The following is a 108317-nucleotide window of genomic DNA, read 5'->3' as shown; positions in this document are numbered from 1 at the left end:
CCCTGGAAAAAGTGGTGGCGAAGACTCAGGTGAAACATGTGATCCTGACGCGCATGGGCGACCAGCTCTCCACCGCCAAAGGCACGCTGGTGAACTTTGTGGTTAAGTACATCAAGCGCCTGGTGCCGAAGTACCATCTACCGGATGCCATCTCGTTTCGCAGCGCGCTGCAGCACGGCTATCGCATGCAGTACGTGAAGCCGGAGATCGTTGCGGAAGATCTGGCGTTTCTACAGTACACCGGGGGCACCACCGGGGTGGCTAAAGGGGCGATGCTGACCCACCGCAACATGCTGGCCAACCTTGAGCAGGTCAATGCCACCTACGGCCCGCTGCTGCATCGCGGCAAAGAGTTTGTGGTCACCGCGCTGCCGCTGTATCACATTTTCGCCCTCACCATGAACTGCCTGCTGTTTATCGAGCTGGGCGGGCAGAATCTGCTGATCACCAACCCGCGCGATATCCCCGGGCTGGTGAAGGAGCTGGCGAAATATCCGTTTACCGCCATGACCGGGGTCAACACCCTGTTCAACGCCTTGCTGAACAACAAAGAGTTCCAGCAGCTTGATTTCTCCTCGCTGCACCTCTCCGCCGGCGGCGGTATGCCGGTGCAGCAGGCGGTGGCTGAGCGCTGGGTGAAACTGACCGGACAATATCTGCTGGAGGGCTACGGCCTGACCGAGTGTTCGCCGCTGGTCAGCGTCAACCCGCACGACATCGACTACCACAGCGGCAGCATTGGCCTGCCGGTGCCCTCCACTGAAGCCAAACTGGTGGACGACGACGATAACGAAGTGGCGCCGGGTGAGCCGGGCGAGCTCTGTATCAAGGGGCCGCAGGTGATGCTGGGCTACTGGCAGCGTCCTGACGCGACGGATGAGATTATTAAAGACGGCTGGTTGCACACCGGGGACATCGCGGTGATGGATGAAGAGGGATTCCTGCGCATCGTTGACCGGAAAAAAGATATGATCCTGGTGTCGGGTTTTAACGTCTATCCGAATGAAATCGAAGATGTGGTCATGCAGCACAGCGGCGTGCTTGAGGTGGCGGCCATCGGCGTGCCGTCCGGCAGCAGCGGCGAAGCGGTGAAGATCTTCGTGGTGAAGAAAGATGCCGCGTTAACCGAAGAAGCGCTGATTACGTTCTGCCGTCGCCATTTGACCGGTTACAAGGTACCGAAGCTGGTGGAATTCCGTGACGAACTGCCGAAATCCAACGTCGGGAAAATTTTGCGGCGAGAACTGCGTGACGAAGCGCGCGCTAAAGTGGACAATAAAGGCTAAGTAACGAATGAGTCGCCAGACGCCGGCTACGCCGGCGTTTTTTATGGGCGCAAGTTAAGAGAGTATGCTTTGAACTATCAGATGATCACCACCGACGATGGCCTGCGCGCTGTCTGCGAAGCGGCAAGCGCCGCCTCCGCCGTCGCTCTGGATACGGAATTTGTCCGTACCCGTACCTATTACCCGCAGCTGGGCCTGCTGCAGCTGTTCGACGGCCGCCAGGTCTCTCTGATCGATCCCTTAACGATTACCGACTGGGCGCCGATGCGCGAGCTGCTGCTCAACCCGGATGTGACCAAATACCTGCATGCCGGCAGCGAAGATTTAGAAGTCTTTCTCAACGCGTTCAACCTGATGCCGCAGCCGCTGATCGACACCCAGATCCTGGCAGCCTTCTGCGGTCGGCCGATGTCCTGGGGATTCGCCTCGATGGTGGAAGAGTATTCCGGGGTTGCGCTGGACAAAAGCGAATCCCGCACCGACTGGCTGGCGCGTCCGCTAACCGAGCGTCAGTGTGAATATGCCGCGGCCGACGTCTGGTACCTGTTGCCGATCGCCAGCCAATTAATGGCGGAGACCGATCGCGCGGGCTGGCTATCGGCGGCACTGGACGAATGCCGCCTGATGCAGCAGCGTCGCCAGGAGGTGGTCGACCCGGCCGAGGCCTGGCGCGATATCGGCAACGCCTGGCAGCTGCGTACCCGCCAGCTGGGCTGCCTGCAGCTGCTGGCGGAGTGGCGCCTGCGCAAAGCGCGGGAGCGCGACCTGGCGGTGAACTTTGTGGTGCGGGAAGAGCATCTGTGGAGCATGGCACGCTATATGCCCACCAGCCTCGGCGAGCTCGACAGCCTCGGGTTGTCCGGTAGCGAAATTCGCTTCCATGGCAAAACGCTGATTAGCCTGGTCGAGAAAGCACAGGCGCTGCCGGAGTCGGCCCTGCCGGCGCCGCTGCAGAATCTGATCGACATGCCGGGCTACCGCAAAGCCTTTAAAGATATTAAAGCGCTGGTGCAGGAAGTGAGCGCTGAGAAGGGCGTAAGCGCGGAGCTGCTGGCGTCGCGTCGGCAGATCAACCAGCTGTTGAACTGGCACTGGCAGCTGAAAACGCAGGCCGCTGAGCCTGAGCTGATTTCCGGTTGGCGTGGTGAGCTGATGGCCGAACGGCTGAAGAGGCTGTTAAGCGACTATCCGCGCTAGCGGACGGTCTGGTTCAGGCCATAAAAAAACCGGCGGCGCGTGGCGTAGCCGGTTTTTTTTCGGGATGGAACAGCAGGTCAGGGTTTCGACTCTTCCGTTTCGGGTAGGGTCACGTTCAGCTCAAGAATGGAAATATCACCGTCCCGCTGCTCCAGTTGCACGCTGACCATCTCCGGGTCGATCTGCACGTATTTACAGATCACTTCCAGGATATCTTTGCGCAACTGCGGCAGGTAATGCGGCTCCGCGTCCCCGCGGCGGCGCTCGGCGACGATGATTTGCAGGCGTTCTTTCGCAATATTAGCCGTGTTCTTTTTTCGCGAGAGAAAAAAGTCGAGTAAAGCCATAATTTATCCTCCGAACAGGCGTTTGAGGAATCCTTTCTTCTCTTCTTCAATGAAGCGGAAAGGGCGTTCTTCTCCGAGCAGACGTTCAACGGTATCGGCATAGGCTTTGCCTGCGTCCGACGCGGCATCGAGGATCACAGGCTCACCCTGGTTGGATGCGCGCAGGACTGACTGGTCTTCCGGGATCACGCCCACCAGGTTGATGCGCAGAATCTCCAGCACGTCTTCCATGCTCAGCATATCGCCTTTATTGACGCGGCCTGGATTGTAGCGGGTCAGTAGCAGGTGCTCTTTGATCGGCTCTTCGCCATTTTCCGCACGACGGGATTTGGAGGCGAGAATGCCAAGGATACGGTCGGAGTCGCGAACGGAGGAGACTTCCGGGTTGGTAGTGATAATGGCTTCGTCAGCGAAATAGAGCGCCATCAGCGCACCGGTCTCAATGCCTGCCGGGGAGTCACAGACGATGAAATCGAACTCCATCTTCTTCAGTTCTTCGAGAACTTTGTCGACGCCTTCGCGGGTCAGGGCGTCTTTATCCCGGGTCTGGGACGCCGGAAGAATGTAGAGGTTTTCCGTGCGCTTATCTTTGATCAGCGCCTGGTTCAATGTGGCATCGCCCTGGATGACGTTGACGAAATCATAAACGACGCGACGTTCGCAGCCCATAATCAGGTCGAGGTTACGCAGGCCGATGTCGAAGTCGATAACGACGGTTTTCTTTCCCTTCTGGGCCAAACCTGTAGCGATGGCCGCGCTGGAGGTGGTCTTGCCAACGCCCCCTTTACCCGAAGTCACAACAATAATGCGTGCCATAGAAATTCCTTGTTAAAAAGGGATTAATTTAACGGTTGAATTGTCAAAGCGCTTTCGCCTAAACGCAGGCGTGCCGCTTTGCCATAAAATTCGGCCGGGATGTTATCGCTCAGCCAATATTCCCCGGCGATGGAGACCAGCTCCGCCGCAAGGTGGGTACAAAATATCTGGGCGTCTCTGTCGCCACCGGCGCCTGCCAATGCGCGTCCTCGCATCATGCCATATACATGGATATTGCCGTCAGCGATAAGTTCCGCACCGGCACTCACATGATTTGTAACAATAAGATCACAGTGTGGCGCATAAATGCGCTGACCGGAACGTACCGGCTGATCAATCAAACGCGTTTTTGTGATCTGACTAGCAACTGGCGGCGGCGGGGCGGGTTCGGACGGTGCCGGACGAGGGGCTTTTTCTTTCCCTTCGGTTAATAACGGGATCCCGGCGCGGTCGATTTCGGTTTTCAGGCGCGGGATTTTGCATCCGCTGACGCCCATAATGCGTAAACCGGTCGCGGCGATAGCCTCGTTGACGGCGCGCCATTCGACACTCTCCTCGACGCTGGCGATATTCACCACCACCGGAGCATGGCGTAAAAAGGCGGGAGCCTGGGCGATTTTGTCTTCTAACGCCTGACGAATAACCTCGGGATTTGCATCGTGCAAATGAACGACAGATAACGTGAAGCTACTGCCTTTAAGTTCGATTGGCGTATTTGACATCCTGGCCTTACTCAATTTGCTGTTTATCGACCGCCGAAGTGCGGTGATATTCCGAAGACTAAAAGGCATGTTATAGTCACTGATATATTGAGGCAAGTGACCACGGGTCTAATTCCGAGTAAAACTATGTTTTGTGTGATCTATCGAAGTACTAAACGTGAACAAACCTATTTATACGTCGAAAAAAAGGACGATTTCTCACGCGTTCCTGACGAGCTCATGCGCGGTTTCGGCACGCCGCAAATGGCGATGCTGCTGCCGCTGGATGGGCGCAAAAAACTGGTTAACGCCGACCTTGAAAAAGTGAAACAGGCGCTAAGCGAACAGGGCTATTACCTGCAACTTCCTCCGCCATCTGAAAATCTACTAAAGAAACACCTGGCGGAACAGGGGAAACAATCCGATTAACCCACGAGGGAAAATAATGTACCAACATCATAACTGGCAGGGAGCGCTCCTGGATTATCCGGTGAGCAAAGTGGTTTGCGTCGGCAGCAATTATGCAAAGCACATCAAGGAAATGGGCAGTGCGACGCCGGAAGAGCCGGTGCTGTTTATTAAACCTGAGAGCGCACTGTGCGATCTCCGTCAGCCGTTGGTGCTTCCTGAGGGGCTGGGTTCGGTGCATCATGAAGTGGAGCTGGCGGTGCTGATCGGCGGTACGCTGCGTCAGGCGACGGAAGAGCATGTGCTGAAAGGGATTGCCGGCTATGGCGTCGCGCTGGATCTCACCCTGCGCGACCTGCAAGCTAAAATGAAAAAGGCCGGGCAGCCGTGGGAGAAGGCCAAAGGCTTCGATAACGCCTGTCCGATCTCCGGCTTTATTCCGGCGGCCGAGTTCCACGGCGACCCGCAGAATACGCCGTTAAGTCTGAAGATTAACGGCGAAGTGCGCCAGCAGGGCACTACCGCCGACATGATCCATAAGATTGTGCCGCTGATCGCCTACATGTCGCGCTTTTTTACCCTCAAAGCCGGCGACGTGATCCTCACCGGCACCCCCGAAGGGGTGGGACCGCTGCACAGCGGCGACGAGCTGGAGGTCGGTTTCAACGGCCTGTCGCTCACCACCCGCGTACTGTAAGCGCGGTTTGCCGCCTTTTGGGGCGGCAAAACTTGCATCGTCGTGCCAGACTGGTTATAAGGTGCACCCTTAACTGGCAACGACGGACATTCCGATGAGCGAACAACCTTTCTGGCAACAAAAAACCCTGGATGACATGACCGACGCGGAGTGGGAATCGCTGTGTGACGGCTGCGGCCAGTGCTGCCTGCATAAGCTGATGGATGAAGATACCGATGAGATCTACTTCACCAACGTCGCCTGCCGTCAGCTCAATATCAAAACCTGCCAGTGCCGTAACTACGAGCGTCGCTTCGAATATGAGCCGGACTGCATCAAGCTCACTCGTGAAAATCTGCCGACCTTCGAATGGCTGCCGCCGACCTGCGCCTATCGCCTGCTGGCGGAAGGCAAACCTCTGCCGGCCTGGCACCCGCTGCTGACCGGCTCAAAAGCGGCGATGCACGGCGAACGCATCTCCGTCCGCCATATAGCGGTGCCCGAGTCCACCGTTGTCGACTGGCAGGACCATATCCTCAATCTGCCTGACAGGGCGCGGTAAGCCCGTCACGCTTTCTTCGCGTGAAACAGCCCGTTTTCACCGTCGGTTTCTTCCGCCACCCAGAAGTGAATATTGAAGCGGGCATCGTCGCTGAGTTCGACGCGGTGCCAGTACTGCGGCGGACTGGTGGCAAACTGCCCGGCATGAATCACGACTTTTTTCTCCGGCTCCGTCGCCTGTTCATTGGCAAAACCGTAATAGGTGACCGTACCTTCCATGACGCACAACTGACCGAAGACACCGGCCGCGGTGTTGTGGTGACTCAGCAGGGCGGCGGGGACGTTCTCTTTGGTAAAGAACGGGGTGGAGCGTTTAACTTTCCAGTCTGCGGGGATCAGTAAAGATGACATGTGAGCTCCTGTGGGGTTATAAAAGATGTATTTAATATGCACCTTTTGGTGTCTGTGGTCAACCACGGACAGGAAACGATTCAGTGATGAACGGCAGGCACAAAAAAACGCCCCGTAGGGCGTTTCAGTGTGCGGTACTCGCTGCGGCTTAGCGGCCAAACAGATCGCGCTTTTTGGCTTTAAAAGGCTGAGCAACGATCACCAGGATAGCGACCACCAGATAAGCCGCGAAAATTCCCACCAGCCATTGCGGCATCTCCAGCGACAGGAACTGCCACTGGCGTACCGAACAGTCGCCGGACGCGACAAACACCTGCGGCAACCATTTATCCAGCGGCAGCCAGCTCGGGAAACGGGCGGCGAAATCGCAGGTCTGGAACGGCGATGGGTGCAGCTGAATCATCGTATGTTCCCACGCCAGCTGTAGCCCACGTACCGCGCTGTACAGCCAAATCAGCATGGCGACATAGCGCAGCGGCGTTTTAGGGGCGATAGCGCCCACCAGCCCCGCGCCCATGATGCCAAACAGGGCGCAGCGTTCATAAATGCACATCACGCACGGCTGCAGCAGCATCACGTGCTGGAACCACAGCGCGACGAGTTCGAGAATGAACGCGGTCAAGGCCATCAGCAGCCAGGCGCCGCGTCCCCGCGAGCACTGGTTTAAATATTGCAACATAATCATTTCCCTGGAAGATGCTAAATCATGGCAGTGTAAACGAAAACCGTACCGACGCCAGCGGCCCGGCGGAAAATATTACGTAACTGGTTATTGAATCGCCCGGGCGAACCCGGGCGACGCGTGGATCACGGCAGGGTGGGGGTAACCAGCCAGCCGTGAGCCAGCAACCATTCGGTGACCGGCATCAGGGTGAACTCGACGCACAGCAGGCCGACCAGCGTCAGTACGAGGGTGTAGGGCAGGGCCATCCACACCATGCGGCCATAGGAGAGCCGGATAAGCGGCGCCAGCGCGGAGGTCAGCAGGAACAGGAATGCCGCCTGGCCGTTCGGGGTGGCCACTGACGGCAGGTTGGTGCCGGTGTTGATTGCCACCGCCAGCATCTCAAACTGCTTCAGGCTGATGGCGCCATGCTCGAGGGCGGTTTTCGCTTCGTTGATGTAGACCGTGCCGACAAAAACGTTATCCGAGATGGACGACAGCAGGCCGTTAAACAGATAAAACAGCGACAGCTGCGCGTGCGGAGAGGCCTGCAGAACAAACTCGATGACCGGCGTGAACAGCTGCTGGTCGATGATCACCGCCACTACGGCAAAGAACACCGTGAGCAGCGCGGTGAAGGGCAACGCCTCGGTGAACGCCTTGCCAATCGCGTGCTCATCGGTCACCCCGGTAAAGGTGGTGGCGAGGATGATCACCGACAGGCCAATCAGGCCGACCTCAGCCAGGTGAAAAGCGAGGGCGACGATCAACCAAACGCCAATGAGCGCCTGGGCAATCAGCCGTAGCCGCTCCTGACGACTGCGCTGGGCGCGGCTGCGATCGTCAAACTCCTGCAGCACCTTGCGCACCGTCGGCGGCAGCGGTTCGCCGTAGCCAAACAGGCGATACTTTTCCACCAGCAGACAGGTTAACAGACCGCAGACCATCACCGGCAGGGTGACGGGCGCCATGCGGAGAAAGAACTCGCCAAAATGCCAGCCCGCCGCTTTGGCGATAATCAGGTTTTGCGGTTCGCCGACCATGGTCATGACGCCGCCGAGCGCGGTCCCGACGCCGGCGTGCATCATCAGGCTGCGTAGAAAGCCGCGGAACTGCTCCAGCACCTCGCGGTAGTGTTGCTCGATATGGCTGTCGTCGAGCAGGTCGCTATCGTCCGGGCGCGCCGAGGCGACGCGGTGATAGATGCCGTAGAACCCGACGGCGACGCTTATCACCACCGCCACCACCGTCAGCGCATCGAGAAAGGCGGAGAGGAAGGCAGCGGCCAGGCAGAAGGCCAGCGACAGCAGCATCTTGCTGCGGATCCCTAACAGCAGGCGCGTAAAGACAAACAGCAGCAGCTGCTTCATAAAGTAGATGCCCGCCACCATAAACATCAGCAGAAGCAGCACTTCCAGGTTGCTGGCGATCTCTTCCCGCACGTGCGCTGGGCTGGTCATGCCGATCAGCAGCGCCTCGATAGCCAGCAGGCCACCCGGCAGCAGCGGATAGCACTTCAGCGCCATGGCGAGGGTAAAGATAAACTCAACCACCAGCAGCCAGCCGGCGACAAATGGCGCCACGGCGAACACCAGCGGATTGATAATTAAGAAAATGATTAATGCCAGCTTGTACCAGTCAGGCGACTGGCCAAGAAAATTGCGCCACAGCGCGCGGCCATAAGAAATTTCCACGACAGAATCCTTCCCCGTCAATTAGTGCATGATTTTGTGCGTAACTATTGGCAAGAGTACCAGTTGAGCAAAATGAGAAGCAACTTTCTTCGCAGCGCTGCGGCGGTTACGGGAGATAAGGAAAAGCGTAAAGTAAAAACGGAAAATGAAACGGCGATCCCTTTTTAATTCACTTGCGATGCTATCTGCGCTATAGCGGCTCTGGTATGATGAGTGCAATTGCAACAATGTGTAATGGAAATATTATTATGGTCATTAAGGCGCAGAGCCCTGCGGGTTTCGCGGAAGAGTATATCATTGAGAGCATCTGGAATAACCGCTTCCCACCTGGATCGATTCTCCCCGCTGAACGCGAGCTTTCTGAGCTGATCGGTGTCACCCGCACCACGCTGCGCGAAGTGTTGCAGCGTCTGGCGCGTGACGGCTGGTTGACCATTCAGCACGGCAAACCCACCAAAGTGAACAACTTCTGGGAGACCTCCGGGCTGAATATCCTTGAAACACTGGCGCGTCTCGATCACGACAGCGTCCCCCAGTTGATTGATAACCTGCTCTCCGTGCGCACCAATATTTCCACGATTTTTATTCGCACCGCGTTCCGTCAGCATCCGGATAAAGCGCTGGCGGTGCTGGACAGCGCCCGGGAAGTGGAAGATCACGCCGACGCCTTCGCCGATCTCGATTACAACATTTTCCGCGGTCTGGCTTTCGCCTCCGGCAACCCGATTTATGGCCTGATCCTCAACGGCATGAAGGGGCTATATACCCGCATCGGCCGCCACTACTTCTCCAGCCCGGAAGCGCGCAGCCTGGCGCTGGGCTTTTATCATCAGCTGGCGAAGGTGTGCGAAGGCGGCCTGCACGATCAGGTGTATGAGCTGGTTCGTCGCTACGGCCATGACAGCGGCGAGATCTGGCACCGGATGCAGAAATCGCTGCCCGGCGATTTAGCCATGAATGTGCGTTAAGCCGGCTATTCGCGATCGATAAATAAAATAAGGGGGCCGATGGCCCCCTTCGTCGTTTTAACGTCCCGCAATGCTATAGCGCGTTTGGCCGCGCCGGGCAGCGGTCCAGCAGCTCAATGCTGCCGTCGGCGTTCTGCTGCTCCAGCAGCACATCGAACCCCCACAGACGATGCACATGTTTCAGTACTTCGCGCCGCCCTTTGTCCAGCGGGACGCGGTTGTGCGGCACATAGCGCAACGTCAGCGAGCGGTCGCCGCGCAGGTCAACGTTCCACACCTGGATATTCGGCTCGAGATTGCTGAGGTTATATTGCGCCGAGAGCTTGTTGCGGATTTCGCGATAGCCCTCTTCGTTGTGGATCGCCGAGATCTCGAGATAATTGTTGTGATCGTCGTCGAGCACGGTAAAGAAGCGGAAATCGCGCATGATCTTCGGCGACAGGAACTGGCTGATAAAGCTCTCATCCTTGAAGTCGCGCATGGCGAAATGCAGCGTTTCCAGCCAGTCGGAACCAGCGATATCCGGGAACCAGTACTTGTCCTCTTCGGTAGGCGACTGGCAGATGCGCTTGATGTCCTGGAACATGGCGAACCCCAGCGCGTAGGGGTTAATCCCGCTGTACCACGGACTGTTGTACGGCGGCTGGAAGACCACGTTCGTGTGGCTGTGGAGAAACTCCAGCATAAAGCGCTCGGTCACTTTCCCTTCATCATAGAGATGGTTGAGGATGGTATAGTGCCAGAAGGTGGCCCACCCCTCGTTCATCACCTGGGTCTGTTTCTGCGGGTAGAAATACTGGCTGACTTTGCGCACGATGCGCAGGATCTCGCGCTGCCACGATTCCAGCAGCGGGGCGTTCTTCTCCATAAAGTACAGCAGGTTCTCCTGCGGTTCGGAAGGGTAGCGGCGGGCGGACTCAATCGCCTTCTCCTCTTCGCGCTTCGGCAGGGTACGCCACAGCATATTCACCTGGCTCTGCAGATACTCTTCCCGGCTTTTCTGCCGCGCCTTCTCCTCCTGCAGAGAGATTTTTTGCGGACGTTTATAGCGGTCGACGCCGTAGTTCATCAGCGCGTGGCAGGAGTCGAGCAGTTTCTCCACTTCGTCGACGCCATAGCGCTCTTCGCACTCGGTAATGTATTTGCGGGCGAAAATCAGGTAGTCAATGATTGAGCTGGCGTCGGTCCAGCTGCGAAACAGGTAATTGTTTTTGAAGAACGAGTTATGCCCGTAGCAGGCGTGCGCCATCACCAGCGCCTGCATGGTGATGGTATTTTCTTCCATCAGATAAGCGATGCAGGGATTGGAATTGATGACGATCTCATACGCCAGGCCCTGCTGGCCGTGCTTATAGGCCTGCTCGGTCTCAATGAATTTTTTGCCGAACGACCAGTGCGGATAGTTGATGGGCATGCCGACGCTGGAGTAGGCGTCCATCATCTGTTCGGAAGTAATGACTTCGATCTGGTGCGGGTAGGTGTCAAGACGATAGAGCTTAGCGACCCGGTCCACTTCGGCCAGGTAGGTCTCCAGTAACTCAAACGTCCAGTCGGGTCCATCGCTTAAACGGGTGGTGTCCTTGTTCATGGAGTCAATCGTAGCCATTAGCGCGCCCTCGTTGTTGTTGGTTTTCTCTGAACGGAAAACCTCTAAACAAGCATAGAACACCGCACAGCAAACTGTGTTGTCAGCCAATCGCTTTTCTTCGCGATTTCCCCATCTCAAAGCCGTTTTTTGCGCTTATTTGCAGAATTAAATGCTGGGTAAAAATAAAGCGCAGCATGAGATCGTAAATCTTACAGCTCAGGACTGGTGCGGTTTGCTGTGAGTTAAGTCACCATAAATAAAGCGTATGTTGAATAATATTTTCAACTGAGTTATCAATTTGTAATTAGATGATTGTTCTTTAACTGTTACGGAGTTGCTATGCGTGTCGTCATACTGGGAAGTGGGGTGGTTGGGGTAGCCAGCGCGTGGTATTTGAGTCAGGCGGGTCATGAGGTGACGGTCATCGACCGTCAGCCCGGTCCGGCAGAGGAGACCAGCGCGGCCAACGCCGGGCAGATATCTCCCGGCTATGCGGCGCCGTGGGCGGCGCCGGGAGTGCCGCTGAAGGCGATCAAATGGATGTTCCAGCGCCATGCGCCGCTGGCGATCGGCCTTGACGGCACGTCGTTCCAGCTGAAGTGGATGTGGCAGATGCTGCGCAACTGCGACACCCGCCATTATATGGAGAACAAAGGCCGGATGGTGCGCCTGGCGGAGTACAGCCGCGACTGCCTGAAGGCGCTGCGCGACACCACCGGCATTCAGTATGAAGGGCGTCAGGGCGGGACGCTGCAGCTGTTCCGTACCGCCAAACAGTATGAAAACGCCACCCGCGACATCGCGGTGCTGGAGGACGCCGGCGTGCCCTATCAGTTGCTGGAGGCGAAGCGGCTGGCGGAAGTGGAGCCCGCGCTGGCGGAGGTTAGCCACAAACTGACCGGCGGTCTGCGTCTGCCAAACGATGAAACCGGCGACTGCCAGCTGTTTACCACCCGTCTGGCGGCGATGGCGGAACAGGCCGGGGTCACCTTCCGCTTTAACACCGCGGTGGACGCCCTGCTGCAGGAGGGCGATCGCATTGCCGGGGTGAAATGCGGCGATGAGATTATCAAGGGCGACGCCTATGTCATGGCCTTTGGCTCTTACTCGACGGCGATGCTCAAGGGGCTGGTGGATATTCCTGTCTACCCGCTGAAAGGCTATTCGTTAACCATCCCGATTGCCCAGGAAGACGGCGCGCCGGTTTCCACTATCCTTGATGAGACCTATAAAATCGCCATCACCCGTTTCGATCAGCGCATTCGCGTCGGCGGTATGGCCGAGATCGTCGGTTTTAATAAAGCGCTGCTGCAGCCGCGTCGCGAAACCCTGGAGATGGTGGTGCGCGATCTGTTCCCGCGCGGCGGCCACGTTGAGCAGGCCACCTTCTGGACCGGCCTGCGGCCGATGACGCCGGACGGCACGCCGGTGGTCGGGCGCACGGCGTTTAAAAACCTGTGGCTCAACACCGGCCACGGCACGCTTGGTTGGACCATGGCCTGCGGCTCCGGGCAGCTTATCAGCGATCTGATCTCCGGCCGCACGCCGGCGATCCCTTACGACGATCTGGCTGTCGCCCGCTATAGCCCCGGGTTTACCCCGGCGCGTCCGCAGCATCTGCATGGCGCACACAACTAAGGAGCTTGCATGACCCGTCCGGTAGTGGCCAGTATCGACTTGCTGGCCTTGCGGCAGAATTTACAGATAGTGCGTCGCGCGGCCCCCGGGTCGCGCCTGTGGGCGGTGGTCAAAGCAAATGCTTATGGCCATGGCGTGGCGCGGGTATGGAGTGCGTTAAGCGCGGCGGATGGTTTCGCCTTGCTCAACCTGGAAGAGGCGATCCTGCTGCGCGAGCAGGGCTGGAAAGGGCCGATCCTGTTGCTGGAGGGCTTCTTCCATGCCGATGAGCTGGCGGTGCTGGATCAATATCGCTTAACCACCAGCGTCCACAGCAACTGGCAGATTAAGGCGCTGCAGCAGGCGAAGCTGCGCGCGCCGCTGGATATCTATCTCAAGGTGAACAGCGGTATGAACCGGCTGGGCTTTATGCCGGAGCGGGTGCATACCGTCTGGCAGCAGCTGCGGGCGATAAGCAACGTCGGCGAGATGACGCTGATGTCGCACTTCGCGGAGGCGGAGAACCCGCAGGGGATTGTTGAGCCGATGCGCCGGATCGAACAGGCGGCGGAGGGGCTGGATTGCCCACGCTCGCTGGCCAACTCGGCGGCGACGCTCTGGCATCCGGAAGCGCATTTTGACTGGGTTCGTCCCGGGATCGTGCTGTATGGCGCATCGCCCTCCGGGCAGTGGCAGGATATCGCGAACACCGGCCTGAAGCCGGTGATGACCCTGCGCAGCGAAATCATCGCCGTGCAGAACCTGCGCCCCGGCGAAGCGATTGGCTATGGCGGCCTGTATCGCACCACCCAGGAGCAGCGGATCGGCATCGTCGCCTGCGGCTATGCCGACGGCTACCCGCGGGTGGCGCCGAGCGGCACGCCGGTGCTGGTGGACGGCGTACGCACCACCACCGTCGGGCGCGTGTCGATGGATATGTTGGCGGTCGATTTAACGCCCTGTCCGCAGGCCGGGATCGGCGCGCCGGTCGAACTGTGGGGCAAAGAGATTAAAATCGACGACGTGGCGGCCAGCTGCGGCACCGTCGGCTATGAGCTGATGTGCGCCCTGGCGCCGCGGGTGCCGGTTGTGACCCTGTAACCTGTTCCGGGGCGGATCACTCCGCCTCGTCTTCCGCGACCCGTACCCCTACCTTCAGCACGTGATCGTTCTCTTTTTCCGCGACTGTCCATACCATCCCGGCGAACTCCACCTGGTCGCCCACCACTGGCGCGGCGCCCAGCAGCTGCTGCACCACTTCCCCCAGCGACTGCTGATGTTCGCGGAACTCCTCTCCGCCGTCGAGGCCGTAGATTTGCGCCACATCGGCGAAGCGGGCCTCGGCATCAAGTATAAAGTCGCCGAAAAAACGCTGATCGAGCGCCACCGGCGGCGACTGGCTGAACATTTTGCCCAGCGCCGGCAGGTCGTGCTCCCGGCCAATGACGCACAGGATATCGCCTTCCCGCAGGCGGGTGCTGCCGGTGGGGTGCAGCAGGGCATTGTTGCGAAACAGGGCGGCAATCCGCGTCTCCGGCGGCATATGCAGGTCGCGCAGCGCCGCGCCGATGCACCATTTATCGGCGCCCAGCTGGTAGACAAACTGCTCCCACGGGTTTTCCGGGTGAATATCCAGCCCGACGCGGGAGATGGGCCAGCTGACGGGCGGCACCACCACTTTGGCTTTTTTCGCCGCCCACGATAGCGAGGTGCCCTGGAGCAGAAGCGACACCAGCACCACGAAGAAGGCGACATTGAAGAACAGGCGGGCGTTGTCCAGGCCGGCCATCATCGGGAACACCGCGAGAATAATCGGCACTGCGCCGCGCAGGCCGACCCAGCTGATAAATACCCGTTCGCGGAGGTTGAACCCGCGGAACGGCAGCAGACCGGCAAATACCGACAGCGGACGGGCAATGAAAATCATCCACATCGACAGCAACAGCGCCGGGATAGCGATCGGCAGCAGGTCGGAGGGCGTCACCAGCAGGCCCAGCACCAGGAACATGGCGATTTGCGCCAGCCACGCCAGACCGTCGAAGTTCTGCAGGATACCGTGCCGGTTGCGGATAGGCCGGTTGCCCAGCAGAAAGCCGCAGAGATAGACGGCGAGGATACCGCTGCCGTCGAGGGTAGTGGTGACGGCGAAAATCATGATCCCGCCGCTCAGCGCCAGCAGCGGATAGAGCCCGGCGGGCAGCACGATGCGGTTGATCATCTGCAGCAGCAGGTAGCCGCCGCCGAGGCCGATGGCGATCCCGAGACCGAACTGTTGAATGATATGCACGGCGAACATCCAGCTGAGGCCGGTCTGGTGCTGCTGGATCATTTCGATCAGGGTGATGGTCAGGAAGACCGCCATCGGATCGTTACTGCCTGACTCAATCTCCAGCGTCGAGCCGACGCGCTCGTTGAGCCCCTTGCCGCCGAGCAGCGAGAAGACCGCCGCGGCGTCGGTGGAGCCGACAATGGCGCCGATCAGCAGGCCTTCGATCATATCCAGTTTGAACAGCCAGGCCGCCATCATCCCGGTCAGCGCCGAGGTGATCAGCACCCCGACCGTCGCCAGCGACAGTGCTGGCCACAGCGCGACGCGAAAGGAGCTGGCCTGGGTGCGCATCCCGCCGTCCAGCAGGATCACCGCCAGCGCCAGGTTACTCACCATGTAGGCGAAGGGGTAGTTGTCGAAGGGGATGCCGCCGATGCCGTCAATGCCTGCCAGCATCCCGATGGCCAGAAAGATGACCAGAATCGGGATGCCAAGGCGCGAAGAAAAGGAGCTCAATAAGATACTGCAGGTTACTAAAACAGAACCCAGAATAAACAGACTAATGACCGCAGCGGCGTCCAATGTTCACGTACTCCCTGACTGGCGTGAAAAAATGGCTAAAAGTGACACTATTTTAACAATTCGCAGGGAATCCGCCTATGCGTCTGGGAAATTTATTCTGCCAGCACCGGGTGGCCGCTGATTGTCAGGGTGGTGGCTGATGGCTGGTTGACCAGCCGCGCGCGCGCGCCCAGCGGCAGGGTCACCGTGCGCTGCTCGTGGCCAAACTCCAGTCCGCTTATCAGCGGTACAGAGAGCTGCTGGCGCAGATAATCAAACACCTGCGGCAGGTCATATCCCACGTCATAGTCGTTCGGCGCGCCGCCGGTGAAGCTGCCGAAGATCACCGCCTTCTGCGCCGCCAGTACGCCGCTGTGCAACAGCTGAAGCAGCATGCGTTCGACGCGGAACGGGTGCTCATTGATATCCTCTACCACCAGGATGCCGTCGCGGATCGCCGGTAGCCACGGGGTACCGATAAGCGAAGTCAGCATCGCCAGATTCCCGCCCCACAGGGTGCCTTCCACCCGGCAGTTCGGCCCTTCGCCCGGCCATTCGAGGGTGAATTCAGGCTGGCGCAGCGCCTGCCAGAAATGCTGTTCGGTAAACGGATCGAGGGTCTCCGCGCCGAAGTTCCCTGCGAGCATCGGCCCGCTGAAGGTGACGACGTTGCCCATGGCCAGCAGGCCCGACTGGATGACGGTGAAATCGCTGTGGCCGCAAATCAGCAACGGGTCGCGCTGCTGGCGGGCAATCAGCCCCTGCCAGTCGATATGCGGCAGCAGGCGGCTGGCGCCGTAGCCGCCGCGCACCGCGAGAACGATCCGGTTGCGGCCAGGCAGCTGGGCAAGCTGGTTAATATCGGCCAGCCGTTCATGTTCAGTTCCGGCGAAACGCTGCTGCCGACGGGGAATGACCTGCTGGTGGGCCACCTCGTGCCCGGCCTGCTGCAGACGCTCGACGCCGCGGGCCGCCGCCTGCTGGTTGATGCAATAACCGGATGGCGCGACCAGATAAAACTGAGACATGATAATTCCTTGCTATGAATGAAAGGGTTATGATGCCGCCTGGAATGGCGATTGTCATCTCCAGGTGGCTAACTTCAATCCGCACCCGTCATCCATCAGGCTGTCGGCGGGCGGGGGACGTACCGCTGCCGTCGTTCTGCAGCATGATGGCGTTTGGGTAGATAAGGATAGATGTGTGAAATTGAGATGGTTGCTTATTTTAGTCGTTTTTCTGGCCGGTTGTAGTTCGAAACACGATTACACCAATCCACCGTGGAACCCCGAGGTCCCGGTGAAGCGGGCGATGCAGTGGATGCCGATCAGTGAAAAAGCCGGCGCCGCCTGGGGCGTGGATCCGCAGCTGATCACGGCGATCATTGCCATCGAGTCGGGCGGTAACCCTGCGGTAGTGAGTAAATCCGGCGCCGTCGGGCTGATGCAGCTTAAGCCGTCGACCTCCGGACGCGATGTTTACCGGCGGATGGGCTGGCGCGGCGAGCCGTCGGTCAGTGAGCTGAAAAACCCGGAACGGAATATCTCGATGGGGGCCGCCTATCTGAGCATTCTGGAGAATGGTCCGCTGGCGGGGATCAAAGACCCGCAGGTGATGCGCTATGCGGTGGTGGTCTCCTATGCCAACGGCGCTGGCGCGCTGCTGCGCACCTTCTCGTCAAACCGGCAGGACGCCATCGAGGAGATTAACGACCTCGACGCCGATGAGTTCTTCGAGCATGTGGCGAAAAAACACCCGGCTCCGCAGGCGCCGCGCTATATCTGGAAGCTGCAGAAAGCGCTGGACGCCATGTAACCTTACCTTCGCCCCGCCGGCCTGGCGGGGTCCTAATCCTCTGTGCGCAGCGACGTGATAATGCTAATCGGCGCTATTAACGCTTTATATTCCCGGTAGCGCTCGGGAAGCGATTCCACGCCGTTTACCGCCACGCAGAGCATGGCCGTCGCGTCATCCTCCTGCGCGCCTTTATACGCTAACGTTTCTCGTAACGCATTGATGCAGGCATGGGCGTCATGATGCGAAATGCCGTTGATATCGAGACGAATGGTTTTGCTAATGGCCTCTATCCATAATCCGCCCCACAGAACGCAACCCGAGGGCATGAGCAGGCAACTGAAGATGCTGTAAGCGGTGAGGTCGAGCCAGATAAAGGTCTTACTGGCAACGATAACGCCGAGGGCGACCGAAGGGATGCTGATGGCCAGCATATTCCATCCGCGGCGCAGCGGACTTAAGGCTAAACCCGCGCTTGCTATCTGTTCCTGCCAGAGGTTACGTCCGGCGATACTCAGGCAGCAGGGCAGATCTTCATGACACGGCTTTCGCACCGCAAAATGGTCAAATAGCATGCTTTCAATGACGTTCATTTCGTGGTTTGCATAGCGTCCGTTGGCCAAAACCTGCCCGGGCTCCGGGATCCACAGATGCTTATTACTGAGTAAGCTGAACATTGCCAGCTGAATCACCCGGGTCCCTTCTCCGGTCAGCCACGCCAGCAGCCAGGGGCTAACCTCCATCGCGTGCGGCTGGGGCTGAGCCGCTGGCCGCGACAGGATAATCATTATACCAATAGCAATATAGATACCCGGGACGATAAGTATAAAACCGCCGAGAAACAGCAGTGGATGCAGATGCATTATAAAATTCCACATACCATCCCCTCGTTAATCCAGCCTCTGCAGACAAAAGGGATACTTAATAAGGTTGATGATTTTTACATATTCACCATATCTTTCGGGAAGCAGGGCGGTTTTACCGATCGCCACGCAATAATCGGCGTTTTCATCGGTCAGGGTATCTGAGTCAGCAATAAGCGTCTCCTTCAGGGTATCAATATAGTGATGAAAGATATTAACGGCGATCCCTTCCCGGTCCAGCCGGGTGGCGTTTAAGGTGATGCATAACAGCCACAGCCACCACAGGCCGGAAACCATCCCCATTGTCAGCCAGCTGAACACGCTGGAGTGAATTATCGCCTGATTATCAAAAAGCATTTTCCAGGCGAGCGCGGCGATCAATAGCAGGGAGGGCGCGGCAATCAATATCATATTCCACGTTTGGTGCGTCGGGCTGAGCCGCAGCCCTTGGCAGTGAGGATCGGTGGCCCAGTGGTTCTTTTCGGCGACGTGCAGAGAAAGCGGCAGATCCTGGTCACTGGATTTTGGCGTAGCGAAATGGTCAAACAGTATTTTTTCCACACAGGTCATTTTGCATTCTGCGTACTGCTGATTGGCGCAGAGTTGAATATTGTCCGCAGAATGGATGAGAGTGACATAGTTTTTTCTTAACAGCCGGAACATGGCCAGCTGAATGACGCTGGTGGCGCTATTACGTAGCCAGGCTAAAAAAGAGGGTGAGATAGAATAGGGCGCCGGAACGGCTGTGGTATTTTCAGTAGGGCGGGTCTTCGCAATAATTATATTTACCAGAATATATATCACTGTGGTGAATAATATATGGTAACCCATAAATGATAACGGATGTAAATTGGCGAGATAGCTAATGACAGGGTTCACTTTTATTCCTTGTGAGCGTCCTAACCTGTTTTCGCCAGCATATTAAGTCCTCTCATCACAGGGGGGCAAGTGAAATAATGGCCTGGCATCTTTAAGTTAATATTAGCCATCAAAGCGTGACGTCACCTGTTAACGAAAGCCTCCGCCGTCACGGGCGGAGGCTTATCTTTACGCTGTCAGTTAAAAGTCGTAGCCCACGGTGGCCATGACGCTGCGCTCTGCTCCCCAGTAGCAGTTGCCGGTGCCGTAGCAGCCGGAAACGTATTCACGATTGCCGATATTGTTGGCGTTGACCTGCACATAAGCGCCTTTCAGCCCCGGCGACCAGACGCCGAGGTCAGCCCGCATCATGGCGTCCATCAGCGTGACCGACGGCAGCCGCGCGGTGTTGGCATCATCCGCCCACTGTTTACCAATGTAGCGGACGCCGGCGCCCAGCGAGATCCCCGCCGGAAACTGATAGCGCGCCCAGAAGGAGGCCATCTGATCCGGGGTCAGCTGCGGCGTGTTGTTGTCGGTACCGTCCTTAGTGTCCTGGAAGCGCAGACGATTCCAGGTATACGAGGCGAGGGTGCTCAGCTGCGGGGTGATCTGGTGGTGCGCTTCCAGCTCAACCCCCTGGGAATGGACCTTACCCGCCGGAATATAGGTGGCGGTGGCGATGTTGGGGTCGCGGGTGGCGACATCCTTTTGCATCAGATCGTAAATCGCGATGCTATAGAGGTCGCTGCTGCCCGGCGGCTGGAACTTCAGGCCGGCTTCGACCTGTTCGGCGGTGGTCGGTTTCAACGGTTTGCCGTCAGCGCCGGGCAGCATCGCCGGGGTAATCGCCTGGCTGTAGCTCAGGTAGGGCGAAAGACCGTTGTCCAGGGCGTACAACAGCGAGGCGCGGCCGCTGATATGGTCGTCTGAACGGCGGTTTGAGGTGCCCAGGGTATCGCTGACCTGCTGGGAAACGATACGGTCATAGCGGGCGGAAACATCCACATGCCAGCGGTCCCAGACCATCTCATCCTGCAGATACAGCCCGGTCTGGTAATAACGGCGATTATTATCATCGCTGTAGGTCACGGTATGCCCGGTCTGGGTGGTATAGCCGGTAAACGGGTTAAGGGGCGCCGCGCCGCCGGCGCCGGTCCACAGATCGTTGCGAAAGCGATGGTATTCAGCGCCGAGGATCAGGGTATGCGCCAGATCGCCAGTATTGAAATCGGCGCGCAGGCGGTTATCGGTTGACCAGCCGTCCAGCGAACCGCGCGAGCCGCTGTAACCGCGAGCCAGCATGTCGCTGTCATCTATCCAGCCGACCTGGTAGACCTGATCGAGGGAGACGTTGGTGTGGGTGTAGCTTCCGGCGGAATAGACCGACCAGACGTCGGTGAACTGGTGGTCAAACTCATAGCTGTAGATCTGCTGGCGGCGCTGATAGCCATCTCCCGGATCGCCCTCGTTGGTGCTGGTGGAGAGCTTACGGCCATTGTGCGCGTAGCGGGTGCCGTCCAGCGGCAAAGAGCCATGATAGCCACCGGAAGGATCTTTTTGCAGATAGGCGCGTAGCAGCAGCGAGGTATCGCTGTCCGGCTGCCACAGCAGGGAAGGTGAAATGGCGTAGCGCTCTTCGCGGGTATGGTCATACTGCGTGTCGCTGCTGCGGGTCATACCGATCAGCCGCCATGCCCACTGCTCATTGATGGCGTCGGTGTAATCGAAGGCCGCGCCTTTGGTATTTTGCGTCCCGCCAGTCAGGCGGACGTGGCCCTGCTGGCTGAAATGTGGGCGCTTGGAGGTCAGGTTGACCACGCCGCCCGGCACGCTCTGCCCGTAGAGCGCGGAGGAGGGGCCGCGGATCACATCGACGCGTTCGATAAACCACGGGTCGATCTGCACCACGTTATGGCTGCCGCCGTCGCTCATCAGACGCATGCCGTCGAGGAACAGGTTATCGACGTCGCCGCCGTGGTAGCCGCGCAGGGAGATGGCGTCAAATCGGGTGGCGCCACCGCCGAAGCTGGAGTAGACCCCCGGGGTATATTCCAGCGCCTGGCTGATGGTATTCGCCCCCTGATCCGCCATCTGCTGGCGGGTGACAACCGACACCGACTGGGCGGTGGTGATTAACGGCTGGTCGGTTTTCGTCGCCCCGAGCGAGGTGCTGGCGCTATAGCCCTCAGTCGGCGCGCTGGCGGATGCCGGCGGGCTGGCCGTTACCACCACCGTCTCTTCGGCCTGCGCGGTGAAGGGAAGTGCGATCGCGAGGGCGCACAGCAGCCCCGGGCGTTTGCGAGAAATAGCCACGTTCATAAGATCATCCTGAACCTGCGCGGTCTGGTACTCCTGTACGCCGCCGCGGGAAAAACGAATCTGTCATTATTCGTTAAAAAGTAATGCGAATTATTATTGTTTGTATTTATGCAATCAAGCGAAAAGGTGATCTGTTCAGCGCGAGGGGATGGAGAAGGGTTTCCCGCGAGCCGCAGAATGGGCCTGCGCGGGACGGTAGTGAGCAGGGAGACCGCTTCCCCCTACCGATTTTGGTAGGGTGCGGCAAAGCGTCAGGAGCCGGTCTTTTGCGGTTCCGCAGGGGCGGGGTCGTTAGCCGCGGGCGCCGCAACAGGTTTGTCCTGCGGTGAAGGCGTTGGCGCCGGACGGGTAGCAGGCAGCGCATCGCAGGGTTTCTCCTGCGGGCAGATCAGATCCAGCATCTTAAGGGTGACGCCGTTGGTCCAGCCAAAGCCGTCCTGCAGTGGATATTCCCCACCGCCGCCACCGGTGCCGGTTGAGCTTACGTCATACTTCTCCACCAGCTTTTGCTTGCTGTCATAGGTATGCTGCACGTTGGTCAGGAAGCGCCAGGTGACCTCCATGGCGATCTTCTGCTGACCATAGTTTTGCAGCCCCTCGACGGCCACCCACTGCAGCGGCGCCCAGCCGTTGGGGGCGTCCCACTGCTGGCCGCTGTTGACGGTGGTGGTGGTCAGCCCGCCGGGTTTGAGCAGCCGCGACTCGGCGGCGGCCGCCACTTTCGTCGCTCGCTCGCGCGACGCGGCATTGACGTACAGCGGGAACAGCGCCGCGGCGGTCAGCTGATTGCGCACCTTGTGGGTTTTCAGATCGTAATCGGTGTACCACCCCTCTTTTTCATTCCACAGGTATTTCTCGATAGCCTGCTGGCGGGCGTTGGCCAGCGCGTCGTACCGGGTAGCGCCGGCGCTGTCCCCCGCTGCTTTACTGGCGCGGGCGAGGGTTTTCTCCAGATGGAACATCAGGGCATTGAGATCGACCGGGATAATCGAGGTGGTGCGAATGGTGGCGAGCTGCTGCGGATTGTCCATCCAGCGGGAGCTGAAATCCCAGCCGGAAGCGGCGGCGGAGCGCAGGTCGCGATAGATCTCGGTGGCCGGACGATTCGGGTTGCTTTTGGCGGTTTTGACGTCGTCAAGCCAGGACTCGGGACGTGGGGTGTCGTTATCGTCCCAGTAGCGGTTGAGCAGCGCGCCATCCGCCATCCGCACTGCCCGTTTGTCGGCGCTGCCGGGTGCCAGCGCGTCCGCCCCGGCCATCCAGTAGCGATACTCTTTCTCCAGCTGCGGCTGGTAGGTTTTCAGCACCTGGTCGCCATCGTGCGTCGCCAGCAGGCTTACCATAAAGGAGAAGAAGGGGGGCTGCGAACGGCTGAGGTAATAGGTGCGGTTACCGTTGGGGATATGGCCCCAGGTGTCAATTTCCGCAGCGAAGTTGGCGACCATATCTTCGACTTTATCCCAGTGACCGCTTTCGGCAAGACCCAGCATGGTGAAATAGCTGTCCCAGTAATAGACTTCGCGAAAGCGTCCTCCGGGGACCACGTAGGGCTTAGGCAGCGGCAGCAGCGAATCCCACTTTTCCACCTCGACGGTGCTGCGGGTCAGGACCGGCCACAGGCCGTCGATATGCTGACGCAGGGTTTGCCCTTTGGGCGGCACATAGGCGTCGTTCTCTTTCGGCAGCGTGAAGTTCAGCTCAACGAAGTGGCGCAGGTCGAAGCTGGCCTGGTTTTTTTGCATCCGGTAATCGGCAAGGATCATCAGCGGATCGCTGTTCGGAATGGCGTCAGCGAACGTTTTCTGATCAGAAAACAGTTTCGCGCTTTGCACATCATTAAACAGCGGACCGAGCAGGATATCGGGTGATTGCGGGATTGGACGGGTTTCTTCAGCCTCAGCGGTCAGCGTCGCCAGGGCGATAAACGCACCCCCTAGCGCCAGACGAAGAGCATAAGGCAGGGTAGCGGGGCGACGGGAAAAGGGACTCGTCATGGATTGTTCTCCTTATCATTGCAGACTCATGTGCCACTGCATTTGGCCATCAGAAAACCATAGACGAATATCCGCCGCTGCGCGTGTCGAAGCTAACATTTTGCGCTAAAACAGAGAATTTACCGCTCACTGGTCGCTATCCAGGCGGCACAATTCTGCTCAGCCGAATATTATAATCTTAATTATATAAATGCTGGCTGGTGTTATTTTTGTTGTGAATGTTTCTGGGTAAATAATAAGCGCTATTCGATAGCGGCATCCGAAAAAAGAACGGATGTTTATCTGTAACAATAAGGTTCGTATTTATCGCATTTTAAAAATTGCGCAACGGATGAAGGCTGTGATCTGTCAGGCAAAAATACCGGGATTAATATGACTGAAGCCTGGCAGGATCACATAAATTAAAAAACATAAATAATTAATAAAAAAACATAATGGCGCCGCGCATAGCGGATAAGTAAAAAATGCAGACACTACAGAAACCGGTTTCATTTTACATAAAGGAGTGGTGTATGTCTGCTGGCGACAAAATTTCTGTCAGAGAGAAAATAGGTTATAGCCTGGGGGACGCAGCCAGTCACATCGTATTTGACTCGTCTGTGGCTATTCTGGCTTATTTTTATACCGATATTTATGGCCTGCCGCCCGCCGTAATGGGGACGATGTTTTTGCTGGTGCGTCTGCTGGATGCGATTACCGATCCGATTATGGGCGCGATTGCTGACGCCACCTCAACCCGCTGGGGCCGCTTTCGCCCCTGGCTGTTGGCGATCTGCGTGCCCTTTGCGGTGAGCTGCGTGCTGGTGTATTCCATTCCCTCCTTTTCCGACTCCGGAAAAATTGCCTACGCCGTGGCGGCTTATATATTTATGACGCTGATGTATACGGCGATTAATATTCCTTACTGCTCGCTGGGCGCGGCGCTGACCTCCGATCCGCGCGAAAGCCTCTCGCTGCAGTCCTGGCGTTTTGCTATCACTCCAATCGGCGGCGCGCTCGGTACTGCCTTTATTTTACCGCTGGCTGATTTTCTCTATCCCGGCGATCGCGCGACCGGTATTCAGGTCTCGATGGCCCTGTTTGGCGTTATCGGCTGCCTGATGTTTATCACCTGTTTCGCCACGACTAAAGAACGCGTGCAGCCGATTAAAGAACAGAACCTGAACATCGCGCGGGACGTGAAAATACTATTTCGTAACGATCAGTGGCGTATTCTTTCCGTTTACAATTTTATGATGCTGATCGCCGTGGTAATTCGCGGTGGCGCCGTCGTCTATTATGTTAACAGCGTCCTGCATAAAGGCGCCGACGTGATTACCATATTCATGCTCGGCGGTATGTTTGCCTCCATGCTGGGTTCGGTGCTGGCCAAGCCCTTTGGGACGCGCTTTTGTAAGGTCCGATTCTCTTTCTGGATTAATCTTCTCACCGCCGCGCTGGGCGTGGTCTGCTTTATCGTCCCGGTACAATATTGGATTGCGGTGCTCGGCGTGCATATTCTGATTTCTATCATTCAGGGCGGCAACGGCGCGTTGCAGTGGTCGATGATTACCGACGTGAATAACTATGGCGAATGGAAAACCCAGCGGCGTATTACCGGTATGAATGTCGCAGCAAATATCTTTGTCATCAAGCTGGGCGTCGCCGTCGGCGGGGCCATCCTCGGCTGGATATTGGCCTATTTCCATTACGCCGCTAACACCACGGTGCAGTCGGCTTCAGCGGTGCAGGGCGTGGTGCTGTTGTTTACTCTGGTCCCTTCCGTGTTTTATGTGCTTACCGCCGTCTCGATTAAATTCTACGGCTTAACGGAAAACAGAATGAACGGCATCGTTGATGATTTAAAACACGGCACTTTCGCCGAATCCTGATTATTCCACGCTGTATTAAGAGGGCTATGCAGGTAATTCCCTGGATAGCCCGGCTATACCCTGGATGAAACATATAACAATGTAATTAGGGATGTTAATAATGAAAGTAAACTATATGGCTCTGATTATGAGTGGTCTGTTCTCCTCTGGCCTTTGGGCCGCGACGAATAATCACCCGACGGATATTGAAAAACGTTTAGCGCAGCTGGAACAGCGCGTAATAAATGCTGAGCAACGAGCGGCCGATGCGGAAGCGAAAATCCAGACCTTAACCCGACAGCAGAGCGTGGTGGCGAAAAGCAAGCCAACTGTCAAAGTGGAGTCCGCCGAGCCCGTGGCACCGGGCGCGGAGCCGACAACACTAACGCTGTCCGGCTATGGGGATATCAAATTTTATGGTGATGTCGAATTTAACATGGATGGCGCCAGCAGCAGTGGGAGCCTGACTTCGGTAAAAACCACGGCAAATAAAGACTGGGCGCCGGGCAATAATGAACGCTGGGATATTAATGGCCGTCTGCTGTTAGGTTTTGACGGCATGCGCAAAATGGATAATGGCCGTTTTGCCGGTTTTTCCGTCCAGCCGCTGGCCGACCTGAACGGCAAAATGAATCTTGATGATGCGGTATTCTTTTTTGGCCAGGAGAACGACTGGAAGGTGAAGGTTGGTCGTTTCGAAGCCTACGATATGTTCCCGTTGAATCAGGATACGTTCGTGGAATACTCCGGGAACACCGCCAACGATCTGTACAGCGACGGCTACGGCTATATTTACATGATGAAGGAAGGGCGCGGTCGGAGCAACAGCGGCGGCAACTTCCTGATGAGCAAAACCTATGATAACTGGTATTTCGAACTGAATACCCTGCTGGAGAATGGCAGCACGCTATTCCAGGACCAGCAGTATCATGGCACCGCGCTGGAAAATGAGAAAAATGTGGCCTATTTGCGCCCGGTTATCGCGTGGAACAGCGGGCGCTTCTCCACTGCCATCGCCATGGAAAGCAACGTGGTAAATAACGCCTATGGCTATCACGATGCGAAAGGACGCTGGGTCGACCAGTCCAGCCGTACCGGCTATGGCTATACGATGACGTGGAATGGGCAAAAAACCGATCCGCAGGACGGCGTGGTGACCAACCTTAACGTCGCTTATATGGATGCCGAAGATGAGACTGACTTTACCGCGGGCGTTAACTCCCTGTGGCACGGTTTTGAGCTGGGCTACATTTACGCGCATAACAAAATCGACAGCTTTAACACCGCTGATTTTATCGCTAACTGCGACGATAATTGCTGGATCGCCGATCCGGGCAACTATGATATCCACACAATCCATGCGTCGTACCTGTTTCCGAACGTAATGAATATGAAGAACTTCAACATCTATCTTGGGGCCTACGCATCATGGATTGAATCCAACCCAAACAACGGCGACGGCCAGGAAGACTCCCGCTATGGCGGCCGGCTGCGCTTCAAGTATTTCTTCTGAGCAACACAGAGCCTGCACAGCGCAGGCTCTGTGCTATTCAGCCGCCTGTCGCTACGCGGCGTGGCTCGCGAAGCCTCAGCGTCCCGTGAATCCACTTGCCCCAAACTGGTGCGTTTAACGCTAAAAACCGCCCACAAATAAGCAAAGTGTCTGGTTGTTTTTTAATCAATTCAGGGCCATGGCCTCACAGCGTAACGCTGCGCCGACGCGCTGTGTGACCTGGCATAATTAATGCTTATCTCTTATCGGGATTACCACAAAGTGAGTACAACCGGAGGAGACGGCCATGATAAAAATAACGCTTCCTGACGGGCATTATTATGACGAGATGCTGACCGCCCAGGGTGAGCAGCGGCCGCACTATAATGCCTGGTGGCAATGGTTTCGCAACACCGATCAATTCTCTATCCGGCAGAAAAAAGCGCAAGCGGAACTGCTTTTTCACCGTATCGGCATCACCTTTAACGTGTACGGCGAGGATGAGGGAACCGAGCGGCTGATCCCGTTTGATAGCGTGCCGCGGATCATACCCGCCGGGGAGTGGCAGCGCATTGACCGCGGCATTCGCCAGCGGGTGAAAGCGCTGAACGCTTTCCTCTATGACATCTATCATGAACAGAATATCCTGCGCGCGGGGCTGATACCGGCCGAGCAGGTGCTGGCCAACGAGCAGTATCAACCGTGCATGCAGGGCATCAACCTGCCAAACAACACCTATGCCCATATCACCGGCGTCGATATGGTGCGCAATAACGACGGCCAGTACTACGTGCTGGAGGATAATCTGCGCACGCCGTCCGGCGTCTCCTACATGCTCGAAAACCGTAAGATGATGATGCGCCTCTATCCGGAGATGTTCGAGCAGCATCACATTGCGCCGGTGGAGCGCTACCCGAGCTACCTCCTGCAGACCCTGCGCGAAAGTTCGCTGGTGGATGATCCCTGCGTCGTGGTGATGACCCCGGGTCGCTTCAACAGCGCCTACTTCGAGCACAGCTTCCTGGCGCAGCAGATGGGGGTCGAGCTGGTGGAAAGCGCCGATCTGTTTATTAAAAACGGCGCGGTGTATATGCGCACCACCGAGGGGCCGCGGCGGGTGGATGTGATTTATCGCCGCATCGACGACGCCTGGCTCGACCCGCTGGCCTTCCGCGCCGATTCGATGCTCGGCGTCCCGGGGCTGCTGTCCGTCTATCGCGCCGGCGGCGTAGTGCTGGCCAACGCCATCGGCACCGGGGTGGCTGACGACAAATCGATCTATCCGTACGTCCCGGAGATGATCCGCTTTTACCTCGGCGAACAGCCGATCCTCAGCAATATCCCCACCTGGCAGTGTCGGAAAGCGGAGGACCTGCGCTACGTGCTGAGCAATCTGGAGCTGATGGTGGTCAAGGAGGTCCATGGCGCCGGGGGCTACGGCATGTTGGTCGGCCCGCGTTCCACCAAAGAGGAGCGGGAGGCCTTCCGCCAGCGCCTGCTTGCCAATCCGGCCAACTATATCGCCCAGGACACCCTTGCGCTGTCGACCTGCCCAACCTTCGTTGATGAAGGGCTGTCGCCACGGCATATCGATTTACGCCCCTATGTGCTTTCCGGACAGGAGATGCGGCTGGTGCCCGGCGGCCTGACCCGCGTGGCGCTGACCGAAGGGTCGCTGGTGGTCAACTCGTCGCAGGGCGGCGGAACCAAGGATACCTGGGTGATGGAGGATGACGCATCATGCTAAGTCGTACGGCGAGTGAACTGTTCTGGATGGCCCGCTACCTTGAGCGGGCGGAGAGCTACGCCCGGGTGCTGGACGTGACCTGGAAATTATCAATGATCCCCCGCCACAGCCAGCAGTCGCGGGATCTGGCGCTACCGCTGAATTTGTCAATGACCCACGAGCTGTTTCAGGCGCGCCATGCCCGCTTTACCATGAGCAATCTACTCAACTTTTTTGCCCTCGATGGCAACAACCCCTGCAGTATTTACAGCTGCGTGGAGATGGCGTGGAACAACGCGCACGCGGTGCGCGGCAGTCTGTCGGCCGAAGTGTGGGAGAGCATCAATGCCACCCGCATCGAACTGCGGACCCTCCGCCAGCAGGGGCTGGGCGAACTGGGGAGCGACGGCTTTTTCGAGTGGGTGAAAGAGCGGGTGCATCTGTTTCGCGGAGCGGTGATAGGCACGCTGCTGCGCAACGACGCCCTGAGTTTTATCGGTATCGGCACGCTGATCGAGCGCGCGTTCGCCACCACCCAGCTGCTGCTAATTAAGGATCAACAGCTGACCAACGATCCGGACCCGGTGCGCGAATACTACCGGCTGGATACCCTGCTCAATGCGGTCAGCGCCCGCGAAGCTTACAACAGCCTCTACCGCCAGCCGGTCAGTCGCGAAACGGTGATGGAGCTGCTGATCCTGCGTAACGATATTCCACGTTCGCTGCGCGCCAGCATTGCCGACCTGGTGGGCGAACTGGAGAAGATCGCCAACGATCGCTCTTATCAGCCGCTGCGCCTCGCCCATCAGCTCAACGTTGACCTGCGCTTCAGCACCCGTGACGACCTGGCGCAGGCGGACCTGCAGACCACGCTTAACGGACTGCTGGCGAGAATTAACGCCCTGTCCGACAGCATCAGACAAACCTATCTGGAGGCCTTATGAAACTGGTCATCGATCATCTCACCCGCTATGGCTACGATGAAGAAGTGAAGTTTTCCACCCAGTATCTGCGCCTGACCCCGCGCAGCACCGGACGGCAGACGATCACCGCCTGGACGCTGACCCTGCCGGACGGCGCGGCGGTGACCACTACCGACGGCTGGGGTAATGTGCTGCATGTGCTGACGCTGGATAACCCGCATAAAGAGATCACCATCCGCGCCAGCGGGATTGTCGATATCGCCGACGAGGGGGAAGAGACGCGTGATGAAGAGGCCGAGCTGCTGTCGCCGCTGGTTTTTCTGCGCAGTACGCCGCTGACCCGCGCCGATACAGCGATCCGTGAGTTCGCCCAGCGCCTCTATCGTCCCGATGCGGCGGAAGAGAGTTTGAATCAACTGATGGCGGATCTGCTGTTAAGAATGCCATACTCCCCCGGCGCGACCCAGGTCCAAGACTCCGCTGCCGACGCCTTCGCCCGGGCGAAGGGCGTGTGCCAGGATCATACCCATGTTTTTCTCGCCTGCTGCCGGGCGCTGGAGATCCCGGCGCGCTACGTCAGCGGCTATGTCTACAGCGATAACGCCCAGCATGTCGCGATGCATGCCTGGGCGGAAGTGTGGCTCGACGGCCGTTGGCTGTCGTTTGATATCACCAATAATACCCGTCGCCTGAATCAGCATCTGCGGCTGGCGACTGGGCTGGATTATCTCGACGCCTGCCCGGTACGGGGCACCCGGCTGGGCGGCGGCGGGGAGATTATGTTAACCAACGCTGAAGTGCGCGAACACAGCCAGCAGGCGCAGCAGCAATAATACGGGAATAACCGCAATGACCTACTGTGTGGCCATGTGCCTGGCGGATGGACTGGTGTTTGCTTCCGACTCCCGCACCAACGCGGGCGTCGACCATATTGCCACTTTTAAAAAGCTGCACGTTTTCCATCAGGAAGGGGAACGGGTGCTGGTGCTGCAATCCGCCGGCAACCTGGCCACCACCCAGAGCGTGATAAGCCTGCTCAGCGCGCGGATCCGTACCCAGCAGGAGCCGAACCTGATGCAGGTGACTTCCCTCTACGACGCCGCCATGCTGATCGGTAAAACGCTGCTGGAGGTGATCCAGCGCGACAGCAGCAACCAGCAAAACTGCAGTAATACTAACTTCAACTGCAACCTGTTGCTTGGCGGCCAGATCGCCGGCGAAACCCATCGTCTGTTCCATATTTATCCGGAGGGCAACTTTATTGAAGCCACCCGCGACACGCCTTATTTCCAGATTGGCGAAAGCAAGTACGGCAAGCCGATCATCGATCGGGTGCTGACCATCGATACGCCGCTGGAGCAGGCGATGTGCTGCGCCTTGATCTCCATTGACTCGACGCTGCGCAGTAATCTGTCCGTTGGCCTGCCGCTGGATACGCTGCTCTACCGCAGCGGCAGCCTGAGCAGCGCCGGGCAGCATCGCATCACCGACAGCGATCCCTACTTCAACCGCATCCGCAAGGCGTGGTCCGAGGGGCTGTTGCACACCTTCCAGACTCTGCCGGCCTGGACGCCAGCAGAGCGGGAAGGGGAGTAGCCCTGGAATACGACCTCGCCCGGAGCCCGGCCACACGGATGATGACCGGCTCCCTTCGCCCTTAACGCGTCTCCGCCAGCCGCTCGCCGCTGGCGGCATCAAACAGATGCAGGCTCTCGCAGCGGAGAGTCAGCCCCAGCGTCTGCTGCGCCGCGACCGCCACCCTGCCGGCAACCTGCACATGCACCGGAAAACCCTGCCAGTCGAGATGCAGCAGGGTGGACTCCCCCGTCACCTCCATAATGTTTACCGTTGCCAGCGCGCCATGCGCATCCGGCAGAATATCCTGCGGGCGCAGGCCGACAATCAACGGGGCATCGCCCTGGTTCGCCACCGCCTGATGCCAGCGTTCGGCCAGCGGAAACCACAGCGCGCCGCAGGCGACGCCGGGCTGGCCATTGCGCACGTCGCGCTGACCGGGCAGGAGGTTCATCGGCGGGGAGCCGATAAAACGGGCGACGAAGGTGTTGCATGGCTGGTCGTAAATGGCCAGCGGCGCCCCCTGCTGGACGATCTGCCCGTCGCGCATCACCACAATCTGATCGGCCAGAGTCATTGCCTCCACCTGGTCATGGGTGACATAGATCATGGTGGTATTGATGCGCTGGTGCAGGGATTTGATCTCCGCGCGTAGCTCCATCCGCAGCTGAGCGTCAAGGTTCGACAGCGGCTCATCGAACAGGAAAACCTGCGGGTTTCTGACCATTGCCCGGCCCATCGCCACCCGCTGGCGCTGGCCGCCGGAGAGCGCACGCGGATAGCGAGCCAGCAGTTTATCAATCCCCAGCAGGCTGGCGACCTGCTGCACTTTGTTTTTCTGCAGCTGCTTATCCACCTTTTTGACCTGCATATGAAAGGCGAGATTTTCCGCCACCGTCAGGTGGGGGTAAAGCGCATAGCTCTGAAAGACCATCGCCACATCGCGGTCGGCGGGATCCAGATCGTTGACCGGCCGCTGGTTCATCAGAATGGTGCCGCCGGAAAGCGTTTCGAGACCGGCCAGCAGGCGCAGCAGGGTCGACTTGCCACAGCCGGAAGGGCCCACCAGCACGGTAAAGCTGCCGTCGGGGATGGTGAGGTCCAGCGGCTGGAGCACCGTCTGTTTGCCGTATCGCTTGGCGACATCGATCAGTTCAACACTGGCCATCGGTGGCCTCCTCAAGGTGATGTTGCAGGGTATGCCAGTCGGGATAGCGGCGCGGGGAGGTGCCGATCGCCTGCGCGGCGACGGTATTTCCCCAGCGCAGCGCTTCTGGCACCGGTTTACCGCTTAGCAGCGCGGCAAGAAAGCCCGCGTTAAAGCTGTCGCCAGCGCCGATGGTATCGATGACGGTGACGGGCCGGGTTGGCGCATGGTGATGGCTGTCGGTCGTCCAGCAGTCCGCGCCGTCAGCGCCGCGCTTCACCACGCACCCGCCGCTGCCGCTGAGCCGTGCCGCCAGGGCTGCGGCGGCTTCGGCGAGGGTGGGGCGGGCGGCCAGCTGCTGGGTTTCAACGTCGTTGAGCAACAGCCAGTCGCAGTCGCCCAGCCAGCGGTCGACCTCATGACGCAGCGGGTCGCTCCAGCCCTGGGGCGGCCAGCCGGTATCGACGGCAAGGGTAAACCCGCGCTGGCGGAGCGTGGCGAGCAGCTGCGGATAGTCGGACAGCAGCCTGGTACAGAGAAAGGTGCCGCAGAGCAACACGATATCGCCCTCGCCAGCGGCGGCAGGCAACTGGTCCAGCACATCCCCGGCGGTCAGGCGGGTAATGTGTCCGTGGTTGCTGAGGAACGAGCGCTCTTTGTTGGGATGGGTGACCGCCACCGTCAGCGAGGTTTCACAGGGATACTGCGGCCAGCGCGCGCTATCGCCGGGAAACTGTGCCGCCAGCCACGGGGTAAACGCATCGTCGCCCTGACAGCCGACCGCGCAGTGCGGCAGCTGCATGGCGGCGGCGGCCAGCGCGCAGTTGCCAGCAGAGCCGCCGGGCCGCAGAGCGCTGTGCTCGAGCATCATCTCAGTTCCCTGCGCGGGCCAGTGGGGCAGGGTTCCCATCACTAAATCAATATTGTAATTGCCCACGATATAGAGCACAGGTGTCCTGGTGTTATCCATAGTTATCCTTTACTTCCCCCGTTGGTGAGGCCACTGACCAGCGATTTTTGCAACCAGATTGCAATCAGCAGCGGAGGGACTGAGGCGAGTATGCCTACCGCCGCCACCAGTCCGTCATCGGTGGCGCGGCCGGCGGTGAAGCCGGCGATGGTCACCGGCAGCGTTTGGGCGGCGAGGTTGCTGGTAAACAGTAGCGCATAGAAAAACTCATCCCACGCCAGCAGCCAACCGAACAGCGCGGCGGCGCCAAGCATCGGTTTCGCCAGCGGCAGGGTGATGCGCAGCAAGACTTGCCAGATGCGCAGACCGTCAAGCCGTGCCGCCTGTTCGATATCCTGCGGTAGGGTATCGAACTGGTTTTTTACCATCCACGTCAGAAACGGCACGATCAGCGAGCAATAGACCAGCACCAGTCCGCTGCGGGTGTTGAGCAGGCCAAAGTGTTCGAGAATAAAATAGAGCGGCAGCACAAAGGCTACGGGCGGCACCATATAGATGCCGAGGCCGGCGTACAGCCAGCCGTCGCGTCCGGGGTAGCGAGAAAAGCTGAAGGCGGCGGGGATCGCCAGCAACAACGAGACCAGCGTCGCGCCAGCGGCCACCAGCACGCTGTTGCCCAGCGCGGGGAGAAACAGCGCCCCGGGTTCGCCAGGGGCCAGCGACAGCAGATGGCCATAGCGGCTAAAGTCCCACTGCCGCGGGATCCACGCCAGCGGGACGCGGGTGAGGTCCGCGGTGGTGCTGACGCTCATCAAAAATAGCCACAGCATCGGGGCGAGGATCGAGACCGCCACCGCCAGCGCCGCCATGTAACGCAGCACGATGTACCCTTTACGCTTCATCATCAATACTCCGGCGCCGCTGACGCAGCAGCAAAAACAGATACAGGGCGATCAGTACGGCGCACATCAGGCTCATCAGCATGGCGTAGGCCGCGCCGCTGCCGGCGCGCAGATAGCTGAATGACTCCTGATAGACAAAAAAGCTCAGCGTTTTGGTGCTGTCCAGCGGGCCGCCGCGGGTCATAACATAGATAATGTCGAACACTTTGAAGGCATCGATGGTGCGTAGCACCAGCGCGACGCCAAGAGGGCCCACAATGGCCGGAAAGGTAATGGCGCGAAAGCGCCGCCAGGCGGAGGCGCCGTCGAGCCGCGCCGCCTCGTATAGATCGTCGGGGACGGACTGCAGCGCGGCCAGCACCAGCAGAGTGACCAGCGGGTAGTTTTTCCAGATATCCGCCAGCATCACCGCGTGCAGCGCAGAATCCGGCGAGCCCAGCCAGCTGCGATAGCTGTCAATCAGCCCCAGCTGGCTGAGCAGGGCGTTAACGCTGCCGTAGTCGGGATTAAAGTTAAGCCGCCACATCATGGCGTTGACGATCGTCGGCAACGCCCACGGCAGGATCACCAGCACCCGCAGGACATTACGCCCGACAAAACGCTGATTCAACAACAGCGCCACCAGTACGCCGATCGCCCCCTCAATCGCCACCGAGACCACGGTGAAATAGAGCGTTCGCGCGAAGGCGGCGCGAAAGTCCGGGTCGGTCAGGGCATAAAGATAATTATCCAGCCAGACGTAGTGGGTCGCCTCGCCGCTTCCCGCCAGCGCAGTATCAGTGAAACTCAGCCACAGGGTGCGCGCCAGCGGCCACGCAGTGAGGATAAACATCGCGATAAGCATGGGCGCTAACAGCACCCATGCCTGACGATGCTCGCGTCGTTGCAGACTCAGCATCACGCCTCCTTAACGCAGACGGGCCGCGCTGGTGTCGACCGACTTGAGGGCGACGTCGGGCGTGGCTTTACCCTGCAGTACCGATTGAAGCTGCTGTTGCAGGGTGTTTGACAGGCGCGAGTAATCTGCCGTTTCGGGGCGAGAGAGCATCACGTTCAACGACTTGTCGGCGGCGGCGATCAGGCTCTCCTGGCCTTTGGCAACGGCAGGATCCTGGTACGAGGCTTTCCATACCGGCAGGCTCAGTTTGGCATACTTGTCCTGTACCGGCTGGGAGGTGAGGTAGTGAATATACTGCCAGGCCTCTTCCGAATGCTGACTGGCTTTGGCGATGCCCAGCCCCATTGAACCGTTGACAGCGCCGGGTTTATCCGGGGTATCGCCTGGGGCGGGGACAATGCCAACATCACCTGCGACTTTACTCTGTTTCGGATCGTTGGCCATGTTGTACATATAGGTCCAGTTGAGCGCAAAGGCGGCGTCGCCATTGGAGAAAGCCTTACGCACATCTTCCTCAAGGTATTCACGTGATGCCGGGTTGCTCAGCCCCTGATCGAGCGAGGTTTTCATCAGCGTGACCGCTTTCAGCGAGGCGGGCGTCGAAAAATCGAGCTTGCCGTTCTGGTAGAAGCTCCCGCCGAAGCCGGAGACGAGGGTGGTGTAATCACAGACCAGCGCTTCCGCTTGCGACCAGCTCCACACCAGCGGATATTTAACGATCCCTTTGTCCTTAAGCACTTTAGCGTCGTCCATCACCTGCTGCCAGCTGACTGGCGGCGTTTTGATCCCTGCTTTGTCCAGCATGGCTTTGTTGTAGTACAGATATTTGGTGTCGAGGATCCACGGCATGCCGAGGGTTTTGCCTTGATACACCACGGTATTCATCGCCCCGGGGAAAATCTTCTCACGCTCGTCTGGGGCAATTCGTGAAGAGACATCCTGCAGCAGATCGAAGCGGCTAAACTCCGCCGGCCAGATCGCGTCGAACAGCACCACGTCGTAGCCGTTACCCCCCGCGCCGCGGGCGGCGACGATCTTGTCGTGCAGCGCTTCGTAGGGAACGAATTCGAGGTTGACCTTCACATCAGGATGTTGCTTTTCGAAATCGCTGGTCATCGCGCGAATGTCGTTTTCGCTATAGGCCGCCTGGGTCATAAACAGGGCATTAATCTGGGTCGCTGCGCTGACGCTCCCACTGATAACGAGCATCGCCAGCAGACAGGCGTTGACCCGTAGTGCGCTGTGGTATTTCATCTTTGCTCTCCGCTGTGCTGTACTGAAAGGGGTTATGATTTATTAAATCAATTTGATTGATTTAATCAGGGCGACACTATCGGCAACATCTCCCGAGTGGCCCTGGGACTAAGCGTAGCAAAGGGTATGCCATCGCGAAGGCTCGCCTGCGCGGGTCGTTGTCAGATCTGTGATGCCGGCTAAAATTTCACCAGTCCAGCCTGGAAGGGAAACGATGAAAACATCAGGTACAAACCTTGAACATGCCCGGGTGCATAACCGCCGGGTGATCATTGAGGCGGTGCGTTTACATGGCGAGCTGACCCGCGCCGAGCTGGCGCGGCTGACCGCGCTGACCCCGCAGACCGTGTCGAATATTGTGGCGGAGCTGGAGCAGATGGATCTCCTGACCAGCCACCAACCGCGGCGCGCCAGCGGCCGGGGACAGCCAGCGGTGCCGGTGAGCCTCAATCCCGCCAGCGCCTGGTCGATTGGCATCCATCTTGATCATCAGACGCTGATTGTGGTGCTGGTGGATCTGACTGGCGAGGTCCATTTTCGCCGACTCATTCTGGTGCAAAAGCCCCAGCCTGGTGCGACCTTTGCCCGCCTCGCTGAGGTGCTGGATGAGATCCGTGCGCTGCCGGCGCTGGACTGGTCGCGGGTGCTGGGGATGGGGGTTGTGATGCCGGGGCCCTTTGGCGTGGAAGGGATTTCGTCGACGGGACCCACGACGCTTAACGGCTGGGAAGGGGTCGACGTGGCGGCGGAGCTCGGGCGACTGAGCGGCCTGCCGGTGACCCTCGAAAACGACGCCACGGTGGCCGCCATTGGCGAACGCTTTCACGGCGTGGCGCGGCAGCTCAACTCCTTTGTCTATCTCTACATAGGCACCGGTCTGGGCGCCGGAATTTTTACCGATGGTCATGTGTATACCGGCCATGCTCATAACGCCGGCGAGGTCGGGCATATTGTGGTCGCGCCGAATGGTCGCCCTTGCTATTGCGGGAATGAGGGATGTCTTGAGCGCTATGTTTCCCTGCAGGCGGCCTATGAGTTTTGCGGACTCGATCCCTATCGCGCCCTGCCGGAGGATCTGCTGTCGGTGGACGCTGCGCTTTTCGACCAGTGGATCACCAGCATCCTGGCGCCGTTGCGTCAGGCGATCAATTTGCTGGAGTGCGTCTTCGATGCCGAGACGGTAGTGGTGGGCGGCATGATGCCCGCCCCGCTGCTGGAGAGAGTGCTGGCGCGTCTGCCGCCGCTGTATCAGTCCGTCCGCGGGCGTTACCTGCCGGCCCAGCGTGTCAAAATGGGGATGACCGGCACTGATACCGCCGCGCTGGGCGCCGCTGCGCTGCCGATCTTTGACGAATTTAATCCGCAGTTTCAGGTGTTGATGAAAGCGGTAAATACAAACGCGCTTTTTGGCAAAGCTAAGTAAATTAAATACTTTGTTATTTAACGTGTTATCTCACATCTTCGGAGGGAATGAGGCAACACGGCAAGGTATCGGAAGTGACGGAAAAGAAGACGGCTGTCTATGTGGATGACCAACAGCGCATCCTGATCCGCCAGCTGGCGCGCAGCTGGCTGTGGCGCAGCGAGCTGCCGACCTGGCTGCTGTTGGTGACGGTTTACGGCGGCTGGTTTGCCTGCGTGGCGGGCTGGCGGACGCTGGGCCTGTTTCCGGCCACGCTGCTGCTGATCTGGTTTACCGCCTGGTATATGTCCTTACAGCATGAGCTGATCCATGGGCATCCCACCCGGCTGGCATGGTTTAACCAGCTGCTGGGGACGCTGCCGCTGGCGGTCTGGTATCCCTATGGCGTCTATCGCGACAGCCATCTGGCGCACCATCGCAACCATCTGCTGACGCACCCCGAGGATGATCCCGAATCGTACTACGTGACCGCGGAAAGCTGGCAGCGCTTCTCAGCCTGGCAACGCCGCCTTATCCACCTTCGCAATACCTTCTGGGGGCGTCTGCTGCTGGCGCCGCTGATGGATATCGTTCACACCCTGCGCAGCGCGCTGCGGGCTTTCCGCGAGGGCGACCACCGCGCCATCGCCATGTGGAGCCTGCATCTGTTGCTGCTGACGGGCCTGCTGGCCTGGATGGCGGCGCAGGGTTTATCCCCGCTGTGGTTTGTGCTGGCGGTGAGCTACCCGGCGCTGGCCCTGACCAAAGTGCGCTCTTTTCTCGAACACCGGGCCGCGGATGACCCGCTGGCCCGCTCGGTGATCAACGAGGCCGGGCTCCCCTGGCGAGTGCTGTTCCTCAATCTCAACTACCATGCGGTGCATCATGACCTGCCAGGGGTTCCCTGGTACGCTTTACGTCAGCTGTATCTGCATCGCCAGACGGCCTATCTGCAGCGTAATCAGGGGTTCCTGGTGCGTGGGTACGGTGAGTGGCGACGCCATTTTAGCCGCCGGGCGGTGGCGGTGAACGCCCATCCGGGCTTTGGCGAGCAGGCGCAGGCGGGAGGAGAACATGGCTGAACGCATGACCTTTCCGATGTATGCCATCCACCGTCAACAGACCCAGGCTCTGTGGCAGGCGGTACAGTCGCTGCTGGCCGAACGCGGCGTGATGGTGGCGGGGGACCCGCCGGCGGATGACCCCGAGGATCTGCTGGCCCACTGGCGTCAGCCGAGGCTGTTGCTGAGTCAGACCTGTGGCTATCCGCTGGTGACCCAGCTGCCGGAGGTGCAGACGGTGGGCTGCTTCCACTACGCCGCGCCCGGTTGCGAAGGGCGCCGCTACCGCAGCCTGCTGGTGGTCCGCGAAGCGGATAGTCACCGGATGCTGGCGGACTTTTTTGGCCGCCGGGCCGTGTGCAATGCCGAGCACTCGCAGTCCGGCTACAACGTGCTGCGCAAAATGGTCGCGCCGCTCTCGCGGGAGGGGCGATTTTTTTCGGCTGTGGTGTTTAGCGGCAGCCATCGGCAATCGCTGCGCGAGCTGCAGCAGGAAAACGCCGATATCGCCGCCATCGACTGTGTGACCTACGCTCTCCTGCAGCGACATCAGCCGCAGGCCCTGGCAGGACTGGTGGCGATCGGCTGGAGCCCGGACGCGCCAGGGCTGCCGCTGATCACTGCCAGCGCCACCCCGGCTTCGACGCTGAACAGCCTGCGCGAGGCGCTCCAGCAGTTAGTGAGCGATGCGCGCTATCGTTCACTGTGCGACGCCTTGCTGATCTGCGGCTATAGCGATATGTCGCGGGAGGCCTATGCTCCGCTGCTGGCGTGGCGGGATGAGGCCGCGGCGCAGGGAGTCAGCCAGCTATAGGTAAAATGCCCCGGCCAGCGATCTGCGCCGGGGCGGGTCATGGCAGACTACGGCGTCGGCGGTAACGCGGGGCGGGAAGGGGCGGTGAAGCGGTTTGCCACCGCCGGCAGACCGAGCTTTTCACGCAGGGTGCCGGGCGGATAGCGGTCACGCATGACGCCGTTTCGCTGCAGAAGCGGCACCACCTGGTCAACAAAGCGGTCAAAGTCTCCCGGCAGCAGCGGGAACATCAGGTTGAACCCATCGGCGGCGCCCGCCTGCCAGGTCTCCGTTAAGGTGGCGGCAATCTCCTCGGCGCTGCCCAGCAGCAGCCAGCTATCAGAACTCTGTAATAACAACTTCCCCAACTCCAGCAGAGTGAGCCGCGGATCGTACTGGCGGATAAGCTTCAGCGCGGTACGGATGCCGTCAAAGCTCTCTTCATCAGGGAGCGGCGGCAGGGGCTGGTCCCTCGGCAGGGCGCTGAGATCCATTCGAAGATAAGAGGAGAGCAGATCGATAGCCATCTGGTCGCTCATCAGCTGTTCGTTAAGCTGCTGGCGGGCCGCCTTCTCCTCGTCGGAGTTCACCACCACCGGCAGGACCCCGGCGATGATTTTGAAATGGGCCGGATCGCGCCCGTGCTGGCGCAGCCGTTGATTCATCTCTTCGCGATAGGCCAGCCCCTCGGCGATCGAGTGAATAAACACGAAGTGCATATCGGACCAGGCGGCGGCCAGCGCTTTCCCTGCTTCCGAAGAGCCGGCCTGCACCAGCAGTGGATGGCCCTGCGGCGGGCGAGGGACGTTGAGCGGGCCGCGCACGCGAAAGTACTCGCCCTGATACTCGAGATGATGCACCTTGTCGGCATCGGCAAATAATCCGCGCGCTTTATCGAAGATCGCCGCGCCATCTTCCCAGGAATCCCACAGGCGAGTGACCACGTCGATGAATTCATTGGCCCGCTGGTAGCGCGTGCCGTGGCGGGGAAGCTGCTCCAGACCGAAGTTTGCTGCTTCTTCTTCCAGCCACGACGTGACCACATTCCAGCTTGCCCGGCCATTGCTGAGGAAATCCAGCGAGGCAAAGTAGCGAGCCAGGTTATAGGGTTCGTTATAGGAGGTGGACGCGGTGGCCATCAGGCCGATATGCTCCGTCACCGCGGCGAGGGCGGAGAGCAGCGTCAGGGGTTCAAGCCGGGCGTTGGCGTAGTGGGTCAGGCCGCTGGGCACCGTATCCCACACCGCGATATGGTCGGCGACAAAGATAGCGTCGAGGGTCGCCGCTTCGGCCTTGCGCGCCAGACTGGCGTAATAGTTGAGGGTAAATATATCCGCTTCAGGCGCGTCAGGGTGACGCCAGGAGAAACGGTAATCCCCCTGTGGGTTATAAAAGAACAGGTTCAGGATCATGTGTCGGGTAGACATAGCGTGGACTCGCGGCTGAACGCCATCCGTGGCGGAGTGAAGGTCAGTGTTGGGATAGGTTGGCATTCACCCACTGGTCGGCGACGGCCGCTGGATCTTTATGCTGAAGATCTACCTGCTGGTTGAGGGCAATCAGCGTGGCATTGTCCAGTTTGCCGGAGACTTCATTGAGCACGGCGCCGATCTCCGGCGTCAGACTGGCTTTGCGCACCAGCGGCACCACGTTCTGACTCGGTTGCTCATGTTTATCATCTTCCAGAACCACCCATTTCTCCTTCGCCAGATTGCCCTGGGTGGAGACGACCGTCGCGACGTCGATTTTGCCCGAATTGAGCGCCAGCCGGGTCAGCGGCCCGCCCATGTCCAGCGATTTCACTGCTTTGAACTCAAGACCATAGACGCGTTTCAGCCCCGGCAGGCCCAGGGCGCGTACCGCCAGCTCCGGCGGTCCGCCGATCACCAGCTGCGGGGCGATGGGCTTCAGGTCGGAGAGGGTGCGCAGATGGTATTTCTCCGCGGTCTCGGCACGTACCGCCCAGGCGGTGATCGAGGTGGCCGGGGCCGGGTTCAACAGAGTGAAATTGGCAGGCAGGACCTGAGCCAACTCAGCGCTGACGTCCTGCTGGCTGGTGGCCTCGGTTTTGCCGTTATAGAAATTGAGCAGGGCGCCAAGATATTCCGGAACGATATCGATCTCACCGCTCTGCAGCGCCGGAATAATAATTTCCCGGTTGCCGAGGTTGAGACGGGTGTTGGCCTCGATATGATTTTTCTTTAGCGCGCTGGCGTAGATGTTGGCGAGAATGGAACTTTCGGTAAAGTTGGCCCCGCCCACCGTGACGCTGGCGGCATAGGTGTAAACGCTCAGGCTGAACAGCCCGGCGGCCAGCAACGAGAGACGAAATCGACGGGCGGTGACGGCCTTGCCAAATAATTGCTTCATAATACCTCTTTTATTTTCAGGTTAATCAGCGCCAGGCGCTGGGGTCATGTCAGTGTCACGCTAATAAGGCGCGGCAATACGGCGATGAACCAGGCGGCCGGCGCAGCGGGCGAAAAGCAGTTCGCCGCCTATCGCCAGCAGGGAAACCACCAGCGAGCCGCCGATCACCTGCGGGATATCCCGTTGCCCGAGTCCGTCGATCAGAAATCGTCCCAACCCGCCCAGACCGGCATAGGCTGCGACCACCGCCGTGGCGATAAGCTGAACCAGCGCGGTGCGCACTCCGGCGAGGATCAGCGGCGCCGCCAGCGGGATCCGCACCTGCCACAGGCTTTGCCAGGGGGTCATGCCCAGCGCGATGGCCGCATCGCACAGCGGGCGGTCGGCGTGATAAATCCCCACCCAGGTGTTAGTGAGAATCGGCGGAATAGAAAGCGCGATAAGCGCCGCCAGCACCGGGATATCGTTAAAGCCAAAAACGATGATGCATAATAAAATCAGCCCTAACGAAGGGATGGCGCGGCCAAGATTAAACAGGTTGATCACCACGAAGGCGCCTTTGCGCCAGTAGCCCAGGGCGATACCAAGCGGCAGGGCAATGGCGCAGGCCACGGCCATGCTGACCAGCACGTAATAAAGGTGTTGGCCCAGGCGCAGCAGGATGCCCTCGTCGCCCAGCCAGTGCTCCGGCTGGGTCAACCAGTGAAAGGTGGCGAGAAGCAGTGTCATCATTTCGTCCACGGCGTTAGCCAGTCGCCGAGACGGGCGATCAGCCCGTCAAAGACCAGCGACAGCAGCAGGCTCAGGACCAGGCTGACGATAATCGGCGTCAGAAAGTCCTGATTAAAACCCGCCAGCAGCAGCTGTCCCAGCCCGCCCTGGCCGATCAGCGCGGTGACGGTGACCAGGCCGACCAGCGTTACCGAGGCAATGCGCAGCCCGGCAAACAAGGAGGGCAGCAGCAGCCACAGCTCGATATCGAAGAAGCGGAATCCCCGGGTGTAGCCGAGCGCCCGCGCCGACTCCAGCGCCGCCTGTGGCAGCTTTTCTATGCCGGCCAGCATGTTGCGCAACAGGATCAGCAACGAGTACAGCGTCAGGCCAATCAGCGAGGTAGTCAGCGACAGCCCGGTAAACGGCAGCAATAAAATAAAGAGCGCCAGCGAGGGAATGGTAAACAGCACGCCGCAAAGGGTGATGAGCGGCTGCGCCGTCGCGGGCCAGCGCAGGGTAATGGCTAACAGGCCGCCGGTGAGCAGGGAGCCGAAAAGTAGCGCCAGCAGGACCATCCGCGCATGCTGCCAGAGGAGATCGCCGATCATCGCGCGGTTATCGATAACCCAGCCCCAGTCAATCATGAGGTCTCACTCCCACCGCGCCGTCGAGCACTTGCTGCAGCAGGGCGTGAGACACCGCCCCCTGGTATTGTCCTTCGCCATCCACATGCACCAGCACGCCGGTCGCCACGTCGAGCAGCGCGCTATAGGCAAAACGCAGGCTGTGGCTGCTGGCGAGCGGGCGCTCCACCGGCAGGGTGAGACCCCGCAGCGGATCAAACCAGTGCAGCGGGCGTCGCTGGCGGTCAAGCACCAGGCGCAGCGGGCTGGCCAGCGGTGGATGGGCGCTGGCGATCGGCGTTAGCGCTTCGTCGAGCAGGGGGACATCATGACGCGGCAGCTGGCCGACCTGTATCATGCCCAGCCGCTTCAGATTGGGTTCCGGACCAATAAAGCGGCGCACGAACTCGCTTGCCGGGTGGGCCAGAATACGGTCGGGGGTATCAAACTGCGCCAGCACGCCGCCTTCCTGGAAAATGGCGATTTTATCGCCGAGACGGATCGCTTCATTGATGTCGTGGGTCACCAGTACAATGGTTTTCTGCAGCCGCTGCTGCAACAGCAACAGCTCGTCCTGGAGGCGTTCACGGACCACCGGGTCGATGGCGGCGAAGGGCTCATCCATCAGTAAAATCGGCGGATCGGCGGCGATGGCGCGGGCGATGGCTACGCGTCCCTGCTGGCCGCCGGAGAGCTGATGCGGATAGCGGTGCAGCAGATGGCTGTCGAGCGACATCAGCGCCACCAGTTCGTCAATGCGCGCGCGGATCCGCGCTTTGCTCCAGCCCGCCAGCCGCGGTACGGTGGCGATATTTTGCGCCACGGTACGATGGGGAAAGAGCGCGGCGCTTTGCATCACGAAGCCGATCTGGCGGCGGACCTGGATAATATCAGCGTCAGCGAGGCGGACGCCCTGAATATAGACGTCGCCGCTGTCGGGAATATCCAGCTGGTTAATCATGCGCAGGATAGTCGTTTTTCCGCAGCCGCTCGGGCCGACGAAGGTGCAGAATTCGCCATGATCAATATCCAGACTGAGGTTGCGAATGGCCGGCTGGGCGCTGCCTGGGTAGGTTTTGCAAAGATGCGTTAATTTAATCATGGTGGAATTCAACACTCTGAATAATAAAGTCCTGACCCGGATAAAGTAGCGCCGGGATCCTGGCTCAAACTACAGAGCGCCTGCGGGGAGGGCAAATACGTTATTTGCATTTGCATAGTGAAAAGCTGGTTAATCAGTTGCGGTGGAAGAAAAGCCGGAAGGTTGTTTTATGGATTTGTGATCGGCAACACAAATGACTCTAAAGCGGCCACCGTAAAAAATAAATTACCAGGGTTGATTTTAATCAAAGTATGACCGCCTGCGATAGGGCGGAAAAAGCCGTACCGTCCGCCGCACAAGAAAAACTAAATTGTGAATATAATGTTTCTTTTATGTAAATAATGCCTGTGCCCTTTTCCCGCCCGCCGCAGATAAAATGTGATGCCAAACCGACTTGTCGTTAAATAAGGGCGTTGATTACGTCTGCTTTTTATTCTTTACAGCATTAATTTAATTTTCGGCTCTCTTCTCACCCTGACAGCGTTGGTTAAATAGCGTGCAAAAGGCGTATTTTTTATCGCCATTCTGCCGTCGATGTTATTGCCATCAATTATTTTTATCCCCGCATTCGGTCACGACAAAAGGCGTGCAAATAGCGTTCATGATGCTTTTAATGTATTGATTTTAATTTATTTATTCTGACTTGTGACTCTTGCTCATCCGCCGCGGCGGAGCCTTTGTGAGAGCTCTCACATAACCCGGTGATCGCGATTTGTTACACTTTCCGCCGTCAACAAAGGAATGAAAGCGAGACGTGATGAATACTTTTTCTCTGCCTAAAACTCAGCATCTGGTGGTTTTCCAGGAAGTGATCCGCAGCGGGTCAATCGGGGCTGGAGCAAAAGCGTTAGGACTCACTCAGCCGGCGGTCAGTAAAATCATTGGCGACATGGAAAGCTATTTTGGCAGCGAGTTAATCGTTCGGCGAAATACCGGCGTCTCGCTCACCGAGGCCGGGCAGGTATTTCTTAACTGGTCAGAGACAATCACCCGTGAAATGAAAAATATGGTCAATGAAATGAATGCCCTGACCAACAGCACGGTAGTGGATGTCTCCTTTGGTTTCCCCTCGCTGGTGGGGTTTACCTTTATGTCGGAGATGGTGCATCAGTTCAAAATGACCTTCCCCAAGGCGCGGGTCTCAATGTATGAGGCGCAGCTCTCCGCCTTTTTGCCGGCAATCCGCGACGGCCGCCTCGACTTCGCCATCGGGACGCTGAGCGATGAGATGAAGCTGCAGGACCTGCACGTCGAGCCGCTGTTTGAGTCTGAGTTTGTGTTGGTGGCGAACCGGGCGCGGATCGGCAACGGCACCGTCCGCCTGGCCTCGCTCCAGCACGAACAGTGGGTGCTGCCGGAGACCAATATGGGTTACTACAGCGAACTGCTGACCACCCTGCAGCGCAGCGGCATCCGCCGCGAAAATATCGTCAATACCGATTCGGTGGTGACGATCTATAACCTGGTGCTCAATGCCGATTTTCTGACGGTCATTCCCTGCGACATGACCACGCCGTTCGGCTCGAGCCAGTTTGTCACCATCCCCATTAAAGAGGCCTTGCCGGTGGCGCGCTATGCGGCGGTGTGGTCGAAAAATTACCGGCTGAAAACCGCGGCGGCGTCGCTGGTGGAGATGGCGAAACAGTATTCATCGGGGCAGGGCAACCGCCACTGGCAGCCAATAGAAATTGCCTGACTGATAGTTATTAAATAACCCAACACCCATCCTCGCTGTTATCAGCAGGATGACGCCCGGTTATTGACTTTATCTTAAGAAACAGAGGCCATCATGCATATTACCTACGATCTTCCGGTATCGATTAACGATATTCTCGAAGCGAAACAACGCCTGGCAGGAAAGATATATAAAACGGGTATGCCGCGCTCGAATTATTTTAGCGAACGCTGCAAGGGGGAAATATTTCTTAAATTCGAAAATATGCAGCGCACGGGCTCATTTAAAATTCGCGGCGCCTTTAATAAGCTCAGCGGGTTAACCGCGGCGGAAAAACGCAAAGGGGTGGTGGCCTGCTCAGCGGGCAACCACGCCCAGGGCGTCTCGCTCTCCTGCGCCATGCTCGGCATTGACGGGAAAGTGGTGATGCCGAAAGGGGCGCCGAAATCGAAAGTCGCCGCCACCTGCGATTATTCGGCGGAGGTGGTGCTGCATGGCGATAATTTTAACGATACCCTCGCCAAAGCCAGCGATATTGTTGAACTTGAAGGCCGTATTTTTATTCCCCCCTATGACGACCCGCAGGTTATTGCCGGGCAGGGCACCATCGGTCTCGAAATATTAGAAGATCTGTATGACGTGGATAATGTCATCGTGCCGATTGGCGGCGGTGGCTTAATTGCCGGCATCGCGATTGCGATTAAATCCATTAACCCGACGATCCGTATTATCGGCGTGCAGTCGGAGAATGTTCACGGTATGGCCGCCTCCTGGTACGCCGGAGAGATCACCAGCCATCGCCACGCCGGCACTTTAGCCGATGGCTGCGATGTCGCCCGCCCGGGGAAACTGACCTATGAAATCGCCCGCCAGCTGGTGGATGACATCGTCCTCGTCAGTGAGGACGACATTCGCCAGAGCATGGTCGCCTTAATTCAGCGCAATAAAGTGATCACCGAAGGGGCCGGGGCCTTGGCCTGCGCCGCGTTATTAAGCGGCAAATTAGACAGCTATATCCAGAACCGCAAAACGGTCAGCCTGATTTCCGGCGGCAATATCGATCTCTCGCGGGTCTCGCAAATTACGGGTTTTGTTGACGCTTAATTCAATACAGAAGTGAGGACAGGATATGAGTACGACTGAGAGCATTGCATCCAGCCAGACAAGCCTTTCGTCCTGGCGTAAATCTGACACCACCTGGACCCTGGGCCTGTTTGGCACCGCTATCGGCGCCGGGGTACTGTTTTTCCCCATCCGCGCCGGCTTCGGCGGGCTGATCCCGATCCTGGTGATGCTGGTGCTGGCCTATCCCATTGCCTTCTATTGCCATCGGGCGCTGGCGCGGCTGTGCCTGTCGGGGGCTAACCCCTCCGGCAATATCACCGAAACGGTGGAAGAGCATTTTGGCAAAACCGGCGGGGTGGTGATCACCTTTCTGTACTTCTTCGCCATCTGCCCGCTGCTGTGGATTTATGGCGTCACGATCACCAATACCTTCATGACCTTCTGGGAGAACCAGCTACAGATGCCGGCCCTCAACCGCGGGGTGGTGGCGCTGCTCCTGCTGCTGCTGATGGCGTTTGTCATCTGGTTTGGTAAAGACCTGATGGTCAAGGTGATGAGCTATCTGGTGTGGCCGTTTATCGCCAGCCTGGTGGTGATCTCCCTGTCTCTGATCCCTTACTGGAATAGCGCGGTGATTGACCAGGTGAACCTCAGCGATATCGCCTTAACCGGTCATGACGGCATTCTGGTGACAGTATGGCTGGGCATCTCCATTATGGTGTTCTCCTTCAACTTCTCGCCGATCGTCTCCTCGTTTGTGGTCTCCAAACGCGAAGAGTATGAAGCGCAGTTTGGCCGGGAGTACACCGAACAAAAATGTTCGCAGATTATCTCCCGGGCCAGCATGCTGATGGTGGCGGTGGTGATGTTCTTCGCCTTCAGCTGCCTGTTTACCCTCTCGCCGCAGAACATGGCGGACGCCAAGGCGCAGAATATCCCGGTGCTCTCCTATCTGGCGAATCACTTTGCCTCGATGTCGGGCACTAAATCCACCTTTGCCACCCTGCTGGAATATGGCGCGTCGATTATCGCCCTGGTGGCCATCTTCAAATCGTTCTTCGGCCACTATCTCGGCACCCTCGAGGGGCTGAACGGGCTGATCCTGCGCTTCGGCTATAAAGGGGATAAAACCCGCGTCTCCAGCGGCAAGCTCAATACCCTGAGCATGGTGTTCATCATGGGCTCGACCTGGGTGGTGGCGTATGCCAACCCCAATATCCTCGACCTGATTGAGGCCATGGGCGCGCCGATTATCGCCTCGCTGCTGTGTCTGCTGCCGATGTACGCCATTCGTAAAGCGCCTTCGCTGGCCAAATACCGTGGCCGTCTCGACAACCTCTTTGTGACCGCTATTGGTCTGCTGACCATCCTCAACATCGTTTACAAACTGTTCTAATCCGGCTCAGGCCACGCGGAGTACAACATGACTGAATTTCCGGTAGTTCTGGTGATCAACTGCGGCTCGTCGTCGATCAAATTTTCCGTGCTGGACGCCGCCAGCTGCGACTGCCTGCTCAACGGCGTGGCCGAGGGCATCAACGCAGACCAGGCGTCTCTCTCGCTTAACGGCGGCAAACCGGTGGCGCTGGCGCCGCGCGGCTACGAAGGCGCCCTGCAGGCGATTGCCGGGGCATTAGCCCAACGCGACCTCATCGGCAGCGTGGCCCTGATTGGTCACCGCGTCGCCCACGGCGGCGACCTCTTCACCGAGTCGGTCATTATCAGCGAGGAGGTTATCGACAATATTCGCCAGGTGTCGTCCCTGGCCCCCCTGCATAACTACGCCAGCCTCAGCGGCATCGCCTCGGCGCAGCGGCTGTTCCCGGAGGTGATGCAGGTGGCGGTCTTTGATACCAGCTTTCACCAGACCCTGGCCCCGGAAGCCTTTCTCTATGGTCTGCCGTGGGAGTATTACCAGAACCTCGGGGTGCGCCGCTATGGCTTCCACGGCACCTCGCACCGCTATGTCTCCCGGCGCGCCCTGGCGCTGCTCGGGTTGCCGGAGCAGGAGAGTGGTCTGGTGATCGCCCACCTGGGCAATGGCGCTTCGGTCTGCGCAGTGCGCAACGGCCGCAGCGTAGACACCTCGATGGGGATGACGCCGCTGGAGGGGCTGATGATGGGCACCCGCAGCGGCGATGTCGACTTCGGCGCCATGGCGTGGATTGCCGCGGAAACCCGGCAGACCCTCAGTGACCTGGAGCGGGTGGCCAACACCGCCTCCGGCCTGCTGGGGATCTCCGGCCTTTCCTCCGACCTGCGGGTGCTGGAGCAGGCCTGGCATGAGGGCCATGCCCGCGCCCGCCTGGCGATCAAAACCTTCGTCCATCGCATCGCCCGCCATATCGCCGGCCACGCCGCCGCGCTGCAGCGTCTCGACGGCATTATTTTTACCGGCGGGATTGGCGAAAACTCGGTGCTAATCCGCCGGCTGGTAAGCGAGCGGCTGGCGGTCTTTGGCCTTGAGATGGACGCCGCCCGCAACCAGCAGCCCAATTCGGACGGTGAGCGTCTGATCTCCGCCGACGGCAGCCGGGTGCGCTGTGCGGTTATCCCCACCAATGAAGAGCGCATGATTGCCCTCGATGCGATCCGCTTAGGCCGGATCCACACCGCGGCGGCGCTGGCCTGATTTTTTTATTCTGTAGAGAGACGATGTTCATGAAAGTAGATATCGACACCCACGACGCACAATACGCCGACGCCTGGCAGGGCTTTCGCGGTACGGCGTGGCAAACGCAGATTAACGTTCGCGACTTTATTCAGCATAACTACACCCCTTACGAGGGCGATGAGTCTTTCCTCGCCGACGCGACGCCGGCCACCACCGCCCTCTGGGAGCAAGTGATGGCCGGGATCCGCGTCGAGAACGCCACCCATGCGCCGGTGGATTTCGACACCAATGTCGCTACCTCCATCACCGCCCACGCGGCGGGCTATATCAACCAGCCGCTGGAAAAGATCGTCGGCCTGCAAACGGACCAGCCGCTGAAGCGCGCTCTGCATCCCTTTGGTGGCATCAATATGATCAAAAACGCCTTCGAGGCCTATGGTCGCGAAATGGATCCTGACTTTGAGTATCAGTTTACGGCGCTGCGCAAGACCCACAATCAGGGCGTTTTTGACGTCTATTCCCCGGATATGCTGCGCTGCCGTAAATCCGGGGTGCTGACCGGGCTGCCGGACGGCTACGGTCGCGGACGGATCATCGGCGATTACCGCCGCGTGGCGCTGTACGGCATTCGCTTTCTGGTCCGCGAACGTGAGCTGCAGTTTGCCGACCTGCAGCCAGCCCTGGAGCGCGGCGAGGCGCTGGAGGCCACCCTGCGCCTGCGCGAAGAGCTGGCCGAACAGCGGCGCGCGCTGCTGCAGATGGAGGAGATGGCGGCCCGCTACGGCTGCGATATTTCCCACCCGGCGCGCACTGCCCGTGAGGCGGTACAGTGGCTCTACTTCGCCTACCTGGCGGCAGTGAAGTCGCAGAACGGCGGCGCCATGTCGCTGGGGCGCACGGCCACCTTCCTCGACATCTATATTGAACGCGATCTGCGCGCCGGCTTACTGAATGAGGAGCAGGCCCAGGAGCTGATTGACCACTTCATCATGAAGATCCGCATGGTGCGTTTCCTGCGCACCCCGGAATTTGATTCGCTGTTCTCCGGGGATCCCATCTGGGCGACGGAAGTGCTGGGCGGCATGGGGCTGGATGGTCGCACCCTGGTCAGCAAAACCACCTTCCGCTATCTGCATACCCTGCACACCATGGGCCCGGCGCCGGAGCCCAACCTGACCGTGCTCTGGTCGCAGGCGCTGCCGGTGGCGTTTAAAAAATACGCCGCCCGGGTCTCTATCGCCACCTCGTCGCTGCAGTATGAGAACGACGATCTGATGCGCAGCGATTTCCACAGCGACGACTACGCCATCGCCTGCTGCGTCAGCCCGATGGTCATCGGCAAGCAGATGCAATTCTTCGGCGCCCGCGCCAATTTGGCCAAAACGTTGCTCTACGCAATTAACGGCGGGATGGATGAGAAACTGAAGATCCAGGTGGGGCCGAAAACCGCGCCGCTGCGCGATGAGGTGCTGGACTACGACACCGTGATGGCCAGCCTCGACCACTTTATGGACTGGCTGGCGGTGCAGTACATCAGCGCGCTGAACATCATCCACTGCATGCATGATAAATACAGCTACGAGGCGGCGCTGATGGCCCTCCACGACCGCGACGTTTACCGCACGATGGCCTGTGGCATCGCCGGCCTGTCGGTGGCGGCGGATTCGCTGTCGGCAATAAAGTACGCCCGGGTGAAGCCGGTACGCGACCATCACGGGCTGGCGGTGGACTTTGTCATTGAGGGGGATTATCCGCAGTATGGCAACAACGACGATCGCGTCGATGCCATCGCCTGCGACCTGGTGGAGCGCTTTATGCGCAAAATTCAGGCGCTGCCCACCTGGCGCCAGGCGGTGCCGACCCAGTCGATCCTGACCATCACCTCCAACGTGGTGTACGGGCAGAAAACCGGCAACACGCCGGACGGACGTCGGGCGGGGACGCCGTTCGCCCCGGGGGCCAATCCGATGCATGGCCGCGATCGCAAAGGGGCGGTGGCGTCGCTGACCTCGGTGGCGAAACTGCCGTTTACCTACGCCAAAGATGGCATCTCGTACACCTTCTCCATCGTGCCGGCGGCCCTCGGCAAAGCGCCGTCGGCGCAGGAAAATAACCTGGTGGGGCTGCTGGACGGCTACTTCCATCACGAGGAGACGGTGGAGGGGGGACAGCATCTCAACGTCAATGTGCTGAACCGGGAAAAGCTGCTCGATGCGATAGAACATCCGGAGCAGTATCCGAATCTGACGATCAGGGTCTCCGGCTATGCGGTCCGCTTTAACGCGCTGACCCGCGAGCAGCAGCAGGATGTGATCTCCCGAACGTTCACCAGCCAACTCTGAGCGGCCGCCGGGCCACAGGGGAGCCCTTAACGGGCTCTCCTGTTATCATCTTCACATTACCGCAACAAAATAATCACCACTGTTGATCATATTCGCATTTTTGCACCACGCTGGCGCGCAGCGAGCGCTAACTGCATCTATGTTTAGCTCACGGGCCGGTACGGATACCGCGTTGTCCGGCTCGCCACGTGATGGCAACCGATCTCCTGACCTGAAAGGGAATGCGCCCTTGCCGGATGCGGCACGGGTTGCCGTCGCGTGCGCACCGACCGGGGCGTCCGCTCTCCGGCGCGCCCTCTCTACCTGGCGGGATTTTTGCTTCTTCCACCCTGGCCGTCCTGGCGCTGCGCCTGCGTCGGCACCACACGGTAAGTGATATTTTCTGCGTCATTCCATGACGCCAGGCTCTAAATCGCTGAGGAATATCCGAATGTCTTTGAAACTGAAAACAATGACGCTTCATGTTGTGATAGCAGGTTGTATGAGCATGGCCTTTTACGCCCAGGCTGACGTAAAGATCGGCGTCGCCGGGCCCTTCACCGGCCCCAACGCTACCTACGGCGCCCAGTACTGGAAAGGGGCCTCGCAGGCGGTGGCTGATATCAATGCCGCCGGCGGCATCAAAGGCGAAAAAATTGTGCTGGTGCAGGGGGATGACGCGTGCGAACCGAAACAGGCGGTAGCGGTGGCTAACCGGCTGGTGGACGAAGCGAAAGTCTCCGCCGTGGTGGGGCACTTTTGCTCTTCCTCAACGATGCCGGCCACCGAGGTGTATGACGAAGCCGGGATCCTGACCATTACCCCCGGCTCCACCAACCCGCAGATCACCGAGCGCGGCATGAAGGATCTCTTCCGCATGTGTGGTCGCGACGATCAACAGGGGGCGATTGCCGCCAACTATATGCTGGACGTGCTGAAGGCGAAGAAAATTGCCGTCATCCATGATAAAGACACCTATGGCCAGGGGCTGGCCGATGCCACCCGCGCAGCGCTGGCGAAGCGGGGCACCAAAGAAGTGTTGTACGAAGGCCTCTCCCGCGGTGAAAAAGACTTTAACGCCCTGGTGACCAAGATCGGCGCCCTCAAGCCGGACGTGGTCTACTTTGGCGGCTGCCACCCTGAGGCCGGCCCGCTGGTGCGCCAGATGCGCGAGCAGGGAGTGCAGGCTAAATTCTTCTCCGGCGACTGTATCGTCACCGAGGAGCTGGTGACGGCCGCCGGCGGGCCGCAGTTCACCAACGGCGTGCTGATGACCTTTGGTCAGGACCCGCGCACCCTCCCGGAAGGCAAAGCGGTGATCGAGAAGTTCCGCGCCAGCGGCTTTGAGCCAGAAGGCTATACCCTCTACGCCTACGCCTCCATTCAGGCTATTGCCGCGGCCTGGAACGCCGTCGGCACCGATAACGCCAAAGCCAGCGACTGGCTGAAGAACCACGACGTCGAGACGGTGATGGGCAAGAAAGCCTGGGATGGCAAAGGCGACCTCAAGGTGTCCGACTACGTGGTCTATCAGTGGGATGACAAGGGCAAATATCACCAGCTCTGATCGGCCACGACCTGAGGACGTTCTGTCCTTTTGACTTGCGAATCGTCACATGACGGCGGTCGACCGGGTACCCATCCCGGCGGCCGTCGGCCTGGCGGCTGGAGGGGCTATGACGGCGTTTTTTCTGCAACAACTGATCAATGGGTTGACGCTGGGGGCGGTGTACGGCTTAATCGCCATCGGCTACACCATGGTGTATGGGATCATCGGCATGATCAACTTCGCCCACGGCGAGGTGTATATGGTCTCCGCCTACCTGTGCGCCATCGGCCTGGCGCTGCTCTCTTTCTTCGGGATCCACTCCTTTCCGCTGCTGATTTTCACCACCCTGGTGTTCACCATCGTGGTCACCGGCGTGTACGGCTGGGCGATCGAGCGCATCGCCTACCGGCCGCTGCGCAACTCGACGCGCCTGGCGCCGCTGATCTCGGCTATCGGGATGTCGCTGATCCTGCAGAACTATGTCCAGCTGAGCCAGGGGCCGAACCAGCAGGGGATCCCGACGCTGCTCAGCGGCGCGCTGCGCATGACGGTGGGCGATGGGGTGGTGCAGATCACCTGGACCAAGGTGTTTATTCTCGTCGCGGCGCTGGCGGGGATGCTGATCCTGACCTGGATTATTCAGTACACCCGGCTGGGGCGCATCTGCCGTGCCACCCAGCAGGACCGGCGCATGGCGGCGATCCTTGGCATCAATACCGACCGGGTGATCTCCCTGGTGTTTGTCATCGGCGCGGCGATGGCCGGCCTGGCCGGGGTGCTGGTGACCATGAACTACGGCACCTTCGACTTCTACATCGGATTTATTATCGGCATCAAAGCCTTCACCGCCGCGGTGTTGGGCGGGATTGGCTCGCTGCCGGGCGCGATGCTGGGTGGTCTGCTGCTTGGGGTGGCCGAAGCCCAGTTCGCCGGAATGGTGAATTCAGATTACAAAGACGTTTTTTCCTTTGCGCTGCTGGTGGCGATCCTGATTTTTCGCCCGCAGGGGCTGCTGGGTCGTCCGCTGGTGGCCAAGGTCTGAGGGGGCTCTATGGGTGAACTGACGCGCCAGCCTGCGCGGGAAATCAAAAGCGCGCTGATCGACAGCGTGCTGGCCGGTCTTTGCGCATTAATTGTCTTTGGCCCGATCGTCGGCGTGGTGCTCAAAGGGTATGGCTTTACCCTCGCGCCCGCGCGGGTGGCGATCCTGGTGGCGGTGGTGATGGCCGGCAGGCTGGCGCTCAGCCTGCTGCTGCAGAGCCACCGGGGAAAAGCCTTTATTGCCCGCTTTGAGGGGGCGGATGACGGGGTGTACGTCCGGCCGCCGGGCTACCGCTCGCGGCTGCGCTGGATAATGCCGATGCTGGTGGGCCTGGCCATTGTCTTTCCGTTTCTCGCCACAAAATATCTGCTGACCGTGGCCATCCTTGGGCTGATCTACGTCCTGCTCGGCCTGGGGCTGAATATCGTCGTGGGGCTCGCGGGGCTGCTCGATCTGGGCTATGTGGCGTTCTATGCCATCGGCGCCTACGGCCTGGCGCTGGGCTACCAGTACCTCGGGCTCGGCTTCTGGGCGATGCTGCCGCTGGGGGCGGTGATGGCGGCCCTCGCCGGGGCATTGCTCGGCTTTCCGGTGTTGCGCATGCATGGCGACTACCTGGCTATCGTCACCCTCGGCTTTGGCGAAATTATCCGCCTGGTGCTCAACAACTGGGTGAGCTTCACCGGCGGCCCTAACGGCGTACCGGTGCCGTCCCCTACGCTGTTTGGCCTCGAATTTACCCGCCGGGCTAAGGATGGCGGCATCCCCGTCCATGAGTTCTTCCACGTCAGTTACAACCCCAACCTGAAATTCATCTTTCTCTACGCCGTGCTGTGCCTGGTGGTGATGCTGGTGCTGCTGGTGAAGCATCGCCTGACGCGGATGCCCATCGGCCGCGCCTGGGAGGCGCTGCGCGAGGATGAGATCGCCTGTCGGGCGATGGGGCTCAACCACGTGCTGGTCAAGCTCTCGGCGTTTATGCTCGGCGCGTCGACCGCCGGCATCGCCGGGGTGTTCTTCGCCAGCTATCAGGGATTTGTTAACCCGACGTCGTTCACCTTTTTTGAGTCGGCGCTGATCCTGGCGATTGTGGTGCTGGGAGGAATGGGCTCCACCCTGGGGGTGGTGCTGGCGGCGTTTGTCCTGACGGTCACCCCGGAGCTGCTGCGCGGGTTTGACGAATATCGCGTGCTGCTGTTTGGCGTACTGATGGTGATGATGATGATCTGGCGGCCGCGCGGCCTGGTGCGCACCAGCCGCAGCGGGGTAGCGTGGCGAAAAGGAGTCGCGCCATGACCGACAGCATCTTACGCGTTGAGCATCTGATGATGCATTTCGGCGGCATCAAAGCGCTGAATGACGTCAATCTGGAGGTGGAGCGGGGGTCGATCACCGCCCTGATCGGCCCCAACGGCGCGGGCAAAACCACGGTATTTAACTGCCTGACCGGCTTTTATCGGGCGACGGGGGGGAGCATCGTGCTGCGGGCGCGGGAAAAGGTCACCGATGTCATTCAGGTGCTGGGGCAAAAGCTTCACCCGGACGATTTTCTCCACCCGGCGCAGCTGGGGCGGCGGATCTATTACAAGATGTTCGGCGGCACCCATCTGGTGAACCGTGCCGGCCTGGCGCGTACCTTCCAGAATATTCGCCTGTTCCGCGAGATGTCGGTGATTGAGAACCTGCTGGTGGCCCAGCATACCCAGGTTAACCGCCATCTGCTGGCCGGGATCCTCAATACTCGCGGCTATCGGCAGGCGGAGAGTCAGGCGCTGGATCGCGCTTTTTACTGGCTGGAGGTGGTGGATATGGTGGACTGTGCCAACCGTCTGGCGGGAACGCTTTCCTACGGACAGCAGCGGCGGCTGGAGATCGCCCGCGCCATGTGCACCCGCCCGGAGATGATCTGTCTGGATGAGCCGGCGGCCGGACTCAACCCGGTGGAAACCCAGGCGCTGAGCCGGATTATCCGCTTTCTGCGTCAGCAGCACGGCATCACGGTGCTATTGATCGAACATGATATGGGGATGGTGATGGAGATTTCGGATCATATCATCGTGCTCGACCACGGGGACGTCATCGCCCGCGGCGCGCCGCAGGCGATCCAGGCCAACGCCAGCGTGATTGCCGCCTATCTTGGCGCTGAGGAAGAGGAGACGCGCCGATGAGCCAGCCACTGCTTGCCTTTGATGAGGTGGATGTCTTCTACGGGCCGATCCAGGCCCTGAAGCAGGTCTCCCTGACCGTCAACGAGGGGGAGACGGTGGCGCTGATTGGCGCCAACGGCGCGGGTAAATCGACGCTGCTGATGTCGGTATTCGGGCAGCCGCGTATTGCCGGCGGGGAGATTTTCTATCGCGGGGAGGCGATCAGCCGGAAATCGACCCACTTTATCGCCAGCAACGGCATCGCCCAGGCCCCGGAAGGGCGGCGCATCTTTCCCGATATGACCGTCGAGGAGAATCTGCTGATGGGGACTATTGCCATTGGCAACCGCTATCAGGCCGAGGACAAGGCCCGGATGTACCAGCTGTTCCCCCGGCTGGAAGAGCGGCGGGGACAGCGGGCGATGACCCTCTCCGGCGGCGAACAGCAGATGCTGGCCATCGCCAGGGCGCTGATGAGCCGGCCGCGCCTGCTGCTGCTGGATGAGCCGAGCCTGGGACTGGCGCCGCTGGTGGTGAAGCAGATATTTCAGATCCTGCGCGAGCTGACGGCCCAGGGGATGACGCTGTTTCTGGTGGAGCAGAACGCCCGCCATGCCCTCAACCTGTCGGACCGCGCCTACGTGATGGTGAACGGCCAGATCCGCCTGAGCGGTAGCGGCCAGGCGCTGCTCAACGACCCGGAGGTGCGTAAGGCGTATCTGGGGATCAGCGGCTGAGAGAGTTAATCCTGCGCTTCGTTACGGGTTTTAATGTGCTGCCAGAAACGTTCGGCGGCCTGGTTAAGCCGCGAGCCGGAGCGGTAGAGCCAGGCGCCGATCGGCAGCGACAGGCTCTCATCGAGGATCGTCAGTCGGCCTTCGTCCAGCTCGCGCTGAATAGAGTACTGCGGCAGCCAGCCCACGCCGTCGCCATTGAGGATCATGCGCTTGAGCAGCTCGCTCATGGAAGAGACAAAGGTGAGAGAGAAGGTGATCTCCGGCGTGCGGTCGATCACCTGGTTCACCTGGCGCCCCATATAGCTGTCGTTGGCGTATTTCATCAGCGGCAGCACGCCGCGATGTAAATGAAACAGCGGCCGGCCATGTTCGTCGCAGGGAGAGACCAGGTGCAGATAAGAATCAAAAATTTTATGATTAATAAACGGATAGTTCATCAATTCTTCATTATAGAAGGAGAGGATAAAATCGCTTTTTCCCTCTTTCAGGTTAAATACGGCGTCGTTGACGTTAATCGATTCAACATGAAAAGTCTTATTTTTACGGTCGGTGTAACCGGCGATGATCTCGGGCAGTAATAACACCGACAGCGAAGGGGCCGCGTCGATTCTTATTTTCTGGGTAGTGTTATTTAAGCCTTTAATACGGCTGATCTGAAAATCCATGTCATCGAGCATATTTCGCGCATAGCCGACAAAAATTTTCCCGCGGTTGGTCAGCTGCAGAGGGTTGGCGCTGCGATCGAAGATGCTGAATCCGAGGGAAGCCTCCAGCGACTGGATGCGTCGGCTGAACGAGGACTGCGAGATGTTGCGGGCTTTGGCCGCCAGGGTAAAGCTGCGCGACTCCTCGAGGGCAATCACATCATACAGCCATTTTACTTCCAGATTTGCCAACACCGATCCAGTCCTCAAAAACGCAATAAAGGCTATGCAATTTTAGCATAGCGCATAGAAACTATGCAATTAACATAATTATCGACAGGTGTTAACATTTTTTGGAAAGTTGAGATTTATGAATGCGTATCGGCAACCCTACATGAGCACGATATGAAATCGCGACTCACGGTTATTTATTGCTTTATTTCATTGCCCCGGAATTATCTTATTCAATAGCGGGCGACGAAGACGAAAGCAATGAATAACCCAGGCCTCTTACCTTAAATAGTTTGTCAGGAGTTCCATGTCACAACAAATTGAATCAGTAAAAATGGCTCTGCAGGAGCTGGGGATTAATGCAAGCGGCGAATTGTTTTACAACCCTGATTACGATTTGCTTATTGCACATGAAACCTCCCCTGAGCTGACCGGCGCGGCCCGCGGCGTGATGACCGACTCTGGCGCTGTGGCAGTGGATACCGGTATCTTCACCGGCCGCTCGCCGCGCGATAAATATATCGTCAGAGACGAGCAGACTCGCGACACCGTATGGTGGGCTGACTCCGGCCTCGGCCGCAATGACAATAAGCCATTATCGCCAGACGTGTGGCGCAGCCTGAAAAGCCTGGTCGCAGGCCAGCTGAGCGGCAAAAAACTGTACATCATCGACGCCTGGTGCGGCGCCAGCCCGGACACCCGCCTTGGCGTGCGCTTCGTTACCGAGGTGGCGTGGCAGGCCCACTTTGTCAAAAACATGTTTATCGTGCCGAGCGCCGACGAGCTGGCCAGCTTTACGCCAGACTTCGTGGTGCTCAACGGCGCCGGCTGCACCAATGCCAACTGGCAGGCGCAGGGCATGAACTCCGAGAACTTCGTCGCCTTTAACCTGAGCGAGCGTATTCAGCTCATCGGCGGCACCTGGTACGGCGGCGAAATGAAAAAAGGGATGTTCTCGGTCATGAACTACCTGCTGCCGCAGAAAGGCATCGCGTCGATGCACTGCTCGGCCAACCGTGGCGAAGCAGGGGACGTCGCGCTGTTCTTCGGCCTCTCCGGTACCGGCAAAACCACGCTGTCCACCGACCCGCATCGTCAGCTGATTGGCGATGACGAGCACGGCTGGGACGATGACGGGGTATTTAACTTCGAAGGCGGCTGCTACGCCAAGACCATTAATCTCGACCCGCAGGCGGAGCCGGAGATTTATGGCGCCATCCGCCGCAATGCGCTGCTGGAAAACGTGGTGGTGCGCGCCGACGGCAGCGTGGATTATGCCGACGGCAGCAAAACCGAGAATACCCGCGTCTCCTATCCGCTGTCGCATATCGACAATATCGTCAAGCCGGTGTCCCGCGCAGGCCATCCGTCGAAGGTCATTTTCCTTGCCGCTGACGCGTTTGGCGTCCTGCCGCCGGTCTCCCGTCTGACCACCGAGCAGATGCAGTACCATTTCCTGTCGGGCTTCACCTCGAAGCTGGCGGGCACCGAGCGTGGCATTACCCAGCCGACGCCGACCTTCTCCGCCTGCTACGGCGCGGCGTTCCTGCTGCTTCACCCGACCCAGTACGCCAGCGTCCTGGCGGCGAAGATGGCGGAATCCGGTGCGGAAGCCTGGCTGGTCAACACCGGCTGGAACGGCGAGGGCAAACGCCTGTCGCTGCGCGATACCCGCAGCATCATTAGCGCAATCTTCAACGGTACCACCGGCCCGCTGCGCGATGAGGCCATCCCGGTATTCAATCTTGCGATCCCGCAGAGCATTCCGGGAGTCGACAGCGCGGTGCTGGATCCGCGTAATGGCTGGAGCTCAGCGGATAAGTGGCAGGAGAAGGCGGAGAGTCTGGCTCAGCTGTTTATGGATAACTTTAAGCAGTACAGCGATACCGAAGCGGGTGCGCGTCTGGCGCTGGCCGGTCCGCAGCTGCAGAATAGCGCGGTCGAAGCCTGATCCACGGCCAGCAGGTCGACGCCTGGCGGCGACCTGCTGGCGAGCCGCTTTACTCCGCAAAGGCCCGCAGCGCATCGCCCGTGAGGCGATAACGCACCCACTCATCCTGCGGCTGCGCGCTAATGCTCAGATAGAAATCAATCGCCGGCTGGTTCCAGTCGAGCACGCTCCACTCCAGACGCCCGCACTGACGCTGTACAGCATATTGCGCGATGGTTTTCAGTAGCGCTTTCCCGGCGCCGATCCCGCGATAGTCGGGGGTCACGTACAGATCTTCCATATAGATGCCATTGCGGCCAAGCCAGGTGGAGTAGCTGGTGAAGAACACGGCGTAGCCCACCGCTTTGCCCGCCACTTCGCAGATCAGCGCCTCAGTTTTGCTGCTGCTGGCAAACAGCGTCTCTCTGATCTCCTCTGCCGTCGTCACCACCTCTTCGGGGGCTTTCTCGTAGACCGCGAGTTCATAAATCATGTCGTAAATGGCGGTGGCGTCGTCCGGGGTGGCCTGGCGGATCGTGATGCTCATGGGTCGTCCTGTCTGAATGGTATCAAGGAAAGCAACATTGCTGACCCAGAGCATAAGCGGTATTGTGAAAAGAATTAAGTGCAATGAAATCAGCAAATGATGAATATTATGCATCCAGTCCTGCGCCGGATTGACCTCAACCTGCTGCCGGTGTTTGACGCGGTCTATCGCTCCCGCTCGGTGCGCCTGGCAGCGGAAGAGCTGGCGATGAGCACCTCGGCGCTGAGCCATGCGCTCTCCCGGCTGCGCAGCGCCCTCAACGACCCGCTGTTCTATCGCGAAGGCCACCGGATGTGTCCCAGCGTCTATGCCAGCCAGCTGGCGCCCTCTATCGCTTCGGCGCTGAAATTTCTCAATCAGGAGCTGACGCCGCCGGCGGCGTTTGTGCCGAGCGCCAGCACCGACTGCATGCAGATTGCGATCACCGATTTCACCGCATTCTGCGTCTTTCCGACGCTGATGCACCGCCTGCAGCGGGAGGCGCCCGGGCTGCGGTTTGAGCTTCGTTATCTGCCCCATAGCCCGGCGCTGACCGAGCTGCTGGCGGGCGAGGTCGACCTGGCTCTCGGGTTCAACACCCCTGACGAGCCAGCCCATCCCGATCTTGAGGAGATCAACTGGCTGCGGGACGAATATGTGGTCATCAGTCAGGCTGACCGCACGGCGCTGACCCTGGACGCCTATCTTGCGGCCCGTCATCTGGTGGTAACCCCGTGGAATGAGCGGCAGGGGGTGCTGGACTGCGAGCTGGAGCGGCAGGGCTATTCGCGGCAGGTGGCGGTGAAAACGCCCTCGATGCTGAGCGCCCCCTTTATTATTGAGCAGAGCGATCTGCTGATGGCGCTGCCCCGGCGGGCGGCGGAGACGATGGCCCGCGCCGCCCGGCTGACCATTTTCCCGCTGCCGTTTCCGGTTCCCCCGTTTGACGTCAAGATTTACGCCCATAAACGCAGTGGGAAACGCGAGGCCACCCGCTGGCTGATCTCCCTGTTGCAGACGCTGGGGAACGTCGCCGCGGCGCCGGCGCCCTGAGGCCACATCCAGGTTATTAACCTGTCGCCGCTGCGCATCGCGTTAACCGTCCCGGACCGGGCATGTCTTATACCGTCGGGGGCGCAACCGCGTACCCTGGCCTCGGTCACAAAACGGAAAACTCACATTTTCATCTCCACCACCGATGCTGAGGGTACAGAAAGTGTTAAGTGATTGTATATAAAAGTAATGTTAATTGGCTAAATGTTATTTATGCGTAAATTGCATCAATGGATGCGTTTATTACGCTTATTTCATACCGGGTTCTGTTTCAGTCTTCAGCAACAGGCGCGCGACAACGCGTGGATAACAAACTGGAGACCTGCATGCATTCGACAACCTCACTGATGAGTACCCGTGATCGGCTCGGCGCCATTCTGCGCGTCACGTCCGGTAACTTTCTCGAACAGTTCGACTTTTTCCTGTTCGGGTTTTATGCCACCTACATCGCACATACCTTTTTTCCGGCCAGCAGTGAATTCGCCTCGCTGATGATGACCTTTGCGGTCTTTGGCGCCGGCTTTCTGATGCGGCCCATCGGCGCCATCGTGCTTGGCGCCTATATCGACAAGGTAGGGCGGCGCAAAGGGCTGATTGTGACCCTGACGATCATGGCCACCGGCACCTTCCTGATCGTGCTGATCCCCTCTTACCAGACCATTGGCCTGTGGGCGCCGTGGCTGGTGCTGATCGGCCGTCTGCTGCAGGGCTTCTCCGCCGGCGCTGAGCTGGGCGGGGTATCCGTCTATCTGGCCGAGATCGCCACCCCGGGCCGCAAAGGGTTTTACACCAGCTGGCAGTCGGGCAGCCAGCAGGTCGCCATCATGGTGGCGGCCGCGATGGGCTTTGCCCTCAACGCCGTACTGGAGCAGAGCGCCATCAGCGACTGGGGATGGCGTATTCCGTTCCTTTTTGGCTGCCTGATCGTGCCGTTCATTTTTGTGCTGCGCCGTAAGCTGGAGGAGACTCAGGAGTTTACTGCCCGCCGCCATCACCTGGCGATGCGCCAGGTGTTCGCCACCCTGCTGGCGAACTGGCAGGTGGTCATCGCGGGGATGATGATGGTGGCGATGACCACCACCGCGTTCTACCTGATCACCGTCTATGCGCCGACCTTTGGCAAAAAAGTGCTGATGCTCAGCGCCTCTGACAGCCTGCTGGTCACGCTGCTGGTGGCGATTTCCAACTTCTTCTGGCTGCCGGTGGGCGGGGCGCTGTCCGACCGCTTTGGCCGCCGGCCGGTGCTGATTGCCATGACCCTGCTGGCGCTGGCTACCGCCTGGCCTGCGCTGACCATGCTGGCGAACGCGCCGAGCTTTTTGATGATGCTGAGCGTGCTGCTGTGGCTGTCGTTTATCTACGGCATGTACAACGGGGCGATGATCCCGGCGCTGACCGAAATTATGCCCGCCGAAGTGCGCGTGGCAGGCTTCTCGCTGGCCTATAGCCTGGCGACCGCAGTGTTTGGCGGCTTCACGCCGGTGATCTCCACGGCGCTGATCGAATATACCGGTGATAAAGCCTCCCCTGGCTACTGGATGAGCTTTGCCGCCGTCTGCGGTCTGCTGGCCACCTGCTACCTCTATCGCCGCAGCGCCGTCGCGCTGCAGACGGCACGTTAATCAGGGAGAGGATGATGCGTAAAACGACAGGAACCCTGCTGGCCACGCTGCTGCTGGCTGCCACCGGCGGCAGCGCGCTGTCCGCTGAGGTCACCGTGATGATCTCCGGCGGCTTCAAAGCGGCGCTGGAAAAGCTGGCCCCGGCGTGGGAAAAACAAACTGGCAACCATCTCGTGGTGATCCCCGGCCCGTCAATGGGGAAAACGCCGCAGGCGATCCCTAACCGCCTGGCGCGGGGCGAACACGCGGACGTGGTGATTATGGTCGGCGACGCGCTGACCAGCCTTGAGAAAGCGGGCCGAACGCAGCCGGATTCGCGCCGGGAGCTGGCCGACTCGCCCATCGGCGTGGTGGTGAAAGCGGGAGCGCCGCTGCCGGCCATCCGCAGCGCAGACCAGCTGCGGGCGGCGCTGCTGGCTGCCCCGTCGGTCGCGTACTCCGACAGCGCCAGCGGACGCTATGTCAGCTCGACGCTGTTCCACCGCCTGGGCATTGATGAGGCGATGCAGAGCAAAGCGCAGATGGTGGAGCGTATTCCGGTGGCCTCGGAAGTGGCGAGGGGAAGTTATGCGATCGGTTTTCAGCAGGTGAGCGAACTGCTGCCAGTGCCCGGAGTAACCTTCGTCGGCGAACTGCCGGATAACCTGCAGTACATCACCCGCTTTGCCGGGGCGGTGACCGTCAGCGCCGACCACCCGCAGGAAGGAAAGGCGCTGCTAACCTATCTGGCCTCACCGGCGGCGCAGGAGACCATCCACGCCACCGGTATGCGAAGCGTGGCCGCCGCTGCGCCGGTCAGCCAGAAGGATACTGTTCAATAATCAGCTTCTCCAGCTCTGCCGCTACGTAGGACTGAATACGGCCGCTGAGGCGGATCAGGCCTACCGTGCGGGTGACCACCGGGTCGGTGAGCGGCACGGCGCGGAGAACGGAATGCTCCCCAGCGGGCATTGACATCGCGGGTACGGCGGCAATGCCGATGCCCGCTTCCACCATCCCCAGCATCGTGGTGATATGACGAGAGTGATTAATTACCTTGTTGATATATAAGCTTATTGCTCTCAAATAACTATGCATTGGGGCATGGGTGGGGCAAAGTCCGATAATTTCTGGTTCAACAAAGCAATCTGATCGCTGTTACTGTCGGCCATCCAGGCGCCGTAGACATTGAAAACCATTTGGGCGCTTGTGTGCCCCATCTGGCTCGCAATGAAGCTGGGGTTGGCCCCGGCTGACAGTGACCAGCAGGCATAAGTGTGTCTGGACTGATATGCTTTGCGATGCCTTAAACCAGCTCGTTTCAGCGCCGCCTCCCATGAGTCACCAATTGAATCAACCTTGTAATGATAACCAACGTTACTGCTTTTTCTGACCAGCTGAGGATTGAACACAAATGTACAGTCATGAATAGCCGTTCGGCCATACTCCCGTAGTTGTACCTCAATCTGATACTGCTTTCCCAGTCTGGTCATTTCCGCCTGGTTCCTCAAAGCGTCAATGGCTGGTTTGATCAGATGCACGACCCTGTCGGTGCCGGCTTCGGTTTTTGGTGGAGTGAAATCACCGAGTTTCGTATAATTTCGGCGTATGGTCATCGTTCCAGCTTTCAGATCTATGTCTTCCCATGCAAGGGAGACCAACTCACCGTGGCGTAATCCTGTGTAAACCGCAACGGACCACAGGTTTTTCGTTTGCTGATGCGGGCAGGCATCTATGAAACGAATAAATTCGTCACGAGTGAGTGGATCAGGTTCTATCCTGGCCCTTTTAAGCGGCCTGATTCCGTTAAATGGGTTTTCCCGGATATAACCATTATCAGCGGCAAACTGAAACATCCCCGCCATGGTGGTCATGTAATAGTTTGCTGTCGCCACACTCAAACCGTTCTTCACCGATCCCCCCGACAACATATCTTTCCTGACATACAACAGATCTTCCCTGTTCACGGATGAAGCAAGCTTGTTTCCACCAATCCTCAGCAGCATATTCCTTACAACCGATTCATATCGGTCCAGAGCATTAGCGCAGATCTCCAGCCGTTTCAGCTCCAGCCATTTTTCAGACAGAAATTTCACGGTGATATCTTTCTTGCAGATGCCGAAAGTTTTCAGATTTGGCGAATTGGGGAATTGCGCCGCATAGTCAAAGGTCCCCATGCGGATAGCGAAACAAACTGAAGTTCGCAGTTCCCCGGCCACCTTCCTGTTTTTAGCGGTGTCAGGGACACCGAGATTTTCCCTGACACGCTTACCTTTAAAAATGAACCATATGCGGAGTGATTTTCCGTGGTTCTCAACGCCCGTTGGGTATGATTCTTTACTCATTTATCCCTCCCGACGTCCAGGAGCGTTGCAAGTTTACCTGTTTCATACCGCCCGATCACCCAATGGTTGCTTTTGAGCCTGAATCCATGCGTCTACCGCTTTGCGGTTGTACATGCATTCGCTGGTTGGCTTTGGCTCTCCTTCAGGGGAAACGTGCTTATACTCACGCCCAAGCAGCCAGGATGATTTACGGGCCCGTGTAATAGTGCCGCGCTTCATCCCGGTGACCGCCATCAGCAAGTCCTCTGAAACCCATTCGTTTGGCTCGATCTGGATAATTGTCTGCATTTATCACCTCCGATGCTTGCCGCGTAATTCCTCTTCTTCCTGACAGTCAGCGCAGCGCTGGCATCCCGCCACCAGTTCCCGGCGCCGAGCCGGTATCTCTTCCCCGCAGTCTCGGCAGTGAGTAGCCGAAACTGCGTGGTGGTTGATGCGCATGTTCTGGATGGTCATTTCCGGCCGGCGCTCTGCCAGCTCGTTGGCCTGATCGATGAGTTCTGCGCTCATGCTGCACCGCCTTCAACGCGCTTAAACGAAATGACCCAAACCCAGGGATTAGCTTTCCAGCTTTCGTCGCCGTAGATGGATTCCCACAACTGCGCAAAGTTGTCATATGGCGTCATAACCTCGCCGCCGCTATCCGGGTCAGAGTATGTTGGCCGCCATCCGGTAAGCTCCAAGCCTTCAGCCTGAGCATCTTCTTGGCTAATACTGTTGAGCCGCTCGACACGCACGTCGGTGATTTCCAGCAGAATGCGGCTGGCCCAGCGCGGCATGTGGATAGATGGCACCCACTTGGCTGTGCATACCGTTTCCTTGCGCATATCATCAATCCAGTCGTGGTCTGCGCGATAGGTGAGGAGTCCGCCATATTTATTCCATGTTTCACGCACCCAGATGCGGTCACCGACGGCGCCGAACGGGCATGGGTGCCAGAAGTCGCAAGCATGCTCTGCATCTTCGCTCCACGGCCATTTGCTACCGTCTTCGCGCTCACCAATTTCAGTGAACCGAGTCTGTTTCCATTTGATAGGCCGCCGGGTCTGCGTCTTCCGGCCGCTCAGCAGCGCCCGCACCATCTCCCCGTTAAAAATCATTCCGCGTTCTTTCATGATTCCACTCCATACCGCCCATTCATGCGGCCAATAACACTGACAAATTTCACCAGACTGACACCCATAGGCCGGACCTTCTCGTAGTGCTTGCGAAGGATGGGGGGGCATACAGCGTTCCACTTCGGTTTAGGCTTCACGCTCATCGCTTTGGTTATCTCTTCTGCGCAGCGACGAGCCTGGGCGCGGAGAGCGTTTTCTTTTTCTTCAGGAGTCATGCTGCCTCCAGATTCCCGATCCGCTTTAACTCAGCCAGCGATACGGTCGTGATGATGTGTCGCGGGGTGATGTACGGGCGCCAGATAAACAGGAGCGAGCCTTTGGGGTTGCTCTGGCGCTTTCCTGTAACGGATGCCGGAACAAACTGAACACGGCCGCCGGTTATGAGCCTGAGTTCATCAGCTGATTGCATGGCTGAAATAAACCAGCCAGTAGAGATGTCAGCCGGCAGCAGCATCACTACATCCTGAGACTGCGCTCTGGATTGTTCGGCAGCCTTTTCCACCCACGGTCCGATATCGGAATAGGGCGGGTTACACCAGATCGCCCCGTATGACGTCCATTCACTGTTCAGCGAGTCATCCAGCTCAGTGAGATAGTGAGCGCATAGCGCATTACTCTCAGAGGCTGCAGCATCCAGCCAGAAGCCAAACTCGCGGTCGAGCGCGTTGAAAATTTCAATCGGTGTTTGCCAGTAGTCACGTTCATTTTTTGGAGTTTTCGACCCGCCGTAATCAGTCATTGCGCACCTCTTTTCGTGTCCAGCTCTTCAGCCAGCCGCTGAGCCTTTAACGGGTTTCTTACCACTTCACCCCATGGCATTAGCCAGCCACGATGAAGGACGGAGTACATGCACTTCACTCTTCCTACGGTTATGGCGTCGCGGTAATGTTTCATTTCCACTGCTCCCCGAAGGTGAAACCGATCTCCGACAGCGATTCATCCATCTTGCTGATGAACTCCGGCACCATTTCGTTGAAGTCGGACATGTATTTGTCGTCGCGCTCAACAACGACATGGTGAATGCCTTCTCGCTTCATGCGAGGGTCATAATTCGCGAAATACCAGGCATCCTTCCCGGTTACCCACATGCTGAATTGCACCTGGGCCATGTAGGCGGATTTGATAGCCTCGAAGCCGCCAAGCCGGAATTTCATGAAGTCGCGAGAGGTGAAAGGGCACTTCAGCTCAAGGCCGCGGCCATCACTGCACAGGCCATCAGGTGAGCAGGCGGTGCGCATGCCTTCGTCACGGAAAAGGATCGGCGACTCGATTACCTTCACGTCGGTGGTGAACTCAAACAGGGTGCGAGCGTCGGCCTCATACTGTTTCCCCCAGGCCAGCGCCTTGGCGTTAACTTCCGGCGCCGCGCCGGTGCAAACCTCTGCGAGCAGCGTGTGGAAATAAGACATTTTCATGTCAGTCCACTTGGTGCCTGATCTCGGCTTCGAAATGACGTTATGGACTTCCGAGGCGGTGATCACGCCCAGGCGTAATCGGTGCCAGGATTCATCACCCTGCTCAACGCGGGTAACGTCAATGCCAGTGCGTGCAAGGATAATTTCTGGTGTCATGCTGCCACCTGCGCTTTTTTCTGGAGGAAGCTAAAGCCTTTCTGCGCTTCTTCTTCGGTGAGCTGTGATGCCTGGAAAATGTCACGCTTGAAGATGTTGCTGCACAGAGGCAGGAAGTCCTGCTCCCAGTCCTTATTCAGGGAAGTCAGGAGGTCGGTAATTGCCTGCAGCGTTTCCTCACTGGCCACCAGGGGGAGCGCCTCTGTCGTGGTTCGCGGCGTTACGTCACGCGCATCCACTTCCAGCGTTTTACCTTCCATCTCTTCGGCAGTGGGCTGCTGGCCAATTTCAGGCCATGCCTTACGCAGAGCCTGAGCCTCGGCACACTTCGCCAACTGGCCGTAAGGGCGCTTTTTCCACATTGCGTTGGGCGCGGTAGTGTCGCGGCCGGCGGTGGCATAGTTCTCAACCCAGTATTCTTTCGCGCTGAATTCGACGATTTCCCCGCTCGGCATGCGCTTGCTGACCGTGTATTTGCACCATTGAGGTACGGTCACCTCAATACCGGTAAGCGTCAGAGTGACGTCCGGGCCGAACTCTGGTTCTTTTGCGCCAGCGTAATCACCGGAGCGATCGGCCTGAATCCGATAAAGCCCGATGCCAGGCATAACCACATCGCGCCACTCGCTTTTACCCGACTTCGAGTCCTTAACGCTCATTGGCACCAGATGAACGGGCTTCAGAAGCGGATCGAGGTTTCTGGCCCGGCAGTAGTCCAGCGCCATCATCACCGACTCATCCTTGGCGCCAGGATAAATACTGTTCTTGAGGGCGCTCCAGGTAGCGCCGTCAATTCCTCGCTCAGCAAGAGAGCTGGCTGTAATCATAAGTTCGTTAGCCATTGCTATTCCCCAAAGTTAAAACGGGCAGCCGGTGCGGTGATCCCAGTCGTATTCCGCCTGGGCGTAAGCTACTGCCGAGATGAGATCGTTATATGCCTCGCCAGCTGCATCGCTGCGGAGGCCTTCGTATGGGCTTTTGTCCATCGGTACAGAGAAGCGGAACAGGCCTGACGGCTCTTTCGGCAGGGCGTCGATAATTTCCTGCGCCCGATCGTCAATCCACTTTTGCTTCTCTTCGGTGAGCGACTGCTCAGCCCATTTCCGTTCTTCGATAGCGTCGTATGCGCGGTATGCGTTCATAGCTCGCTCCTGAAATTTGGTTGTAAGAATCCCGGCACCGTAATGGCTGCCTGATGGCTCAGTTAAATTCGTGCGCTGATATGCGCGGTTAATGCGTCCCGGCTGGTACCAGGTTCGGCTCAATGCTGCGTGAAGCGTATGGCCGGCGGATGTGGCGCAGATTTCCCTGCGGCTCATGCCAGTAGCTGCCGTCGCGATAGTCGAAGCTGACCAGCCAGGCGGCGCCGGTGCGGCGATTGCGCATCATCACGGCGCGTCCGTTGTTAGGAATTGAGTTAGCCATTGAACACCCCCGTAGCGTGCAGAATTTTGATAATCAACGCTGTCCAGATAACGCCGCAGATCAGCAGGCAGTAAATCAGTGAACGAATGCCTTGTTTGCTCATGCGACACCCCAGCAGAATTCGTAGCTAACCCAACCGACAGCAACCACAAGCACAGCAACCTTTAAACAAAACCGATGCCACGCAGGAATTTCATGTTCTCGGATCATTTGCCGCCCCTTAACTTGTGAAGAACCTAATTAGCCTTCTACCGATTCAGTTGGTAGACCAATTAACCGGTTAAGGTCGTCAACCTTCAGCGCGGGGAGGGTCACTTTGGCGCTGTCAACGTTTTCAGGTATCAGCTCTTTGCTTTCAGGCCACACCTCTACAAGGCGACTCAGCGTAGTAACGGATTTCAGAGCAGCCCAAACAGTCGCCTCAATTTCTTTTTTTCTGGAATTGAGCTTTTGCTCTTCGTCGATAATTGAATCAAACCGTTTGGTGATTTCATGCTCGGCGCCAAAAAGACACAGATCACGGTTTGGAGTGACCAGGAAAATTTCTTTCCCCTCAGCGCTTCTTCCGTATGAACACCAGCCAAGGCGTCGTCCAGAAATTGCAATATTGATTGAGCTTTGCGGATTTCCAGAAATGTGAAGCGAAGCGCCAGCACTGCGAAGCTCTGCCTCTAATTTCTCAAGCTTTTCATACTGCTTATCGACCTTGTCAGCCTGCTCTTTACCGCCAAAAGCAGCGATACGGGCATCTCTTGCAACTTCCTGGCGTTTAAGGTCAAGGGATTCAATAGCTGCGATAACCCCTGATTTTGCCAGCGCGTTTTTGGCAATCTGTTCGCGTAATGCATTCGTCAATCTTACTGATGTCATCTCTTCACCTTTGCCTTATCGCGGCTAACGGAGCGTTGTTACCTATTTCTGGCGCCAACGTTGTTGTTTGGATGGCTTAAATTTACAGATAAAACTGTATTTTCGTCAACAGACAAAACTGTATTTTTTGTCATTGATTACATATCTAACTGTAATGAAAGGTGATTTATTTTGATGGGGCGAAAAAAAACCGGCATACGCCGGTTCTATTCTGAGAGGGGGAGGGGTTTAGCGCTTTCTTCGATAGATTCTGTGTTCAATCATCACGCCGATGATTGTTAGTGGTTGATGCTCGCTACTGATAATCGGGTAATCATCATTCAATGGCACAAGCTCGAAATGCTGGCAGCCCAGGTGATCCGTGTAAGTAGGCCGATATTTTTTAAAGGTCGCTTGAGCCCCACCGTTTTTGGCCACAACAAACTCTCCGGGGGTTGGCTCAACTTCGGGGTCTACAATGATCACATCTCCAGCCTTGAAGTCTGGCTCCATCGAATCGCCTTCGATGCGTAAAGCAAAAGTAAAATCAGAAACTTCGTTGTCTGTAAGGATGTACTCAAAACTCCCATCAAATGCCTCAATGGGATTTTTTTCTGCGAGAGCCCCTGCCTGGACATAGCTTATGAGAGGCACCTTCTTGCTGCTAACTTCAGCAATAGGCATAAAGGCTCCGCCATTCATTAGCCAGTCAGGATCGCACTTTAGCGCCTTAGCTATGCCAATAATGTTACGCGGTTTTCTGGTGTCTCCCTTTTCAATGCTCTGCCATGACTGCTGCGTTATTCCGGCATTCAACGCTGCCTCGGTCTGCGTTAGACCGAGCTCAATTCTCTTTTGCTTTACGCGATCTGCAAGGCTCATAAATCCCTCTCAATGTATGCCTTGATATTCACAGTTAAAACTGTAATTGACAAACAGAAATAACTGTCACAGAATACAGATAAAACTGTAGGAGGTAACATGGAAACCATTTCGCAACGCCTCAAAAAAAAGCGCGAAGAGATGAATCTGTCTCAGGCGCAATTAGCAAAAAAAGTTGGCATGAGACAGCAGTCTCTGCAGGCAATTGAGGCCGGGACAACCAAGCGCCCACGTTATTTGTTCGAACTGGCAACTGCGCTCCATTGCGACCCTAAGTGGCTGCTTTATGGCGAGATGCCATCTCAATCTCAATAAGTTGCCGATTTAATCGGCCTTTCAAACACCACCAGAGGAAGTATCACAGATGGAGAATGCAATTAAACGCAATAAGGACAACGCACGTCGCATCGAGACATGGCTGCTGAATCGCATCTCTCTCATGGGAGGGAAAAAAGTGGCCATGGCTGTAGGCGTCAATGAGTCGCAGGTTACGCGCTGGAAATCATCATGGGTGCCGAAAATGGCGATGTTACTGGCTGTTCTTGAGTGGGGCGTTGTCGACGACGATCTGTCCCGTCTGGCAAAGGAGGTGGCAAGTCTTCTCAGAAAAGAGATGGCCCCAAAGTGCTCGAAACACTTTGAGGCCTGATGCGAATTAACTGGATCAATTCACAGGAGTAATTATGGCAAATACTGCCGAAGTAATCAATTTCCCTGTGCCTGTCGTGGCACTACAGGAGCTGCGCGTGGCAGATCTCGACGATGGGTTTACGCGCATCGCCAATGAGCTCCTTGAAGCTGTCATGCGTGCGGGTTTGTCGCAGCATCAGCTTTTGGTGTTCATGGCTGTCATGCGCAAAACATACGGCTTCAACAAGAAATCTGACTGGGTCAGTAACGAGCAGCTCTCGGAGCTGACCGGCATTCTCCCGCATAAGTGCTCAGCTGCAAAAAGCGTCCTGGTTAAGCGGGGGATATTAACTCAAACCGGTCGTGTTATCGGGATTAATAAAACGGTCAGCGAATGGTCATCTTTACCCGTAAAAGGTACAGAAAAGAAACCTTACCTGAAAAAGGTAACATTACCCGAATCAGGTAAGAAAAGTTTACCCGAATCAGGTAACGCCTATTACCAGAATCAGGTAAACACAAAAGACAAACATACAAAAGACAATAAAGACAATATTAATAACCCCCCTAAATCCCCCCGGGCGGTTTCGTTCGATGCGTTAGCTGTTCAGTTGCCTGACTGGCTTTCTGCAGAAATCTGGTCGTCATGGGTGGCATACCGTCGTGACCTGAAAAAGCCGATCAAGTCTCAGCAGACGGTCACCCAGGCTATCAACCTGCTGGACCGCTGCAGACTGAACGGTTACGCGCCCGAAGAAATTATCAACCGCAGCATCGCCAATGGCTGGCAAGGCCTGTTTGAGCCAAATGGTGCCAATCCTCAACCAAGTCAACAGGTGCGAGTTGCCGAAAATTTCGCAGGGAAGGATTACGGGCAGACTGAAATCCCATCATGGGCGAGGGACTGATCATGGAACTGGAAGAAAAAATCACTGCCATTGAGCGGATGCTTGATCAGCTGAGTAAGCCACCGGAAGACATCCCGAATTGCGAGGTGGTTATCGAGCGCGTCTGTTGCGAAAAGCATGGCGAGTATGAGCAGCGAAAGCGGATCCTGACCAGCAGCATCATCAATCTGCCATCACCACCGACACGCTGCCCGGGCTGCCTGGAAGACGAACTGAATTTTCTGAGGGATGAAAAGGTTCGCTGGGATAAGCGAGTTCGCCAGCAAACTGCAGAAAGGCTGCTTCGCCAGCTGGACATACCAGAGCGATTCTCCACGTGCACTCTGGACAGCTACAAGCCTGTTGGGAAGGATTCTGAGCGAGCATTACGGGTCTGCCAGGCCTACGCATCGAAATGGACTGATCGCCTCCAGCAGGGCGGTGGGTTGGTTATGTGTGGCAAGCCTGGTACCGGTAAAAACCACCTTGCGCTGGCCATTGCCCGTCATGTGATTGAGCACCACCAAAGCTCAGTCATTTTCACGACGGCGCTCAAGATTGCCCGGGAGTTTAAATCGACCTGGTCAAAAACAGCCACGCGCACTGAGGATGAGGTGATCTCCTACTTCACGAAGCCAGACCTTCTGATTGTCGATGAGGTTGGTGTGCAGTTTGGCAGCGAAGCCGAGAAGATGATCATGTTTGAAATCATCAACACCCGCTACGAGCGCCTGAGGCCGACGATCCTGATCAGCAACCTGCCGAAGGATGAGCTGACGCAGTTTATCGGCGAGCGCGTTCTTGATCGCATGAGCGACGGCGGCGGATGCACGCTCTCATTCACCTGGGATTCTTACCGCTCCAAGGGGGCAGCATGAAAGGCAAACAGGCAATTCTGCGTTATCTCGAAACGCACAGGACATTTACCGCGAAGGATGTGGCCACAGAGTGCGGCATGACCATCAACTGCATCACGAAGAATGCGCTCGATCTGGAGCGGGCCCGCAAGATTGTCCTGGTGAGCAAGGTCTGGCGAACGGTGACTTATCGCCTGGCGACACCGGAAGAACAGGATGGTACCGCGCGCAGCTGCACTAACGGAATATTTCAGGAGTGCCGTAACAGTGCGGTGATGAAACGGTTACTGGCTGTTTACGGGAGAACATCAGCATGACTATCACACTACAGGCAGTAAACGAGCTCATTCAGTCGCTGGAGAGCGCAGGCGAGCTGTCAATCAGAGAGCAGAAGTTCCTGAAGCTGGCGAAAGCGTACCAGCAGCTGGCGGCGGAGAATGTGGAGATGAAGCAGATCATTGACTCCGTAACCAACCTGGATAACGAACCTCAGTACCACGACGAAGGCATGGGGTGCGGACTGGAAGACCGAGGTATTACTGACCGGTACGATGCCTGCCGCTATGGCTGGGATGAAGCTATGGAGCGGATATACGGCGAAGTGATCCCATGTGCCGATGAGCTGGATTTTTCCGCCACCGATGCCTACCTGGCCGGGATTAAGGCTGATGGGGTGGAGGAGTTCATTGGTCGCCTGCAGCAGTGTGTCGATGAGGGTGATTTTGTAGGCGATGAAGTTGACGTAATTGTTGGCGCTATCGACTGCGGCAAGGAATTTTGCGAGCAACTGCGCGAGGGGGCCGACAAATGAGCCTCGCTACTTATCTCAATACCGGTTTAGCCATTCTGGGGTGGGCATACATCATGGTTAAAACAGGCCAGTGGATTACCAAAAATGCTCTGAGGCAGTGGGACAAGCGTCGTAAGGAATCTCGCCGCCAGAAAGCTGTGAATGAGTTTTATGACGCCTTTGAGCTTAACAGCCTGGAACCTGGCTCGACCATTCGCCTGGCCACTAAAGGCGACCTGACAATCATGATGTTCCGCAGCGAGGGAAAGTCCAATGACTGATATCAACGAACTGGCGCAGAGCCTGAAAGCGGCAGCAGAGAAGGCCACTCAGGGGAACTGGAGAGCATTCCAATACCACGACGGTCGTTGTGGTATTGGCGGAGGCCATAACGCTGAAATTATGGTGTGTGAGCACATCAGCAAAGAACGCCCGCATGATGCTATGTTCATCGCCCTGGCCAGCCCTGCCAACGTTCTCGCGCTGGTAGAGGCGCTGGAGAAGGCGCAGCAGCGCATTGCCAAGCTGGAGTCACGCACCGTCAACGTGAAGCTTCCAACCACAATAGAGCCAACCGCGTTCTCTCCGTGGGTGGCAAAGGCATTTTACCAATTCCATAAGGATACGGTTAAGTCATGTTTTGCGGTGTTTTCAGATGCATGCGCAGCCGCTGGCATCAAGGTGGAGGCTGAGTGATGTTCAAAATCGAAAGTTCCGAACAACGCCTCAAGCGGGTTCTCACAGAAAACGCCGGTAAATTCACCATCGACGAAGACGGCGGAATCCATACCAACTGGCAGCATCCAGAAGTGCAGGAAACCATGCGCAGGCACTTTGAGGCGCTCAGCAAAATTAAGGTGGACCGGAAATGAGCGAATTTTCACGAGAAACACTACTCAACATTATCGAGACTGACCATGTGCAATGCGGTGAGGCTTCGGCATTGGCCCGCATGGCGCTGGCCGCAATGGACAGCAGCGAGTCGGTTGAACTGCCTCTTGACTACCTGCAGGGACACAAAGACGGTCTGGAGTGGGCTGCTCGACTGGCAGAAGCCAATCACCCTGAGACCGGAGACTGGCTTTACGATGACCCTATCGAGCTGGCAAAAGCTATTCGCAAAGGTCCAGATATGCCGCCAGTGCAGCCGGCGCCGGTAGTGCCTGACGATGTGCTGAAGGCGTTGCAGAAGGTTGCGCGAATACGCCTTGATATGGATGGCTTCGACGGTGATCGCCGTGGCATCGCTGATTGCCTGTGTGATGCCGAAGAGGCGTTAATCGAGGTGGTAAACCGACGTGCCGCCATGTTTAACCATCCCGAGCAACACCTCGACATGGTAGACCATTCTGGTGATGTCAACGAAAAGGGCGGGGATGGCAACTCTCAGGTGATTCCGGATGGTTGGACATGCAACGATAAAGCAAACGCAGCGCTGATGATGCTTGATCGGATTGAAACGGTAGACCCTGTTGATGATGACCGTATCGACGGCATTAAGCGCATTGTTCGTGAGCTCGCAGCCGCCCCGCATGATACCCCCGCTCTGAACTCGGTGCAGAGCGTCGTTACCGTGCCGGGTAAATGGATTCCGGTAAGCGAGCAGATGCCGGAAGTTGGCGACATCGTGCTTACCGCAATGGGAGGGGTAGTTAACGTTGGCGAAACGGAGTGCTCTGCTGCAAATTGTCGTTTCTTCACGTCAGTTATTTCCGGTAGAGAGTTACCAGCGACTCACTGGATGCCGCTGCCAGCCGCCCCGAAGGAGGTGAAAGGTGAATAAGGTCGAACTGCTTAAGAAGATATCGGCACTCGCTACTGAATGCCACACGCTGGCCTGTGAGCTTGATATTGGTGATGAGCGAACCGAAATGTTCGAAATCTACGGCGTGCTGCACAACCTCGGTCGCCGTGGGTACGCCTGCCAGGTAGGGCGGCGCATGAATCCGCTTCTCGCTTCCTGCGATGACGACGAGGATGAGGAAGATGACGATTGGGATGAGGATGACGACTGATGCCTAAATCCCCCGCAGAACGCAAAGCCTCCAGTTGAAATCAAACCCCTCTCCGGAGGGGTTTTATCGTATATGCTCATTTTGCTTTTATCCCCGTGACGGGCGATAATTACCTTGTCAGCCTGAGCAACTGACGACTTACTTCCGGCGCCAAGTGGGGACACATGGCGCATAAAACCTTACAGCAATCCCTGTCACCGATGGCGAAAGCCACCGGCGATTTTCTGCATTCAGCGTTTAGCCTCTGCGGAGGTGAAGCGTGAACATCCCTCAATGCGGCATCAAACTGCACAGCGGCAACTTCAGCGCTATAGGCAAGATTCTTCAGGAGCAGCTCTCTTATGGGAAATGCCTGCGCCTGCAGGTCAAAGAGTGGCGCGAAAAGCGCAGCCTGAGCCAGAACGCACTTAGTCACATGTGGTACGCGGAAATCAGCGAATACCTGATTAACTCAGGACGTACCGACGCAACGCCCGAGTGGGTTAAGCGCAACCTCAAAAAGACCTATCTCGGCTGCGAAGAGGTGACCTACACCGACTTCATCACTGGTGAGAAAACCACAACTTGGGAACCCCGGCATACCTCCGATCTTGATACCGGCGAAATGCACATCTTCCTCACCAAAGTAGAGGCCTGGTGCGCTCAGTTTGGTCTGGCTCTCACTATTCCACACGGTTGCGAATATCAGCAACTGCAGCAAAAGCAGGAGGCCTGATGAGCAGCCTTCTCGCCAAAGTAATGGAGCGCGGCATCTTCCGCGTGCCGGCTCGCCGCAAGCGTAAGGTTGAAGTTAAGCCATCAGATATCCCGACGCTGAAAGACTACACCGCCCGCCTGGTCGATAAGAAGTGGCTTCGCCTGAGAGCAAGGAGGCCACATGCGTAAACCTGCACGTCGTAAATGCGCCCACTGCCGCGAATGGTTCCATCCTGCCCGGGAAGGGCAGGTGGTATGCAGTTTTGAATGCGCCAGCGAGATCGGCAAAAAACAGACAGCAAAAGCCCGGGAAGCAGCGAAGGCCAGGGCGGTGAAGCGCCAGAGCGAATCCGAGAAAGAGGGGCGCCAGCGCCGTAAAGCAAGATTGGCTGAGCTTAGACCTAACGGTTACTACAAAGCCCAGGCTCAGCAGGCATTCAACTCCTACATCCGCGCACGTGATGCTGGTTTGCCATGCATCAGTTGCGGAGAGACCAGCCCGCCTGATCTGCACGGCGGCCAGTGGGACTGCGGCCACTTCAAAACGGTCGGCGCTTACCCTGAGTTGCGTTTTGAAGAGCGCAACGCCCATAAGCAGTGCAAATCGTGCAATGCCGGGTCGGGGAAGTACACAGCCAAAGAGGCGACGGTTGCTCAGCAATACGAAGCTGGCCTGGTCGCTCGTTACGGTCAGGAGTATGTCGACTGGCTTAACGGACCCCACGAAATGACCAACTACCGCCGGGAAGACTTCATTCGCATCCGCGATGAGTACCGCGCCAAGCTCAAAGCTCTGAAACAACGGGAGGCCGCATGAGCCGTGACGTTATCGAACGCATCCGCGACCTCTGGCAAAAGCTCCGCCTCTTGCGTAGCCGCGGCACCGTGCTGGTTGACTACAAAATATTACGCAATTTCGTCCGTATCTATAAGCGCCTGGGAGAAGCAGCATGACAGCTCAATACTTGGAATTTGTTCGCCAGCAGCTGATAGTGGCCACCGCCGATCTGAGCGGTGCGACGAAAGGGCAACTAGTGGCCTTTGCAGAGAACGCGCAATTCACCGCTACGGCGCGTAGCCGGGGAAGGAAGAAGGTAGCCGACCCGGTAACCGGCCGCATGGTAAACCCATCCAGCCCGCCAATCCCCGGGCAGCAGTCCCGCGCAAAAGGTTCATCAATCGCTCTCGTTCTGCCCGTTGAGTATTCTACGGCAAGCTGGCGCCGGGCTCTGCTGTCGCTGGAAGAGCATCAGAAATCGTGGCTGCTGTGGAACTACAGCGACAATATCCGCTGGGAGCACCAGGAGACGATCACCCGGTGGGCATGGGGGCAATTCAACGAGAAGCTGGCTGGCGTGCGCATTGCAAAGAAAACAGTCGATCGCCTCCGTCAACTTATCTGGCTGGCGGCGCAGGACGTGAAAGCAGAGCTGGCGGGTAAGTATGGATATCAGCATCAGGACCTTGCAGCCCTGTGTGGCGTTAAGCCTGATAACTGGTGCCATAACTACGCTGATTACTGGCGGGCTATGTGCGCCATTTTTAAGCGGCTTGATAGCGACTCTCTTCTCTGTGCTGTGAGAACACGATCACAACAAAAAGCGACTTTTTCGCAGCAGGGTCTTGCAAAAGTCAATTAAATACGTCATATTTGAGTCTACTTTGATATGCTGCCTTAACTTTAAGTGGCGGCATGAAGATGATAGTCATATACCAGTTTGTAAAATTAGCCTCGGCAATCCGCCGGGGCTTTTTTATGCCTGCGATCCGGTCAGGGCTCTTGGGTAGAGACGTGCTGCACGATACGTTAAAGCCCTCTGCGCAGAGCCCTGAACCAGATTGCTGGTTTAGCTCAGAAGGTAGAGCGCCTGCCTTGTAAGCAGGATGTCGGCGGTTCGATTCCGTCAACCAGCGCCAGAATGGCAGCGGGGCCAGCGTCTGAAGCGAATCCCGATCACAATGCGTAACTTACATGTCCCAGCTGCGCGCAAAGTGACTTTAAAGCAGGGCCACAATTTGGATCTGCGCAAACTAATGTTGAGCGCTCCGTACCAGTAAGCGGAACAAAGCACGATTGTGGTGAAAGAACATATCGGTTAATCCCGGCCCATAAAGCAGCGATAAAAATTTGTCGATTGGCTTTAAGTGAGAGTTGGGCGCTCACCACCACACAACCATAGGCTCGCATTTGCGGGCCTTTTTTATATCTGCGCCCCGCCCGGCGCATAAACCTGCAGAGCTTTTCGGGGTGAGCCTTTGGAATGGTCGTGTGACTGTTCTGCAGGGCGGCCACTCCGGGCGAAGGCTCACCTCAAAAGGAAAGTCACATGAAAAAGTTAATCATGGCCGCAATCGTGGTCGCTTCGCTATGCCTGAGTAACGCCGCTTCGGCTGCTGGAGTTGTCATTACTACCGGCCAGCAAGGGCTTACCTACAATGCGGTGTACGGCGTGAACCTCGCCAGCGCCCTGAGTGAGTATGGCTATAGCTCCACAGTGATCCCCAGCAAAGGCTCGCTGGACAATCTCGACAAGGTGGCCAGCGGTACCGCGCAGATCGGTTTCACCCAAGCTGATGCTTTCCAGTTCTGGCGCAGTCGGCACAGCAACGAAGCGCAGAAGGTGGACATTATCGGCGAACTGGCTGATGAATGCGTTTTTGTCGCGGTGAAGAAGGGCGGCAAGATCAGCGACGAAGGGGATTTAAAGGCGGGTGTGAAAATCGCAGTTGGTGAGCCAACCAGCGGATCGTATGCATCCTGGCAATATCTGCAGGGACTGGAAAAGGATTATGCCAAAGTTGAGACCTACGCCAAAGGCGGTGTGCGCTCGCTGGCGAAAGTCACCACTGGCGAGTATGACGCCTTCCTCTGGGTCTCTGCGCCAGACAGGTCGAATAAGTTTCTGGAGGCGGTTAATCAGGAAGGTAGCGGCCTGACGATGATCGACATGAACGGCTGGCACGTAGACGATAAGTTGCCTAACGGGAAGCCGGTGTACGAACTGAAAAAGGCGGTGACTGAATCCGGTTGGCTGAGCGATTCGAAGGTGAAGGTTCCCTGCACTAAGACGCTGGTGGTCGCCAATACCGAGGCGGGCGATGACATGCTGGAAACGGCCTCGACTGTCCTGCTGAAAAACCTGAGCCGAGTGCTCGGTACCAATGGTAAATAATCATGCTGCGCAGGCTGTGTTTCTGGGTGTTGTTCACTATCGCGTTACTTGTTGCCTGGCGACTGGCGGGGCTGCTGCTAGATCTGGTGCTATTAGTCGTCATTGTTGTGGCGCTGATACTCAGATGAGATTCGAAGGGTGCGCGGTAGATCCCTCAACCCAATGACTGTTTGTTCTAGAGCTGTTTTGGCTCTCATATTCCACTCGAAAGGTTTTGCTGCATACCCTATAATCCGCCTCAGTAATCGTAGGGGAACGCAATGAAAAGCATTCGACTGTTTATAGGTGTTGTGATTATAGGTGCTCTGTCGGGGTGCGCTGCAGTCCAGTATAATGATGGTGAAAAGGTCAGTATTCAGTCCGATGCTTGGTACGGACTGGATAGTTTGCATAACACTGCTGTTAAGGCGTGCCAGCAATATGGCAAATCGAAAGCAGTTTATCTCCATAGCGCTAATATGAACCCGAACTTACCGAAAGGTAGTGGGGTGCAAAATACTATCTGGAAATGTGAGCCATAAGCATGTCTAATTTTAATATCGCATCTAAACCGAAAGATGAGCAAAACAAGGTTAACGTCGACCTATATCGAGATGGCAAAGCATAACACCAAAAAAAGATAGTAGACCAGCCCTGCTTATTGGTTTTTCAAATCACAATGTTCCGTCGCTGCATATTCCTAAATCAATTCAGGGCCTGCCATCGTGCAGGCTTTTTTATTCCCCTCGCTTATGAGAGGACTCACAGCAATAGAGGGGGCTTAATGTCCGATCCTTTAACTGGTACCGGCCTGATTTTTGGCGGCGGTTTAATTGGTTCCGTCGTATATGGCGTTATCACCCACACCGATTTTGGTGTGGTATTTGGGGCTTTTGGCGGCGCGGTGTTTTATGTGGCAACGACCGCAAACCTGACACGTGGAAGGCAAATAGCTTACTTCATGACATCGTTTATTGTCGGTGTTCTGGCTGCCGGATTATTAGGTTCAAAATTTACTACCTGGACAGGCTATACAGATCGTCCGCTTGATGCGCTCGGTGCGGTGGTGGCATCTGCTGTCACCATCAAGGTCCTGACTTTCATTAACAGCCAGGACTTGAGCAGCCTGTTCAGATTACTTTCCCGATTAAGGGGAGGAGGTTCGAATGGTAATAAATGACCCGGCAGCGCTGGCCAATGCGGTGATATGTGCCGTTATTGTCTGCGCTTTGATGTTTTATCAACGTCGCGGTGCCAGGCATCGTCCTGGTATCTCCATTCTTGCTTACTTACTAGTATTGATTTACGCGAGTATTCCTTTCCAGTTTATCTTCGGTCTTTACGTACAGTCCCACTGGCTGGTGGTAATGGCAAACGTGATGATATGCGCCGCCGTGCTGTGGGCTCGGGGTAACGTGGCGCGTCTGGTCGATACACTGAGGCACTAATGAATCAAACACAATTCCAGAAGGCGGCTGGCATCAGCGCCGGGTTAGCTGCGCGCTGGTTTCCGCATATTACAGCCGCGATGAAAGAGTTTGGCATAACAGCAGCTATCGATCAGGCGATGTTCATTGCCCAGGTAGGGCATGAAAGCACGGGATTTACCCAGCTTGTTGAGAGCTTCAATTATAGCGTGGCCGGGTTGAATAGTTTTGTCCGCGCCGGGCGGCTGACGCAGGGTCAGGCTAATTCGCTCGGCCGCCGTCAGGGTGAGCCCTCTTTGCCACTGGAGAGGCAAAGAGCGATCGCCAACCTGGTGTACAGCAAACGCATGGGTAATAACGGGGCAACAGACGGCTGGTTTTACCGAGGGCGTGGGCTCATCCAGATCACCGGCCTGAACAATTACCGCGACTGCGGGAATGCTCTGAAGATTGATCTGGTTAAACAGCCTGAATTGCTGGCCCATGATGAGTATGCGGCGCGCAGTGCTGCTTGGTTCTATGCCTCACGCGGCTGTTTGCGTTATCCCGGTGACCTTGCACGCGTCACGCAGATTATCAACGGCGGACAGAACGGCATAGATGACCGGCGCGCCCGCTTCCTGAAAGCAAAAGCGGTACTGGTGGTGTGATCATGGGAATCGAAGCAATCGCGGGGCTGGTGGTTGTCATCCTGGGTGCTATCGCTGGCGCGTTCGGCATCGGCCACGCTCGCGGGACCAGTAAGGCGGAAGCCAAAGCCGATCAGCAGCGTACCGAAGAGAACGCCGCCGCCACCGTCGCCGCGGCAGAACGTAAGGCGGAAGTTGTGAAAGGGGCCAGTGATGTACAGCAGAGTGTTAGTCATATGCCTGATGACGATGTTGATCGGGAGCTGCGCGAAAAGTTTACCCGCCCCGGTAGTCGTTGATACGGCCTGCAGCTGGGTGCGCATCATCTACCTGACTGACCACGATATCGACGTGTTGGATAAGCAGACCAAGCGCGACATTCTGGCGCACAACAAAGCAGTGCAGGCCAACTGCCAGAGCATTACCCCTACTCATTGAGTTAAATAAATGGCCTCATCCTTGAGGTCCACGAGTAAGTAAACGCAAGGTCTTTTATGTAATGGCTCTTTTAGCCTAGGAGCCAACTCAGAAACAACAAGCGTAAGCGGTAGATATTTATGATTTTTTTCTGCTGCTTATCCACAACCTACCGAAGAGGCTAAGAAATGATTGCAACCATAGGAACCATTATCGTTTGGACGCTCATTGTTGTGGGTGGAGTTATTGGGATTCTGTGCGCGTTTATCGGTCTTATGTTCCTCATTAACTTTCCCATTCGCTAACCCCACCAAGGGATAAACCAGCCTTCATCCCCACGTGAGGATATTACAGAAGCCACTGACTGAGTGGCTTAGATAATGTTCCCGACATCGCACAGAGGTAAAACATGGCAGAGATCACACCGGCAGAACAGATTCGACTGAATCTGCTTTCCACCCTGAACTACGACACCGCGGCCGCTGCTAAGGCGATTGAGTTCGTCCAGGATAGCCAGCTCAAATATCAGCTGTTCATCCAGCAGTACAGTCGCGTGACAACTGAATCCGAGGTGGTGGCGCGGACCATCAAAGCAGTTCAGGAGTCGACCGAAGCGCTGGCGCTGTTTGATACCGGCGCTGAGCAGGCGAGCTAAGCCATTACAGCAGGCATTCACTAAGTGCCTGTGATAATGCTAAATTCTCCTGATTGAGAAGGAGATACTATGTCCAGTACAGCGGCTACAATGGCTATTCAAATACCTTGGCGTGAACTACTAACCCCACTTGTAGGCCTTGTTGGCGCATTTGGTGGTGCTTTGCTAGCCAATCATTTTGCAGATGTAAGGTGGCAAAGGCAGATTGAATATGAATCAAAAAAGGATTCACTCGAAGTCATAAGAGATAAAGGAGAAGAGCTCTATACCCTCCTTTGTCGATGGGAAAAAATGTTGTTTTTGATCCAGATGGCACAAATTAGATATATCAAAAGTCAGAGGGAATGGTCTGGCTTTAATGAATATATTGAAAGTATATCTCTCGGGCCGGGTGTGTATGATCGGCTTGAGTCTTTGTTGCATATTTATTTTTATGAGTTAACACCACGTTTGGGAAAAATTCGAGGTGAGATGAAGAAATGCAATGATGTTTTCGAACGTTTTAACAGAGGTCTGCAGACCGATGTTGAGGGGAGTACAAAAAACATTAATCAGTCCTCAATATAATTAGAGGAACAGGTTCTCATCATGAAAGAGCACATAAGAAGTAAGCTGAAAATTTAACTGGATAGCAGCATTGTTTTTTTACCATTGAGTAGCTACCTTCGGGTAGCTTTTTTATTGGAATGAATATGGCTTCCAATTCACCTTGGCATCATCTCTATAACACCAAACGTTGGTACCGGCTGCGATATCACCAGCTCCAGAAGCAGCCACTCTGCGAGTTTCACCTCAGGCGAAATCAGGTGATATCCGCAACCGTAGTTGATCACATCAAACCTCACAAGGGTGATGAAGCCCTCTTCCATGACCCGGATAATCTTCAGTCGTTATGCAAGCGCTGCCACGACTCGGTTAAGCAACGCATGGAGAAGGGCGGAACGGTTACCGAGTTCGACAATGAAGGCAGGGTTATCTGGTAAAAGGAGCGCGCAATGCAAGACCTGAAGATTGAATACCGGGATGGCGAGCTGGTGGAACTGAGCATTGATGGTGTTAGTTTTCTTTCTGCGTCCGCCATCTCCTTTAGTCATACCGCAAACGAGGAGCCACCAACGATTATCCTGACAATGTCTGTCGGTGCAGGTGAGCGACTGGCGCCCGCCGTCCCTCCCCGTGAAAACCTGCGGATCATCGATAAATGATAAATTTTCTCATTATCAACCAGAGAGGGTGGGGGGGGAGGGGTAAAACTCTGGCGGCAATCGTAAAAAGACCGCGCCCCCAGTTTTCTTTTCAAAAACGTCCAGAAAAAAAGGAAAAAAGCGATGGCACAGCGAGGCAGAAAATCTCTTGCCGCGACGACGGCTGTGTCGCTTCCGGCTCTGGCTGAAAGCAGGCTGCAGCCCTCGTTACACCTTAGCGATCCAGAGATAAACGTTTGGATCAGACTGGTTAACGATAACCCGGCCAGCTCATTTACTGAAACACATCGCGACATGATGGAAATGTACTGTCGGCATGTGGTGCAGGCGAGACTGTTAACCACTCAGATCGAGGAGTTTGAGCTGGAGTGGCTGGCTCGGGATGATGGGCTGAAGCGCTACGATAAATTGCTCACGATGCGCGAGCGTGAAGTGCGTTCTGCGTCTTCACTGGCAACGCGACTGCGTATCACCCGGCAGGCGACTGCTGATCCTAAAACAGTAGGACGCGCCAACAAAAATCTGCCGCGGGAGAAAAAACCCTGGGAAATTGAATAAGGCTCTTCGATGGCTAAAAAAACTCTGACAAGAGCCGAGAGGAATATCCTCTGGTGCGAAAGAAATATTTATATTCCCGAAGGTAAGTTTGTCGGCCAGCCGCTGAAAATGGCTGAGTTCATGAAGGATGACTTCAGAGCCATTTTCGACAACAAGCATGGTACACGTCGCGCGATCATCAGTCGCGGGCGAAAAAACGCCAAAACGGTGGAAACCGCCATGCTGATGCTGCTCTACCTGGTAGGGCCCGAGGCTGCACCGAACTCGCAGCTGTATTCTGCGGCACGCTCACGCGACCAGGCGGCCATTCTGTTTAACCTGGCCTCGAAGATGTGCCGGATGAACCCGGTACTAATGCAGTACGTTGCGATCAAGGATTCAGCAAAAGAAATCCACTGCCCTGAGCTGGGTTCTTATTACCGCGCACTGAGTGCCGAAGCTACCACGGCCTACGGTTTCTCGCCGCGATTTGTCGCACACGACGAACTGGGCCAGGTTCGTGGGCCGCGAGACCCGCTTTATGAAGCGCTGGAAACCGCCACCGCTGCACAGGATAACCCTATTTCGATAATCATCAGCACCCAGGCGCCCGATGCGAGCGACCTGCTTAGCCTGCTGATTGATGATGGACTGACCGGAGCCGATCCCCGGACGGTGGTCCGGCTTCAGACCGCGCCGGAAGATATCGATCCTTTCTCTGTTGAGGCCATCAGGCTGGCAAACCCGGCCTTCGATGTGTTCATGAACCAGAAAGAAGTGCTGGATATGGCCGCCAGTGCGAAACGCCTGCCGTCTCGCCAGGCAGAGTTTGAGAACCTTGTGTTAAACCGCAGGGTTGAAGCGAAAAGCCCCTTCGTTAGCCAGAGTGTCTGGCATATGAACAAGGAGGAACCCGGCGAACTGGCGGGGGCTACCGTCTGGGGCGGTCTCGATCTTTCCAGCGTGTCAGACCTGACCGCACTGGTGCTGAACACCACGCAGGGCGATGTGCACTGTAAGTTCTGGCTACCAGAGGAAGGGCTGGCAGATAAGGCGCGTAACGATCGTGTGCCTTATGACATATGGGCGAAGCAAGGCTGGCTAAACACGACACCAGGTAAGGCTATCGAGTATGGATTTATCGCCAGGGAGCTGCGGCGCGTTTTTGATCTCTGTAACGTCAGGGCGCTGGCGTTTGACCGCTATAACATGCGATTCCTTCGCCCGCATCTCATCGATGCTGGTTTCACAGATGTGGAGCTCGAACGATTCGTAGAGTTCGGTCAGGGGTTTGTTTCCATGTCGCCTGCGCTCAGGGAGCTGGAAGCCAAACTGCTCGGTGCGCAGTTGAAGCACGGCAATCATCCGATCCTCGAAATGTGCGCCAAAAACGCCACGGTAATCACTGACCCTGCCGGTAACCGAAAGTTTGTAAAAGGTAAGTCGAGCGGACGTATCGACGGCATGGTCGCGCTGGCGATGTCTATTGGCGCGCAGACCAGTGACGAGGTAGAGGAGCAGGGTGACGTTAATGATTTCATTTACAACTTTTTGAGCGTGTAAAAATGGCAGATACCGATTACAGCATTGACCTGCGGACGCGATCGCCATTCTGGGCGCGCATGGCCTCTATCCTGACCGGCGGTCGCCTGGTGACACCCGATAAGGGCTCGCAAATGGCGGGTACGTCAGCGCACGGTGTGGTTGGTGATTCTGTTGTGACTGATGAGCGTAATATGCAAATCAGTACGGTATGGGCCTGCATCAGGTTAATCTCCACCGTAACAGCATCTTTACCACTCGATGTTTATCAGACCAAAAATGATCAGCGCACGAAAGTGGACAACAGTCACCCCCTTGCGAAACTGCTGAGATTCCGTCCCAACAACTTCATGACCGCTCTTGAGTTTCGCGAAGCAATGACTATGCAGTTATGTGCCTACGGCAACGCCTATGCACATGTTGAGCGAAACGGTGTTGGTGACGTGATTAGCATGGTTCCACTGATGAGCGCCAATATGGAAGTTCGGCTCAGCGATAACGGTAAAAATATTATCTACCGCTACCGACGGGACACTGAATACGCCGACTTTTCACAGAAAGAAATTTTTCATCTCAAAGGATTTGGCTTCAATGGTCTGACTGGTCTTTCGCCGCTGGCATTCAGTGCGAAGTCTGCTGGTGTGGCCATAGCGATGGAAGATAACCAGCGTGAATTTTTCGCCAACGGTGCGAAGTCTCCGCAGATCCTGATGACTGACGGCAAGGTGCTGACGAAAGAGCAGCGCGGGCAACTGGAGGAAAACTTTAAGGAGATTGCTGGTGGCCCGGTCAAAAAGCGGCTTTGGATCCTTGAGAGCGGCTTCACCACGCAACCTATCGGCGTTTCGCCTCAGGATTCAGAAATTCTGGCTGCGCGTAAATTTCAGGTCGCCGAACTGGCGCGATTTTACGGCGTGCCTCCACATCTGGTCGGCGACGTGGACAAAACCACCTCCTGGGGATCGGGGATTGAACAGCAAAACCTGGGCTTTCTCCAGTATACCCTCAAACCCTACCTTGATCGGTGGGAGTACAGCATTGAGCGCTGGCTGGTCAAAGAGTCAGAACAGGGCGTCATTCACGCCGAGCATAACCTCGACGGGCTGTTGCGCGGTGATTCAACAAGCCGAGCATCATTTATGCAAATCATGGTAAACACCGGTATTCGGACCGTTAACGAGGTTCGAAGGCTGGATAACCTGCCGCCGCTGCCCGGAGGTGATGTGGCGACACGGCAGTCGCAGAACGTGCCCATTACCGATCTCGGAACAAACAAAGAGCCCCGCAATGCCGGGGCTTAATTTTTATGGGGGCTATGATGCCTGACATTCAGAAGACGCTGGCTTTCGACCAGACAGAAATCAAGTTCATCGGCGACGGCAGTAAGGGAACATTTGAAGGGTATGCCTCGGTTTTTAATAACACCGACGCCGATGGCGACATTATTTTGCCTGGTGCGTTCGCTGGTGTGATTGCTAATCAGAGCCGCAAGGTGGCCATGTTCTTTAACCACCAGACACGCGCTATCCCGGTCGGTAAATGGGATGCCATGCATGAAGATGACAAGGGGCTATTTGTCCGTGGTCAACTTACTCCAGGGCTTAGCCTGGCCGAAGACCTGAAAGCTGCCATGCAGCATGGCACGGTTGAAGGGATGTCAGTGGGGTTTTCCGTTGGGCCTGATGATTACACCGTTGGCACGTCAGGGCTCATCTTCAAAAACATCTCTTACCTGCGGGAAATTAGCGTCTGTACTTTCCCGGCCAACGAGCTCGCTGGCGTAACAGCCATGAAGAGCATCGACAGCATCAAATCTATTCGCGATGCGGAGGCCTGGCTGAGGGATTCAGTCGGGCTTTCGCGTTCAGAAGCACAGGCATTTATCGCCCGTGTTAAGTCTGCAGGCCGAAGCGAGTTCGGTAGCGACGACATTGACGCGCTGGCACAGCGCATTAACTCATTTGCCGCTAACCTGCGGACACCTTAACGGAGTGACACATGTCTGAATTATCTGTACTGGAAAAAGCTATCGAAAACTCCCAAAAAGAAGTAAAGGAGCTTATCGAAGAACAGCGTAAATCCATCAACCAGACCGGTGAAATCAACAAGCAGCTGCAGATCGATCTGACGAAAGCACAGGAAGAACTGAAAGCCACCGGCACCCGCCTGTTCGATCTTGAGCAGAAACTGGCCGGAAACTCTCCTGATCAGACTGCGCAGAAGTCATTTGCTCAGCGCGTATCTGAAGACCTGATGAAGGGCTGGGACGGCTCGCGTACCAAAGCGAAAGTTACCAGTTTTGATAAAGCGATTGGTTCGGGTGCAGCGTCGGCAGGTGCCCTGGTCCAGCCGCAGCAGCTGCCGGGTATTCTTATGCCTGGTCTTCGCCGTCTGACCGTGCGTGACTTGCTGGCACAGGGGCGTATCACCAGTAACGCGCTGGAATACGTGCGCGAAAACGTGTTTACCAACGCTGCAGCACCAGTGGCAGAAGGTACCCTCAAGCCGGAAAGCAACATCACTTTCACCAAAGAAACGGCGAACGTGAAAACTATCGCCCACTGGATCCAGGCATCGCGCCAGATCATGGATGATGCCCCGGCGCTCGAGTCTTACATCAATTCCCGCATGATGTACGGACTGGCGCTGGTGGAAGAGAACCAGATGCTGAACGGGGACGGTACCGGCGATAACCTGCAGGGGCTCAACGTAGTAGCGAACGACTACGAAACCACACTCAACGCAACCGGAGATACTGGCGCTGATGTTCTGGCACACGCCATCTATCAGGTATCGCTGAGTGAGTTCGAAGCCGACGGCATCATTCTGAACCCGGCGGACTGGCACCGTATTGCTCTGCTGAAGGACGCTAACGGCAATTACATCCTCGGTGGCCCGCAGGCGTTTGCCTCGAAAGTGCTTTGGGGGCTTCCGGTGGTGTCGACCACGGCGCAGACGGCAGGCAAATTCACCGTTGGCGCGTTTGGCCTGGCGTCGCAGGTTTGGGATCGCATGGATGCCACCATCGAGATCAGCAACCAGGACCGCGATAACTTCGTTAAAAACATGCTGACCATCCTTTGCGAAGAGCGCCTGGCGCTGGCCCACTATCGCCCGGCAGCGATTGTGACGGGTGATATTGCTGTCAGCACTGGTGCATAACAAAAGGGCGCGGCCAGCAATGGCCGCGTAAACGCGATGAAAATTAAAGCTCTCCGTATGTTCTCGCATTATCACCTGGGAACGGTATCTCAGGGGGAAATCCGCGAGGTGCATAAAGAAATCGGCGAAGTACTGGTGAAACTGCATCTGGCCGAGGCGGTTGAGCCGGAAAAGGCAACAGACTCTGGTTCTGCGGAGCCTGCTAAAGCCAAACCAGGGGGTAAAGGTGGAAATAAGCGAGGAACAGCTGGCGCAGATAAAGGCGCATCTGAAGGTTGATGGTGACGACGAAGATACGCTTATTTCTGCCTATGCGTCGGCCTCCGTCGATTATGTTGAGCGGTTCTGCGACGGTGCGCTGGTCGAAACATTAACGCCGCCAGTGGAAGGGGAAACTCAGCCCCGCGAGGTTATTTTTACTTCCGGCATCTGGGCGGCAATGCTTTTGCTGATTGGACACTGGTTTGCGAACCGCGAAGCGGCAGCGCAGAACCTATCGGAAGTTCCGCTGGGCGTTGAGGCGCTGCTGATTAGGCACCGGAGGTGGAACTAATGGGCTGCTCAGGATGTGCTAAAAGGCGTGAGTGGTTAAAAAAGTGGACGAAAATAGCCTATGAACGAGCAACTGGTAAACGCGCTGATAGCAGCGCTGAGAGAACAAACAGCAGCACAGCGAGAGCAGACGGAAGCGATAAACCGCCTGGCTGAGTCTAACGTCGCCCTGTCCGATGTGATTATCCAGTCGCTTGCCGGCGATCTCGAAGAGGCGCCAGAGCAGCAAACCTATCTGAGTGGGAAACCAAGGGGGTGATATGCAGGCCGGAAAATTGCGTCACAGGATCACCCTGCAGGAACCGGTCAAAGAACAGAACCCGACAACGGGAGCCGTAATTAATACCTGGCGCGATGTCGCAACCCTTTGGGCCGAAGTCGCTCCTTTATCCGCACGTGAGTTTATCGCCGCCCAGGCCTCTCAGGGCGAAGTTACCACCCGGATAACGATTCGTTACCGTGAGGGTGTTACCCGCAAACATCGGATCATGTTTCGTGGCCGCATCTACAACATTGAGGGCGTTTTACCTGATCCACGGAGCGGCAGGGAATACCTGACACTGCCTTGTTCAGAGGGGGCTAACGATGGCTGATGGTGTGGAAGTAAACCTGACTGGCCTCGATTCCGTCCTGGGGAAACTGGATGCCGTCTCACAGGTCACTCGCGATAAATCCGGTCGTGCAGCGCTGCGTAAAGCGGCAAACGTCATCAGGGACAGAGCGCGCAATAATGCCGCGCGGGTAGATGATCCTCTCACCAAAGAGGCTATCTACAAAAACATTGTGGTCAGCTTCAGCAGCAAGGCGTTTCGTAGAACCGGCGATCCAACGTTTCGTGTCGGGGTGATGGGCGGTGCCAGGCAATACGCCAATACGAAGGCCAACGTCCGAAAAGGCAGGGCGGGTAAAAGTTATAACACTGCCGGAGATAAAGGTAATCCCGGCGGGGATACCTGGTACTGGCGATTCCTTGAATTCGGCACAGAACATGCTGCAGCGAGGCCAATAATTAGGCCTGCACTGAATGGGGTCGATGCCGATGTGATTAACGTTTTTGCTGTGGAGCTGGAAAAGTCCATTGATCGCGCTGTGCGACGGGCGGCTAAAAAAGGAACTCCGGTATGATTGCTCCAATATTTGCAGTTTGCGCAGCCAGCCAGGCAGTCAGGGATTTGTTAGGTTCAAATCCCGTGCGGCTTTATCCGTTCGGTATGCAGGACGATAATATCGTTTACCCCTATGCAGTCTGGCAAAACATAGGCGGCTCACCTGAAAATTATCTGAACCAGCGGCCAGATGCAGATCACTATTCTCTGCAGGTTGATGTCTATGGTGATACTGACACCGACGTGATCGCCGTTGCCCGTGCTTTACGCGACGCGATTGAGGGCAAGGCCTATATCACCCGATGGGGTGAACAAAGCCGCGATCCTGAAACAATGCGATACCGCTATTCCTTCGATGTTGACTGGATAACGCCCAGATAACCAACAACCCCAAACTGACCCGCCTTGTGCGGGTTTTTCTTTTATGGAGACAAAACATGTCTGTATTAACGCAAGGCACGCAATTTTTTGTGCTCAAGTCTGGCGTGGTCAGCGAGGTTGAATGCATCACCAGTTTCAACCCCGGCGGCAACCCTGCCGATCAGATTGAAGATACCTGTCTGAGTGAGCGGGATTCCAGAACCTACAAAAAGGGGCTTAAAACGCCTGCGGCCGCAACCGTCGGGCTTAACGCTGATCCGACGAACGCCAGCCACATTATGTTGCATGGCCTCGCTGAAGCGAATGACCAGACGCCGTTAACTTTTGCGGTTGGCTGGTCAGATGGAACCAGTGTCCCGACAGCCGCCGCTTCTGGCGCTGAGGATGCTGTTGATGGCCTGGTACTGCCATCGGATCGCACTTGGTTCATTTTCCAGGGTTACGTTTCCGATTTCCCGTTTGATTTCCAGGGTAACGCTGTTGTGACGACCTCCGCCACGATCCAGCGGTCTGGCTCTTCCGTATGGGTGCCGAAGGCCGCAGCGTAATTAATATGCCCGGTTATCCGGGCTTTTCAATTCAGGAGCTGAAATGCAACTTACTCTCGATACGTTAAAAGAAACCGGTGCCTTTACCGGGCGTCCCGTGGAAAAAGAAATTAAGTGGAAAGGCCGTGACGGGAAAGAGCATATCGCAACCGTCTATGTGCGCCCGATGGGCTACCACACCACTAAAGCTGAACTGCTGGCGTACAACGGAAAATCTGATCCGGTGGCTGGGCGTATTGCTGCCCATATTTGCGATGAGGAAGGGAAGCAAATCTTTACTGAGGCAGACATTCTCGGAACTGCATCTGAAGACCGTGGCGCGCTCGATGGGCCAATCGTTATCGCTTTGCTGGCCGTCATCCAGGAAGTCAACGATCTGGGAAAGACTACGAACTCACAGGAGAAGACGAGTTCTGGTGTGAGTTAGTCATGAACGGCATCGGTGGGCGGACCATAGCGGAGGCTCAGGAGCGAATGAGCCTTCGTGAGTTTCAGGTGTGGGTAAAGTACCGTAATAAGTATGGTCAGCTTAATGTCATAATGCGAACCGAGTGGGGGGCTTCGCTGGTGGCTTCTGTCCTGGCTAACATCAATAAGGCAAAGAACACGCCTCCTTTCAAGGTTAGTGACTTTGCACCGCACATCAACGAAGCGCCGCTTTCTCTGGAAGAAGCTATGAAAAGTTGGGTCTAGTCTTAGGTTTATTGTATTGTTGGGCACTCAAACGGAAATGAGTCTGTGAGGTCTCTCAATGAAGAATCTTTTACTAGGGTTGTGCATTTCTTTAATAGGCTTTTCAAGTCTTGCAACTGCAAAAATTACTTATTTATCTTGTCCTTATTTAGATGAAAGAGCACCTGATCTTATCGTTGTGCTTGACCAAAACAATGGTTCAGCATCTCTTCAGTCGCCATCTATGGGAAGCGGATTAAATTTTACAGCTCCTGCTGCATTTGGGCCATCTGAGGTAACGTGGCGTAAGGATTCGACAAAATATAAGCAAACTTATTCAGTTGATAGAGCAACACTTGTTTTGAAGAGAACTACTTACAGCGAGATGAGTAATACTACTCACTCTGAAGTCTCCGACTGCAAAATAAGCAAGCCACCGAAACAGAATAAGTTCTGATAAATATAAACCCGCTTAGGCGGGTTTTTTATTCCTCGGAGAAATATGATGGCTGGCAAGTCCCTTGGTACATTAACAATTGACCTTATCGCAAAGGTTGGTGGATTTGTTCAGGGAATGGATAAGGCTGAAAGAGCCTCGCAAAAATGGCGTGACCAGGTTAAAAAAGACGCCAAGGAAATAAGCACCTCAATTATTGCTATTGGAGCAGCTGCGGCAACTGCCGCCGTCGGGATTGGCGCTGCTGGGCTAGCAATTGTAAAAAATACAGCGCAGCAAGTGACCGAGGCAGATCGCTGGGCTAAGTCATTAAAAATGTCCACCCAGGACTTGCTATCCTGGCAATACGCAGCTGAACAGGCAGGTTTAACCGGCGATAACATAGCCGATATTTTCAAAGACATTAATGATAAAGTCGGCGATGCGGTCCTGAACAAATCAGGTGAGGCTGCGCAGGCTTTGGACACGCTCGGGCTTTCAGCTCAGAAGCTGGCCCAGCAATCCCCTGATAAACAGTTGCTGGCTATTAGTTCGGCATTACAGAAAATACCCACTCAGGCTGGGAAAACCAACATCCTTGAAAGCTTAGGGAATGACCTGTCAAAAATGCTGCCGTTGTTTGACAACAACAACGAAAAGCTAAAACAGTTTCTTCAGTTATCAAAGGATTTTGGCGTAGCTCCGCCGCAGGAAGATATTGATAACTTAGTTAAAGTTAATCAATTTTTTCAGGATATAGAGACAAGCGCCCGTGGCTTAAAAATGGAAATTGCGTCTGGCCTGGCAAAAGTAGATTTATCACCCCTACAGGACGGGCTTGATAGTATCCATGATGTTTTCACTGACCCTGCTATCCTACAGGGCCTGTCCGACCTGGTAGGTGAGGCGATCAGTTTAGCCGGTGTTGTTGGTCGTATTGCTGGTGGGCTTGGGGCTATTGCTTCTTACACCCGCTCTAGGGTCGGAGCGGTATCAGGGAACTATGATTCAGCTGACGAAAAAGATATTGAGCAGCGTATCGAGTTCCTCAATAAAAGAGGGAATCAAAGTAAAGAACAAAAAGATGAGTTAGATTTTTTAAATAAACGCCTTCAGTTCCTTCGAGCCATCAAATCCAGTTTAACCCCAGAGGAAGTAGAGAAAGGAGCTAATGGGTTAACTTCGCTTCTCTCTGATATGGGAATACAACCACCAAAAGGTGACGATTACAAACTGGGGAAAGGGGAATCAAATCAGAAGGTAACTACAAAAAGCAACCCAACTGAAAATGCTTTTAAAAGCAGGCTTCTTGATCTGCAAAAGCAAGCAGCACTTATTGAGACGACAGGCAAAAAAACTGCAGAAGTAACAGAGCTTGAAAAAGTAAACTTTGATATTACCAGTGGTAACTTAAAAGCATTATCAGAAGCGCAAAAAGAGCAGCTCAGGTATGCGGCTAAAATCATTGACTCAAAAAAAGAAGAGTTACGGCTAAATCAGGAAAACGCAAAGTTAGCTGAATTTGTTTCTGGTCTTGATAGGCAGAATAAAATAATAAGGCAAGGGTATGACAATGATCTGGCCGGTCGATCATTGGGATTAAAAGACCGTAGCCGAGTGCGTGAATTAAACAACATTCAACAGGACTTTGAATATAAACAAGCGGATTTATTAAAACAGTATCAATCTGGTGATATTACCAAGTCACTTTATGAGTCTGAAACTGATGCGTTAAAATCGGCACTTGAAGAGCGCCTGCAGATTCAAGAAGATTATTATCATGAATCTGATGGTTTACGTAATGACTGGGAGTCGGGCATATCAAGCGCATTATCTGATTTCGCGGATAGTTCAAGTGATTATTATCAGCAAGCGGCTGATGCAATGACATCAATATTAGGTTCTGCAACTGATTCAATTTCTGAACATTTATACGATGTTATCAGCGGTACTGAATCAATGGGTGAAGCAATAAAGGGAATTTTTTCAGACCTCGGGAAGTCAGTGATAAAAGCTCTGGTTGATATGGCTGCACAATGGATCGTGTATCAAGGTGTTCAGATGCTGGTTAATAAAAGTGCCCAAGCCTCTGCTATTCCTTCAATGATCGCTAATGCTCAGGCTACAGCCTTACAGGCTAAACTTGCTGCTTTCGCATCAACTGCCGCAATCCCAATTGTCGGACCGGGATTAGCTCCAGCCGCGATGGCTGCTGCAGCGGCTATAACAGAACCTATGGTTGCTGCTATTTCTGCCGCTTCCCTTTCTGGCATGGCCCACGATGGGATTGATGCAGTTCCTGAAACAGGAACCTGGTTGCTTCAAAAAGGAGAGCGGGTGACCACTGCAGCGACCAGCGCAAAACTGGATGCCACGCTGGATAGAGTCGCTACACAGTCAACCGGTGGTGGAACTATTTATTCTCCCACGATCACTATCCCCATCAATGGTAACCCTTCCGATGCAACGTTGGCGCTGGTCCGTAAAGCTGCAGATGAGGGGGCAGAAAGGGGATACCGGAAGGCGGTTAACTCAGTCGCAAGCGGTCAGGGTGATTTACATAAGGCTCTGATGGGGAAAACTACCTCGGGGAGGAAAATTAGCTGATGGCAATTTCAACTAATCTCAATTACCCGAAGGATTATCTCCCTTGCCCATTGAAGGAGAACTTTGGTCTTAAAGCGACTTCTCCGCTAAAAAGTACAGCGATGGTTACCGGCAGGCGGCGACAAAGGCGAGCTTATACTTCGGTTCCTACTCAAACGCCAGTTTCATGGATCTTTACTGATGGTCAGGCACAGCTTTTCGAAGCCTGGTACAGAGACATCATTACCGATGGGGCTGACTGGTTCAACATGCCGCTCTTTACCCCTTTAGGTGCGCAAGATTATGTCTGTAGGTTTGTCGATATATACGAGGGACCGACACCAGAGGGCGGTAAATACTGGCGATATAGTGCAACGCTGGAATTATGGGAGCGTCCAATCCTTCCGCCTGGCTGGGCCGAGTTCCCTGACTTCATTGTGAACAGCGATATTCTTGATCTTGCAGTTAACAGGGAGTGGCCTGAAGCATGACAAGACTTAACAGGCTCTATGCCAGCAGCGGGCCGGAGGTGATCATTGAAACGCTGCAGATCACCGTTGGCTCAGATGTTCACTACCTGTGCCAGGGGTACGAGGATATTACGGCGACGACGGAGAGCGGCGATACCGTAACGTTTACCGCCTGCGCGATTGACATTGCGCTGCCGGCGCGCAACGCGGACGGTACGCAAGATTTGAAATTCGCCCTGTGCAATGTTGATGGTGTTGTGTCCACGACGATCCGCAATGCCCTGGCTAACAGGTTGTCTGCATCGCTGACATACCGCAGTTTTATCTCCACGGATTTAGCCGCGCCTGCGGCGGTACCGTATACGCTGAAAATCAAGTCGGGTTACTGGACGGCAACAGAGGTTCAGATCACCGCGGGCTATATGAATGTCCTCGATATGGCCTGGCCGCGTTACCGCTACACGCTCCCTGTCTTCCCCGGACTACGTTATATCAGCTAAGGAATCCATCATGTTTAACCCTGATAAATACCTTTCAGTCACCTGGCTGAAGGGCGGGCGCTCATGGCCGGATCTCGACTGCTTTGGCATTGTGAACGAGATACGCCGCGATTTGGGCTTGCCTCTCTGGCCTGATTTTGCCGGGGTCACGAAAGACGACGGCGGCCTCGACCGGGAGGCGCGTCAAATGATGCTTACCCTGGAGCGCTGCAACCCCTGCGAAGGGGCTGGCGTGGCTTGCTATTCCGGCTCAGCCGTCACCCATGTGGGGATTGTCGTCAGTATTGATGGCCTGCTGCATGTGGCGGAATGCAATCCAGGTTCTAACGTAACGTTTCTGCCGTTAGCGCGGTTTAAGCGGCGATTTGTCAAAGTGGAGTTCTGGCAATGACCATTCGTTTTTACCCGTCCCGGCTTCCCGGTGAACCTCTCGAAACGCATGAACATGGCGTAACCAGCCTTCGTAACTGGCTGGCGGTGAATGTTGAAGGTTACGAGGATCGGGATGTGCCGCCGCTGACCATTGAGGTTGACGGTCTGTCCATTCCGCCAGGCGAGTGGGCCACCTGCGTGATCCACCCTGAAAGTGATGTCCGGCTTTATCCGGTCCCCTTCGGTCTGGAGGCAGCCACTATTGCGTGGATTGGTGTCGGTATCTCCGTTGCTGCAGCAGCCTATTCACTGTTCATGATGAGCAATATCGATACGGGAGGCTATACCTCATCCACAGGGCGCAGTCTCGATCTGAACCCGGCGCGGGCCAACACCGCAAAACTCGGTGATGCCATTCGTGAGGTGTTTGGCCGGGTGCGTATCTACCCTGATTATGTGGTGCAGCCGGTTACCCGGTTTGATGCCGCCGATCCTACGAAAATGCGCGTCCAGATGCTGCTGTGTCTCGGTGTCGGTGATCTGATTTATACCAATGGCGATATCCGGGTTGGCAGTACGCCAGCTTCAACGCTGCCGGGGTTCAGCAGCACCCATTACCCGCCAGGCGCGGATGTTTCCGGCGATGAGCGCAGCGAGAACTGGTTCAACTCGACAGAGGTCGGTGGAACATCAAGCGGAACAGGGCTGGATATGGCCCAGACCTCACCTGATTCCGACGATATTATCGCTGACAGCATGACGGTTTCTGGTGCATCCGTAACGTTTACAGGCCTTGATACGGATGATGGTGACGATGACGACGAGGACGATAATTCTCTTCCGGACAGCTGGGTAACGGGGGCCATAGTAGAAATTAAGGCGCCGACAAATTATCTGATCTCCACCTCTTCTGGTTACAGTGTTTTTGCCAGCTCGTTGCTTACCGAACTTGCTCCCGTAGCGGGTATGCCGGTGACGCTGAGTTTCAACAGTGTCGATTATGACCTCGTCATTGCGTCCTATACCCCGGGTCAGGAGGCAGTGCCTGGCGAGGGTGGCAGTGCAGCAAAAATTCAGGCCAGTGCGGCTCCCGTCACCTACGATTTTTCGACCAGCTCCAGTACATTCATGATCACATGGCAGGGCACCACCTATACGGTGTCGCTGGTAGCGAACTACATCTCGATGTCGGGACTGCTGGCGGCTATCACTGAGGGGCTCACTGGCTCCGGCCTGGTCGCGCGGGACAACGGCGGTACCGTACTGATAACCGAGGCGGCCAGTCCTTACGTGGGTGGGGCAATCACATCCTCCTCGCTGCCTGCAGCCGTTTTCGGTGATGCCCCGGTTTACACCTCCGGCACGGCATCAACTGGCGGAAGCCCGGCGGTAACGGCAAACGTGACGCTTGCGTATAACAGCACTACGGGAACCGCATTCTCGGGCATGCCTGAAGGTGTGCAACGGCTTTCACTTGCTCACCGCGGGAATGAGTACCAGATCGTCTCTGCCGACGGCACAACGGCAACAGTGGCGCGTCTGGTTAATGGGTCCGCTGATGAGTCATGGCCGGGATTCACCGCCAGGACGATGATCGACTATGAGGCCACTGGTCTTAACGACACGCTGAGCTGGCTGGGGCCGTTCCTGGTTTGCCCTGAAAATGAGACCGTCGATATGTTCGAGGTGAATTTCTCTTTCCCGAACGGTATTTGCGGCTTTGACAGTAAGGGGAAAAAACGTATTCGCCATGTTGAGTGGGAAATTCAGTATCGCGTCTACGGCTCCGGATCGGGGTGGGTGAGTCACCAGGGCGAGTACGCGCTGAAAAACGTCAACGGGCTGGGATTCACTGAGCGTATTACTCTCAGCTCTCCGGGTCTGGTGGAAGTTCGCTGTCGTCGGCGCAATGAGCAGGGCTCAAACAACGCCAGGGATTCGATGTACTGGCAGGCACTACGTGGGCGGCTGCCAACTCGTCCTTCATCCTATCCCGATGTGTCGCTGATGGCGGTGACCGTTGAGACGGGCGGGAAGCTGGCGGCTCAGTCGGACCGCCGCGTAAACGTTGTGGCCACGCGGGCCTATGACTCAGGAACGGCCAGAACCATTTCGGGGGCGCTGCTGCATGTCGGGAACTCGTTGGGGCTGGAGATGGACGTCGATACCATCACTGCGCTGGAATCCGCGTACTGGACGCCACAGGGCGAAAATTTCGATTTCGCCACCGGCGACAGTATCTCGGCGCTGGAAATGCTGCAGATGATAGCCAGTGCCGGGAAATCCCGCTTCCTGTTAAGCGATGGCCTGGCGACGGTCAACCGCGAGGGGATTAAGCCCTGGACGGGGATCATAACGCCGCATGAGATGGTGGAGGAGCTGCAGAGCGGATTTACCGTGCCGTCCGACGATGATTTTGATGGTGTCGACGTGACGTACATCAACGGCGTCACCTGGGCGGAGGAGACCGTTAAATGCCGGACACCCGACAATCCCACGCCCGTGAAAATCGAGAACTACAAACTCGATGGGGTGCTCAATCAGGATCACGCCTACCAGATCGGCATGCGTCGCCTGATGAAGTATCTTCAGCAGCGGGTTACATACCAGACCACCACCGAGCTGGATGCGCTGTGCTACAACACAGGCGATCGCATCGTGCTCACGGATGATATTCCGGGGAACAACACGATTTCCTGTCTGGTGGAGGCGATGACAACGGCAGGTGGCATGACAACCTTCACCGTCACGGAGCCTCTGGACTGGTCTTTCGAAAACCCCCGTGCGCTGATCCGCTATCAGGATGGCTCTGCATCCGGTCTGATGGTGGCGAGCAGAGTGGGGGATTATCAGTTGTCCGTTCCCCATCTGAGTGATTTTGATGACCCATTGAAGATTAACCAGACTTCACCAGCCATTGAGCCAGTCCGCCTGGTGTTCTGCGGCTCAACGCGTCATGTCTATGACGCCATTGTTGAGGAGATTGCCCCACAATCAGACGGGACGTGTCAGGTTACCGCCAAAGAGTACCGCGCGTCCTTCTATGACTACGACAACGCCAGTTATCCCGGCAACATTGCATAAAACAGAAATAACTCTCAACAACCCGCTTCGGCGGGTTTTTTGTTATAGGGCGACTATGAGCACATATAAAACGAAAAATCCTTTAGGTTCCGCCGCCGTAAAGGACCTGTACGATAACGCTGAAAACGTGGATAAATTCGTTAACGACAGGACAAAAGAGGAGTTAGAGGACCGGTTAGGTGTGCTTCGCAAAACCTGGCACGGCATGGAGATGATCTTCAGCCGCTTTATCGACTACATTACTGGTCGCGGCGAGCAGGCAGTTGCAGCTATCGGCTGGCAGGAGCTTGGCAACTGGGCTGTTGGTCTGGTTGTAGATAATCGCCAGCAAATCGTCTACTACAATGGCTCCTGGTACAAATACCTTGGCGAGCTTGAGCACGTCATTGCCGGGGATTCTCCTGAGAACGATGGCGGTGTATGGTCGGCTGCAAACCCCACAGGGAAATGGTCGAACATCGGTGACGCGGCTCTTCGCTCAAACCTGGGCTCAGCTGACGGCTTCAAATGGGTCGGAAAGTGTCCTGATATCGCCACCCTACGCACTATCGAGCCATCGTATAACGGGCAGTCCATCATCCTGGAAAAATGCAACGCCGACGGGGTACTACTCAATGTCCAGCTGCATCACGACCCCTACGACATTTTCTCCCCCGATGATGGCTTTTCTGTATTTGTCACACCGGGCGGAGCGCGATGGAAACCTGACCTGACGCATGGTCATAATGTGGCGCTGGCGGGATTGAAGCGAGACCTGTCCAACCTTGCGGATTGTTTTGACCGAGTACGTGACTCTATTATTAACCGGATTAAAGCGAATGGCCGAGTTAATAACATCCTATGCAAAATCATGATTCCCAGCGTCGGCTTTGTCACAAACTACAAGGTCGACCACCCTCTGGTTTATCCCAGCATCATTACACTGACGGCACTGGGCAATGTTTATATTGAGCCGAAAGAAGGGATGCATTTTCAGCCGGTGGTGGCGGGCGATAACTCCCAATTCACCAGCCAGCTGACCAAGGCGATGTTTCAGTCAGAATCTGGTTGGCAGGGGGCAAAAAGCAAATATCTGAATCAGGCATCAGCGCGGGTCATATTAGATTGCGTGGGCGGGGTGTTCACTATTCGTGGTCCCGGCTACGCTCTTGAGTATACAGCCGACAGTAAAGGCGACCCTATTTTCGATGCTGATGGGAATCCGACGCTGGATACTACTGGTCTTTCCATCGGTAACATGGCCCCTTGCGATCTGGATTGTCGTGATGTTGTCGTTCAGAACGTTTCTGTTATTGGCTTTAACAAAGGGTTTGTATGGGGAACCTACAACACGTTTATCTGTGGTCTGCGTAATGTTTATTTTTCCCGCGTCTATGATGGGGTAACGATCCCTGATGGTATCAGCAACTCCGGCGAGCGTATGTGGTATGACAATGTCACGTTCGGAAACGTGGCAAGGCATGCGTTTGTCGGGCTATCTGCTGGTGAGCATACGTTGCATAACTGTAGCGTAGACTTTGTCTGGAAAGACCTGTTCTATAACGGGCCTAAAAGCGCCTGCAGCTTTGTGTTCCTTTCCGGTCATATTGAAGGTGTGCAGCGCTATATCGCGTCAAAAGAGGCGCCAACGAGCTATTCAAAAGCCAGCGTCTACATTTCCGAGGCCGTGAAATATGATCCTCGCCGTGGGCCGGGAAGTAGCGCGGACTACCGTGGTATTACCCAGATGTTCAGCGCGCCGACTAATCCGGCTAATCCGGAATATGGCATCGGTTTATTCATCGAGTTCAACGCCCATATCACCGCTTTTGATGGGGCAGCGCCGAGGGCTGAATATCCATGCTACGCTGGCTCTCCGCTGAATACCGGGTTTGATATAAAGATGAAGCAGCGCAGGGCGCCAGGTCCGCGATATTTGAACACCTACGGACCCGGTTCGAAGCTGATCCACACTCACATCCAGCCAGCGGAAGTCAATGTTGGTAAGCCTATTGACATAGCAGATCCGGTAAATCCCGGGGCGCTTTTCGCCGCCATTAAAACAGGTGGCGCCGTTGTGGAGTACGGCGCTGCATCCGATCAGAACGACAGCATCCGCACAATCAAAATCACCCTGAGCGCAGCCACGGATATCGTGCAATTGTTTTTGTGCAACCGCTGCCGCGTAGTATCCGGGCGCAATCCAGTGTGGGCTTCGTGCTCGGTGAACGTGGAAGGGATGACAGGGCAGGCCAATCTGACACCGATAATGGCCAACTATCAGGGCGGTGAAGTAGTGGTAGATAAAACTGTGGTGCCGGCTACCTACTACGTTAAGCCAAAACTGGTGGCAATCACGCAGGGCTATCCGACAGATATGATTGCTATGAAGGCAAAAGCCAACTGGACGGATAAATTTCAAGCGATGCCGTCTTCCACCGTTCTAGGGTATTGGCAGGGCGCTGACTTCTTTGTGCCGGGATTTCTCATAACAGGCGGTGTTGGTGTGCTGATACTGAAGGCACCGTCATTCTGGACCGAAACCGAAAACGGAGGCTACTGATGCGATTTTACATCTATGAATCATGGCAGCGGGTCGAGAATCAGCCCGCGTTTGAGGTGACGTCAACCCGAAGAGGTGATGATAAAACCGACACAGCTGTGGCTTTCTTTGACTGTGAAAGCATATCGCTGGCGGCTGCGTATGCGCTGCCTGCTTTGCAAGGCTCTGGCATTGAAACCCGGAATTCAGTCATTTTCATGGAAGAGTAATTTTTTGCATAAAACTCCCGCCGTCACTGGCGGGATCTACTGATTTAGCTGCGGCGAGAGAGCAGGGGTGAATCGGCGGACGTCGGCGGGTAATGACACCGGAGGTTGTCGATCGGGCACATCGGATGCTGGAGAACGGCGCAACCCGGCAACAGATCGCAGATGTGATAGGGGTGAATGTGAAGACGCTATATAAGTACCTACCAGCCGCTGTGTAGTCATTGGGATGGGGCATGGATGGGGCATGGGAAGTCAGTGAAATACGCCAAATATTGCAAACAACGCATGTTGATCACTACATCCAGCCATTGAAAATGGCGCTCCTGGACGATATTTGTCGATTTTTAAAACTAACTCATCACCGTGGTGACGTGGCGGGTTTCGCAAATGCTTGGCCGCGCCGGCGTCAGATGCGCCAGCTCCCGGTCGAGCAGCGTCCGGTTGCCGGAGACCCGATCGAGGCCAATATAATCCTGTTCAAAATATGCCTGCCAGCTGAGGTGCGTCCTGCCTGCCAGCGGATGGTCATGCCGACAGGCGGCGACATAGCGGTCGTCGGCCAGCGGGGTGAATTCGATGCTGGCCGGCAGGTTTTTGGCAAAGCAGAGCCCAAAGTCAGCCTGTCCGCTGCTGACCGCCTCGATCACATTCCCGACGCTGCTGTCAATCAGCCGGATACGCACCTGGGGATAACGCGCCTGAAAGCTGCGGATGATGTCCGGCATAAAGTAGTAGGCGGCAGAGGGTACCGTCGCCACCGTCACCAGCCCGGTGCGCGCCTTGCTGACCTGGCTGATATCCGCCAGCACCGTCTCGACGTGGGCCAGCAGCTGCTCTGAACGTTCGGCAAAATTCTGTCCATACAGCGTAAGGGTCACGCGGCGGGTGGTGCGCTCGAACAGCCGGTTGCCCAAGGCGGTCTCCAGCTTTTCGATGCGCCGGCTGAGGGCCGACTGCGACAGGCAAATGGATTCTGCGGCCAGCCGAAAGCTGCCATACTCCATCAGGGCGCGAAAGGCATAGAGATCGTTGAAGTCAAAATTTACGGGCATGGCGGCGGCATCCTTATCGGCTGTCTAACGCCTCGCCCCGTCCGGTGAGGGGCGATGGCGACGAAAATCGGCTCGGCAGGTGACTGGGCGCGCGGCTGACCGCACGCCGGGTCGTCAAACCTTGAGCAGTTTTACCGTGGCATCGATATCGATTTCGTCTTCCGAGAAGATCAGGGTTGTCCCCTGAAAGGTGGTGATCGCCAGCTTTTTCACCGAGCGCATCTCTCCCGGCTGCACCGTGGATTTTGGCCGGATGCTGTTCATCAGCAGCCCGACCGACAGCACCGCGTTTTCTTTATCCACGCGGGTCTCGACCGGCTCTTCTTCCCGGTAAACCACATAGGACTTGATGGAGGTCAGCTTCAGCCGCTCGCCGGCGATATAGATATATTTGCTCTCCGGAATGACCTTGACCGCGTAGGCCGACAGCCCTTTATTGTTGGTGGTTGGTTCGAAAGTCACCGCCGCGTCTTTCTTGATGAGATCGGGATTGGCGACCTTAATCACATGAAAATACCGGTTTTCGCCGTTTTCATCTTTGATAAATCCAAAACCTTTATCTTTAAACCACGTTGTGATTGTTCCGTTCATCGCCATTACCGTTCTTACTCGTTGGTTAACTCAAATTTTGCAGCGCGCAGTGTAAAGCACATTGCCTGCGCAGACCATGCCTTTACGATAAGTGTGGGTGATAAATGACACCGCCGCGAGGGCGGATCGTGCGCCAGCATCGTACCGGCGGACAAAATGGGGTACTATCGCCAGCCACTCCTTCTTCGGGCCGCCTGATGTCCACCATTATCGATACCTTTGTCGCGCCGCCGTGCCGCGACCAGATCACCCTCTTGTATCAGGATGAACACCTGCTGCTGATCAATAAACCGGCCGGGCTGCTGAGCCTGTCAGGCAAAGATCCGCGCAACCTCGACTCTGTCCATCATCGACTGGTCCAGCGCTTTCCGGGCTGTACCCTTGTACACCGCCTTGACTTCGGCACTTCCGGTCTGATGGTGGTCGCCCGCAACAAGGGAATTAACGCTGCGCTGTGCCAACAGTTCAGCCAGCGCACGGTGGGTAAGGTCTATACGGCGCTGCTGTGCGGCCATCTGCCGGAAGATGAGGGGGTCGTGGAGGCGGCGATCGCCAAAGACCCGGCCCGTTTCCCGCGCATGTCGATCAGTGTCCGGCACGGCAAACCGGCGCGTTCGCGCTACCGGGTCATTGACCGCCTGTACCAGACGCGGGAAGGGGAGAGGGCGCTGGCGCTGACGAGGGTGGCGCTTACCCCGGAGACCGGGCGCACCCATCAGCTGCGGATCCACTGTCAGCTGCTGGGCTATCCGATCCTTGGCTGCGATCTCTATGGCGGCCGGGAATTGCCGGGCACGGAACAGGCTCCGCGGCTGATGCTGCACGCCAGCGAGCTGCGCTTTGTCCATCCCGTCAGCCGCGAGCCGATGCATATCCAGCAGGCAAGCTCGTTCTGATCGCCTGCCGCCGGAAGCCCGCGATCACCACATCAGGTCGTCGGGCACCTTAAAGTCGGCGTACGGATCGTCTTCATCCTGTTCATCCTGACTCAGGGCGCTGTGCAACACGATGCTGCTGGCATCGCGCTGGGCAATTTTCTCTGCCACGACCGCCGGAATAATCGCATACTCCCCTTCAGGTTTGTTATCCACCGCCAGGCGGGCAATCGCCAGACGGCCGTTAATCAGCTGGGTTTGGGTGGTCTTGTCGACCATGATTTTTTTGATCAGATTATTATCGGTAAAGTTAAAGCCGATATCGCCCCGGGCGACCGTAATGCGGTTCATCTCAATCAGCTGCTTGACCTGGGCTTTATACTCTTTCGCCAGCATCGCCTGCTTTTGCTGCTCGCTGAGCAGTTTATCGCGCTCCAGCTGGGCTTTTTTATTCTCTTCCACCGCTTCCCGGGCCTCACGGGCCTGCACGCGGGATTTTTTCGCCGTTCTCTGGACTTTGGCCATTTTTTTGCTGCTGACCAGGCCGGCTTTGAGCATCTGCTCTTGTAAGGTAAGTTTTGTCATTTGCGTATCTGAAGCTTAGGAAACATCTGGCCAGTATACCTGCATTGGCGGAAACGACGCCAGACCCGCGGACGTGCTGGGCCGCTGTGGCCAGTAGCGCGATACTGGCGGGGGATTACTCCCGGGGCTGGAGCTGATAAATCCAGGCGCTGACCTGCTGTCCATCGTCGGTGGTCACCTCAACCGACACCCGATCGTACCCCTCCTCAAACTCGTCCAGCATGGGCCAGTGCGCCGCCAGCCGGTCGGACAGGAACAGATAGCAGTTGACCCGCGGGCCGTTGGCGTCGAGGACGATCCCCGGAAAATCAGCGGCAGCGCCCCAGCCGCGCGCGTAAAAGGTGCCAGTGACGTAGCCCGGACGCCACTCGCCCCCGATCGTCTCCAGAATATGCGCATTGCTGCGACCGGGACAGAGCGTCCCATAGACAAATAACGGTTTCATTGTTCCTCTCGCGATCGTGACTTCATCCGCCCACAGCGGAAACCCAAAATACGGGGTAATGTAGCGCCTGGCAATGGCCGGGTGGGGGCCAGGCATCTCTCTGCTACCGGGGGGACTCAGGCCTCGGCGCTAGCGAGGATATATCGACTAAAGTGAAATTTTTATTATTAATAATATTTAAGATGAATATAAATAAGTCTGATAGAGGGATTAATTCACTAATTAACCTTTAACGGCAAATTAAAAGAGGAGAATGCAATGCCTGTCGTTTTCGTCGCCGTCACCTGGGTGATGAAAGATAGCGAGCCTTGAATTCAGATATTATTTACCCCCTGGCAGCACCTGGCGCTAATTTTTCCCTTTATGATAAGCATCCATTAAAAAATAACTTGAAGCTTTCATCTGACGCACAACCGCTGGCGGCTGCTACTGACCCCGAAGGATCTTATCCCGGCGAGGCGGAGCATTATCGAAGCCAGTCAACCTCAACTGACGCTGCACCCGCTTAAGGAGAAGTGAAAATGCCTCGTCCCTCCCTGTATGACATCCTGTACGGCAATTTCGCCGGCGGGCTGGACCTGAACAACGTCAGCGAAACGGATCAGGTCATCCTGTCGGTGCTCGATAACATGCAGCGTATCCTCAACTGTCGGGCCGGAGCGCTGGCGCATCTGCCGGACTACGGCCTGCCGGATATGACCGCTATCCTCCAGGGCATGCCGGCGTCGGCGCATCAGCTGATGAGCACGCTGTCGGCGGTGTTGCTGAAATACGAACCGCGCCTGCAGCGGATCGCGGTGGTGATGCTCGACCAGGATGCGCCCGGCGAACTGCGCTATGCCATTGATGCTGAGCTGAAAGATATCGGCCTGGTGCGGTACGGCACAGAGTTTATGCCTGAAGGCCGGGTGTTAATCCGCCACCTCAAACGCCAGCAGTACCTTGACCCCCGCTCCGCCCTCTAATCCTCGCGCTGAAAGACATCATGATGACAACACATAAAGACCACCGCTATCAAACCGGTGGCGACCCGCGCACGCTGGCCGATTTTATTGCCCTGCGTGCGGAAATGAACAAACTCAGCCACCCGGCGCGGCCGGACATTAAC

At 56.7% G+C, this 108317-nt stretch carries 127 protein-coding genes, 1 tRNA gene and 5 pseudogenes (2 of these 133 only partly in view); 87 read left to right on the top strand and 46 right to left on the bottom strand.

Annotated elements, in window-relative coordinates; translation table 11 throughout:
• Together fadD and rnd are read left to right on the top strand one after the other, a co-directional pair.
• On the top strand, window positions 1-1286 hold the 3' portion of the coding sequence (fadD, locus tag MKS11_RS13265) for a long-chain-fatty-acid--CoA ligase FadD (RefSeq protein WP_087771330.1). It extends 400 nt beyond the left edge of the window; the window shows 1286 of its 1686 coding nt (coding positions 401-1686); its start codon lies beyond the left edge, outside the window; the stop codon is at window positions 1284-1286.
• A gap of 81 nt (window positions 1287-1367) precedes the next feature.
• A complete protein-coding gene (gene rnd, locus MKS11_RS13260) occupies window positions 1368-2483 on the top strand; it encodes a ribonuclease D (protein WP_176377263.1) in 1116 nt (371 codons plus the stop codon).
• Between the two features lie 77 nt (window positions 2484-2560).
• Here the strand turns inward: rnd and minE are convergent, their stop codons facing one another.
• From minE to minC, 3 genes are read right to left on the bottom strand one after another with little or no spacing between them, the layout of a single operon-like run.
• Window positions 2561-2830 carry a cell division topological specificity factor MinE gene (minE, locus tag MKS11_RS13255; protein WP_004103270.1) on the bottom strand — a complete coding sequence of 90 codons (270 nt, stop codon included), beginning with the start codon at window positions 2828-2830 and terminating at the stop codon, window positions 2561-2563.
• Between the two features lie 3 nt (window positions 2831-2833).
• Window positions 2834-3646 carry a septum site-determining protein MinD gene (minD, locus tag MKS11_RS13250; RefSeq protein WP_002910900.1) on the bottom strand — a complete coding sequence of 271 codons (813 nt, stop codon included), beginning with the start codon at window positions 3644-3646 and terminating at the stop codon, window positions 2834-2836.
• Between the two features lie 23 nt (window positions 3647-3669).
• Window positions 3670-4368 carry a septum site-determining protein MinC gene (minC, locus tag MKS11_RS13245; protein ID WP_004203323.1) on the bottom strand — a complete coding sequence of 233 codons (699 nt, stop codon included), beginning with the start codon at window positions 4366-4368 and terminating at the stop codon, window positions 3670-3672.
• A gap of 126 nt (window positions 4369-4494) precedes the next feature.
• Here minC and MKS11_RS13240 point away from each other — a divergent pair, with 126 nt between their 5' ends.
• The 3 genes from MKS11_RS13240 to MKS11_RS13230 all read left to right on the top strand — a co-directional run bounded on the left by MKS11_RS13240 (window position 4495) and on the right by MKS11_RS13230 (window position 5993).
• A complete protein-coding gene (locus MKS11_RS13240) occupies window positions 4495-4776 on the top strand; it encodes a YcgL domain-containing protein (RefSeq protein WP_004203320.1) in 282 nt (93 codons plus the stop codon).
• A gap of 16 nt (window positions 4777-4792) precedes the next feature.
• Window positions 4793-5452 carry a fumarylacetoacetate hydrolase family protein gene (locus tag MKS11_RS13235; RefSeq protein WP_023318603.1) on the top strand — a complete coding sequence of 220 codons (660 nt, stop codon included), beginning with the start codon at window positions 4793-4795 and terminating at the stop codon, window positions 5450-5452.
• A gap of 94 nt (window positions 5453-5546) precedes the next feature.
• The gene (locus MKS11_RS13230; RefSeq protein ID WP_017900197.1) at window positions 5547-5993 is read left to right on the top strand and encodes a YcgN family cysteine cluster protein; all 447 of its coding nucleotides are present in this window, start codon (window positions 5547-5549) and stop codon (window positions 5991-5993) included.
• A 5-nt stretch (window positions 5994-5998) separates the two neighbouring features.
• On the opposite strand, the gene MKS11_RS13225 is transcribed toward MKS11_RS13230, so the two are convergent.
• The 3 genes from MKS11_RS13225 to nhaB all read right to left on the bottom strand — a co-directional run bounded on the left by MKS11_RS13225 (window position 5999) and on the right by nhaB (window position 8701).
• Window positions 5999-6343, bottom strand: coding sequence for a DUF1971 domain-containing protein (locus MKS11_RS13225; protein ID WP_002910895.1), 345 nt, complete (start codon window positions 6341-6343; stop codon window positions 5999-6001).
• Window positions 6344-6491: 148 nt separating this feature from the next.
• On the bottom strand, window positions 6492-7022 hold the full coding sequence (gene dsbB, locus MKS11_RS13220; protein ID WP_004203315.1) for a disulfide bond formation protein DsbB: 531 nt from the start codon (window positions 7020-7022) through the stop codon (window positions 6492-6494).
• Window positions 7023-7150: 128 nt separating this feature from the next.
• Window positions 7151-8701 (bottom strand): sodium/proton antiporter NhaB, encoded by a 1551-nt coding sequence (gene nhaB / locus MKS11_RS13215; protein ID WP_004203313.1) that lies wholly within the window; start codon window positions 8699-8701, stop codon window positions 7151-7153.
• 248 nt (window positions 8702-8949) lie between these two features.
• Between nhaB and fadR the strand changes: the two genes are divergently transcribed.
• Window positions 8950-9669: a fatty acid metabolism transcriptional regulator FadR gene (gene fadR, locus MKS11_RS13210; protein ID WP_004203311.1), complete on the top strand. Its 720-nt coding sequence runs from the start codon at window positions 8950-8952 to the stop codon at window positions 9667-9669.
• Window positions 9670-9742: 73 nt separating this feature from the next.
• On the opposite strand, the gene MKS11_RS13205 is transcribed toward fadR, so the two are convergent.
• Complete coding sequence (locus tag MKS11_RS13205) at window positions 9743-11275, bottom strand: SpoVR family protein (protein ID WP_069602629.1); 1533 nt, start codon at window positions 11273-11275, stop codon at window positions 9743-9745.
• 76 nt (window positions 11276-11351) lie between these two features.
• On the opposite strand from MKS11_RS13205, the pseudogene MKS11_RS13200 reads away from it, so the two are divergent.
• From MKS11_RS13200 to dadX, 3 genes and pseudogenes are all read left to right on the top strand, one after another.
• Window positions 11352-11498: pseudogene (locus MKS11_RS13200) on the top strand (hypothetical protein).
• Between the two features lie 98 nt (window positions 11499-11596).
• Complete coding sequence (locus tag MKS11_RS13195; protein WP_023318600.1) at window positions 11597-12895, top strand: D-amino acid dehydrogenase; 1299 nt, start codon at window positions 11597-11599, stop codon at window positions 12893-12895.
• A 9-nt stretch (window positions 12896-12904) separates the two neighbouring features.
• Window positions 12905-13975, top strand: coding sequence for a catabolic alanine racemase DadX (gene dadX, locus MKS11_RS13190; protein WP_004203306.1), 1071 nt, complete (start codon window positions 12905-12907; stop codon window positions 13973-13975).
• A gap of 16 nt (window positions 13976-13991) precedes the next feature.
• On the opposite strand, the gene MKS11_RS13185 is transcribed toward dadX, so the two are convergent.
• Window positions 13992-15725, bottom strand: coding sequence for a potassium/proton antiporter (locus tag MKS11_RS13185; protein ID WP_004203303.1), 1734 nt, complete (start codon window positions 15723-15725; stop codon window positions 13992-13994).
• Window positions 15726-15817: 92 nt separating this feature from the next.
• The gene (gene ldcA, locus MKS11_RS13180; protein ID WP_017900195.1) at window positions 15818-16732 is read right to left on the bottom strand and encodes a muramoyltetrapeptide carboxypeptidase; all 915 of its coding nucleotides are present in this window, start codon (window positions 16730-16732) and stop codon (window positions 15818-15820) included.
• A gap of 175 nt (window positions 16733-16907) precedes the next feature.
• Between ldcA and emtA the strand changes: the two genes are divergently transcribed.
• Window positions 16908-17519, top strand: coding sequence for a membrane-bound lytic murein transglycosylase EmtA (gene emtA, locus MKS11_RS13175; RefSeq protein ID WP_004203299.1), 612 nt, complete (start codon window positions 16908-16910; stop codon window positions 17517-17519).
• Between the two features lie 32 nt (window positions 17520-17551).
• Here the strand turns inward: emtA and MKS11_RS13170 are convergent, their stop codons facing one another.
• From MKS11_RS13170 to MKS11_RS13155, 4 genes are all read right to left on the bottom strand, one after another.
• On the bottom strand, window positions 17552-18361 hold the full coding sequence (locus MKS11_RS13170; RefSeq protein ID WP_227523464.1) for a TIGR04222 domain-containing membrane protein: 810 nt from the start codon (window positions 18359-18361) through the stop codon (window positions 17552-17554).
• 27 nt (window positions 18362-18388) lie between these two features.
• Window positions 18389-18931, bottom strand: coding sequence for a hypothetical protein (locus MKS11_RS13165; protein ID WP_227523465.1), 543 nt, complete (start codon window positions 18929-18931; stop codon window positions 18389-18391).
• 489 nt (window positions 18932-19420) lie between these two features.
• Window positions 19421-21541 (bottom strand): TonB-dependent siderophore receptor, encoded by a 2121-nt coding sequence (locus MKS11_RS13160; RefSeq protein ID WP_101865652.1) that lies wholly within the window; start codon window positions 21539-21541, stop codon window positions 19421-19423.
• Between the two features lie 251 nt (window positions 21542-21792).
• The gene (locus MKS11_RS13155; RefSeq protein ID WP_032456295.1) at window positions 21793-23535 is read right to left on the bottom strand and encodes an alpha,alpha-trehalase; all 1743 of its coding nucleotides are present in this window, start codon (window positions 23533-23535) and stop codon (window positions 21793-21795) included.
• 512 nt (window positions 23536-24047) lie between these two features.
• Between MKS11_RS13155 and MKS11_RS13150 the strand changes: the two genes are divergently transcribed.
• From MKS11_RS13150 to MKS11_RS13125, 6 genes are all read left to right on the top strand, one after another.
• Complete coding sequence (locus tag MKS11_RS13150) at window positions 24048-25406, top strand: glycoside-pentoside-hexuronide (GPH):cation symporter (protein ID WP_032456294.1); 1359 nt, start codon at window positions 24048-24050, stop codon at window positions 25404-25406.
• 100 nt (window positions 25407-25506) lie between these two features.
• Window positions 25507-26898 (top strand): carbohydrate porin, encoded by a 1392-nt coding sequence (locus MKS11_RS13145; RefSeq protein ID WP_064794743.1) that lies wholly within the window; start codon window positions 25507-25509, stop codon window positions 26896-26898.
• Between the two features lie 286 nt (window positions 26899-27184).
• Entirely contained in the window at window positions 27185-28624 is a 1440-nt protein-coding gene (locus MKS11_RS13140) for a circularly permuted type 2 ATP-grasp protein (protein ID WP_004180417.1), read from the top strand.
• Window positions 28618-29547, top strand: coding sequence for an alpha-E domain-containing protein (locus MKS11_RS13135; RefSeq protein WP_002910835.1), 930 nt, complete (start codon window positions 28618-28620; stop codon window positions 29545-29547). Before MKS11_RS13140 ends, MKS11_RS13135 begins: the two co-directional genes overlap by 7 nt.
• Window positions 29544-30359 carry a transglutaminase family protein gene (locus tag MKS11_RS13130; RefSeq protein WP_004203291.1) on the top strand — a complete coding sequence of 272 codons (816 nt, stop codon included), beginning with the start codon at window positions 29544-29546 and terminating at the stop codon, window positions 30357-30359. Before MKS11_RS13135 ends, MKS11_RS13130 begins: the two co-directional genes overlap by 4 nt.
• Before the next feature lie 16 nt (window positions 30360-30375).
• On the top strand, window positions 30376-31122 hold the full coding sequence (locus MKS11_RS13125; protein ID WP_004203290.1) for a proteasome-type protease: 747 nt from the start codon (window positions 30376-30378) through the stop codon (window positions 31120-31122).
• Between the two features lie 61 nt (window positions 31123-31183).
• On the opposite strand, the gene MKS11_RS13120 is transcribed toward MKS11_RS13125, so the two are convergent.
• From MKS11_RS13120 to MKS11_RS13100, 5 genes are read right to left on the bottom strand one after another with little or no spacing between them, the layout of a single operon-like run.
• Complete coding sequence (locus tag MKS11_RS13120) at window positions 31184-32269, bottom strand: ABC transporter ATP-binding protein (protein ID WP_069135304.1); 1086 nt, start codon at window positions 32267-32269, stop codon at window positions 31184-31186.
• The gene (locus MKS11_RS13115) at window positions 32256-33218 is read right to left on the bottom strand and encodes a carbohydrate kinase family protein (RefSeq protein WP_004203288.1); all 963 of its coding nucleotides are present in this window, start codon (window positions 33216-33218) and stop codon (window positions 32256-32258) included. The genes MKS11_RS13120 and MKS11_RS13115 overlap by 14 nt, the downstream gene beginning before the upstream one ends.
• 2 nt (window positions 33219-33220) lie before the next feature.
• Complete coding sequence (locus MKS11_RS13110; protein WP_004203287.1) at window positions 33221-34060, bottom strand: carbohydrate ABC transporter permease; 840 nt, start codon at window positions 34058-34060, stop codon at window positions 33221-33223.
• Complete coding sequence (locus MKS11_RS13105) at window positions 34050-34958, bottom strand: carbohydrate ABC transporter permease (protein WP_017899871.1); 909 nt, start codon at window positions 34956-34958, stop codon at window positions 34050-34052. The genes MKS11_RS13110 and MKS11_RS13105 overlap by 11 nt, the downstream gene beginning before the upstream one ends.
• Window positions 34959-34967: 9 nt before the next feature.
• On the bottom strand, window positions 34968-36212 hold the full coding sequence (locus tag MKS11_RS13100) for an extracellular solute-binding protein (protein WP_284109588.1): 1245 nt from the start codon (window positions 36210-36212) through the stop codon (window positions 34968-34970).
• A gap of 214 nt (window positions 36213-36426) precedes the next feature.
• On the opposite strand from MKS11_RS13100, the gene MKS11_RS13095 reads away from it, so the two are divergent.
• The 3 genes from MKS11_RS13095 to MKS11_RS13085 all read left to right on the top strand — a co-directional run bounded on the left by MKS11_RS13095 (window position 36427) and on the right by MKS11_RS13085 (window position 39489).
• Window positions 36427-37635, top strand: a complete 1209-nt coding sequence (locus MKS11_RS13095) for an ROK family transcriptional regulator (protein ID WP_004203282.1) — start codon at window positions 36427-36429, stop codon at window positions 37633-37635.
• A gap of 74 nt (window positions 37636-37709) precedes the next feature.
• Window positions 37710-38696: a fatty acid desaturase gene (locus MKS11_RS13090; protein ID WP_074384497.1), complete on the top strand. Its 987-nt coding sequence runs from the start codon at window positions 37710-37712 to the stop codon at window positions 38694-38696.
• Window positions 38689-39489, top strand: a complete 801-nt coding sequence (locus MKS11_RS13085; RefSeq protein WP_004203279.1) for a phosphate/phosphite/phosphonate ABC transporter substrate-binding protein — start codon at window positions 38689-38691, stop codon at window positions 39487-39489. Before MKS11_RS13090 ends, MKS11_RS13085 begins: the two co-directional genes overlap by 8 nt.
• A 47-nt stretch (window positions 39490-39536) precedes the next feature.
• On the opposite strand, the gene MKS11_RS13080 is transcribed toward MKS11_RS13085, so the two are convergent.
• The 6 genes from MKS11_RS13080 to MKS11_RS13055 all read right to left on the bottom strand — a co-directional run bounded on the left by MKS11_RS13080 (window position 39537) and on the right by MKS11_RS13055 (window position 44837).
• Window positions 39537-40880 carry an LLM class flavin-dependent oxidoreductase gene (locus MKS11_RS13080; RefSeq protein ID WP_004203278.1) on the bottom strand — a complete coding sequence of 448 codons (1344 nt, stop codon included), beginning with the start codon at window positions 40878-40880 and terminating at the stop codon, window positions 39537-39539.
• A 58-nt stretch (window positions 40881-40938) separates the two neighbouring features.
• Window positions 40939-41838 (bottom strand): ABC transporter substrate-binding protein, encoded by a 900-nt coding sequence (locus MKS11_RS13075; protein ID WP_064177671.1) that lies wholly within the window; start codon window positions 41836-41838, stop codon window positions 40939-40941.
• Between the two features lie 60 nt (window positions 41839-41898).
• Window positions 41899-42567, bottom strand: a complete 669-nt coding sequence (locus MKS11_RS13070; protein ID WP_004203269.1) for an ABC transporter permease — start codon at window positions 42565-42567, stop codon at window positions 41899-41901.
• On the bottom strand, window positions 42567-43196 hold the full coding sequence (locus tag MKS11_RS13065) for an ABC transporter permease (protein ID WP_004203268.1): 630 nt from the start codon (window positions 43194-43196) through the stop codon (window positions 42567-42569). Before MKS11_RS13065 ends, MKS11_RS13070 begins: the two co-directional genes overlap by 1 nt.
• A complete protein-coding gene (locus MKS11_RS13060) occupies window positions 43189-44277 on the bottom strand; it encodes an ABC transporter ATP-binding protein (RefSeq protein ID WP_017899866.1) in 1089 nt (362 codons plus the stop codon). The genes MKS11_RS13065 and MKS11_RS13060 overlap by 8 nt, the downstream gene beginning before the upstream one ends.
• Before the next feature lie 437 nt (window positions 44278-44714).
• The gene (locus MKS11_RS13055) at window positions 44715-44837 is read right to left on the bottom strand and encodes a hypothetical protein (protein WP_032447029.1); all 123 of its coding nucleotides are present in this window, start codon (window positions 44835-44837) and stop codon (window positions 44715-44717) included.
• A 197-nt stretch (window positions 44838-45034) separates the two neighbouring features.
• Here MKS11_RS13055 and tdcA point away from each other — a divergent pair, with 197 nt between their 5' ends.
• From tdcA to pflB, 5 genes are all read left to right on the top strand, one after another.
• Entirely contained in the window at window positions 45035-45973 is a 939-nt protein-coding gene (gene tdcA / locus MKS11_RS13050) for a transcriptional regulator TdcA (RefSeq protein WP_004203266.1), read from the top strand.
• A 93-nt stretch (window positions 45974-46066) separates the two neighbouring features.
• Window positions 46067-47056, top strand: a complete 990-nt coding sequence (tdcB, locus tag MKS11_RS13045; protein WP_004203265.1) for a bifunctional threonine ammonia-lyase/L-serine ammonia-lyase TdcB — start codon at window positions 46067-46069, stop codon at window positions 47054-47056.
• A 25-nt stretch (window positions 47057-47081) separates the two neighbouring features.
• Entirely contained in the window at window positions 47082-48413 is a 1332-nt protein-coding gene (tdcC, locus tag MKS11_RS13040; protein WP_004203264.1) for a threonine/serine transporter TdcC, read from the top strand.
• 27 nt (window positions 48414-48440) lie between these two features.
• Window positions 48441-49649, top strand: a complete 1209-nt coding sequence (gene tdcD, locus MKS11_RS13035; RefSeq protein ID WP_017899865.1) for a propionate kinase — start codon at window positions 48441-48443, stop codon at window positions 49647-49649.
• Between the two features lie 29 nt (window positions 49650-49678).
• Window positions 49679-51973 carry a formate C-acetyltransferase gene (gene pflB, locus MKS11_RS13030; protein WP_004203262.1) on the top strand — a complete coding sequence of 765 codons (2295 nt, stop codon included), beginning with the start codon at window positions 49679-49681 and terminating at the stop codon, window positions 51971-51973.
• Between the two features lie 51 nt (window positions 51974-52024).
• Here pflB and MKS11_RS13025 read toward each other — a convergent pair whose 3' ends face one another.
• Window positions 52025-52171 (bottom strand): hypothetical protein, encoded by a 147-nt coding sequence (locus tag MKS11_RS13025; RefSeq protein ID WP_032425919.1) that lies wholly within the window; start codon window positions 52169-52171, stop codon window positions 52025-52027.
• A gap of 289 nt (window positions 52172-52460) precedes the next feature.
• Between MKS11_RS13025 and MKS11_RS13020 the strand changes: the two genes are divergently transcribed.
• From MKS11_RS13020 to MKS11_RS13000, 5 genes are all read left to right on the top strand, one after another.
• A complete protein-coding gene (locus MKS11_RS13020) occupies window positions 52461-53519 on the top strand; it encodes a branched-chain amino acid ABC transporter substrate-binding protein (protein WP_284109599.1) in 1059 nt (352 codons plus the stop codon).
• Between the two features lie 109 nt (window positions 53520-53628).
• The gene (locus MKS11_RS13015) at window positions 53629-54543 is read left to right on the top strand and encodes an ABC transporter permease subunit (RefSeq protein WP_284109587.1); all 915 of its coding nucleotides are present in this window, start codon (window positions 53629-53631) and stop codon (window positions 54541-54543) included.
• A 9-nt stretch (window positions 54544-54552) separates the two neighbouring features.
• Complete coding sequence (livM, locus tag MKS11_RS13010) at window positions 54553-55839, top strand: high-affinity branched-chain amino acid ABC transporter permease LivM (protein WP_004203256.1); 1287 nt, start codon at window positions 54553-54555, stop codon at window positions 55837-55839.
• Window positions 55836-56711: an ABC transporter ATP-binding protein gene (locus tag MKS11_RS13005; RefSeq protein WP_004203255.1), complete on the top strand. Its 876-nt coding sequence runs from the start codon at window positions 55836-55838 to the stop codon at window positions 56709-56711. Before livM ends, MKS11_RS13005 begins: the two co-directional genes overlap by 4 nt.
• Window positions 56708-57427: an ABC transporter ATP-binding protein gene (locus MKS11_RS13000; protein WP_023290181.1), complete on the top strand. Its 720-nt coding sequence runs from the start codon at window positions 56708-56710 to the stop codon at window positions 57425-57427. Before MKS11_RS13005 ends, MKS11_RS13000 begins: the two co-directional genes overlap by 4 nt.
• A 5-nt stretch (window positions 57428-57432) precedes the next feature.
• Here the strand turns inward: MKS11_RS13000 and MKS11_RS12995 are convergent, their stop codons facing one another.
• The gene (locus MKS11_RS12995) at window positions 57433-58326 is read right to left on the bottom strand and encodes a LysR substrate-binding domain-containing protein (RefSeq protein ID WP_004203253.1); all 894 of its coding nucleotides are present in this window, start codon (window positions 58324-58326) and stop codon (window positions 57433-57435) included.
• 283 nt (window positions 58327-58609) lie between these two features.
• Here MKS11_RS12995 and pckA point away from each other — a divergent pair, with 283 nt between their 5' ends.
• Window positions 58610-60253, top strand: coding sequence for a phosphoenolpyruvate carboxykinase (ATP) (gene pckA, locus MKS11_RS12990; RefSeq protein WP_087771226.1), 1644 nt, complete (start codon window positions 58610-58612; stop codon window positions 60251-60253).
• A gap of 49 nt (window positions 60254-60302) precedes the next feature.
• On the opposite strand, the gene MKS11_RS12985 is transcribed toward pckA, so the two are convergent.
• Window positions 60303-60779: a GNAT family N-acetyltransferase gene (locus MKS11_RS12985; RefSeq protein ID WP_087771227.1), complete on the bottom strand. Its 477-nt coding sequence runs from the start codon at window positions 60777-60779 to the stop codon at window positions 60303-60305.
• A gap of 99 nt (window positions 60780-60878) precedes the next feature.
• Between MKS11_RS12985 and MKS11_RS12980 the strand changes: the two genes are divergently transcribed.
• The 3 genes from MKS11_RS12980 to MKS11_RS12970 all read left to right on the top strand — a co-directional run bounded on the left by MKS11_RS12980 (window position 60879) and on the right by MKS11_RS12970 (window position 64254).
• Complete coding sequence (locus MKS11_RS12980; protein WP_025999206.1) at window positions 60879-61811, top strand: LysR family transcriptional regulator; 933 nt, start codon at window positions 60879-60881, stop codon at window positions 61809-61811.
• A 326-nt stretch (window positions 61812-62137) separates the two neighbouring features.
• The gene (locus MKS11_RS12975; RefSeq protein ID WP_284109585.1) at window positions 62138-63433 is read left to right on the top strand and encodes an MFS transporter; all 1296 of its coding nucleotides are present in this window, start codon (window positions 62138-62140) and stop codon (window positions 63431-63433) included.
• Between the two features lie 11 nt (window positions 63434-63444).
• The gene (locus MKS11_RS12970; protein ID WP_163620393.1) at window positions 63445-64254 is read left to right on the top strand and encodes a substrate-binding domain-containing protein; all 810 of its coding nucleotides are present in this window, start codon (window positions 63445-63447) and stop codon (window positions 64252-64254) included.
• Here the strand turns inward: MKS11_RS12970 and MKS11_RS12965 are convergent.
• From MKS11_RS12965 to MKS11_RS12895, 15 genes and pseudogenes are all read right to left on the bottom strand, one after another.
• Window positions 64229-64465: pseudogene (locus MKS11_RS12965) on the bottom strand (LysR substrate-binding domain-containing protein); the annotation flags it as partial. The gene MKS11_RS12970 and the pseudogene MKS11_RS12965 sit on opposite strands and share 26 nt — an antisense overlap.
• A gap of 29 nt (window positions 64466-64494) precedes the next feature.
• Window positions 64495-65757 (bottom strand): site-specific integrase, encoded by a 1263-nt coding sequence (locus MKS11_RS12960; RefSeq protein ID WP_047718826.1) that lies wholly within the window; start codon window positions 65755-65757, stop codon window positions 64495-64497.
• Between the two features lie 42 nt (window positions 65758-65799).
• Window positions 65800-66045 (bottom strand): excisionase family protein, encoded by a 246-nt coding sequence (locus tag MKS11_RS12955; RefSeq protein ID WP_023283988.1) that lies wholly within the window; start codon window positions 66043-66045, stop codon window positions 65800-65802.
• A 3-nt stretch (window positions 66046-66048) separates the two neighbouring features.
• Complete coding sequence (locus MKS11_RS12950) at window positions 66049-66267, bottom strand: TraR/DksA C4-type zinc finger protein (protein WP_284109584.1); 219 nt, start codon at window positions 66265-66267, stop codon at window positions 66049-66051.
• The gene (locus MKS11_RS12945; RefSeq protein ID WP_284109583.1) at window positions 66264-66872 is read right to left on the bottom strand and encodes a hypothetical protein; all 609 of its coding nucleotides are present in this window, start codon (window positions 66870-66872) and stop codon (window positions 66264-66266) included. Before MKS11_RS12945 ends, MKS11_RS12950 begins: the two co-directional genes overlap by 4 nt.
• Window positions 66869-67090, bottom strand: a complete 222-nt coding sequence (locus tag MKS11_RS12940; protein WP_016529280.1) for a hypothetical protein — start codon at window positions 67088-67090, stop codon at window positions 66869-66871. The genes MKS11_RS12945 and MKS11_RS12940 overlap by 4 nt, the downstream gene beginning before the upstream one ends.
• The gene (locus MKS11_RS12935; RefSeq protein ID WP_284109582.1) at window positions 67087-67614 is read right to left on the bottom strand and encodes a phage N-6-adenine-methyltransferase; all 528 of its coding nucleotides are present in this window, start codon (window positions 67612-67614) and stop codon (window positions 67087-67089) included. Before MKS11_RS12935 ends, MKS11_RS12940 begins: the two co-directional genes overlap by 4 nt.
• Complete coding sequence (locus MKS11_RS12930) at window positions 67611-67769, bottom strand: DUF1317 family protein (RefSeq protein WP_284109581.1); 159 nt, start codon at window positions 67767-67769, stop codon at window positions 67611-67613. Before MKS11_RS12930 ends, MKS11_RS12935 begins: the two co-directional genes overlap by 4 nt.
• Window positions 67766-68446 carry a lambda exonuclease family protein gene (locus tag MKS11_RS12925; RefSeq protein ID WP_284109580.1) on the bottom strand — a complete coding sequence of 227 codons (681 nt, stop codon included), beginning with the start codon at window positions 68444-68446 and terminating at the stop codon, window positions 67766-67768. Before MKS11_RS12925 ends, MKS11_RS12930 begins: the two co-directional genes overlap by 4 nt.
• Window positions 68443-69288 (bottom strand): phage recombination protein Bet, encoded by an 846-nt coding sequence (gene bet / locus MKS11_RS12920; protein ID WP_284109579.1) that lies wholly within the window; start codon window positions 69286-69288, stop codon window positions 68443-68445. The genes MKS11_RS12925 and bet overlap by 4 nt, the downstream gene beginning before the upstream one ends.
• 15 nt (window positions 69289-69303) lie before the next feature.
• Window positions 69304-69588, bottom strand: coding sequence for a host nuclease inhibitor GamL (gene gamL, locus MKS11_RS12915; protein ID WP_016529276.1), 285 nt, complete (start codon window positions 69586-69588; stop codon window positions 69304-69306).
• Between the two features lie 88 nt (window positions 69589-69676).
• Window positions 69677-69871: a hypothetical protein gene (locus MKS11_RS12910; protein WP_004151303.1), complete on the bottom strand. Its 195-nt coding sequence runs from the start codon at window positions 69869-69871 to the stop codon at window positions 69677-69679.
• A complete protein-coding gene (locus tag MKS11_RS12905) occupies window positions 69864-69989 on the bottom strand; it encodes a hypothetical protein (protein ID WP_020805577.1) in 126 nt (41 codons plus the stop codon). The genes MKS11_RS12910 and MKS11_RS12905 overlap by 8 nt, the downstream gene beginning before the upstream one ends.
• 122 nt (window positions 69990-70111) lie before the next feature.
• Window positions 70112-70741 (bottom strand): Nmad5 family putative nucleotide modification protein, encoded by a 630-nt coding sequence (locus tag MKS11_RS12900; RefSeq protein WP_065953849.1) that lies wholly within the window; start codon window positions 70739-70741, stop codon window positions 70112-70114.
• A 228-nt stretch (window positions 70742-70969) separates the two neighbouring features.
• Window positions 70970-71602, bottom strand: coding sequence for a LexA family transcriptional regulator (locus tag MKS11_RS12895; RefSeq protein ID WP_019704102.1), 633 nt, complete (start codon window positions 71600-71602; stop codon window positions 70970-70972).
• A gap of 99 nt (window positions 71603-71701) precedes the next feature.
• Here MKS11_RS12895 and MKS11_RS12890 point away from each other — a divergent pair, with 99 nt between their 5' ends.
• From MKS11_RS12890 to MKS11_RS12645, 50 genes and pseudogenes are all read left to right on the top strand, one after another.
• Window positions 71702-71917 (top strand): helix-turn-helix domain-containing protein, encoded by a 216-nt coding sequence (locus MKS11_RS12890; protein ID WP_023284762.1) that lies wholly within the window; start codon window positions 71702-71704, stop codon window positions 71915-71917.
• 49 nt (window positions 71918-71966) lie between these two features.
• The gene (locus MKS11_RS12885) at window positions 71967-72251 is read left to right on the top strand and encodes a CII family transcriptional regulator (RefSeq protein ID WP_101978744.1); all 285 of its coding nucleotides are present in this window, start codon (window positions 71967-71969) and stop codon (window positions 72249-72251) included.
• A gap of 34 nt (window positions 72252-72285) precedes the next feature.
• Window positions 72286-73140 (top strand): replication protein, encoded by an 855-nt coding sequence (locus MKS11_RS12880; protein ID WP_284109578.1) that lies wholly within the window; start codon window positions 72286-72288, stop codon window positions 73138-73140.
• A 2-nt stretch (window positions 73141-73142) separates the two neighbouring features.
• Complete coding sequence (locus tag MKS11_RS12875; protein ID WP_284109577.1) at window positions 73143-73997, top strand: ATP-binding protein; 855 nt, start codon at window positions 73143-73145, stop codon at window positions 73995-73997.
• Window positions 73994-74293: a protein ren gene (locus tag MKS11_RS12870; protein ID WP_284109576.1), complete on the top strand. Its 300-nt coding sequence runs from the start codon at window positions 73994-73996 to the stop codon at window positions 74291-74293. The genes MKS11_RS12875 and MKS11_RS12870 overlap by 4 nt, the downstream gene beginning before the upstream one ends.
• Window positions 74290-74787, top strand: a complete 498-nt coding sequence (locus MKS11_RS12865; protein WP_284109575.1) for a hypothetical protein — start codon at window positions 74290-74292, stop codon at window positions 74785-74787. The genes MKS11_RS12870 and MKS11_RS12865 overlap by 4 nt, the downstream gene beginning before the upstream one ends.
• Window positions 74784-75047, top strand: a complete 264-nt coding sequence (locus tag MKS11_RS12860) for a DUF4752 family protein (protein ID WP_264970914.1) — start codon at window positions 74784-74786, stop codon at window positions 75045-75047. The genes MKS11_RS12865 and MKS11_RS12860 overlap by 4 nt, the downstream gene beginning before the upstream one ends.
• Window positions 75040-75462, top strand: coding sequence for an ead/Ea22-like family protein (locus MKS11_RS12855; RefSeq protein WP_284109574.1), 423 nt, complete (start codon window positions 75040-75042; stop codon window positions 75460-75462). Before MKS11_RS12860 ends, MKS11_RS12855 begins: the two co-directional genes overlap by 8 nt.
• On the top strand, window positions 75462-75638 hold the full coding sequence (locus MKS11_RS12850) for a hypothetical protein (RefSeq protein ID WP_020804655.1): 177 nt from the start codon (window positions 75462-75464) through the stop codon (window positions 75636-75638). The genes MKS11_RS12855 and MKS11_RS12850 overlap by 1 nt, the downstream gene beginning before the upstream one ends.
• Window positions 75635-76549 (top strand): DUF551 domain-containing protein, encoded by a 915-nt coding sequence (locus MKS11_RS12845; protein ID WP_284109573.1) that lies wholly within the window; start codon window positions 75635-75637, stop codon window positions 76547-76549. The genes MKS11_RS12850 and MKS11_RS12845 overlap by 4 nt, the downstream gene beginning before the upstream one ends.
• Window positions 76542-76781: a hypothetical protein gene (locus MKS11_RS12840; protein WP_159174749.1), complete on the top strand. Its 240-nt coding sequence runs from the start codon at window positions 76542-76544 to the stop codon at window positions 76779-76781. Before MKS11_RS12845 ends, MKS11_RS12840 begins: the two co-directional genes overlap by 8 nt.
• A 259-nt stretch (window positions 76782-77040) precedes the next feature.
• Window positions 77041-77496, top strand: a complete 456-nt coding sequence (locus tag MKS11_RS12835; protein ID WP_080899536.1) for a YbcN family protein — start codon at window positions 77041-77043, stop codon at window positions 77494-77496.
• The gene (locus MKS11_RS12830) at window positions 77496-77666 is read left to right on the top strand and encodes a NinE family protein (RefSeq protein WP_023342724.1); all 171 of its coding nucleotides are present in this window, start codon (window positions 77496-77498) and stop codon (window positions 77664-77666) included. The genes MKS11_RS12835 and MKS11_RS12830 overlap by 1 nt, the downstream gene beginning before the upstream one ends.
• Complete coding sequence (locus tag MKS11_RS12825) at window positions 77659-78294, top strand: recombination protein NinG (RefSeq protein ID WP_284109572.1); 636 nt, start codon at window positions 77659-77661, stop codon at window positions 78292-78294. Before MKS11_RS12830 ends, MKS11_RS12825 begins: the two co-directional genes overlap by 8 nt.
• Window positions 78291-78431: a YlcG family protein gene (locus tag MKS11_RS12820; protein WP_284109571.1), complete on the top strand. Its 141-nt coding sequence runs from the start codon at window positions 78291-78293 to the stop codon at window positions 78429-78431. The genes MKS11_RS12825 and MKS11_RS12820 overlap by 4 nt, the downstream gene beginning before the upstream one ends.
• A complete protein-coding gene (locus tag MKS11_RS12815) occupies window positions 78428-79117 on the top strand; it encodes a bacteriophage antitermination protein Q (protein ID WP_284109570.1) in 690 nt (229 codons plus the stop codon). Before MKS11_RS12820 ends, MKS11_RS12815 begins: the two co-directional genes overlap by 4 nt.
• 201 nt (window positions 79118-79318) lie before the next feature.
• Window positions 79319-79394, top strand: a tRNA-Thr gene (locus tag MKS11_RS12810).
• Between the two features lie 410 nt (window positions 79395-79804).
• The gene (locus tag MKS11_RS12805; protein ID WP_170324128.1) at window positions 79805-80650 is read left to right on the top strand and encodes a TAXI family TRAP transporter solute-binding subunit; all 846 of its coding nucleotides are present in this window, start codon (window positions 79805-79807) and stop codon (window positions 80648-80650) included.
• Between the two features lie 763 nt (window positions 80651-81413).
• On the top strand, window positions 81414-81809 hold the full coding sequence (locus MKS11_RS12800) for a phage holin family protein (RefSeq protein WP_284109569.1): 396 nt from the start codon (window positions 81414-81416) through the stop codon (window positions 81807-81809).
• The gene (locus MKS11_RS12795; RefSeq protein ID WP_004899663.1) at window positions 81796-82077 is read left to right on the top strand and encodes a phage holin family protein; all 282 of its coding nucleotides are present in this window, start codon (window positions 81796-81798) and stop codon (window positions 82075-82077) included. The genes MKS11_RS12800 and MKS11_RS12795 overlap by 14 nt, the downstream gene beginning before the upstream one ends.
• Window positions 82077-82706, top strand: a complete 630-nt coding sequence (locus MKS11_RS12790) for a glycoside hydrolase family 19 protein (RefSeq protein ID WP_284109568.1) — start codon at window positions 82077-82079, stop codon at window positions 82704-82706. The genes MKS11_RS12795 and MKS11_RS12790 overlap by 1 nt, the downstream gene beginning before the upstream one ends.
• 2 nt (window positions 82707-82708) lie before the next feature.
• Window positions 82709-82984, top strand: coding sequence for a hypothetical protein (locus MKS11_RS12785; protein ID WP_020804339.1), 276 nt, complete (start codon window positions 82709-82711; stop codon window positions 82982-82984).
• The gene (locus tag MKS11_RS12780) at window positions 82935-83123 is read left to right on the top strand and encodes a hypothetical protein (protein WP_065520060.1); all 189 of its coding nucleotides are present in this window, start codon (window positions 82935-82937) and stop codon (window positions 83121-83123) included. Before MKS11_RS12785 ends, MKS11_RS12780 begins: the two co-directional genes overlap by 50 nt.
• Before the next feature lie 388 nt (window positions 83124-83511).
• Window positions 83512-83757 (top strand): DUF2560 family protein, encoded by a 246-nt coding sequence (locus tag MKS11_RS12775; protein WP_064172986.1) that lies wholly within the window; start codon window positions 83512-83514, stop codon window positions 83755-83757.
• Window positions 83758-83826: 69 nt separating this feature from the next.
• Window positions 83827-84324 (top strand): hypothetical protein, encoded by a 498-nt coding sequence (locus MKS11_RS12770; RefSeq protein WP_284109567.1) that lies wholly within the window; start codon window positions 83827-83829, stop codon window positions 84322-84324.
• A gap of 119 nt (window positions 84325-84443) precedes the next feature.
• On the top strand, window positions 84444-84740 hold the full coding sequence (locus MKS11_RS12765) for an HNH endonuclease (protein ID WP_409254989.1): 297 nt from the start codon (window positions 84444-84446) through the stop codon (window positions 84738-84740).
• Between the two features lie 12 nt (window positions 84741-84752).
• A complete protein-coding gene (locus tag MKS11_RS12760; protein WP_131367885.1) occupies window positions 84753-84962 on the top strand; it encodes a serine acetyltransferase in 210 nt (69 codons plus the stop codon).
• A 123-nt stretch (window positions 84963-85085) separates the two neighbouring features.
• A complete protein-coding gene (locus MKS11_RS12755; RefSeq protein WP_004143905.1) occupies window positions 85086-85520 on the top strand; it encodes a hypothetical protein in 435 nt (144 codons plus the stop codon).
• A 9-nt stretch (window positions 85521-85529) separates the two neighbouring features.
• Window positions 85530-87062 (top strand): terminase large subunit, encoded by a 1533-nt coding sequence (locus MKS11_RS12750; RefSeq protein ID WP_004143904.1) that lies wholly within the window; start codon window positions 85530-85532, stop codon window positions 87060-87062.
• A gap of 2 nt (window positions 87063-87064) precedes the next feature.
• On the top strand, window positions 87065-88342 hold the full coding sequence (locus MKS11_RS12745) for a phage portal protein (protein WP_004143903.1): 1278 nt from the start codon (window positions 87065-87067) through the stop codon (window positions 88340-88342).
• Window positions 88343-88359: 17 nt separating this feature from the next.
• Window positions 88360-89028: an HK97 family phage prohead protease gene (locus tag MKS11_RS12740; protein ID WP_004184715.1), complete on the top strand. Its 669-nt coding sequence runs from the start codon at window positions 88360-88362 to the stop codon at window positions 89026-89028.
• 11 nt (window positions 89029-89039) lie between these two features.
• Window positions 89040-90203, top strand: coding sequence for a phage major capsid protein (locus MKS11_RS12735; protein WP_031591503.1), 1164 nt, complete (start codon window positions 89040-89042; stop codon window positions 90201-90203).
• 36 nt (window positions 90204-90239) lie between these two features.
• On the top strand, window positions 90240-90482 hold the full coding sequence (locus tag MKS11_RS12730; RefSeq protein ID WP_044067369.1) for a hypothetical protein: 243 nt from the start codon (window positions 90240-90242) through the stop codon (window positions 90480-90482).
• Complete coding sequence (locus tag MKS11_RS12725; protein WP_117045525.1) at window positions 90430-90756, top strand: head-tail connector protein; 327 nt, start codon at window positions 90430-90432, stop codon at window positions 90754-90756. Before MKS11_RS12730 ends, MKS11_RS12725 begins: the two co-directional genes overlap by 53 nt.
• A 60-nt stretch (window positions 90757-90816) precedes the next feature.
• Window positions 90817-91014 carry a hypothetical protein gene (locus MKS11_RS12720; protein WP_004899632.1) on the top strand — a complete coding sequence of 66 codons (198 nt, stop codon included), beginning with the start codon at window positions 90817-90819 and terminating at the stop codon, window positions 91012-91014.
• 1 nt (window position 91015) lies between these two features.
• Complete coding sequence (locus MKS11_RS12715; protein WP_284109565.1) at window positions 91016-91348, top strand: phage head closure protein; 333 nt, start codon at window positions 91016-91018, stop codon at window positions 91346-91348.
• Entirely contained in the window at window positions 91341-91880 is a 540-nt protein-coding gene (locus MKS11_RS12710; protein WP_085550931.1) for an HK97-gp10 family putative phage morphogenesis protein, read from the top strand. Before MKS11_RS12715 ends, MKS11_RS12710 begins: the two co-directional genes overlap by 8 nt.
• A complete protein-coding gene (locus MKS11_RS12705; RefSeq protein WP_004104227.1) occupies window positions 91877-92242 on the top strand; it encodes a DUF3168 domain-containing protein in 366 nt (121 codons plus the stop codon). Before MKS11_RS12710 ends, MKS11_RS12705 begins: the two co-directional genes overlap by 4 nt.
• Before the next feature lie 56 nt (window positions 92243-92298).
• A complete protein-coding gene (locus MKS11_RS12700; RefSeq protein ID WP_004104226.1) occupies window positions 92299-92790 on the top strand; it encodes a phage tail tube protein in 492 nt (163 codons plus the stop codon).
• A 43-nt stretch (window positions 92791-92833) separates the two neighbouring features.
• Complete coding sequence (locus MKS11_RS12695) at window positions 92834-93217, top strand: phage tail assembly chaperone family protein, TAC (protein ID WP_004899623.1); 384 nt, start codon at window positions 92834-92836, stop codon at window positions 93215-93217.
• Between the two features lie 2 nt (window positions 93218-93219).
• Window positions 93220-93483, top strand: a complete 264-nt coding sequence (locus MKS11_RS12690) for a hypothetical protein (RefSeq protein WP_064188264.1) — start codon at window positions 93220-93222, stop codon at window positions 93481-93483.
• Window positions 93484-93541: 58 nt separating this feature from the next.
• On the top strand, window positions 93542-93919 hold the full coding sequence (locus MKS11_RS12685; RefSeq protein ID WP_125305341.1) for a hypothetical protein: 378 nt from the start codon (window positions 93542-93544) through the stop codon (window positions 93917-93919).
• Between the two features lie 48 nt (window positions 93920-93967).
• The gene (locus MKS11_RS12680; RefSeq protein ID WP_284109598.1) at window positions 93968-96505 is read left to right on the top strand and encodes a phage tail tape measure protein; all 2538 of its coding nucleotides are present in this window, start codon (window positions 93968-93970) and stop codon (window positions 96503-96505) included.
• Window positions 96505-96975: a hypothetical protein gene (locus MKS11_RS12675; RefSeq protein ID WP_087806118.1), complete on the top strand. Its 471-nt coding sequence runs from the start codon at window positions 96505-96507 to the stop codon at window positions 96973-96975. Before MKS11_RS12680 ends, MKS11_RS12675 begins: the two co-directional genes overlap by 1 nt.
• Window positions 96972-97454, top strand: a complete 483-nt coding sequence (locus MKS11_RS12670; RefSeq protein WP_023317177.1) for a DUF1833 family protein — start codon at window positions 96972-96974, stop codon at window positions 97452-97454. The genes MKS11_RS12675 and MKS11_RS12670 overlap by 4 nt, the downstream gene beginning before the upstream one ends.
• 10 nt (window positions 97455-97464) lie before the next feature.
• Entirely contained in the window at window positions 97465-97845 is a 381-nt protein-coding gene (locus tag MKS11_RS12665; protein WP_284109564.1) for a nitrite transporter, read from the top strand.
• Complete coding sequence (locus MKS11_RS12660; RefSeq protein WP_284109563.1) at window positions 97842-100910, top strand: host specificity factor TipJ family phage tail protein; 3069 nt, start codon at window positions 97842-97844, stop codon at window positions 100908-100910. The genes MKS11_RS12665 and MKS11_RS12660 overlap by 4 nt, the downstream gene beginning before the upstream one ends.
• A 55-nt stretch (window positions 100911-100965) precedes the next feature.
• Entirely contained in the window at window positions 100966-103452 is a 2487-nt protein-coding gene (locus MKS11_RS12655; RefSeq protein ID WP_284109562.1) for a hypothetical protein, read from the top strand.
• Window positions 103452-103661: a hypothetical protein gene (locus MKS11_RS12650; protein ID WP_284109561.1), complete on the top strand. Its 210-nt coding sequence runs from the start codon at window positions 103452-103454 to the stop codon at window positions 103659-103661. Before MKS11_RS12655 ends, MKS11_RS12650 begins: the two co-directional genes overlap by 1 nt.
• Window positions 103662-103705: 44 nt before the next feature.
• Window positions 103706-103879: pseudogene (locus tag MKS11_RS12645) on the top strand (helix-turn-helix domain-containing protein); the annotation flags it as partial.
• 138 nt (window positions 103880-104017) lie between these two features.
• Here MKS11_RS12645 and MKS11_RS12640 read toward each other — a convergent pair.
• A pseudogene (locus tag MKS11_RS12640) lies at window positions 104018-104713 on the bottom strand (LysR family transcriptional regulator); the annotation flags it as partial.
• A gap of 114 nt (window positions 104714-104827) precedes the next feature.
• Window positions 104828-105310, bottom strand: a complete 483-nt coding sequence (locus tag MKS11_RS12635; RefSeq protein WP_004203243.1) for a cold-shock protein — start codon at window positions 105308-105310, stop codon at window positions 104828-104830.
• A gap of 191 nt (window positions 105311-105501) precedes the next feature.
• Here MKS11_RS12635 and MKS11_RS12630 point away from each other — a divergent pair, with 191 nt between their 5' ends.
• The gene (locus tag MKS11_RS12630) at window positions 105502-106200 is read left to right on the top strand and encodes an RluA family pseudouridine synthase (protein ID WP_032456279.1); all 699 of its coding nucleotides are present in this window, start codon (window positions 105502-105504) and stop codon (window positions 106198-106200) included.
• A 24-nt stretch (window positions 106201-106224) separates the two neighbouring features.
• Here the strand turns inward: MKS11_RS12630 and MKS11_RS12625 are convergent, their stop codons facing one another.
• A complete protein-coding gene (locus MKS11_RS12625; protein ID WP_004203232.1) occupies window positions 106225-106764 on the bottom strand; it encodes a DUF2058 domain-containing protein in 540 nt (179 codons plus the stop codon).
• Window positions 106765-106879: 115 nt separating this feature from the next.
• Window positions 106880-107209, bottom strand: a complete 330-nt coding sequence (locus MKS11_RS12620) for a gamma-glutamylcyclotransferase family protein (RefSeq protein ID WP_284109560.1) — start codon at window positions 107207-107209, stop codon at window positions 106880-106882.
• A gap of 402 nt (window positions 107210-107611) precedes the next feature.
• Between MKS11_RS12620 and MKS11_RS27600 the strand changes: the two are divergent.
• The 3 genes and pseudogenes from MKS11_RS27600 to MKS11_RS12610 all read left to right on the top strand — a co-directional run.
• Window positions 107612-107728, top strand: a pseudogene (locus MKS11_RS27600) (type VI secretion system lipoprotein TssJ); the annotation flags it as partial.
• 2 nt (window positions 107729-107730) lie between these two features.
• Window positions 107731-108174 carry a type VI secretion system baseplate subunit TssE gene (gene tssE / locus MKS11_RS12615; protein ID WP_049092088.1) on the top strand — a complete coding sequence of 148 codons (444 nt, stop codon included), beginning with the start codon at window positions 107731-107733 and terminating at the stop codon, window positions 108172-108174.
• A gap of 20 nt (window positions 108175-108194) precedes the next feature.
• Window positions 108195-108317, top strand: the beginning of a protein-coding gene (locus MKS11_RS12610; protein ID WP_087771268.1) for a VasL domain-containing protein. It continues 1293 nt past the right edge of the window; the window shows 123 of its 1416 coding nt (coding positions 1-123); it begins with the start codon at window positions 108195-108197; its stop codon lies beyond the right edge, outside the window.

The sequence above is a fragment of the Klebsiella sp. K5-45 genome (genome assembly GCF_030128605.1).
GTDB classification, from domain to species: Bacteria; Pseudomonadota; Gammaproteobacteria; order Enterobacterales; family Enterobacteriaceae; genus Klebsiella; species Klebsiella quasipneumoniae.
The sequence above is the reverse complement of the archived record's forward strand: the minus strand, read 5'-3'. Positions and strand labels throughout refer to the sequence as shown.

What these genes read in the sequence shown, in the direction of transcription:
- MKS11_RS13070 (WP_004203269.1), bottom strand. Translation starts at nt 42,567, where the DNA reads ATGACACTGCTTCTCGCCACCTTTCACTGGTTGACCCAGCCGGAGCAC.
- MKS11_RS12985 (WP_087771227.1), bottom strand. Translation starts at nt 60,779, where the DNA reads ATGAGCATCACGATCCGCCAGGCCACCCCGGACGACGCCACCGCCATT.
- minD (WP_002910900.1), bottom strand. Translation starts at nt 3,646, where the DNA reads ATGGCACGCATTATTGTTGTGACTTCGGGTAAAGGGGGCGTTGGCAAG.
- dsbB (WP_004203315.1), bottom strand. Translation starts at nt 7,022, where the DNA reads ATGTTGCAATATTTAAACCAGTGCTCGCGGGGACGCGGCGCCTGGCTG.
- MKS11_RS13000 (WP_023290181.1), top strand. Translation starts at nt 56,708, where the DNA reads ATGAGCCAGCCACTGCTTGCCTTTGATGAGGTGGATGTCTTCTACGGG.
- MKS11_RS13230 (WP_017900197.1), top strand. Translation starts at nt 5,547, where the DNA reads ATGAGCGAACAACCTTTCTGGCAACAAAAAACCCTGGATGACATGACC.
- MKS11_RS12800 (WP_284109569.1), top strand. Translation starts at nt 81,414, where the DNA reads ATGTCCGATCCTTTAACTGGTACCGGCCTGATTTTTGGCGGCGGTTTA.
- MKS11_RS12735 (WP_031591503.1), top strand. Translation starts at nt 89,040, where the DNA reads ATGTCTGAATTATCTGTACTGGAAAAAGCTATCGAAAACTCCCAAAAA.
- MKS11_RS12665 (WP_284109564.1), top strand. Translation starts at nt 97,465, where the DNA reads ATGTTTAACCCTGATAAATACCTTTCAGTCACCTGGCTGAAGGGCGGG.
- MKS11_RS12775 (WP_064172986.1), top strand. Translation starts at nt 83,512, where the DNA reads ATGGCAGAGATCACACCGGCAGAACAGATTCGACTGAATCTGCTTTCC.
- MKS11_RS12865 (WP_284109575.1), top strand. Translation starts at nt 74,290, where the DNA reads ATGACTATCACACTACAGGCAGTAAACGAGCTCATTCAGTCGCTGGAG.
- MKS11_RS13140 (WP_004180417.1), top strand. Translation starts at nt 27,185, where the DNA reads ATGATAAAAATAACGCTTCCTGACGGGCATTATTATGACGAGATGCTG.
- MKS11_RS12925 (WP_284109580.1), bottom strand. Translation starts at nt 68,446, where the DNA reads ATGACACCAGAAATTATCCTTGCACGCACTGGCATTGACGTTACCCGC.
- MKS11_RS13170 (WP_227523464.1), bottom strand. Translation starts at nt 18,361, where the DNA reads ATGCATCTGCATCCACTGCTGTTTCTCGGCGGTTTTATACTTATCGTC.
- MKS11_RS13075 (WP_064177671.1), bottom strand. Translation starts at nt 41,838, where the DNA reads ATGAAGCAATTATTTGGCAAGGCCGTCACCGCCCGTCGATTTCGTCTC.
- MKS11_RS12870 (WP_284109576.1), top strand. Translation starts at nt 73,994, where the DNA reads ATGAAAGGCAAACAGGCAATTCTGCGTTATCTCGAAACGCACAGGACA.
- fadR (WP_004203311.1), top strand. Translation starts at nt 8,950, where the DNA reads ATGGTCATTAAGGCGCAGAGCCCTGCGGGTTTCGCGGAAGAGTATATC.
- MKS11_RS12710 (WP_085550931.1), top strand. Translation starts at nt 91,341, where the DNA reads ATGGCTGATGGTGTGGAAGTAAACCTGACTGGCCTCGATTCCGTCCTG.
- pflB (WP_004203262.1), top strand. Translation starts at nt 49,679, where the DNA reads ATGAAAGTAGATATCGACACCCACGACGCACAATACGCCGACGCCTGG.
- MKS11_RS12885 (WP_101978744.1), top strand. Translation starts at nt 71,967, where the DNA reads ATGGAGAATGCAATTAAACGCAATAAGGACAACGCACGTCGCATCGAG.
- MKS11_RS12930 (WP_284109581.1), bottom strand. Translation starts at nt 67,769, where the DNA reads ATGAAACATTACCGCGACGCCATAACCGTAGGAAGAGTGAAGTGCATG.
- MKS11_RS12700 (WP_004104226.1), top strand. Translation starts at nt 92,299, where the DNA reads ATGTCTGTATTAACGCAAGGCACGCAATTTTTTGTGCTCAAGTCTGGC.
- MKS11_RS12950 (WP_284109584.1), bottom strand. Translation starts at nt 66,267, where the DNA reads ATGAGCGCAGAACTCATCGATCAGGCCAACGAGCTGGCAGAGCGCCGG.
- tssE (WP_049092088.1), top strand. Translation starts at nt 107,731, where the DNA reads ATGCCTCGTCCCTCCCTGTATGACATCCTGTACGGCAATTTCGCCGGC.
- MKS11_RS12760 (WP_131367885.1), top strand. Translation starts at nt 84,753, where the DNA reads ATGCAAGACCTGAAGATTGAATACCGGGATGGCGAGCTGGTGGAACTG.
- tdcB (WP_004203265.1), top strand. Translation starts at nt 46,067, where the DNA reads ATGCATATTACCTACGATCTTCCGGTATCGATTAACGATATTCTCGAA.
- MKS11_RS13080 (WP_004203278.1), bottom strand. Translation starts at nt 40,880, where the DNA reads ATGATCCTGAACCTGTTCTTTTATAACCCACAGGGGGATTACCGTTTC.
- MKS11_RS12620 (WP_284109560.1), bottom strand. Translation starts at nt 107,209, where the DNA reads ATGAAACCGTTATTTGTCTATGGGACGCTCTGTCCCGGTCGCAGCAAT.
- MKS11_RS12670 (WP_023317177.1), top strand. Translation starts at nt 96,972, where the DNA reads ATGACAAGACTTAACAGGCTCTATGCCAGCAGCGGGCCGGAGGTGATC.
- minC (WP_004203323.1), bottom strand. Translation starts at nt 4,368, where the DNA reads ATGTCAAATACGCCAATCGAACTTAAAGGCAGTAGCTTCACGTTATCT.
- MKS11_RS12975 (WP_284109585.1), top strand. Translation starts at nt 62,138, where the DNA reads ATGCATTCGACAACCTCACTGATGAGTACCCGTGATCGGCTCGGCGCC.
- MKS11_RS12940 (WP_016529280.1), bottom strand. Translation starts at nt 67,090, where the DNA reads ATGACTCCTGAAGAAAAAGAAAACGCTCTCCGCGCCCAGGCTCGTCGC.
- MKS11_RS13005 (WP_004203255.1), top strand. Translation starts at nt 55,836, where the DNA reads ATGACCGACAGCATCTTACGCGTTGAGCATCTGATGATGCATTTCGGC.
- MKS11_RS12675 (WP_087806118.1), top strand. Translation starts at nt 96,505, where the DNA reads ATGGCAATTTCAACTAATCTCAATTACCCGAAGGATTATCTCCCTTGC.
- MKS11_RS12705 (WP_004104227.1), top strand. Translation starts at nt 91,877, where the DNA reads ATGATTGCTCCAATATTTGCAGTTTGCGCAGCCAGCCAGGCAGTCAGG.
- MKS11_RS13065 (WP_004203268.1), bottom strand. Translation starts at nt 43,196, where the DNA reads ATGATTGACTGGGGCTGGGTTATCGATAACCGCGCGATGATCGGCGAT.
- MKS11_RS13135 (WP_002910835.1), top strand. Translation starts at nt 28,618, where the DNA reads ATGCTAAGTCGTACGGCGAGTGAACTGTTCTGGATGGCCCGCTACCTT.
- MKS11_RS13115 (WP_004203288.1), bottom strand. Translation starts at nt 33,218, where the DNA reads ATGGATAACACCAGGACACCTGTGCTCTATATCGTGGGCAATTACAAT.
- MKS11_RS13015 (WP_284109587.1), top strand. Translation starts at nt 53,629, where the DNA reads ATGACGGCGTTTTTTCTGCAACAACTGATCAATGGGTTGACGCTGGGG.
- MKS11_RS13205 (WP_069602629.1), bottom strand. Translation starts at nt 11,275, where the DNA reads ATGGCTACGATTGACTCCATGAACAAGGACACCACCCGTTTAAGCGAT.
- MKS11_RS12680 (WP_284109598.1), top strand. Translation starts at nt 93,968, where the DNA reads ATGGCTGGCAAGTCCCTTGGTACATTAACAATTGACCTTATCGCAAAG.
- MKS11_RS12895 (WP_019704102.1), bottom strand. Translation starts at nt 71,602, where the DNA reads ATGAGCCTTGCAGATCGCGTAAAGCAAAAGAGAATTGAGCTCGGTCTA.
- MKS11_RS12815 (WP_284109570.1), top strand. Translation starts at nt 78,428, where the DNA reads ATGACAGCTCAATACTTGGAATTTGTTCGCCAGCAGCTGATAGTGGCC.
- MKS11_RS13105 (WP_017899871.1), bottom strand. Translation starts at nt 34,958, where the DNA reads ATGCTGAGTCTGCAACGACGCGAGCATCGTCAGGCATGGGTGCTGTTA.
- tdcD (WP_017899865.1), top strand. Translation starts at nt 48,441, where the DNA reads ATGACTGAATTTCCGGTAGTTCTGGTGATCAACTGCGGCTCGTCGTCG.
- MKS11_RS13195 (WP_023318600.1), top strand. Translation starts at nt 11,597, where the DNA reads ATGCGTGTCGTCATACTGGGAAGTGGGGTGGTTGGGGTAGCCAGCGCG.
- MKS11_RS13145 (WP_064794743.1), top strand. Translation starts at nt 25,507, where the DNA reads ATGAAAGTAAACTATATGGCTCTGATTATGAGTGGTCTGTTCTCCTCT.
- MKS11_RS12935 (WP_284109582.1), bottom strand. Translation starts at nt 67,614, where the DNA reads ATGACTGATTACGGCGGGTCGAAAACTCCAAAAAATGAACGTGACTAC.
- MKS11_RS13020 (WP_284109599.1), top strand. Translation starts at nt 52,461, where the DNA reads ATGGCCTTTTACGCCCAGGCTGACGTAAAGATCGGCGTCGCCGGGCCC.
- MKS11_RS12655 (WP_284109562.1), top strand. Translation starts at nt 100,966, where the DNA reads ATGAGCACATATAAAACGAAAAATCCTTTAGGTTCCGCCGCCGTAAAG.
- gamL (WP_016529276.1), bottom strand. Translation starts at nt 69,588, where the DNA reads ATGAACGCATACCGCGCATACGACGCTATCGAAGAACGGAAATGGGCT.
- MKS11_RS13095 (WP_004203282.1), top strand. Translation starts at nt 36,427, where the DNA reads ATGAAAACATCAGGTACAAACCTTGAACATGCCCGGGTGCATAACCGC.
- MKS11_RS12875 (WP_284109577.1), top strand. Translation starts at nt 73,143, where the DNA reads ATGGAACTGGAAGAAAAAATCACTGCCATTGAGCGGATGCTTGATCAG.
- tdcC (WP_004203264.1), top strand. Translation starts at nt 47,082, where the DNA reads ATGAGTACGACTGAGAGCATTGCATCCAGCCAGACAAGCCTTTCGTCC.
- MKS11_RS12685 (WP_125305341.1), top strand. Translation starts at nt 93,542, where the DNA reads ATGAAGAATCTTTTACTAGGGTTGTGCATTTCTTTAATAGGCTTTTCA.
- MKS11_RS12765 (WP_409254989.1), top strand. Translation starts at nt 84,444, where the DNA reads ATGAATATGGCTTCCAATTCACCTTGGCATCATCTCTATAACACCAAA.
- MKS11_RS12980 (WP_025999206.1), top strand. Translation starts at nt 60,879, where the DNA reads ATGAATATTATGCATCCAGTCCTGCGCCGGATTGACCTCAACCTGCTG.
- MKS11_RS12900 (WP_065953849.1), bottom strand. Translation starts at nt 70,741, where the DNA reads ATGACATCAGTAAGATTGACGAATGCATTACGCGAACAGATTGCCAAA.
- MKS11_RS13125 (WP_004203290.1), top strand. Translation starts at nt 30,376, where the DNA reads ATGACCTACTGTGTGGCCATGTGCCTGGCGGATGGACTGGTGTTTGCT.
- MKS11_RS12780 (WP_065520060.1), top strand. Translation starts at nt 82,935, where the DNA reads ATGTTGATCGGGAGCTGCGCGAAAAGTTTACCCGCCCCGGTAGTCGTT.
- MKS11_RS12890 (WP_023284762.1), top strand. Translation starts at nt 71,702, where the DNA reads ATGGAAACCATTTCGCAACGCCTCAAAAAAAAGCGCGAAGAGATGAAT.
- MKS11_RS12625 (WP_004203232.1), bottom strand. Translation starts at nt 106,764, where the DNA reads ATGACAAAACTTACCTTACAAGAGCAGATGCTCAAAGCCGGCCTGGTC.
- MKS11_RS12715 (WP_284109565.1), top strand. Translation starts at nt 91,016, where the DNA reads ATGCAGGCCGGAAAATTGCGTCACAGGATCACCCTGCAGGAACCGGTC.
- MKS11_RS13120 (WP_069135304.1), bottom strand. Translation starts at nt 32,269, where the DNA reads ATGGCCAGTGTTGAACTGATCGATGTCGCCAAGCGATACGGCAAACAG.
- MKS11_RS13165 (WP_227523465.1), bottom strand. Translation starts at nt 18,931, where the DNA reads ATGACCTGTGTGGAAAAAATACTGTTTGACCATTTCGCTACGCCAAAA.
- MKS11_RS13160 (WP_101865652.1), bottom strand. Translation starts at nt 21,541, where the DNA reads ATGAACGTGGCTATTTCTCGCAAACGCCCGGGGCTGCTGTGCGCCCTC.
- MKS11_RS12970 (WP_163620393.1), top strand. Translation starts at nt 63,445, where the DNA reads ATGATGCGTAAAACGACAGGAACCCTGCTGGCCACGCTGCTGCTGGCT.
- MKS11_RS13060 (WP_017899866.1), bottom strand. Translation starts at nt 44,277, where the DNA reads ATGATTAAATTAACGCATCTTTGCAAAACCTACCCAGGCAGCGCCCAG.
- MKS11_RS12955 (WP_023283988.1), bottom strand. Translation starts at nt 66,045, where the DNA reads ATGCAGACAATTATCCAGATCGAGCCAAACGAATGGGTTTCAGAGGAC.
- MKS11_RS12750 (WP_004143904.1), top strand. Translation starts at nt 85,530, where the DNA reads ATGGCTAAAAAAACTCTGACAAGAGCCGAGAGGAATATCCTCTGGTGC.
- rnd (WP_176377263.1), top strand. Translation starts at nt 1,368, where the DNA reads ATGATCACCACCGACGATGGCCTGCGCGCTGTCTGCGAAGCGGCAAGC.
- MKS11_RS12790 (WP_284109568.1), top strand. Translation starts at nt 82,077, where the DNA reads ATGAATCAAACACAATTCCAGAAGGCGGCTGGCATCAGCGCCGGGTTA.
- minE (WP_004103270.1), bottom strand. Translation starts at nt 2,830, where the DNA reads ATGGCTTTACTCGACTTTTTTCTCTCGCGAAAAAAGAACACGGCTAAT.
- MKS11_RS12770 (WP_284109567.1), top strand. Translation starts at nt 83,827, where the DNA reads ATGTCCAGTACAGCGGCTACAATGGCTATTCAAATACCTTGGCGTGAA.
- pckA (WP_087771226.1), top strand. Translation starts at nt 58,610, where the DNA reads ATGTCACAACAAATTGAATCAGTAAAAATGGCTCTGCAGGAGCTGGGG.
- MKS11_RS12860 (WP_264970914.1), top strand. Translation starts at nt 74,784, where the DNA reads ATGAGCCTCGCTACTTATCTCAATACCGGTTTAGCCATTCTGGGGTGG.
- MKS11_RS12740 (WP_004184715.1), top strand. Translation starts at nt 88,360, where the DNA reads ATGCCTGACATTCAGAAGACGCTGGCTTTCGACCAGACAGAAATCAAG.
- MKS11_RS13100 (WP_284109588.1), bottom strand. Translation starts at nt 36,212, where the DNA reads ATGAAATACCACAGCGCACTACGGGTCAACGCCTGTCTGCTGGCGATG.
- MKS11_RS13150 (WP_032456294.1), top strand. Translation starts at nt 24,048, where the DNA reads ATGTCTGCTGGCGACAAAATTTCTGTCAGAGAGAAAATAGGTTATAGC.
- MKS11_RS12650 (WP_284109561.1), top strand. Translation starts at nt 103,452, where the DNA reads ATGCGATTTTACATCTATGAATCATGGCAGCGGGTCGAGAATCAGCCC.
- MKS11_RS12755 (WP_004143905.1), top strand. Translation starts at nt 85,086, where the DNA reads ATGGCACAGCGAGGCAGAAAATCTCTTGCCGCGACGACGGCTGTGTCG.
- MKS11_RS12690 (WP_064188264.1), top strand. Translation starts at nt 93,220, where the DNA reads ATGAACGGCATCGGTGGGCGGACCATAGCGGAGGCTCAGGAGCGAATG.
- ldcA (WP_017900195.1), bottom strand. Translation starts at nt 16,732, where the DNA reads ATGTCTCAGTTTTATCTGGTCGCGCCATCCGGTTATTGCATCAACCAG.
- MKS11_RS13110 (WP_004203287.1), bottom strand. Translation starts at nt 34,060, where the DNA reads ATGAAGCGTAAAGGGTACATCGTGCTGCGTTACATGGCGGCGCTGGCG.
- MKS11_RS13235 (WP_023318603.1), top strand. Translation starts at nt 4,793, where the DNA reads ATGTACCAACATCATAACTGGCAGGGAGCGCTCCTGGATTATCCGGTG.
- MKS11_RS13240 (WP_004203320.1), top strand. Translation starts at nt 4,495, where the DNA reads ATGTTTTGTGTGATCTATCGAAGTACTAAACGTGAACAAACCTATTTA.
- MKS11_RS12960 (WP_047718826.1), bottom strand. Translation starts at nt 65,757, where the DNA reads ATGAGTAAAGAATCATACCCAACGGGCGTTGAGAACCACGGAAAATCA.
- livM (WP_004203256.1), top strand. Translation starts at nt 54,553, where the DNA reads ATGGGTGAACTGACGCGCCAGCCTGCGCGGGAAATCAAAAGCGCGCTG.
- MKS11_RS12820 (WP_284109571.1), top strand. Translation starts at nt 78,291, where the DNA reads ATGAGCCGTGACGTTATCGAACGCATCCGCGACCTCTGGCAAAAGCTC.
- MKS11_RS12825 (WP_284109572.1), top strand. Translation starts at nt 77,659, where the DNA reads ATGCGTAAACCTGCACGTCGTAAATGCGCCCACTGCCGCGAATGGTTC.
- MKS11_RS12855 (WP_284109574.1), top strand. Translation starts at nt 75,040, where the DNA reads ATGACTGATATCAACGAACTGGCGCAGAGCCTGAAAGCGGCAGCAGAG.
- MKS11_RS12630 (WP_032456279.1), top strand. Translation starts at nt 105,502, where the DNA reads ATGTCCACCATTATCGATACCTTTGTCGCGCCGCCGTGCCGCGACCAG.
- MKS11_RS12720 (WP_004899632.1), top strand. Translation starts at nt 90,817, where the DNA reads ATGAACGAGCAACTGGTAAACGCGCTGATAGCAGCGCTGAGAGAACAA.
- MKS11_RS12730 (WP_044067369.1), top strand. Translation starts at nt 90,240, where the DNA reads ATGAAAATTAAAGCTCTCCGTATGTTCTCGCATTATCACCTGGGAACG.
- MKS11_RS12845 (WP_284109573.1), top strand. Translation starts at nt 75,635, where the DNA reads ATGAGCGAATTTTCACGAGAAACACTACTCAACATTATCGAGACTGAC.
- MKS11_RS12910 (WP_004151303.1), bottom strand. Translation starts at nt 69,871, where the DNA reads ATGGCTAACTCAATTCCTAACAACGGACGCGCCGTGATGATGCGCAAT.
- MKS11_RS12805 (WP_170324128.1), top strand. Translation starts at nt 79,805, where the DNA reads ATGAAAAAGTTAATCATGGCCGCAATCGTGGTCGCTTCGCTATGCCTG.
- MKS11_RS12695 (WP_004899623.1), top strand. Translation starts at nt 92,834, where the DNA reads ATGCAACTTACTCTCGATACGTTAAAAGAAACCGGTGCCTTTACCGGG.
- tdcA (WP_004203266.1), top strand. Translation starts at nt 45,035, where the DNA reads ATGAATACTTTTTCTCTGCCTAAAACTCAGCATCTGGTGGTTTTCCAG.
- MKS11_RS12945 (WP_284109583.1), bottom strand. Translation starts at nt 66,872, where the DNA reads ATGAAAGAACGCGGAATGATTTTTAACGGGGAGATGGTGCGGGCGCTG.
- MKS11_RS12880 (WP_284109578.1), top strand. Translation starts at nt 72,286, where the DNA reads ATGGCAAATACTGCCGAAGTAATCAATTTCCCTGTGCCTGTCGTGGCA.
- MKS11_RS13130 (WP_004203291.1), top strand. Translation starts at nt 29,544, where the DNA reads ATGAAACTGGTCATCGATCATCTCACCCGCTATGGCTACGATGAAGAA.
- MKS11_RS12745 (WP_004143903.1), top strand. Translation starts at nt 87,065, where the DNA reads ATGGCAGATACCGATTACAGCATTGACCTGCGGACGCGATCGCCATTC.
- dadX (WP_004203306.1), top strand. Translation starts at nt 12,905, where the DNA reads ATGACCCGTCCGGTAGTGGCCAGTATCGACTTGCTGGCCTTGCGGCAG.
- MKS11_RS12830 (WP_023342724.1), top strand. Translation starts at nt 77,496, where the DNA reads ATGAGCAGCCTTCTCGCCAAAGTAATGGAGCGCGGCATCTTCCGCGTG.
- MKS11_RS12635 (WP_004203243.1), bottom strand. Translation starts at nt 105,310, where the DNA reads ATGGCGATGAACGGAACAATCACAACGTGGTTTAAAGATAAAGGTTTT.
- MKS11_RS13085 (WP_004203279.1), top strand. Translation starts at nt 38,689, where the DNA reads ATGGCTGAACGCATGACCTTTCCGATGTATGCCATCCACCGTCAACAG.
- MKS11_RS12660 (WP_284109563.1), top strand. Translation starts at nt 97,842, where the DNA reads ATGACCATTCGTTTTTACCCGTCCCGGCTTCCCGGTGAACCTCTCGAA.
- MKS11_RS13155 (WP_032456295.1), bottom strand. Translation starts at nt 23,535, where the DNA reads ATGACGAGTCCCTTTTCCCGTCGCCCCGCTACCCTGCCTTATGCTCTT.
- bet (WP_284109579.1), bottom strand. Translation starts at nt 69,288, where the DNA reads ATGGCTAACGAACTTATGATTACAGCCAGCTCTCTTGCTGAGCGAGGA.
- MKS11_RS13225 (WP_002910895.1), bottom strand. Translation starts at nt 6,343, where the DNA reads ATGTCATCTTTACTGATCCCCGCAGACTGGAAAGTTAAACGCTCCACC.
- MKS11_RS12850 (WP_020804655.1), top strand. Translation starts at nt 75,462, where the DNA reads ATGTTCAAAATCGAAAGTTCCGAACAACGCCTCAAGCGGGTTCTCACA.
- MKS11_RS12795 (WP_004899663.1), top strand. Translation starts at nt 81,796, where the DNA reads ATGGTAATAAATGACCCGGCAGCGCTGGCCAATGCGGTGATATGTGCC.
- MKS11_RS12785 (WP_020804339.1), top strand. Translation starts at nt 82,709, where the DNA reads ATGGGAATCGAAGCAATCGCGGGGCTGGTGGTTGTCATCCTGGGTGCT.